The 115,343-nt window shown below is 70.9% G+C and carries 98 protein-coding genes and 1 pseudogene (1 of these 99 running past the window's edge); 45 read left to right on the top strand and 54 right to left on the bottom strand.

From position 1 onward, the window contains the following. From ASF40_RS19450 to xylA, 4 genes are all read right to left on the bottom strand, one after another. A protein-coding gene (locus ASF40_RS19450) for a helix-turn-helix transcriptional regulator (RefSeq protein ID WP_056372246.1) crosses the window boundary here: on the bottom strand, window positions 1–395 show its beginning. Its footprint begins 1,228 nt before the window's first position; only the first 395 of its 1,623 coding nucleotides appear in the window; the start codon lies at window positions 393–395; the stop codon falls past the left edge of the window. Window positions 396–413: 18 nt separating this feature from the next. Continuing rightward, window positions 414–710, bottom strand: a complete 297-nt coding sequence (locus ASF40_RS19445; protein ID WP_056372244.1) for a hypothetical protein — start codon at window positions 708–710, stop codon at window positions 414–416. A 496-nt stretch (window positions 711–1,206) separates the two neighbouring features. After that, complete coding sequence (gene xylB / locus ASF40_RS19440) at window positions 1,207–2,511, bottom strand: xylulokinase (RefSeq protein ID WP_056372242.1); 1,305 nt, start codon at window positions 2,509–2,511, stop codon at window positions 1,207–1,209. Between the two features lie 166 nt (window positions 2,512–2,677). Then, window positions 2,678–3,868 carry a xylose isomerase gene (gene xylA / locus ASF40_RS19435; protein ID WP_056372240.1) on the bottom strand — a complete coding sequence of 397 codons (1,191 nt, stop codon included), beginning with the start codon at window positions 3,866–3,868 and terminating at the stop codon, window positions 2,678–2,680. Window positions 3,869–4,204: 336 nt separating this feature from the next. On the opposite strand from xylA, the gene ASF40_RS19430 reads away from it, so the two are divergent. Next, window positions 4,205–4,528 carry a hypothetical protein gene (locus tag ASF40_RS19430; protein WP_157549830.1) on the top strand — a complete coding sequence of 108 codons (324 nt, stop codon included), beginning with the start codon at window positions 4,205–4,207 and terminating at the stop codon, window positions 4,526–4,528. Window positions 4,529–4,613: 85 nt separating this feature from the next. Beyond that, the gene (locus ASF40_RS19425) at window positions 4,614–5,783 is read left to right on the top strand and encodes an ROK family transcriptional regulator (RefSeq protein WP_056372238.1); all 1,170 of its coding nucleotides are present in this window, start codon (window positions 4,614–4,616) and stop codon (window positions 5,781–5,783) included. 1 nt (window position 5,784) lies between these two features. On the opposite strand, the gene ASF40_RS19420 is transcribed toward ASF40_RS19425, so the two are convergent. Then, window positions 5,785–6,780, bottom strand: a complete 996-nt coding sequence (locus tag ASF40_RS19420) for a LacI family DNA-binding transcriptional regulator (protein WP_056372236.1) — start codon at window positions 6,778–6,780, stop codon at window positions 5,785–5,787. 171 nt (window positions 6,781–6,951) lie between these two features. Between ASF40_RS19420 and ASF40_RS19415 the strand changes: the two genes are divergently transcribed. The 4 genes from ASF40_RS19415 to ASF40_RS19400 are packed head-to-tail and all read left to right on the top strand — an operon-like array spanning window position 6,952 to window position 12,450. Beyond that, on the top strand, window positions 6,952–8,238 hold the full coding sequence (locus tag ASF40_RS19415) for an ABC transporter substrate-binding protein (protein WP_056372234.1): 1,287 nt from the start codon (window positions 6,952–6,954) through the stop codon (window positions 8,236–8,238). Window positions 8,239–8,249: 11 nt separating this feature from the next. Beyond that, window positions 8,250–9,275 carry a carbohydrate ABC transporter permease gene (locus ASF40_RS19410; RefSeq protein WP_056372233.1) on the top strand — a complete coding sequence of 342 codons (1,026 nt, stop codon included), beginning with the start codon at window positions 8,250–8,252 and terminating at the stop codon, window positions 9,273–9,275. After that, window positions 9,272–10,156, top strand: coding sequence for a carbohydrate ABC transporter permease (locus ASF40_RS19405; RefSeq protein ID WP_056372232.1), 885 nt, complete (start codon window positions 9,272–9,274; stop codon window positions 10,154–10,156). Before ASF40_RS19410 ends, ASF40_RS19405 begins: the two co-directional genes overlap by 4 nt. Further along, entirely contained in the window at window positions 10,153–12,450 is a 2,298-nt protein-coding gene (locus tag ASF40_RS19400; protein ID WP_056372231.1) for a glycoside hydrolase family 3 N-terminal domain-containing protein, read from the top strand. The genes ASF40_RS19405 and ASF40_RS19400 overlap by 4 nt, the downstream gene beginning before the upstream one ends. A 194-nt stretch (window positions 12,451–12,644) precedes the next feature. Here ASF40_RS19400 and ASF40_RS19395 read toward each other — a convergent pair whose 3' ends face one another. The 3 genes from ASF40_RS19395 to ASF40_RS19385 are packed head-to-tail and all read right to left on the bottom strand — an operon-like array spanning window position 12,645 to window position 15,624. Continuing rightward, entirely contained in the window at window positions 12,645–13,724 is a 1,080-nt protein-coding gene (locus ASF40_RS19395; protein WP_056372395.1) for a Gfo/Idh/MocA family protein, read from the bottom strand. Beyond that, complete coding sequence (locus ASF40_RS19390) at window positions 13,721–14,413, bottom strand: ThuA domain-containing protein (RefSeq protein ID WP_056372229.1); 693 nt, start codon at window positions 14,411–14,413, stop codon at window positions 13,721–13,723. Before ASF40_RS19390 ends, ASF40_RS19395 begins: the two co-directional genes overlap by 4 nt. Continuing rightward, window positions 14,410–15,624, bottom strand: coding sequence for a Gfo/Idh/MocA family protein (locus ASF40_RS19385; protein WP_056372227.1), 1,215 nt, complete (start codon window positions 15,622–15,624; stop codon window positions 14,410–14,412). The genes ASF40_RS19390 and ASF40_RS19385 overlap by 4 nt, the downstream gene beginning before the upstream one ends. A gap of 75 nt (window positions 15,625–15,699) precedes the next feature. On the opposite strand from ASF40_RS19385, the gene ASF40_RS19380 reads away from it, so the two are divergent. The 3 genes and pseudogenes from ASF40_RS19380 to ASF40_RS19370 form a co-directional block, all read left to right on the top strand. Next, window positions 15,700–16,698: a LacI family DNA-binding transcriptional regulator gene (locus ASF40_RS19380; RefSeq protein WP_235560296.1), complete on the top strand. Its 999-nt coding sequence runs from the start codon at window positions 15,700–15,702 to the stop codon at window positions 16,696–16,698. Between the two features lie 248 nt (window positions 16,699–16,946). Further along, window positions 16,947–18,368 (top strand): aspartate aminotransferase family protein, encoded by a 1,422-nt coding sequence (locus tag ASF40_RS19375; RefSeq protein ID WP_056372223.1) that lies wholly within the window; start codon window positions 16,947–16,949, stop codon window positions 18,366–18,368. A 39-nt stretch (window positions 18,369–18,407) separates the two neighbouring features. Continuing rightward, window positions 18,408–18,710 (top strand): annotated as a pseudogene (locus tag ASF40_RS19370) (DUF7882 family protein); the annotation flags it as partial. A gap of 137 nt (window positions 18,711–18,847) precedes the next feature. On the opposite strand, the gene ASF40_RS19365 reads toward ASF40_RS19370, so the two are convergent. Continuing rightward, window positions 18,848–19,171: a DUF7882 family protein gene (locus ASF40_RS19365; RefSeq protein ID WP_056372220.1), complete on the bottom strand. Its 324-nt coding sequence runs from the start codon at window positions 19,169–19,171 to the stop codon at window positions 18,848–18,850. Between the two features lie 20 nt (window positions 19,172–19,191). Continuing rightward, complete coding sequence (locus tag ASF40_RS19360; protein ID WP_056372218.1) at window positions 19,192–19,767, bottom strand: TetR/AcrR family transcriptional regulator; 576 nt, start codon at window positions 19,765–19,767, stop codon at window positions 19,192–19,194. Between the two features lie 105 nt (window positions 19,768–19,872). On the opposite strand from ASF40_RS19360, the gene ASF40_RS19355 reads away from it, so the two are divergent. Beyond that, window positions 19,873–20,901 (top strand): SDR family NAD(P)-dependent oxidoreductase, encoded by a 1,029-nt coding sequence (locus tag ASF40_RS19355; protein ID WP_056372393.1) that lies wholly within the window; start codon window positions 19,873–19,875, stop codon window positions 20,899–20,901. 58 nt (window positions 20,902–20,959) lie between these two features. Here ASF40_RS19355 and ASF40_RS19350 read toward each other — a convergent pair whose 3' ends face one another. From ASF40_RS19350 to ASF40_RS19325, 6 genes are all read right to left on the bottom strand, one after another. Beyond that, window positions 20,960–22,519 carry an SLC13 family permease gene (locus tag ASF40_RS19350; protein WP_056372216.1) on the bottom strand — a complete coding sequence of 520 codons (1,560 nt, stop codon included), beginning with the start codon at window positions 22,517–22,519 and terminating at the stop codon, window positions 20,960–20,962. A gap of 182 nt (window positions 22,520–22,701) precedes the next feature. Further along, on the bottom strand, window positions 22,702–24,747 hold the full coding sequence (locus ASF40_RS19345; RefSeq protein ID WP_056372213.1) for an oxidoreductase: 2,046 nt from the start codon (window positions 24,745–24,747) through the stop codon (window positions 22,702–22,704). 25 nt (window positions 24,748–24,772) lie between these two features. Further along, a complete protein-coding gene (locus tag ASF40_RS19340; protein WP_056372211.1) occupies window positions 24,773–25,933 on the bottom strand; it encodes a cystathionine gamma-synthase in 1,161 nt (386 codons plus the stop codon). Then, on the bottom strand, window positions 25,930–26,934 hold the full coding sequence (locus ASF40_RS19335) for a pyridoxal-phosphate dependent enzyme (protein WP_056372209.1): 1,005 nt from the start codon (window positions 26,932–26,934) through the stop codon (window positions 25,930–25,932). Before ASF40_RS19335 ends, ASF40_RS19340 begins: the two co-directional genes overlap by 4 nt. Window positions 26,935–27,093: 159 nt before the next feature. After that, window positions 27,094–27,711, bottom strand: a complete 618-nt coding sequence (gene msuE / locus ASF40_RS19330; RefSeq protein WP_056372207.1) for an FMN reductase — start codon at window positions 27,709–27,711, stop codon at window positions 27,094–27,096. After that, the gene (locus ASF40_RS19325) at window positions 27,708–28,568 is read right to left on the bottom strand and encodes a sulfurtransferase (RefSeq protein ID WP_045301294.1); all 861 of its coding nucleotides are present in this window, start codon (window positions 28,566–28,568) and stop codon (window positions 27,708–27,710) included. Before ASF40_RS19325 ends, msuE begins: the two co-directional genes overlap by 4 nt. 192 nt (window positions 28,569–28,760) lie before the next feature. On the opposite strand from ASF40_RS19325, the gene ASF40_RS21210 reads away from it, so the two are divergent. Further along, entirely contained in the window at window positions 28,761–29,375 is a 615-nt protein-coding gene (locus ASF40_RS21210; protein ID WP_056372205.1) for a hypothetical protein, read from the top strand. Window positions 29,376–29,383: 8 nt separating this feature from the next. Here the strand turns inward: ASF40_RS21210 and ASF40_RS19315 are convergent, their stop codons facing one another. Beyond that, window positions 29,384–31,525 carry a RecQ family ATP-dependent DNA helicase gene (locus ASF40_RS19315; RefSeq protein WP_056372204.1) on the bottom strand — a complete coding sequence of 714 codons (2,142 nt, stop codon included), beginning with the start codon at window positions 31,523–31,525 and terminating at the stop codon, window positions 29,384–29,386. Between the two features lie 53 nt (window positions 31,526–31,578). Here ASF40_RS19315 and ASF40_RS19310 point away from each other — a divergent pair, with 53 nt between their 5' ends. Beyond that, window positions 31,579–31,947, top strand: coding sequence for a DUF6412 domain-containing protein (locus tag ASF40_RS19310; RefSeq protein ID WP_157549828.1), 369 nt, complete (start codon window positions 31,579–31,581; stop codon window positions 31,945–31,947). Window positions 31,948–32,033: 86 nt separating this feature from the next. After that, a complete protein-coding gene (locus tag ASF40_RS19305; protein ID WP_056372199.1) occupies window positions 32,034–32,786 on the top strand; it encodes a YidC/Oxa1 family membrane protein insertase in 753 nt (250 codons plus the stop codon). A 174-nt stretch (window positions 32,787–32,960) separates the two neighbouring features. Here the strand turns inward: ASF40_RS19305 and ASF40_RS19300 are convergent, their stop codons facing one another. From ASF40_RS19300 to ASF40_RS19280, 5 genes are all read right to left on the bottom strand, one after another. After that, window positions 32,961–33,584, bottom strand: coding sequence for a response regulator (locus ASF40_RS19300; RefSeq protein WP_056372197.1), 624 nt, complete (start codon window positions 33,582–33,584; stop codon window positions 32,961–32,963). After that, a complete protein-coding gene (locus tag ASF40_RS19295) occupies window positions 33,581–34,843 on the bottom strand; it encodes a sensor histidine kinase (RefSeq protein ID WP_056372195.1) in 1,263 nt (420 codons plus the stop codon). The genes ASF40_RS19300 and ASF40_RS19295 overlap by 4 nt, the downstream gene beginning before the upstream one ends. Next, the gene (locus ASF40_RS19290) at window positions 34,812–36,935 is read right to left on the bottom strand and encodes an MMPL family transporter (RefSeq protein WP_056372194.1); all 2,124 of its coding nucleotides are present in this window, start codon (window positions 36,933–36,935) and stop codon (window positions 34,812–34,814) included. The genes ASF40_RS19295 and ASF40_RS19290 overlap by 32 nt, the downstream gene beginning before the upstream one ends. Before the next feature lie 84 nt (window positions 36,936–37,019). Next, window positions 37,020–38,069 (bottom strand): FUSC family protein, encoded by a 1,050-nt coding sequence (locus ASF40_RS19285; RefSeq protein ID WP_056372192.1) that lies wholly within the window; start codon window positions 38,067–38,069, stop codon window positions 37,020–37,022. Window positions 38,070–38,082: 13 nt separating this feature from the next. Further along, window positions 38,083–38,709, bottom strand: a complete 627-nt coding sequence (locus ASF40_RS19280; RefSeq protein ID WP_056372190.1) for a TetR/AcrR family transcriptional regulator — start codon at window positions 38,707–38,709, stop codon at window positions 38,083–38,085. 59 nt (window positions 38,710–38,768) lie between these two features. On the opposite strand from ASF40_RS19280, the gene ASF40_RS19275 reads away from it, so the two are divergent. Next, window positions 38,769–39,899, top strand: a complete 1,131-nt coding sequence (locus tag ASF40_RS19275; RefSeq protein WP_056372188.1) for a Gfo/Idh/MocA family protein — start codon at window positions 38,769–38,771, stop codon at window positions 39,897–39,899. 101 nt (window positions 39,900–40,000) lie between these two features. Here the strand turns inward: ASF40_RS19275 and ASF40_RS19270 are convergent, their stop codons facing one another. The 7 genes from ASF40_RS19270 to iolC form a co-directional block, all read right to left on the bottom strand. Then, window positions 40,001–40,891: a hypothetical protein gene (locus ASF40_RS19270; RefSeq protein WP_056372186.1), complete on the bottom strand. Its 891-nt coding sequence runs from the start codon at window positions 40,889–40,891 to the stop codon at window positions 40,001–40,003. Between the two features lie 211 nt (window positions 40,892–41,102). Next, a complete protein-coding gene (locus ASF40_RS19265) occupies window positions 41,103–42,380 on the bottom strand; it encodes an ATP-binding protein (protein ID WP_056372184.1) in 1,278 nt (425 codons plus the stop codon). 128 nt (window positions 42,381–42,508) lie between these two features. After that, entirely contained in the window at window positions 42,509–44,422 is a 1,914-nt protein-coding gene (gene iolD, locus ASF40_RS19260; protein ID WP_056372182.1) for a 3D-(3,5/4)-trihydroxycyclohexane-1,2-dione acylhydrolase (decyclizing), read from the bottom strand. Continuing rightward, entirely contained in the window at window positions 44,422–45,345 is a 924-nt protein-coding gene (iolB, locus tag ASF40_RS19255; RefSeq protein WP_056372180.1) for a 5-deoxy-glucuronate isomerase, read from the bottom strand. The genes iolD and iolB overlap by 1 nt, the downstream gene beginning before the upstream one ends. Before the next feature lie 131 nt (window positions 45,346–45,476). Continuing rightward, window positions 45,477–47,045: a CoA-acylating methylmalonate-semialdehyde dehydrogenase gene (locus ASF40_RS19250; RefSeq protein ID WP_056372177.1), complete on the bottom strand. Its 1,569-nt coding sequence runs from the start codon at window positions 47,043–47,045 to the stop codon at window positions 45,477–45,479. A gap of 22 nt (window positions 47,046–47,067) precedes the next feature. Beyond that, window positions 47,068–47,964, bottom strand: coding sequence for a class I fructose-bisphosphate aldolase (locus ASF40_RS19245; RefSeq protein WP_056372175.1), 897 nt, complete (start codon window positions 47,962–47,964; stop codon window positions 47,068–47,070). Beyond that, the gene (gene iolC / locus ASF40_RS19240) at window positions 47,961–48,920 is read right to left on the bottom strand and encodes a 5-dehydro-2-deoxygluconokinase (RefSeq protein ID WP_056372173.1); all 960 of its coding nucleotides are present in this window, start codon (window positions 48,918–48,920) and stop codon (window positions 47,961–47,963) included. Before iolC ends, ASF40_RS19245 begins: the two co-directional genes overlap by 4 nt. Window positions 48,921–49,095: 175 nt before the next feature. Here iolC and ASF40_RS19235 point away from each other — a divergent pair, with 175 nt between their 5' ends. Then, a complete protein-coding gene (locus ASF40_RS19235) occupies window positions 49,096–49,854 on the top strand; it encodes a GntR family transcriptional regulator (protein WP_056372171.1) in 759 nt (252 codons plus the stop codon). Window positions 49,855–49,905: 51 nt separating this feature from the next. Here the strand turns inward: ASF40_RS19235 and ASF40_RS19230 are convergent, their stop codons facing one another. The 5 genes from ASF40_RS19230 to ASF40_RS19210 form a co-directional block, all read right to left on the bottom strand. Then, window positions 49,906–51,447 (bottom strand): M20/M25/M40 family metallo-hydrolase, encoded by a 1,542-nt coding sequence (locus tag ASF40_RS19230; protein ID WP_056372391.1) that lies wholly within the window; start codon window positions 51,445–51,447, stop codon window positions 49,906–49,908. A 99-nt stretch (window positions 51,448–51,546) separates the two neighbouring features. Then, a complete protein-coding gene (locus ASF40_RS19225) occupies window positions 51,547–52,287 on the bottom strand; it encodes a cupin domain-containing protein (protein ID WP_082497219.1) in 741 nt (246 codons plus the stop codon). Window positions 52,288–52,311: 24 nt separating this feature from the next. Then, window positions 52,312–53,226, bottom strand: a complete 915-nt coding sequence (locus ASF40_RS19220) for a PmoA family protein (RefSeq protein ID WP_056372170.1) — start codon at window positions 53,224–53,226, stop codon at window positions 52,312–52,314. Beyond that, window positions 53,223–54,338, bottom strand: coding sequence for a Gfo/Idh/MocA family protein (locus ASF40_RS19215; protein WP_056372168.1), 1,116 nt, complete (start codon window positions 54,336–54,338; stop codon window positions 53,223–53,225). The genes ASF40_RS19220 and ASF40_RS19215 overlap by 4 nt, the downstream gene beginning before the upstream one ends. A gap of 91 nt (window positions 54,339–54,429) precedes the next feature. After that, complete coding sequence (locus ASF40_RS19210) at window positions 54,430–55,743, bottom strand: ABC transporter substrate-binding protein (protein ID WP_056372166.1); 1,314 nt, start codon at window positions 55,741–55,743, stop codon at window positions 54,430–54,432. Between the two features lie 136 nt (window positions 55,744–55,879). On the opposite strand from ASF40_RS19210, the gene ASF40_RS19205 reads away from it, so the two are divergent. Further along, window positions 55,880–56,887: a LacI family DNA-binding transcriptional regulator gene (locus tag ASF40_RS19205; RefSeq protein ID WP_235560295.1), complete on the top strand. Its 1,008-nt coding sequence runs from the start codon at window positions 55,880–55,882 to the stop codon at window positions 56,885–56,887. A 32-nt stretch (window positions 56,888–56,919) separates the two neighbouring features. On the opposite strand, the gene panB is transcribed toward ASF40_RS19205, so the two are convergent. The 4 genes from panB to ASF40_RS19185 all read right to left on the bottom strand — a co-directional run bounded on the left by panB (window position 56,920) and on the right by ASF40_RS19185 (window position 62,054). Then, window positions 56,920–57,783 carry a 3-methyl-2-oxobutanoate hydroxymethyltransferase gene (gene panB, locus ASF40_RS19200; protein ID WP_056372162.1) on the bottom strand — a complete coding sequence of 288 codons (864 nt, stop codon included), beginning with the start codon at window positions 57,781–57,783 and terminating at the stop codon, window positions 56,920–56,922. Further along, complete coding sequence (gene panC / locus ASF40_RS19195; RefSeq protein ID WP_056372160.1) at window positions 57,780–58,646, bottom strand: pantoate--beta-alanine ligase; 867 nt, start codon at window positions 58,644–58,646, stop codon at window positions 57,780–57,782. Before panC ends, panB begins: the two co-directional genes overlap by 4 nt. Then, window positions 58,643–59,380, bottom strand: a complete 738-nt coding sequence (locus tag ASF40_RS19190) for a Rossmann-like and DUF2520 domain-containing protein (RefSeq protein WP_056372158.1) — start codon at window positions 59,378–59,380, stop codon at window positions 58,643–58,645. The genes panC and ASF40_RS19190 overlap by 4 nt, the downstream gene beginning before the upstream one ends. Window positions 59,381–59,699: 319 nt before the next feature. Beyond that, a complete protein-coding gene (locus ASF40_RS19185; protein WP_056372156.1) occupies window positions 59,700–62,054 on the bottom strand; it encodes an arylsulfatase in 2,355 nt (784 codons plus the stop codon). A 316-nt stretch (window positions 62,055–62,370) separates the two neighbouring features. On the opposite strand from ASF40_RS19185, the gene helR reads away from it, so the two are divergent. The 5 genes from helR to ASF40_RS19160 all read left to right on the top strand — a co-directional run bounded on the left by helR (window position 62,371) and on the right by ASF40_RS19160 (window position 69,451). After that, window positions 62,371–64,626 (top strand): RNA polymerase recycling motor ATPase HelR, encoded by a 2,256-nt coding sequence (gene helR, locus ASF40_RS19180; RefSeq protein WP_082497217.1) that lies wholly within the window; start codon window positions 62,371–62,373, stop codon window positions 64,624–64,626. Between the two features lie 63 nt (window positions 64,627–64,689). Next, window positions 64,690–65,661, top strand: coding sequence for a hypothetical protein (locus ASF40_RS19175; RefSeq protein WP_056372153.1), 972 nt, complete (start codon window positions 64,690–64,692; stop codon window positions 65,659–65,661). 61 nt (window positions 65,662–65,722) lie between these two features. Continuing rightward, complete coding sequence (locus ASF40_RS21630; RefSeq protein ID WP_056372151.1) at window positions 65,723–67,198, top strand: hypothetical protein; 1,476 nt, start codon at window positions 65,723–65,725, stop codon at window positions 67,196–67,198. Window positions 67,199–67,249: 51 nt separating this feature from the next. Then, window positions 67,250–68,551, top strand: a complete 1,302-nt coding sequence (locus tag ASF40_RS19165; RefSeq protein WP_056372149.1) for an HNH endonuclease signature motif containing protein — start codon at window positions 67,250–67,252, stop codon at window positions 68,549–68,551. Between the two features lie 36 nt (window positions 68,552–68,587). After that, on the top strand, window positions 68,588–69,451 hold the full coding sequence (locus ASF40_RS19160) for a serine hydrolase domain-containing protein (RefSeq protein WP_056372148.1): 864 nt from the start codon (window positions 68,588–68,590) through the stop codon (window positions 69,449–69,451). Between the two features lie 54 nt (window positions 69,452–69,505). Here the strand turns inward: ASF40_RS19160 and ASF40_RS21530 are convergent, their stop codons facing one another. The 3 genes from ASF40_RS21530 to ASF40_RS19145 all read right to left on the bottom strand — a co-directional run bounded on the left by ASF40_RS21530 (window position 69,506) and on the right by ASF40_RS19145 (window position 71,971). Next, window positions 69,506–69,973, bottom strand: coding sequence for a hypothetical protein (locus tag ASF40_RS21530; protein WP_235560293.1), 468 nt, complete (start codon window positions 69,971–69,973; stop codon window positions 69,506–69,508). Between the two features lie 44 nt (window positions 69,974–70,017). Then, window positions 70,018–70,941, bottom strand: a complete 924-nt coding sequence (locus ASF40_RS19150) for a S1C family serine protease (protein ID WP_235560292.1) — start codon at window positions 70,939–70,941, stop codon at window positions 70,018–70,020. A 61-nt stretch (window positions 70,942–71,002) separates the two neighbouring features. Beyond that, window positions 71,003–71,971 (bottom strand): hypothetical protein, encoded by a 969-nt coding sequence (locus ASF40_RS19145; protein WP_056372145.1) that lies wholly within the window; start codon window positions 71,969–71,971, stop codon window positions 71,003–71,005. Between the two features lie 99 nt (window positions 71,972–72,070). On the opposite strand from ASF40_RS19145, the gene ASF40_RS19140 reads away from it, so the two are divergent. From ASF40_RS19140 to ASF40_RS19120, 5 genes are all read left to right on the top strand, one after another. Further along, window positions 72,071–74,689, top strand: coding sequence for a penicillin-binding protein (locus ASF40_RS19140; RefSeq protein ID WP_056372143.1), 2,619 nt, complete (start codon window positions 72,071–72,073; stop codon window positions 74,687–74,689). A 103-nt stretch (window positions 74,690–74,792) separates the two neighbouring features. Then, complete coding sequence (gene corA / locus ASF40_RS19135) at window positions 74,793–75,791, top strand: magnesium/cobalt transporter CorA (protein WP_056372141.1); 999 nt, start codon at window positions 74,793–74,795, stop codon at window positions 75,789–75,791. Between the two features lie 128 nt (window positions 75,792–75,919). Then, window positions 75,920–77,308 carry an O-acetylhomoserine aminocarboxypropyltransferase/cysteine synthase family protein gene (locus ASF40_RS19130; protein WP_082497216.1) on the top strand — a complete coding sequence of 463 codons (1,389 nt, stop codon included), beginning with the start codon at window positions 75,920–75,922 and terminating at the stop codon, window positions 77,306–77,308. Continuing rightward, on the top strand, window positions 77,305–78,657 hold the full coding sequence (locus tag ASF40_RS19125) for an LLM class flavin-dependent oxidoreductase (protein WP_056372139.1): 1,353 nt from the start codon (window positions 77,305–77,307) through the stop codon (window positions 78,655–78,657). The genes ASF40_RS19130 and ASF40_RS19125 overlap by 4 nt, the downstream gene beginning before the upstream one ends. 26 nt (window positions 78,658–78,683) lie before the next feature. Next, entirely contained in the window at window positions 78,684–79,214 is a 531-nt protein-coding gene (locus ASF40_RS19120; protein WP_056372137.1) for an NADPH-dependent FMN reductase, read from the top strand. A gap of 177 nt (window positions 79,215–79,391) precedes the next feature. On the opposite strand, the gene ASF40_RS19115 is transcribed toward ASF40_RS19120, so the two are convergent. Beyond that, entirely contained in the window at window positions 79,392–80,243 is an 852-nt protein-coding gene (locus ASF40_RS19115) for a nitroreductase family protein (RefSeq protein ID WP_056372380.1), read from the bottom strand. A gap of 156 nt (window positions 80,244–80,399) precedes the next feature. Here ASF40_RS19115 and ASF40_RS19110 point away from each other — a divergent pair, with 156 nt between their 5' ends. The 4 genes from ASF40_RS19110 to ASF40_RS19095 are packed head-to-tail and all read left to right on the top strand — an operon-like array spanning window position 80,400 to window position 85,056. Then, the gene (locus tag ASF40_RS19110; RefSeq protein WP_082497215.1) at window positions 80,400–82,472 is read left to right on the top strand and encodes a primary-amine oxidase; all 2,073 of its coding nucleotides are present in this window, start codon (window positions 80,400–80,402) and stop codon (window positions 82,470–82,472) included. A gap of 54 nt (window positions 82,473–82,526) precedes the next feature. Continuing rightward, a complete protein-coding gene (locus ASF40_RS19105) occupies window positions 82,527–83,102 on the top strand; it encodes a dihydrofolate reductase family protein (RefSeq protein ID WP_056372136.1) in 576 nt (191 codons plus the stop codon). Next, complete coding sequence (locus ASF40_RS19100; protein ID WP_056372133.1) at window positions 83,099–83,668, top strand: dihydrofolate reductase family protein; 570 nt, start codon at window positions 83,099–83,101, stop codon at window positions 83,666–83,668. Before ASF40_RS19105 ends, ASF40_RS19100 begins: the two co-directional genes overlap by 4 nt. A 53-nt stretch (window positions 83,669–83,721) precedes the next feature. After that, complete coding sequence (locus ASF40_RS19095; RefSeq protein WP_056372131.1) at window positions 83,722–85,056, top strand: HNH endonuclease signature motif containing protein; 1,335 nt, start codon at window positions 83,722–83,724, stop codon at window positions 85,054–85,056. Between the two features lie 96 nt (window positions 85,057–85,152). On the opposite strand, the gene ASF40_RS19090 is transcribed toward ASF40_RS19095, so the two are convergent. Continuing rightward, window positions 85,153–86,676, bottom strand: a complete 1,524-nt coding sequence (locus tag ASF40_RS19090) for an APC family permease (RefSeq protein ID WP_056372129.1) — start codon at window positions 86,674–86,676, stop codon at window positions 85,153–85,155. A 162-nt stretch (window positions 86,677–86,838) separates the two neighbouring features. Between ASF40_RS19090 and ASF40_RS19085 the strand changes: the two genes are divergently transcribed. Then, window positions 86,839–87,756 (top strand): helix-turn-helix domain-containing protein, encoded by a 918-nt coding sequence (locus ASF40_RS19085; protein WP_056372128.1) that lies wholly within the window; start codon window positions 86,839–86,841, stop codon window positions 87,754–87,756. An 89-nt stretch (window positions 87,757–87,845) separates the two neighbouring features. Next, window positions 87,846–89,255, top strand: coding sequence for an aldehyde dehydrogenase family protein (locus tag ASF40_RS19080; RefSeq protein ID WP_056372126.1), 1,410 nt, complete (start codon window positions 87,846–87,848; stop codon window positions 89,253–89,255). Here ASF40_RS19080 and ASF40_RS19075 read toward each other — a convergent pair. Then, window positions 89,245–89,847 (bottom strand): FMN-binding negative transcriptional regulator, encoded by a 603-nt coding sequence (locus ASF40_RS19075; RefSeq protein WP_056372124.1) that lies wholly within the window; start codon window positions 89,845–89,847, stop codon window positions 89,245–89,247. The genes ASF40_RS19080 and ASF40_RS19075 overlap by 11 nt on opposite strands. Further along, window positions 89,847–90,788, bottom strand: coding sequence for a DMT family transporter (locus ASF40_RS19070; protein ID WP_056372121.1), 942 nt, complete (start codon window positions 90,786–90,788; stop codon window positions 89,847–89,849). Before ASF40_RS19070 ends, ASF40_RS19075 begins: the two co-directional genes overlap by 1 nt. On the opposite strand from ASF40_RS19070, the gene ASF40_RS19065 reads away from it, so the two are divergent. The 4 genes from ASF40_RS19065 to ASF40_RS19055 all read left to right on the top strand — a co-directional run bounded on the left by ASF40_RS19065 (window position 90,787) and on the right by ASF40_RS19055 (window position 93,964). Beyond that, the gene (locus ASF40_RS19065) at window positions 90,787–92,199 is read left to right on the top strand and encodes an aminotransferase-like domain-containing protein (protein WP_056372119.1); all 1,413 of its coding nucleotides are present in this window, start codon (window positions 90,787–90,789) and stop codon (window positions 92,197–92,199) included. The two genes, ASF40_RS19070 and ASF40_RS19065, sit on opposite strands and share 2 nt — an antisense overlap. Before the next feature lie 225 nt (window positions 92,200–92,424). Continuing rightward, the gene (locus ASF40_RS21205) at window positions 92,425–92,595 is read left to right on the top strand and encodes a hypothetical protein (protein WP_157549826.1); all 171 of its coding nucleotides are present in this window, start codon (window positions 92,425–92,427) and stop codon (window positions 92,593–92,595) included. A gap of 84 nt (window positions 92,596–92,679) precedes the next feature. Beyond that, a complete protein-coding gene (locus tag ASF40_RS19060) occupies window positions 92,680–93,522 on the top strand; it encodes a CPBP family intramembrane glutamic endopeptidase (protein ID WP_056372117.1) in 843 nt (280 codons plus the stop codon). A gap of 52 nt (window positions 93,523–93,574) precedes the next feature. Further along, window positions 93,575–93,964, top strand: coding sequence for a DUF5684 domain-containing protein (locus tag ASF40_RS19055; RefSeq protein ID WP_056372115.1), 390 nt, complete (start codon window positions 93,575–93,577; stop codon window positions 93,962–93,964). A gap of 60 nt (window positions 93,965–94,024) precedes the next feature. On the opposite strand, the gene ASF40_RS19050 is transcribed toward ASF40_RS19055, so the two are convergent. Further along, window positions 94,025–95,032: a zinc-dependent alcohol dehydrogenase gene (locus ASF40_RS19050; protein ID WP_056372113.1), complete on the bottom strand. Its 1,008-nt coding sequence runs from the start codon at window positions 95,030–95,032 to the stop codon at window positions 94,025–94,027. A 69-nt stretch (window positions 95,033–95,101) separates the two neighbouring features. Then, complete coding sequence (locus ASF40_RS19045) at window positions 95,102–96,814, bottom strand: IlvD/Edd family dehydratase (protein WP_056372111.1); 1,713 nt, start codon at window positions 96,812–96,814, stop codon at window positions 95,102–95,104. A gap of 262 nt (window positions 96,815–97,076) precedes the next feature. Between ASF40_RS19045 and ASF40_RS19040 the strand changes: the two genes are divergently transcribed. Further along, window positions 97,077–98,114 (top strand): TerC/Alx family metal homeostasis membrane protein, encoded by a 1,038-nt coding sequence (locus tag ASF40_RS19040; protein ID WP_056372109.1) that lies wholly within the window; start codon window positions 97,077–97,079, stop codon window positions 98,112–98,114. Window positions 98,115–98,205: 91 nt separating this feature from the next. Here ASF40_RS19040 and ASF40_RS19035 read toward each other — a convergent pair whose 3' ends face one another. Continuing rightward, complete coding sequence (locus ASF40_RS19035) at window positions 98,206–103,599, bottom strand: fibronectin type III domain-containing protein (RefSeq protein WP_162239877.1); 5,394 nt, start codon at window positions 103,597–103,599, stop codon at window positions 98,206–98,208. A 246-nt stretch (window positions 103,600–103,845) separates the two neighbouring features. Here ASF40_RS19035 and ASF40_RS19030 point away from each other — a divergent pair, with 246 nt between their 5' ends. From ASF40_RS19030 to ASF40_RS19020, 3 genes are all read left to right on the top strand, one after another. After that, on the top strand, window positions 103,846–104,949 hold the full coding sequence (locus tag ASF40_RS19030) for a substrate-binding domain-containing protein (protein WP_056372378.1): 1,104 nt from the start codon (window positions 103,846–103,848) through the stop codon (window positions 104,947–104,949). A gap of 156 nt (window positions 104,950–105,105) precedes the next feature. Continuing rightward, complete coding sequence (locus ASF40_RS19025; protein WP_056372105.1) at window positions 105,106–105,747, top strand: TetR/AcrR family transcriptional regulator; 642 nt, start codon at window positions 105,106–105,108, stop codon at window positions 105,745–105,747. Then, on the top strand, window positions 105,744–107,432 hold the full coding sequence (locus tag ASF40_RS19020) for an MDR family MFS transporter (RefSeq protein ID WP_056372103.1): 1,689 nt from the start codon (window positions 105,744–105,746) through the stop codon (window positions 107,430–107,432). Before ASF40_RS19025 ends, ASF40_RS19020 begins: the two co-directional genes overlap by 4 nt. Window positions 107,433–107,472: 40 nt before the next feature. On the opposite strand, the gene ASF40_RS19015 is transcribed toward ASF40_RS19020, so the two are convergent. The 4 genes from ASF40_RS19015 to ASF40_RS19000 all read right to left on the bottom strand — a co-directional run bounded on the left by ASF40_RS19015 (window position 107,473) and on the right by ASF40_RS19000 (window position 110,498). After that, window positions 107,473–107,913 (bottom strand): VOC family protein, encoded by a 441-nt coding sequence (locus ASF40_RS19015; RefSeq protein ID WP_056372102.1) that lies wholly within the window; start codon window positions 107,911–107,913, stop codon window positions 107,473–107,475. A 60-nt stretch (window positions 107,914–107,973) separates the two neighbouring features. Next, window positions 107,974–108,858 carry an aminoglycoside phosphotransferase family protein gene (locus ASF40_RS19010; RefSeq protein WP_235560291.1) on the bottom strand — a complete coding sequence of 295 codons (885 nt, stop codon included), beginning with the start codon at window positions 108,856–108,858 and terminating at the stop codon, window positions 107,974–107,976. Window positions 108,859–108,913: 55 nt separating this feature from the next. After that, on the bottom strand, window positions 108,914–109,282 hold the full coding sequence (locus tag ASF40_RS19005) for a hypothetical protein (RefSeq protein WP_056372100.1): 369 nt from the start codon (window positions 109,280–109,282) through the stop codon (window positions 108,914–108,916). A gap of 82 nt (window positions 109,283–109,364) precedes the next feature. After that, complete coding sequence (locus tag ASF40_RS19000) at window positions 109,365–110,498, bottom strand: peptidoglycan-binding domain-containing protein (RefSeq protein WP_056372098.1); 1,134 nt, start codon at window positions 110,496–110,498, stop codon at window positions 109,365–109,367. Between the two features lie 142 nt (window positions 110,499–110,640). On the opposite strand from ASF40_RS19000, the gene ASF40_RS18995 reads away from it, so the two are divergent. Beyond that, the gene (locus ASF40_RS18995) at window positions 110,641–111,126 is read left to right on the top strand and encodes an SRPBCC domain-containing protein (protein WP_056372096.1); all 486 of its coding nucleotides are present in this window, start codon (window positions 110,641–110,643) and stop codon (window positions 111,124–111,126) included. On the opposite strand, the gene ASF40_RS18990 is transcribed toward ASF40_RS18995, so the two are convergent. Beyond that, on the bottom strand, window positions 111,127–111,516 hold the full coding sequence (locus ASF40_RS18990) for a PPOX class F420-dependent oxidoreductase (RefSeq protein ID WP_056372094.1): 390 nt from the start codon (window positions 111,514–111,516) through the stop codon (window positions 111,127–111,129). 123 nt (window positions 111,517–111,639) lie between these two features. On the opposite strand from ASF40_RS18990, the gene ASF40_RS18985 reads away from it, so the two are divergent. The 4 genes from ASF40_RS18985 to ASF40_RS18970 all read left to right on the top strand — a co-directional run bounded on the left by ASF40_RS18985 (window position 111,640) and on the right by ASF40_RS18970 (window position 114,832). After that, window positions 111,640–112,497: an aldo/keto reductase gene (locus ASF40_RS18985; protein ID WP_200919537.1), complete on the top strand. Its 858-nt coding sequence runs from the start codon at window positions 111,640–111,642 to the stop codon at window positions 112,495–112,497. A 230-nt stretch (window positions 112,498–112,727) separates the two neighbouring features. Then, complete coding sequence (locus ASF40_RS18980; protein ID WP_056372092.1) at window positions 112,728–113,423, top strand: DUF2510 domain-containing protein; 696 nt, start codon at window positions 112,728–112,730, stop codon at window positions 113,421–113,423. 45 nt (window positions 113,424–113,468) lie between these two features. Next, window positions 113,469–113,948 carry a hypothetical protein gene (locus ASF40_RS18975; RefSeq protein WP_157549821.1) on the top strand — a complete coding sequence of 160 codons (480 nt, stop codon included), beginning with the start codon at window positions 113,469–113,471 and terminating at the stop codon, window positions 113,946–113,948. Then, a complete protein-coding gene (locus ASF40_RS18970; RefSeq protein WP_056372088.1) occupies window positions 113,945–114,832 on the top strand; it encodes a hypothetical protein in 888 nt (295 codons plus the stop codon). Before ASF40_RS18975 ends, ASF40_RS18970 begins: the two co-directional genes overlap by 4 nt. A 6-nt stretch (window positions 114,833–114,838) precedes the next feature. Here ASF40_RS18970 and ASF40_RS18965 read toward each other — a convergent pair whose 3' ends face one another. Next, the gene (locus tag ASF40_RS18965; RefSeq protein ID WP_056372086.1) at window positions 114,839–115,141 is read right to left on the bottom strand and encodes a hypothetical protein; all 303 of its coding nucleotides are present in this window, start codon (window positions 115,139–115,141) and stop codon (window positions 114,839–114,841) included. Window positions 115,142–115,343 lie beyond the last annotated feature (202 nt).

Here is a 115,343-nt window from a genome sequence, read left to right as displayed (position 1 = left end):
GTGCCGTCGAGGTCCATGCTCGCCGTGAGGTACACCTCGTACGCGTGCCCACGACCGTCCGGAAGCTCGGCGAGGATCCGCCGCGCGCGCCGCGCCCACGCCGTGCCGACCGTGATCTCGGCGCGGATCAGGCGCACGAGCGCGACGACGAGCGCCGCTTCGGCCGCGCCCATCGCGTCGCCCTCGTCGGAGAGCACACGGAAGGCCGACTCGAGGCGCCCGAGGCAGGCGTTCTGCCGCCCGAGCCACCACTCGCACGACGCGAGCGCGCGCAGGTCGGCACCGGTGGCCGCGGCGTCGCGGCGGGCCCCCTCGAACGCCTCCCGCGCCGTCTCCCAGTCACCGGACCGGTATGCCGCCCGAGCCTGTTCGAGCACGGCGACCGTGTCCGCCATGCCCGAATGCTACCGCCGTCATCGCGCCGTGTCCGGTCGTCGCTGCGCGACCCGATGCGCGTGCGCCGACACCCCGTACAGCACGAGCATGATCGCCATCGTCGTGAGGTAGAAGCCGTGCAGGATCCAGATCGGCCCGAACGGCAGACTCAGCACGTAGACGGTGTAGACCGCGTTGCCGACGTTGCCCATCAGGAGCGCGCTGAGGCTGTACGAGCGCAGGTCGCCGGAGCGCACGGCCTTCAGCACCATCGGCAGGTTGGCCGCGGCGAACAGCACGGTCGAGACCGCACCGGCGAGCGTCGCAGCATCCATACAGGGAAGATACGGATGCCGCCCCCGGCGATACATCGGCAGTTCTCCCCATTCCCGCCGGGCGCACCTGCACGATTCAGCCCGCGCGGGTCCGGTCCTGCCGGGACGCTTTCTCCGCCCGTTGCCCCGGGAGCCGCGAGGTCCGGGAATCGCAGAGTCTCAGGCCCGCGAATCTGCGAAGTCCGGACTTCGCCGAGAATCTCGGGCCCGGGAGCCGCGAGGTCCAGGAATCGCAGAGTCTCAGGCCCGCGAATCTGCGAAGTCCGGACTTCGCGGAGAGTCTCGGGCCCGGTAGCCGCGAGGTCCAGGAATCGCAGAGCCTCAGACCCGCGAACCTGCGAAGTCCGGACTTCGCGGAGAATCTCGCCTGATCCGCAAAGACTCCCCGCGAGCCGGCGTCCGGGATTCCCATCGCTGTGGGCCGCCGAACCTGCGAAGTCCGGACATGGACGGGGCGTGGGAGAGAGCCCGGACGCGCCCGCGAGAGCGGGAGAGCTCAGGAGGGGAGGACGGATGCTGCCTGCCGCGCTGCGCCGAGAGCCACGTACTCTCCGGGCTCGGGCACCTCGACCGGCAGGCCCAGCACGAGGGGCGCGATCTCGCGCACCGCCGTGGACTGCGCGCCACCGCCGACGAGCAGCGCGCGCTCGAGCGGCACGCCGAGTGCACGGAGGGCTTCGAGCCCGGCGGCGAGCCCCGAGAGCATCCCCTCGACTGCGGCACGCGCGAGGTTCTCGCGCGTCGTCGAGGCGAGCGTCATGCCGGTGAGCGAAGCGGTGGCGTCGGGGAGGTTCGGGGTGCGCTCGCCTTCGAAGTAGGGCACCAGCGTCAGGCCCGCTGCGCCCGGCTGGGCGGACAGAGCCAGCCGCGACAGCTCGGCGTGGTCGACGCCGAGCACGCGCCCGATCGCGTCGAGCACGCGCGCCGCGTTGAGCGTCGCGACGAGCGGCAGGAACCGGCCCGTGCAGTCGGCGAAGCCCGCGACTGTGCCGGAGGGGTCGATCGTGCGCTCCTCGCTCACCGCGAACACCGTCCCGCTGGTGCCGATCGACACGACCACGTCTCCGGGACCGGCCCCGAGCCCGAGGGCCGCGCCCGCGTTGTCGCCGGCGCCGCCGCCGACGCGCCGGCCCGCGGCATCCGTCACCCATTCGTCGGGTCCGAGCACGCGCGGCAGCGCGGCGTCGTGGCCGAGGGCGGCGATGAGCAGCTCGTGGTCGTAGCCGCCGGTGGCAGGGTTCCAGTAACCCGTCCCCGAGGCGTCGGAGCGGTCGGTGACGAGCTCGTCGAGCTCGGGGCCGCGCGGCGACCCGCCCGCAGGCCCGAACCCGCGCAGCCGCCAGGTCAGCCAGTCGTGCGGCAGGGCGACGGCGGCCACGCGTGCCGCATGCTCGGGCTCGTGGTCGCGCAGCCAGCGGAGCTTCGTGATCGTGAAGGATGCCACGGGCACGAGGCCCGTGCGCCGCGCGAGCTCCTCGGCGCCGAACTGCACCGTGAGGTCGGCCGCGGCCTGCGCCGAGCGGGTGTCGTTCCACAGCAGGGCGTCGCGGACGACGCGTCCCTCGGCGTCGAGCGCCACCATGCCGTGCTGCTGCCCGCCGATCGCCCAGGCCTCGACGTCGTCGATCCCTCCGGCGTCGGCGATCGCCTCCTGCAGCGCGCTCCACCACGCCTCGGGGTCGACCGACGTGCCGTCGGGGTGCGACGCACGCCCCTGCCTGACGACCGCCTGGGTCGCAGCATCCACGATCACGACCTTGCAGGACTGCGTCGACGAATCGACCCCCATGACGAGGCTCATGTGCGCTCCTTCACGCTGTTCGATCGCGCTCCGACGGCGTCGGCCCCAGACCGTGAGACGACAGATGAGGGACGAGACCCTGGGATTCACTCAGGGTCTCGTCCTGCGACTGTCTTCTCACGATCGAGACGGGCAGATCGGGCGTCGCGGTCGGTGTGGGATGGCTTCAGCCGCGGGCGCCGAGCAGGTGCTCGGTCGCGAGCTGCTGCAGGCGGACGAAGCCGAAGCCCTTGCCGCCGAGGTACGCGTCGGCGTCGAAGTCCTCATACGCCGAGCGGTCAGCGAGGAAGTCGTCGTACGTCTCACCCGGGTTGAGCGTCGGAACCGACAGCTCGTCGACCTTCGCGGCGGCGAGCGCCTCCTGCACCTCGGGGTCGGCGCGGAAGGCCGCGGCGCGCTCCTTGAGCAGCAGGTAGGTGCGCATGTTCGCTGCGGCCGAGTCCCAGACGCCCGTCTCGTCCTCGGTGCGCGAGGGCTTGTAGTCGAAGTGGCGCGGGCCGTCGTACGCGGGCACGCCTCCGGGGCCGCCGTTCTCGAGCAGGTCGACGAGCGCGAACGCGTTGTGCAGGTCGCCGTGGCCGAACACGAGGTCCTGGTCGTACTTGATGCCGCGCTGGCCGTTGAGGTCGATGTGGAAGAGCTTGCCGTGGAACAGCGCCTGCGCGATGCCGGCGGCGAAGTTCAGGCCCGCCATCTGCTCGTGGCCGACCTCGGGGTTGAGGCCGACGAGCTCGGGGCGCTCGAGCGAGTCGATGAACGCGATCGCGTGCCCGAGCGTGGGCAGCAGGATGTCGCCGCGGGGTTCGTTCGGCTTGGGCTCGATGGCGAAGCGGATGTCGTAGCCCTTGTCGGTGACGTAGTCGCCCAGGAGGTTGACGGCCTCGCGGTAGCGCTCGAGCGCGGCGCGGATGTCCTTGGCGGAGTCGTACTCGGCGCCCTCGCGGCCGCCCCACATGACGAAGGTCTTGGCGCCGAGCTCGGCACCGAGGTCGAGCTGGCGGAACACCTTGCGCAGCGCGAAGCGACGCACGTCGCGGTCGTTCGACGTGAAGCCGCCGTCCTTGAAGACGGGGGCCGAGAACAGGTTCGTGGTGACCATCGGGATGATCAGGCCGGTGTCGTCGAGCGCGCCCTTGAGGCGGTCGATCTGGGTCTGGCGCTCAGCATCCGTCGATCCGAAGGCGAACAGGTCGTCGTCGTGGAAGGTGAGTCCGTACGCGCCGAGCTCGGCGAGCTTCTCGACGGCGTGGACGACGTCGAGGTGATCGCGGGTCGGTCCGCCGAAGGGGTCGGTGCCGTTGTAGCCGATGGTCCAGAGACCGAACGAGAACTTGTCGGCGCGGGTGGGGGTGGGCATGACGCTCCTTCGCGATAAATGTTGCTGCCGACAACCTATACCAGAATGGATGCTGCGTCCACCACGAACGGCGCTTCCCGCGCGAACGGCGCCTCCAGGCTCGCGAATCGATGATCAGATGACGCCGCGGGTCCACGCGTGTCCGGTTGTGACCGGAAGTTCATCAGGCCTTAACACCCGGTTCCGGTCCGAGCGCGGAGAATGATCTCGGGAGCGCGATCCGGTCGCGCGGACGCCGGCGTCAGCCCTGGTCGGCCCATCCCAACACGTCAACCCCCCTGCGCGAAAAGTGCAGGCGAGGCGCAGGATCAGGGCACGACGAGAGGAGCCTCCCCCATGGTGCTCGAGAGGCCGTCCTCACCGGTGAGACGCGGCGCGCTGCGGTCGCGCGTCCTGCCGCCACGGAACGAACTGGCGCCGCGGCGACCGGAGTCGCCGGCGCCCGACGACTCCGCCGTCCGGTGGGAGCGCATAGACATCGATCGCTACGAGGTCAGCACCGCCGGGGCGACCGCCGGCTTCATCGATGTCGTCGGGGCCGTGTTCGTCGTCCTCGCCGGGCCTCGCTACGACCGGGCCGTCGAAGTGCTCCAGACGCTCGACTTCGCCCTGGCGGTCGACGCGATCTCCCCGGCCGGTGCCGAACGCCCGTCCGCCTGATCCTCCACTCCACGCCGTCACACCGGTTTGAAGCCGCACGCAACAAATCTCGAAGTGCCGCCGCGCCGCCCTCTACAGTGAGACGGTGAGCGATCCAACGGCCGCCGAGGGCGTGCGTCAGCGCAACCTGGCCCGGCTGCTGCGCCTGGTGCACCTCGAAGGACCGCTCTCCCGCGCGCGACTGACCGAGGCCACGGGCCTCAATCGATCGACGATCGCGGACCTGGTGGCCGAACTGGTGCGCGAAGGGCTGGTCGTGGAACGCGCGCCCGATCCATCCCGGCGGGTGGGGCGTCCCTCCCCGGTGGTCGCCGCCGACGCACGTGTGATGGCGATCGCCGCCAACCCGGAGGTCGACGCGCTCACGATCGCCGCCGTCGGCCTGGACCGCGGCATCCCGGTCCGCGAGCGCATCGAACTCGACCGCCTGCTGTCTCCGGACGAGACGGCACGGCTCATCGCGGAGCGCGTCGAGACGTGGCGCGCCGGCGAACTCGCACACGCGCGCATCGTCGGTGTCGGCCTCGCGGTGCCGGGGCTCGTGCGGGCAGCGGACGGGCTCGTCCGCAACGCGCCCCACCTGCGCTGGGTGGACGCGCCGGTTCGCGACCTCGTCGCCGAGGCCACCGGCCTGCCGACCGTCGTGGGCAACGACGCGACGCTGGGGGCGATCGCCGAGCATCTCTACGGCGCCGCGGCCGGCTTCGATGACGTCGTGTACCTCAACGGCGGCGCGAGCGGCATCGGCGGCGGCCTGATCGTGCACGGCAAGCCGCTCCTCGGCGCCGGCGGCTACACCGGCGAGTTCGGGCAGAATCGCCCCGGCATCGCGTCGGCCACCGACCGTCGCGCCGGCGACGGCGTGCTCGAGGACGAGGTCAGCCGAGCCCGGCTGCTCGCCGCCGTCGGACTTCACGCGGCGGACGAGCCGACGCTCGCCGCGGCTGTGTCCGCAGCGGGCCCGACCGCGGCCGAGGAGGTCGCCCGGCAGCGCCGCATCCTCTCGACGGCGCTCGCCAACGCCGTCAACGCGCTGAACCCCTCGGTGGTCGTGCTCGGCGGTTTCCTCGCGACGATCGCCGCGGTCGATGTGCCGGGACTCGGGACCATGGTCCAGGAGCAGACGATGTCGGCGACCAGCGAGCATCTCCTCATCCGTGTCGCATCACTGGCCGAGGATCGCCTCCTCATCGGGGCCGCCGAGGCCGCCTTCGCCGAGCTGCTCCGGGATCCTGGCGGCGCAGCGCGGAGCTGATTCACGCCGGCGGGGCAGTGGTGTCCCGGGGCACGAGCCGCGTCGGCAGCTTGACATGCGTGACGGCGGGTGTGCTCCCCTCCATCAGCTCCAGGAGCATGCCGACTGCCTCGGCGCCGAGCATCTGCATGGGCTGGCGCACCGTCGACAGCGCGGGCGTCGACTTGGATGCCTCGGGGACGTCGTCGAAGCCGATCACCGACAACTCGCGGGGGATGTCGATACCGAGCTCGGACGCCACCCTGACGATCTCCAGACCGGAGATGTCGTTGGCGGCGAAGACCGCGGTCGGCCGGTCGGGCCGGCGGAGCATCTCGAGTGCGGCCACGCGGACGGCATCCTGCTGGTAGCTCCCCGAGCCGACCAGCGCCGGATCGAGGGGGATGCCCGCATCCGCGAGTGCGCGTCGATAGCCGGCGTCGCGGGCGATCGACGAGCGCAGGTCCGGACGACCCGCGATGAAGCCGATGCGCGAGTGACCGAGCTCGATAAGGTACCGCGTCGCCTGCAGCGCACCTCCGAAACTGTCGCACTCGACGGTCGGCAGATCGGCAGGACCCGTGTGCGGGTCGATGGCGACGACCGGCACCTCAGCGCCGACGTTCACGACGGTCGGGGTGACGATGATGGCGCCGTCGATGAGTGTTCCGCTGAGGCGCGACAGCGACCGCCGCTCCCATCCCTCCGCGGCACCGTGTGACCCTGAGTAGGCGAGCAGGTCGTACCGCGACTCGCGCAGCGCCTCGCCGACGCCCTTCAGGACCTCGGCACTGAAGGGCTCGAAGTCGGCGACGAGCACGCCGATGACACCCGTCTTGCGCGATCGCATGCTGCTGGCGATCAGGCTCGACTCGTATCCGAGCTCGGCTACGACGGCGAGAACCTTGTCCACCGTCTCGCTGGCCACGCCATAGCGACCGTTCACCGCCTTCGAGACGGTTGCGACCGAGACGCCCGCTGCGGCGGCGACGTCGGTGATCGTGGGACGACGGGCCATGTCTCGAAATCATAACGGCATCGAAACCGTTATTGAAAACGTTTGACAGTTATTTGTTGTCAAAGGACACTTTTCTCGCCCGGTCCGCACGCCGGGCGGTACGCGACCCGATCGCGTCGACCACCAGCACCTCGCAGCAGAGGTGCTCCTCGAAGAAGAGACGGGAATCACATGATGCGCAAGAGGATCCTCGCGGGTTCCGCAGCACTCATCATCGGCGCGCTCGCGCTCGCCGGCTGCAGCGCCGGCGGCGGCAGCAGCAGCGACGGCAACGTCGAGATGACGCTGTGGCAGAACTCCACGACAGGCCCGGGCCAGCAGTTCTGGAAGGACGCCATCGCCGCGTTCGAGAAGGAGAACCCCGGCGTCACGATCAAGATGCAGTCGATCCAGAACGAGGACATGGACGGCAAGCTGCAGACCTCGCTCAACGCGGGCGACCCGCCGGACATCTTCCTGCAGCGCGGCGGCGGCAAGATGACCGCGATGGTCCAGGCGGGTCAGCTGATGGACCTGACGGGGAAGATCGAGGGCGAGGCGAAGGAGAACATCTCCGAGGGCTCGTTCAAGGCCGAGACCTACCAGGACAAGGTGTGGGCGATGCCCCTGTCGGTGCTTCCCGGCGGGATCTTCTACAGTCAGGACCTCTACGACGCCGCGGGCGTCACCGAGACCCCGACGACCATCGACGAGCTCGTCGCGGCGAACGACAAGCTGAAGGCGACCGGCGTGGCGCCGCTCGCCCTCGGCGCGAAGGACGCCTGGCCGGCTGCGCACTGGTTCTACTGGTTCGCGCTGCGCGAGTGCGCCCCGAAGACGGTCGAGGAGACCGGCGACTCGAAGGATTTCAGCGACCCGTGCTGGCTGAAGGCCGCCGAGGACCTCGCCGATTTCGCCGCCACCGAGCCGTTCAACGACGGCTTCCTCACCACCTCCGCCCAGCAGGGCGCCGGCAGCTCGGCCGGCCTCGTCGCGAACCACCAGGCCGGTGGCGAGCTGATGGGCGCGTGGGACCCGGGCGTGATCGCCTCGCTCACCCCTGACGAGAAGCCGCTCCCCGACCTGGCGTGGTACCCCTTCCCGGAGGTCTCCGGCGGCAAGGGCGAGCCCGGCTCGATGATGGGTGGCGTCGACGGCTACTCGTGCTCCGCGAAGGCACCCAAGGAGTGCGTCGACTTCCTCAACTTCGTCGCGTCCGACGACCAGCAGACCGCGTACTACAAGGCGTTCAACTCGCCGCCCGTGAACCAGGCCGCACAGGCCGAGGTCACCGAGCCCTACCTGAAGCAGATCCTCGAGGCCTACAACGCGGCCCCGTTCGTCTCGCAGTGGCTCGACACGGTGCTCGGGCAGAACGTCGGCAACGCACTCAACGTGGCGGTCGTCGACATGCTCGCCGGACAGAGCACGCCCGACGAGATGATCGCTGCGGCCAACTCGGCCGGCGCGAAGGGATAAGGAACACCCGCATGCACAAGAGCGCGACACCGAGTACGGACGATCGCCCGGAGACGGATCGCGCGGAGCGCACCGGGGGCGGTGGCGACACGCCGCCGCCCCCGGCATCGCCGCGCCGCCGACGCCGCGGGATCGGATGGTCGGGCCGCCTGGAGATCGCCGTGCTGGTCGGACCCGCACTGATCTTCTTCGTCGGCTTCGTCATCTTCCCCGTGATCATGGCGGCGTACTACGGCTTCTTCAACTGGCACGGGTACGGCCCGCCGACCGACTTCATCGGCCTCAAGAACTACGTCACGATCCTCACCGACCCCGACTTCCAAGAGGCGCTGGGTCACAACGGCTTCATCGTCGTGATGTCCCTCATCCTGCAGGGACCGGTGGCACTGCTGCTGGCGCTCCTGCTCAACCGCAGGATGCGCGGGCAGTCGATCATCCGGGTGCTGATCTTCGTCCCGTACGTGATCGCGGAGGTCGTCGTCGGCACCGGCTTCAGCCTGATGCTCGCCACCAACGGTGCGCTCAACGGTCTGCTGGAGAATCTCGGCCTCGACCAGTTGACCCGTGACTGGCTCGCCGACCCCAGCATCGCGATCTGGACGCTCATGGCGATTCTCACGTGGAAGTACGTCGGCTTCGCCGTCATCCTCTTCCTCGCGGGCCTGCAGGGCATCCCCGAGGAGCTGTACGAGGCGGCCGCCATCGACGGCGCGAGCTATTGGCAGATCCAGCGTCGCATCACGATCCCGCTGCTCGGCCCGACGCTGCGCATCTGGGCGTTCCTGTCGATCATCGGCGCGCTCCAGCTGTTCGACCTCGTCTACATCATCTGGGGGCAGTACGTGGCACCCGTCGCCGGCACCTCGACGATGGCGACGTACATGGTGGCCAACGGCCGCAACGCCGGCAACTTCGGCTACGGCAATGCCGTCGCCGTCGTCATCTTCCTCATCTCCCTCGTCGTCGCGCTCGTCTACCAGCGCTTCGTCCTGCGCCGCGACACCGCGGGAGCACTCACCGAAAGGAACGACGGATGACCGCCGTCTCCGTCGCGACCGACGCTGTCGCGACCACGCCACCGCACGCCCCGCGGCGTCAGCCCATGCGGGCCGGAACGCCCGCCGTCTACTTCGTCGCACTCGTCGTGATCGCGCTGATGCTCGGGCCGGTGATCTACATCATCCTCGGCGGCTTCCGCTCGAACTCGCAGATCACGACGAACCCGGCGGGCCTGCCCGATCCGTGGGTGTTCACGAACTACTTCGACGTGCTCACCGAAGGCACGTTCTGGACGCTGGTGCTCAACTCGACCGTCGTCGCCGTGGTCACCACGGGCGGAGTCATCGTGCTGGGCCTCATGGCCAGCTACGTCCTCGCCCGCTATCACTTCCGCGGGCGTGGCGCCCTCTACGCGCTCTTCGCCGCCGGGCTCATGTTCCCCATCACCGTCGCGATCACGCCGCTGTACATCGTGGTGCGCGACATGGGACTCATCAACACACTGGCCGGCGTCATCCTCCCGCAGATCGCGTTCGCCCTGCCGACGACGATCATCATCCTGGTGCCGTTCCTGCGGGCCATTCCCGACGAGATCCAGGAAGCGGCCTTCATCGACGGTTGCAGCCGCCTCGGCTTCTTCTGGCGCATGGTGGTCCCCCTCGCCGTGCCCGGTGTCATCACCGTCGGGATCCTCGCGTTCATCGCGAGCTGGAACAGCTACCTGCTGCCGCTGTACCTCCTCAACGACAACGCGAACTTCACGCTCCCCCTCGGCGTGCAGGCCTTCTCTTCGCAGTACTCCGTCGACACTGCGAAGGTGCTGGCGTTCACCTCGCTGTCGATGATCCCCGCGCTGGCGTTCTTCAGCCTCTTCGAGCGGCGGATCGTCGGCGGCCTGACGGGAGCGGTCAAGGGATGAGCGACAACGGACTGCGCGCCGTCTCGGAGCGCGTGCTCGCGCTGCACGCACAGATGACCCTCGACGAGAAGCTCGCCCAGCTCGTCGGGTACTGGGTCGACCAGGGAGACGAGGTCGTCGCGCCGATGGCCGGCGAGATGGTGACCTCGACGCGCTACGAGGACGCCACCGCGAACGGCATCGGGCACCTCACCCGCGTGTACGGCACGCGGCCGGTCGACCCGGTCGCCCGCGCCGAGTGGCTCTGGGCGGAGCAGCGGCGGCTTCGCGAGCAGACCCGCCTCGGGATCCCCGCGATCGTGCACGAGGAGTGCCTCACGGGGCTCGCCGCGTGGAAGGCGGCCACCTTCCCGACGCCGCTGGCCTGGGGCGCGGCCTTCGACCCCGAGCTCACCGAACAGCTCGGCGCGGCGATCGGCCGCTCCATGGCCGAGCTCGGAATCCACCAGGGCCTCGCGCCGGTGCTCGACGTGATCATGGACCCGCGATGGGGTCGTGTCGACGAATGCATCTCGGAGGACCCGTACGTCGTCGGCACGATCGGCACCGCGTACGTCAAGGGACTGCAATCGGCCGGTGTGCACGCCACCCTGAAGCACTTCGCCGGCTATTCCGCATCGCAGGCCGGCCGCAACCACGCGCCCGTGCACATGGGGCGCCGCCGGCTGCAGGACGTCATGCTCCCACCGTTCGAGATGGCGGTCCGCGACGGCGGGGTGCGGTCGGTGATGAACTCGTACGCCGAGATCGACGGTGTTCCCGTCGCATCGAACCCCGAGCTGCTCACCGCGCTCCTGCGCGACGAGTGGGGATTCGACGGCACCGTCGTGGCCGACTACTTCTCGGTCGCATTCCTCCACGCGCTGCACGGGATCGCCGCCGACCCCGGCGAGGCGGCGTTGCTGGCGCTGCGGGCCGGGATCGACGTCGAGCTGCCCACGGGCGACGCGTTCGTCGCGCCGCTGCGGGCGCTCCTCGGCTCGAGCGCTCAGGGACGCGCCGATGTGGATCGCGCGGTGCTCCGCGTGCTCTCGCAGAAGGAGGAGCTCGGCCTCCTCGACGAGGACTTCTCGTCGCCGCCGACACAGGTGGCGCTCGACGGCCCGGAGCTTCGCGACCTCGCTCGCAGGACGGCCGAGGAGTCGGTCGTCCTCCTCGGCAACGACGGCGTGCTCCCGCTGACGGCGCCGCGCAGCATCGCGCTCATCGGCCCCAACGCCGACGCCGCAGAGTCGCTCATGGGCTGCTACTCGTTCGCCAATCACGTGCTGGCGCACCACCCCGGCACGCCCCTGGGCTTCGAGATCCCGACCGTCGCGGAGTCACTGCGCGCGGAGTTCCGCGATGCGGCCATCGTGCTCGAACAGGGCTGCGACGTCGAAGGCGACGACGAGCGCGGCATCGCCGCCGCCGCCCGCTCGGCGGCGGACGCCGATGTCGCGATCGTCGTCGTGGGCGACCGCGCCGGTCTGTTCGGACGCGGCACCGTCGGCGAGGGCAACGACGTGGACGATCTGGAGCTTCCCGGTGTGCAGCGCCGGCTCGTCGAGGCCGTGGTCGCCACGGGCACCCCGACCGTCGTGGTGATCGTCTCGGGACGCCCGTACGCGATCGGCTGGATGCTCGACGGCAGCACCGCTGCCGCGGCGGTGCTGCAGGCGTTCTTCCCGGGAGAGGAAGGCGGACCCGCGATCGCGCGGATCATCTCGGGCGCTGCCGAGCCGTCCGGTCGGCTGCCGGTCTCGCTGCCCCGGTCCGCGGGCGCACAGCCGTACACGTATCTGCACCCCCGGCTCGGGGGTCCGACCGACATCACGAGCGCCGACAACACGCCGGCGAGACCGTTCGGCTTCGGGCTGACGTACACCTCGTTCGCCCGAGACGATCTGACCGCTTCGGATGCCGCCACCGACGGCACGATCACCGCGCAGGTGCGGCTGTCGAACGTGGGCGATCGCGCAGGCACCGATGTCGTGCAGCTCTACGCCCGGGACATCGTCGGCTCGGTCACCCGCCCCGTCGCACAGCTGCTCGCGTACCAGCGGGTCTCCCTGGCTCCTGGGGAGTCGGCGACCGTCACGTTCTCCGTGCCGACCTCACGGCTGGCGTTCACCGGACGAGAAGGCCACCGGATCGTGGAGCCCGGCGCCATCGATCTGTGGGTGGGAGGATCGTGCGCCGAACGCGACACCGAGACCCGGATCGAGCTCGTCGGACACGTGCACGCGATCACCGCTGACGAGCCTCGAGTGGCGACGGCCACGGTCTCGGCCCTGGTCCCCGCCCCCCGTTGAAAGAAGGGCCCCGAGTGCGTGCAGCACTCGGGGCACTTCGTCTGGGTTGACGTCCGCAATCCGCCCCCGCTCGACAGGTCAACCGGCCCTCCACAGGACGAAACCTCGCACTTCGCTCCTGCAGAACCCCGGTTGACCTGTCGAAGCACGCAGGGAGGAGGACGGATGCCGCGACCCGCCGCGCAGGTTCGGCCTCAGAGGCTCCGCCACGCCTCGGCGGGTGTCAACGGCACGAGCGCAGGACGCTCGACCGTGGAGCGCAGGGACTCGCGCACACCTGAGGCCGCGGACGCGGCGAGCGCCGTCATGATCTCGAGCACGTGAAGGGCCATCGCCCCGCTCGCACGGCCCTCGCCCGCGACCAGGTCCAGCAGGCCGATCCCGCGCCCGGAGTCGACGTACCCGGCCGAGGGCTGGAGCGTCTCCCACGACCCGCCGCGCGCATGCAGCTGCACGTCGCCGGCGAAGTTGTTCGGGTCGGGCACGATGAGCGATCCGTCGACGCCGTGCACCTCGATCGGCGCCGCCGTTGAGCGGACACCGTCGAAGCTCATCGTGACGGTCGAGATCGCGCCCGACGCGTGGTGCAGGATGCCGGTGAGGTGCGTGTCGACCTCGACCGGCACGCTCTCGCCCGCCCGCGGGCCCGAGCCGATCACGCGCGCGTCGCGCGACCGCGATCCGGCGCCCGACACCGCGGTGACGGGCCCGAGCAGCTGAACGAGCGACGTCACGTAGTACGGCCCCATGTCCAGGAGCGGCCCGCCGCCCTCGCGGTAGTAGAAGTCGGGCTGCGGATGCCACGACTCGTGGCCCGCCGAGATCCACATCGCCGACGCCGACACGGGCCGGCCGATGCGCCCGCCGTCGATCGCGGCCCGCGCGGTCTGCACGCCGGTGCCGAGCACCGTGTCGGGCGCGCCTCCGACGCGGACGCCCGCGGCGGCCGCGGCATCCGTGATCCGCGCAGCGTCCGCGAAGGTCGCCGCGAGCGGCTTCTCACCGTAGACGTCCTTGCCGTGCGCGATGGCGGCGAGCGCGACCTCGGCGTGTGCGGCCGGGATCGTGAGGTTGAGGACGGTGCGGATGCCGGGATCCGAGAGCAGCTCGGCGGTCGTGAGCGCGCGGCAGCCCGGGATCGCCTCGGCGGCCGCTTCGGCACGCGGGAGGTCGAGGTCGGCGACGGCCGCGATGCGCACACCCGACGCCGGAAGCAGGGTGTCGAGGTACTGGCGGGAGATGACGCCGAGCCCGACGATCCCGATGTCGGTCACCGCGCGGCCCACAGCATCCCCCGTTCGACGATCGTGCGGACGTTCGCGTCCTGCAGCACCTCGGGAGAGTGACCGGGCGTGGCCACGAACACCCGACCCTGGCCCCAGTCCCGCGTCCAGACCGCCGGAGAGACGATGGGACGGTGCCACGGGTGGTACGGCTGCACGGGGTGCGTCGTCGTCGCCAGCACATCGATGAGGTCGTCGTGCAGCACCCAGTACTGCTCGGTGGTGAGCGTGAAGTCGTCGATGCCGGCCGTGATGTCGTGCGAGCGGCCGAGCTCGGTGATCTCGACCATGTAGTCGAGGTAGTTGTCGGTCTGGTCGCCGTGCACCTCGTCGGGGTGCTTCGACGGGTGCGTCGCGAACTGGCCGCCCACGAGCTGCAGGTAGTCCGAGCTCGCGCGGAACGAGTCGGCGATGCCGCCGTGCCAGCCGGCGAGGCCGGTGCCGGCGGCGACGGCGTCGCGAAGGCCTCGGATCGCCTCGTGCGACGCCTGCGACATGGTCACGGACTGCAGCACGAGGTCGGTGGCCGCCATGCGGTCGGCGTCGGCGTAGACCTCGGGGTCGTCTTCGACGGTGACGTCGAACCCGCTGTCGCGGAGGAACGGCAGGAAGAGGTCGGTCGCCTCGACCGGATGGTGGCCGTCCCATCCGCCGCGGACGACGAGGGCGGTGCGGGTCATGCGGGGGTCCCTTCGGGGTCGGCGGCGGCGGATGCGACCGGCGTGAGGATGCTGTCGTGCGCGGCGCTCTGCTCGACGGCGGCGAGCACGCGCTGCACCTGGGTGGCGTCGGCGAAGCTCGGCGACACCGGGATCTCGCCGGCGACCGCGCGGACGAAGTCGACGGCCTGGTGCGCGAACAGGTGCTCGTAGCCGAGCCCGTGCCCTGCGGGCCACCATGCTCCGGCATACGGATGCTGCGCCTCGGTCACCTGCACGCGCCGGAAGCCCTGCGCGGCATCGGCCGCGGCGTCGTACACCTCGAGCTCGTTCATGCGCTCGAAGTCGAAGGCGATCGCGCCGCGGTCGCCGTTGATCTCGATGCGGTTGGCGTTGCGGCGGCCGGTCGCCATCCGCGTCGCCTCGAAGACGCCGAGCGCGCCGCCGTCGAAGCGCGCCGTGAAGGCCGCGGCGTCGTCCACGGTCACCGGCAGCCGGTCGGTCGTGTCGGCGGCGACCCCGCCGAGGCCCTCGACCGCCGAGCGCCGGGGCCGGGACGTGACGAACGTGTGCATGGTGGCCGACACCGCCTCGATGCGCTGACCGGCGAGCCACTGGGCGGTGTCGATGCTGTGCGCGCCGATGTCGCCGAGGGCGCCGGAGCCCGCGCGGTCGCGGTCGAGCCGCCACGTGTGGGGCGAGTCCGGATCGCTCAGCCAGTCCTGCAGGTACTGCGCGCGGACGTGCCGGATCTCGCCGATGCGCCCCTCCTCGATGAGCCGGCGGGCGAGCGCGAGCGCCGGTGTGCGGCGGTAGCTGAAGCCGCACATCGCGACCGCGCCGGACTGAGCGGATGCGGCAGCCGCGGCATCCGTCATCTCCTGCGCCTCGGCGACCGAGTTCGCGAGCGGCTTCTCGCACAGGACGTGCTTGCCGGCGGCGAGCGCCGCGAGCGCGATCTCGGCGTGGGTGTCGCCGGGGGTGCAGATGTCGATCGCGTCGATGTCGTCGCGCGCGACGGCTTCGCGCCAGTCGATGCCGTGCTCGGGCCACTCCCAGCGCGCGGCGGCCTCGGCCGTGGCGTCGGGGCGATGCCCGACGAGCAGCACCCGCTGCGGCGCGAGCGGAAGGTCGAAGAAGTGCGGCGCGGTGCGCCAGGCCTGCGTGTGCATGCGGCCCATGAAGCCGGTGCCGATCAGCGCGATCCGCAGCGGAGACGTCGTCGTCGTCATCGTGGTGGCCCTTTCCGGAACCGACGATGCCATCGGCTCTGGTCTCGGTCGAGGATCTTGCGCAAAACTGGTCGGGTGCCAGCCCGAGTGACCCTCGTCGACGTCGCGACCGAAGCCGGAGTGAGCGTCGGCACCGCGTCGAGGGCGCTGTCGGGCCGCGGCGACCTCGCTCCTGCGACGCGGCGCCGCGTGCTGGCGGCGGCGCGTGCGCTGGGGTACACCCGCGATCCGTCGGCCGGTGGGCGCCCCGCCGGCGCGGCGCGCCTCGTCGACCTCGTGCTCGGCTCGTACCACAACGCCTACTCCGACGAGGTGACCGCCGGCGCGCGCAGCGCCGCCGCCGCCGCGGGCTACGACCTCGTGCTCACCGAGGAGCGCGACACGCCCGACGACGACTGGCCCATGCGCATCCGCCGGCGCGGCTCGGCCGGTGTGGTGCTCGGTCTCATCTCGCCGACCGCGTCGCAATTGGCCGCGATCACGGATGCGGAGATCCCGGTCGTGCTGATGGATCCGCAGGCCGAGACCTCCCGAGGGCTCACCAGCGTGCGCACGACCGACCGCGACGGCGCGTTCGGGGCGGCGACCCACCTCGCGGAGCGGGGCGCGACGCGGTTCGCGATCGTGCTCGGATCGCCGCCATACCGCTACGGCCGCGCGCGGAACGCGGGCTTCCGCGAAGGGCTGCGCCTGGCCGCCCCCGGTGCCGACCTCGCCGCCGTGCAGGCGGATTGGGGCGGAGCGGCCGCGCGCGAGGCGGCGCTGCCTCTGCTGCGCGGCCTGCGCGCCGGCGAACGGCTCGGGGTCTTCGCGTGCACCGACGAGATGGCCGCCGGCGTTTACGCCGCGGCCGCGGCGACCGGGCGCCGCATCCCCGACGACGTGCTCGTCGTGGGCTTCGACGACCTGCGCGGCGCGCGGTGGCTGACGCCGCCCCTGACGACCGTGCGGCAGCCGATCCGCGAGATGGCCGCGGCCGCCGTGACAGCCCTGGCCGATGCCGCAGCCGGCGCGGCGCTTGCGCCGTCGCCGATCGTCCTGCCGACGCAGCTCATCGAGCGCGGCTCGACCTGAGCGAGCACAGCGTCGGATCCGCACCTGCGGAGACGACCCCCGACACGCCGGTGGCGGCCGCCGCTTCGCGGCGTGTCGCCATGCGGGTCCGCAGGAGCGGATCCGATTCTGTGCGCCGAGGGGACGGATGCCGGGGGCCCGAGCGTCCGGACGGACCGGTGGCCGCGGCATCCGAACCGGACGAAACGTCGCATGTCGGCGCGCGGGGCACGCGAGTAGCGTGGGACCAGTCTGACGGAAGGCTCCACATGTCGATCACGACCGAATCCCAGGCCCGCACCAACCGCCCCGCGAGGAGTGAGGCGGAGCTGCAGCAGATGGCCAAAGACCACCTGTGGATGCACTTCGCCCGCCAGTCGGTGATGACCGACGGACCGGGGGTCCCGATCATCGTCAAGGGCGAGGGCCACCACATCTGGGACTCGCGCGGCAAGCAGTACATCGACGGGCTCGCCGGCCTGTTCGTCGTCGCCGCGGGACACGGCCGCAAGCGCCTCGCCGAGGTCGCCGCGAAGCAGGCCGAGCAGCTCGCCTTCTTCCCGATCTGGTCGTACGCGCACCCCGCCGCGATCGAGCTCGCGGACCGCCTCGCCGACTACGCGCCCCGGGGCCTCAACAAGGTGTTCTTCTCCACCGGCGGCGGCGAGGCCGTCGAGACCGCCTTCAAGCTCGCGAAGTACTACTGGAAGATCCAGGGCCAGCCCACCAAGCACAAGGTGATCTCGCGCTCGGTGGCCTACCACGGCACGCCCCAGGGTGCGCTCGCGATCACCGGCATCCCCGCCATGAAGTCGATGTTCGAGCCGGTCACCCCGGGCGGCTTCCGCGTGCCGAACACCAACTTCTACCGCGCCGACGACATGGGTGCGCCGTCCGGCAGCCTCGAGGAGTTCGGCGTCTGGGCCGCCGACCGCATCGAGGAGATGATCCTCTTCGAAGGGCCCGACACCGTCGCCGCCGTCTTCCTCGAGCCCGTGCAGAACTCGGGCGGCTGCTTCCCGCCGCCTCCCGGATACTTCCAGCGCGTGCGCCAGATCTGCGACAAGTACGACGTGCTGCTCGTGTCGGACGAGGTCATCTGCGCCTTCGGCCGCATCGGGCACATGTTCGCGTGCGATGCGTACGGCTACGTGCCCGACATGATCACGTGCGCGAAGGCGATGACCAGCGGCTACTCGCCGATCGGCGCCACCATCGTGAGCGACAAGATCTACGAGCCCTTCGCCCACGGCGACCGCGCGTTCTACCACGGTTACACCTTCGGCGGTCACCCGGTCTCGGCCGCCGTCGCGCTCGAGAATCTCGACATCTTCGAGGAGGAGGGTCTCAACGAGCACGTGCGCGAGAACTCGCCGCTGTTCCGCTCCACCCTCGAGAAGCTCTCCGACCTGCCGATCGTCGGCGATGTGCGCGGCGACGGGTACTTCTTCGGCATCGAACTGGTGAAGGACAAGGCGACGAAGGAGACCTTCGACGACGACGAGTCCGAGCGGCTGCTGCGCGGGTTCCTGTCGAAGGCGCTGTTCGACGCCGGCCTCTACTGCCGCGCCGACGACCGCGGCGACCCCGTCATCCAGCTCGCCCCGCCCCTGACGATCGGGCCGAAGGAGTTCGACGAGATCGAGCAGATCCTGCGCAGCGTCCTGACGGAGGCGTGGACGCGACTCTGACCCGCGTCAGCGGCGGTCTGCGCGCGTTATTGTTGGCGCGTGGGCACGATCTACTACGGCGGCGGCGGGATGCCGATCCATATCGAAGACCGCGCACTCGCGCACCTGAAGGTCGTGATCGCGACCAAGCTGCGACGCGACGAGAGCTTCACGGTCTCGTGGAAGCATCCGGACGACCAGCCGCGCGGGCGCAGCACCATCTGGCTGCATCCGTCGATTCCGCTGCGGTTCGTGTTCGACGATCCCGAGCCCACCGAGCTCAGCCGGGCCTGGATCGAGGAGCTCGCGAACTCCGCCAGCTCGACCGGCGGCATCATGCTCATCGCCGAGCACTTCGACACCGGTCCCGTCCCGGTGCTGGGAGCGGAAGGCGACTCTCAGGACGTGACGCTCGGCAACGTCGACGTCGACCACCTCGATGTCGAGCGCCTCACCGTCGGCGGCACGGAAGTGACGCCGAGCGACGACGAAGACTGAGCTCAGCCCTCCGTCGGCGGTGGCGCATCTTCCTGCTCGGGCTCCGGCAGGATCGTCAGGCCGTTGGGCCCGCTCGCCGCGAGCATCAGCTTCTCGATCCAGGTGCGGTTGATGCGCGGCTGACGGCTGCCGAAGAAGTGGAACTGGATCGGCACCGAAGGGTGGATCCAGAAGCTCCGCCGGCCGCTGCCGTCGCCGATCTCGACGTCGAACATGAACGGCTCGGACCGCCGCAGCTTGTTCATCATCACGATGCGCAGATGCGCCAGCGTCCGGTCGTCGATGTCGACCGAGTTGGCGTTGGTGTCGTAGATGAACCGGCCCATGGCAGGAGCCTATTACCGGATCAGCGCGGCGCGAACGCCGCCGCGAACAGCGCTCGCGCACGGCGTGCGATCGCGGGCCGGTGTGCCGGATCGGCGCGGGCGAGCTCGGTCGCCAGCATCCCGGTCGCGAGGGTCACATCCTCGGTCTCGATATGGGCTCCGATGCGTCCGGCGGCCCGGTCACGCGCGACCAGGCGCTCCACGAGCGCCTGGAATCGCGCGCCCAGCGACGCGACACGGCGATCGGAGAGATCCGCGGTGATGAGCTCGATGAACGCCGTCGACACGACGGCCTGATCGACCACGCGATCGAGCAGATCGTCGATCGTCCGGTCGGGCGGCACGGTGTACTCCTCGAGGTCGCGCACGTTGTCTTCGAAGACGGCGACGGCGAGGGCGGTGCGATCGGGGAAATGACGGTAAAGGCTTCCTTGCCCGACACCGGCGCGCTTGGCGACGGCGCTGAAGGGGGCCTGAAGGCCTCCTTCGGCGTAGACCTCGCGGGCAGCAGCGATCAACGCCTTGCGGTTGTCGGCGGCTGCAGCGGGGCCTCGGTTCTGGCGAGGGAGCGCACGGGGGGATGCGGTGCTCGGCACGGGTGTAGCCTAGTACCGGACACAGTTGTCCGGTAGGAGCCGCCCCGAAGGATCCTCATCCCCGGACCCGCAGCCCCGCTGAACTGCATGAAGAAGGGACAGATCATGAGCACCACCACCGCGCCCCTGACCGGAGCATCCACCATCCAGACCTGGCTCGACGACCCCGCCGGCGGCGCCGCACTGCGCGGTCTGCTCGCCCAGGGCGGCCAGACCGCGGAGACCCTCGCGCCCATCGCGGGCCTGCCCATCAGCAACCTCGTCGCGATGAGCGGCGGCGCCTTCCCGCAGGCCGCCCTCGACGCACTCGTCGCGCAGGTCAACCCCGACGGCGTTCCCGCCGAGGCCCCGGCCGCCGAGACCCCGAAGGCCGAGTGGGCCGAGAAGGTCACCGCCGGCCGCTTCACCGGACAGACCGTCATCGTCACCGGCGCGGGCTCCGGCATCGGCCGCGCCACCGCATCGCGCGTCGCGCGCGAGGGCGGTCGCGTGATCGCCGTCGACGTCAGCCAGGACCGCCTCGACGAGTTCGTCGCCGCGCACGCCGGCGCCGAGGTCGTCGCCCTGACGGCCGACATCACCGACGACGAGGGCGTGGCCCGCATCATCGAGGCGGCCGGCGACCGGATCGACGCCCTCGCGAACATCGCCGGGATCATGGACGACATGACCCCGGTCGGCGACGTCACCGACGCGGTCTGGGATCGCGTCTTCCGCGTGAACGTCACCGGCACGATGAAGCTCATGCGCGCCGTCATCCCTGCCATGCTCGCGCAGGGCGGCGGCTCGATCGTGAACACCTCGTCCGAGGCATCCCTTCGCGGTTCGGCCGCCGGCGCCGCCTACACCGCGTCGAAGCACGCGGTCGTGGGCCTCACCAAGTCCAGCGCGTTCATGTACGGCCCGAGCGGCATCCGCGTGAACGCCGTCGCGCCGGGCGCGGTGATCACCAACATCGAGGCGAAGTTCAACTCGCCGCTCGGCGCCGACCGCGTGCGTGCCGGCATGGCCGTCATGACGCCGCCGGTGGCCGCCGACCGCCTCGCCGCGTCGATCACGTTCCTGCTGAGCGATGACGGCGTCAACGTGAACGGCCAGAACCTCGCGAGCGACGGCGGCTGGTCGGCCGCCTGACCCGCCCGCGACGCCCCGGCCGACCCGAGCCGCGGGCCCGCCGGGGCGTCGCACTGTCTCAGAACGGCCAGACGAGCGGCACGTACCAGACCGCCACCACGAGGAAGAACAGGGCCAGCGGCAGGCCGAGCTTCCAGTAGTCGCCGAAGCGGTAGCCGGCGGGCTCCATCACCATGAGGTTCGCGGGTGTCGCGATCGGGGTCAGGAACGCGGCCGCACCCGCGACGGTCAGCGCCATCATGAAGGGCTGCACCGAGAGGTCGAGCGACTGTGCGACCGAGATCGCGATGGGCGCGACGATGAGCACCGTCGCGGTGTTGCTGATGAGCTGCCCCAGCACCACCGTCAGCCCGCACAGCGCGAGCAGGGCGACGTGCGGCCCGGCGTCGCCGAGGAACGACAGCATCCAGTCGGCCACGAGGTCCGCGGTTCCGGTGCTGATGAACGCCGTCGACAGCGGGATCATGCCGGCGATGAGCACGACGGTGGTCCACGAGACCGAGTGGTAGGCCTGCGTCACGGTGACCGTGCGGGTCAGCACCAGGGCGCACGCGGCCAGCAGCGCCGCCACCGCGGGCGGAACCAGCCCCGTCGCGAGCAGCAGGACCATCGCCAGCAGGATGCCGATCGCGCGCTCCGCGCCCTTGCCGAGCGGGATCGACCGGCGCAGCTGCGCGGGGTCATCGACCACGAGCACACCCGGATCGCTCGTGCGCCGCGTCAGGTCGTCCCACGCGCCCTGCAGCAGCAGCGCGTCACCGGCCTGCACGACGAACTCGGTGCCCTTGAGCTGCTCGTCGCCGCGACGGGCCGCGAGCACGACGAGGTCGCCGTCGGGCGTGGTCATGCCGGCGCACACGTGCTTGCCGATGAGCGGCGACCGGGGTGCCACGACCACCTCGGTGACGCCGGTCTCGGGGCCGAGCAGCACGCCGGTGTCGAGGGTGAGCGAGTACTGCTGACGCAGCAGGCGCGCGTGCCGCACGAGGTCCAGCGGCATGAGCGCGCCCTTGCGCTCGGGCACGAGAGCGCCGCCGACGAGGAGGATCGCCACCGTGCCGAGGAGCACGGGAACGCCGACCAGCGCGAACTCGAAGAACCCGAACTCGCGACCTCCCGCCGACGCGGCGAACTCCGACACGATGATGTTGACGGGCGTGCCGGTGAGCAGCAGGAGCGACCCCGCGGATGCCGCGAACGCGAGCGGCATCAGGAGCTTCGACGAGGCGATGCCCGCGCGGGCGGCGACGACCACCACGAGCGGCAGCAGTGCGGCGACCGCGCCGTTGATGCTGATGAGGGCGGTGAGCCCGGCCACGAGCAGCGCGATCACGACCAGCAGGGTCGTCCGCTTCGTCCCGGCGCGGCCGATGACCTTCTGCCCCGCCCACGCGGTGACACCCGTGCCGTCGAGCGCCTCGCTCACCACGAACAGCGCCGCGATGAACAGCACCGTCGGGTCGCCGAACCCGGCGAGCGCCTGCGGCAGCGTCAGCACGCCGGTGAAGAAGAGCGCCAGCGCGACGCCGATCGCGACGATCCCGATGGGCACGCGGTTGCTCACGAACGCGATCACCGCGAGCGCGAGGATGACGAGCGTTGCGGTGACGGGGTCCACCCGCCCAGCGTAGCCACCGCCTGTCCGGCGGCTTGGGGTTGGGCCTCTGGGCCCGTGTCCCAGGCGGCTTCGACAGGTCAACCGGGCCTCGACAGGGGCGTCTGCGAGGGAGGACTCCTGCGGAACCCCGGTTGACCTGTCGAACGGGAAGGGACGGATGCTGCTCCCCGGGCGCGCGGACCTCAGCCGCGGAGGGTTGCGAGCCCGGCGACGTCGTAGGCGAGCTCGACGGCCTCGAAGATCCCGGCGTCGATGCTGCGGGGCGCGAACGCGTCACCGATCACCACGACACGAGGGGATCCGGATGCTGCGGCCGCGGTGTCCGTCGCGAGGCCGGGGACCCCGACCGACGCGCGCGGCTCGATCGCCACGACGGTGTCGACGCCCGGGATCGCGCCCGCGGCCCCGGTGAGCATGTCGCGCGCGGTCACCGCGCCGGGCTCGATGCTCACGACGCGGTGCGCGACGCTCCGGCGGAAGCCCCCGTGCGTGCCGAGGCGCTCGAGCAGCAGCGGCCGGTCGTATCCGGCGCCGATGTGCGGGAACAGGGTCTCGAAGGGTGTGATCAGCTCGAGCTCGTCGACGCGTTCGAGCAGCGTCAGCACGATGCCGGCGGCGTACGCCGTGCCGTCGGCATCCACCACCGCGATCCGCCGACCGAGCCGCGCCCCCGACACGGCGGCGAATGCGTCGATCGTGCCCTCGGCGGGGAATCCGTCGGTGTAGGCCCCGCCGAGCGCGAGCGAGGTGGTCGCCGGCGCGACGGCGCCGGTGGCGTCGACGACACCGTCGACGATCCCGAGCCCGCGCACCGTCTCGGCCGTCGCCTCGACGCCGAGCCGCACGTCGACGCCGGCGGCCCCGAGGTCGCGCTCGAGGTCGTCGACCAGCAGGCCCACGCTCTCCCGCCCCGGAACCCGCCGGGCCAGGCGCAGCTGTCCGCCGAGCTCGTGCGCCCGCTCCAGCAGCGTGACGGCGTGCCCGTCGGTCGCGAGCTCGACGGCGGCGCGCATGCCCGCGGGACCGCCGCCCACGACGACCCACCGCTGCGGCGACGCCGTGCGCGGGCGTTCGCCGCGCTCGAGCTCGCGGCCGGCGAGCGGGTTCACGGTGCACGACATCGCGAGTCCGCGGCTGCCGCGGCCGAGGCATCCCTGATTCAGACGGATGCAATGGCGGATGCCGCGCTCCCCCGTGCCGACGGGTGCGAGTCCGAGGAGCTTGCGGCCGAGATCGGGGTCGGCGATCTGGGCGCGGGTGAGCGCGACCATGTCGGCGATGCCGGAGGCGACGACGTCTTCTGCCTCCTCGACCGAGCGGGCCGCGCCGACCCCGAACACCGGCACGTCGGGATTCGCGGCTTTGACCGCGGCGACGTCGTCGCGCAGCCACGCGTACGGCATCGGCGACGACGGGAAGACGTAATGCACGTTGTGGTACCCGCCTGCGGCGAGGTCGAGGAAGTCGATCCGGGACTCCTGCCGGAGGCGCGCGATGACCTCGCGCATGCCGGCGCCGTCGATCCCGTCCCGGTGGAACTCGTTCGCGACGATGCGGATGCCCACGGTGAAGTCGTCGCCGACACGCTCGCGCACCGCCCGGAGCACCTCGCGCGGGAACCGGGTGCGGCCCTCGAGGTCGCCGCCGTACTCGTCCTCGCGGGCGTCGTACAGGGGCGAGAGGAACTGGTGCAGCAGGTAGCCGTGCGCCATGTGGATCTCGACGCCGTCGAACCCGCCGTCGCGCGCGTACTCGGCCGACAGCGCCCATCCCCGGGCGAACGAGGCGATGTCGGCGTGGTCCATCGCCCGGGTCGCGTGCCCTGTCGACGGCGAGATCAGCCGCGACGGCGCATACACGGTGCGCGGGCCGTCCGGCCCGTCGGGCTGCGCCTGCGCACCATGGTGGTTCAGCTGCACGAAGATCTTGGCACCGGCTTCGTGCACAGCATCCGTCATGCGCTTCGATGCCGCGACCCCCTCGGGACGGTACGCGTCCTCGAAGCCCCGGATCGACCCGGTCGGGTGCACGAAGTGGTTGCCGGCGACGAACAGCCCGCACCCGCCGAGCGCGCGGCGCACGTAGTACGCGCTCTCGCGGTCCGACTCGACGCGGTCGGAGTACTGCTTCGAATGCGCCGTCTGCATGATGCGGTTCGGCACCGTGACGCTGCCGATCCGCAGCGACTGCGCGAGGACGGACGAACGGATCCCGGGGCTCGCGGTCATGTCCCCGAGCCTACGACCGCCCTCGTCAGAGCGCCGAGAGGGCCTGGTCGAGGTCTGCGAGGAGATCCGGCGACGACTCGATGCCGACCGACAGGCGAACGACCTCCGGCGGGACGGCCAGCTCGGTGCCGCGCACCGAGGCGTGCGTCATCTCGTCGGGGTAGTTCATGAGCGACTCGACGCCGCCGAGCGACTCGGCCAGCTGGAAGAGGTGGGTCGACTCGGCGAAGCGGCGTGCGGCCGCGGCATCCGCCAGCGCCACCGAGACGATGCCGCCGAACCGGGTCATCTGCCGCGCGGCGAGCTCGTGCCCCGGGTGCGAGGCGAGACCGGGGTAGTAGACGCGCGCGACCGCGCCGTGCCCCGAGAGGAACTCGGCGATCTCCTGCGCATTCTCGCTGTGCCGCTGCATGCGCAGGGCCAACGTCTTGATCCCGCGAGTCGTGAGCCAGGCGTCGAGCGGGCCCGAGACCGCGCCGACCGCGAACTGCAGGAACTTCACCTCGCCGTACAGTGCGTCGTCGCCCAGCACGAGGGCGCCGCCGACGACGTCGGAGTGCCCGCCGAGGTACTTGGTCGTCGAGTGCACGACGACGTCGGCGCCGAGCGCGAGCGGCTGCTGCAGCGCCGGCGACGCGAACGTGTTGTCGACGACGACGAGCGCACCGGCGTCGTGCCCGAGCTTCGCGAGCCCCGCGATGTCGGTGATGCGCAGCAGCGGGTTGCTGGGGGTCTCGACCCACACGATGCGGGCAGGCCGCTCCTCGAGCGCCGCCCGCACGGCGTCGAGGTCGCTCATGTCGACGACCCGGATCCCGATCCCCCACCCGCCCAGCACACGCGCGATGAGGCGGTAGGTGCCGCCGTACACATCATTGCCGAGCAGCACCTCGTCGCCGGGCTTCAGCGCGGCGCGCAGCAGCGCGTCCTCGGCGGCGAGGCCCGAGGCGAACGACAGCGCGTGCGCACCGCCCTCGAGGGCCGCGAGCTGGGTCTCGAGGGCCGTGCGCGTCGGGTTACCGCTGCGTCCGTACTCGTACCCCTCGCGGAGGCCGCCGATCCCGTCCTGCGCGTACGTCGTCGAGAAGTGCACCGGGGGGATCACCGCACCTGTCGTCGGGTCAAAGGCCTGCCCGGCGTGCACCGCCCGGGTCTCGAAGCCGCGGTCGTTCGTGGACTCGGTCATTCGGGTGCTCCTTCGGTGGGGGTGACGGATGCTGCGGGGCCCGGGCCGACGTCGAAGCCGTGGTCGCGCATCCAGTCGTCGTCGTAGAACCGGTTGAGGTAGCCGCGGCCGTGGTCGGGCAGCAGCACCACGACGACGGCGTCCGCCGGCAGACCCCGGGCGGTCCGCAGGGCGGCGACGACCGCCATGCCGCTCGATCCGCCGACGAGGAGGCCTTCTTCGCGGGCGAGCCGCCGCGTCATCTCGAAGGACTCGGCGTCGGGGATGCGGTGGATCTCGTCGGGCACCGACGGGTCGTAGCTCCCGGGCCAGAAGTCCTCGCCGACGCCCTCGACGAGATAGCCGTGCAGCGGACCGCCGGAGTAGATCGATCCCTCGGGGTCGGCGCCCACGACCCGCACCGCGCCGTTCGACACCTCGTGGAGGAAGCGCCCGGTGCCCGTGATGGTGCCGCCGGTGCCGATGCCCGCGACGAAGTGGGTGACGCGGCCGTCGGTGTCTCGCCAGATCTCGGGCCCGGTGGTCTCGTAGTGGCTGAGGGGCCCATTCGGGTTCGCGAACTGGTTCGGCATGAACGCCCCGGGGATCTCGCGCACGAGACGGTCGGCCACGCTGTAGTACGAGCGCGGGTCCTCCGGCGGCACGCTCGTCTCGGTCACGACGACCTCGGCGCCATAGGCCTTGAGCACGTCGACCTTGGCGCCGGCGAACTTGTCGGGCACGACGAAGATCATCCGGTAGCCGCGCTGCACGGCGACCAGCGCGAGACCGACGCCGGTGTTGCCGCTCGTCGGCTCGACGATCGTGCCGCCGGGCTGGAGCAGGCCGTCACGCTCGGCGGCGTCGATGATGCGGCGGGCGATGCGGTCCTTGGCGGAGCCGCCGGGGTTGAAGTACTCGACCTTCGCGAGCACCGTCGCGGCGATGCCGTCGGTGACACGGGTCAGCTGGACGAGGGGGGTGTCGCCGACGAGGTCGGCCACGCTCTGGGCGTAACGCACGTTGTGTCCTGGAGTGTTGCCGCGCGGGTGCGCGGAAGGTTGTCGGGGTCGCTGAGGTCTGCGTGAAGCGGGAGCTTCAACAGCAGGGGCGACAACACCGGCAGGTCAACACGGGCGCCAGTCTATGCGCTGGGCGGCATCACGTCGAGAAGGAGCAGATCACCAGGTCGCGACGTACTCCGATCGCCGCACGAGCGCGGCCTGCTCGACGAGCGGCAGGGAACGGTCGACGGCCTGCACGACGCGGCGCGCCACCTCGGGCGACGTCAGCTCGTAGTCCACGAAGTCGCTGTTCGACGCGTAGACGCCGATCGGCAGGGTCAGCGCCTGGAAGAAGCCGAACAGCGGCCGCAGCTGATGCTCGATGATGAGCGCGTGCCGCTCGCCGCCTCCGGTGGCTGCCAGGAGCACCGGCGTCCCGACGAGGTCGTACTGGCCGACGAAGTCGAACAGGTGCTTGAACAGCCCCGTGAAGGAGGCCCGGTACACGGGGCTCGCGACGACGAGCAGGTCGGCGGACTCGATCGCCTGCAGCGCGGTCTCGACCTCGGGGGCGACGTCCTCGCGCTTCAGCGCGCCGGCGAAGCCCGCGCCCAGCGCGGCGACCTCGACGAGCTCCGTCTCCGCAGGGATGCGCTGCGCGACCGAGGCGAGGATCGTCCGCACGAGCGCGGTGGTGCGGCTCGGCTCGTGGAGGGAGCCCGACACCCCCACCACCCGCAGCGGGCGGTCGGCGATGGTCGGGATGGCGGGCGCTTCCCGCAGCACCTCGGTCATACCGGCACCACGTCCAGCGACGGCGCGGGGCCGACGGCCGCGAGCCTGCCGCGCGAACGCGACCACTGGCTCCATGAGCCGGGGTAGACCACGACGTCGATGCCGGCGAGGGCGCCGGCGAGGGCCGTGTGCGTCGCCGCGATGCCGGAGCCGCAGTACGCGGCGACCGAGACGCCGTCGACGACGCCTGCGGCCGCGAACTCGGCACGGATCTCGTCGGGCGAACGGAACTTGCCCGCGGTCAGATGCACCGTCGTCGGAAGGTTCACCGCGCCCGGGATGTGCCCGCCGACCGGATCGAGCGGCTCGGCGTCGCCGCGGTACCGCTCGGGCGCGCGCACGTCGAGGAGCAGGCCGTGGTCGGGCCATTCCTCCACGCCGTCGATGTCGGCGACGCCTTCGGTGATCTCGTCGAGCACGACGTCCCCGGGCGGTCGAGGCAGCACGTCGCCCGTCTCGAGCGGAAGCCGCTCGGCGAGCCAGCCGCGCAGGCCCCCGTCGAGCACGCGCACGTCGGCGAGCCCGGATCGCGTCAGGACCCACCACGCGCGTGCCGCGGCGACCGAGTGCACGTCGTCGTACGCGACGACGGTGTCGCCGCCCCGGATGCCCCACCGCCGAGCAGCGGCCTCGAGCTGCGCGCGCGGCGGCAGCGGGTGGCGTCCCTCGCGCGGATCGCCGCGGCGAGCCAGTTCGTGGTCGAGGTCGACGTAGACCGCACCGGGGAGATGCCCGTCGAGGTACGCCGGCCGGCCCTCGGGCTGGTCGAGCCGCCAGCGCACGTCGAGGATCCGCGGCGGGGTTCCGTTGCGGATGAGATCAGCGAGCTCTGTCGGCGAGATGATCGGGGAAGGCATGAGGTCATGCTCGCCCGGCCGCCGACCGCGCGGGATGTTGTGACGACACACGCCGCGACACGACGACACGGGGCGTCACACGCAGTCATGTGTCGGGGCCGATCGCGCCGGCGGCGCGGTGTGTCTCGCGCCGAATCCGGGTCGGCTCGCGCGTGCGGCCGTACGATTCCGCCAGAACCGATGGAGGAACGGATGCCGCACCCTCGCGCGACAGGTGAATCCCGGGCTCCGCGGCGGTCGCGCGCGGCCCGGCTGCTGGCCGGACTGGCCATCGCGGCGGGGCTCACGCTCCTCGCCGGGTGCGGCAACGGCGGGATCCCCGTTCCGACCGCGCTGCCGACCGGGCTGCCGACGAACCTGCCGACCCGGACGGCATCGCCGGAGCCGACGGACGAGCCGACACCCGAGCCGACGCGCGTCCTCCCGACGCGTTCCCCCGCACCCACCCCGGAGCCGACGCCCGAGCCCACCTCCGAACCCACCGTGGTGCCCGAGCCCACGGCCGAACCCACGACACCCGTGCCGGCGCCCACCGTCGTGCCCGAGCCGACGGCGACATCGACTCCCGAGCCGACGGCGACATCGACTCCCGAGCCGACGGCGACTCCGACCCCGACGCTGACCCCCACCCCGACGGCGACACCGACCCCATCCGCGACGCCTTCGCCCACGGCCGAGGCGGGCGACGACGCCGCCGCGCCCATCGACTGGGTGCCCTGGGTCGTCCTGGTGGTGCTGCTCGTCGCGGCGGCCGTGATCTACCTCATCGTGCGGCGACCGCGGCCGAAGCCGCCCACCGAGACGTAGGCCCGGGCTCAGCCGCGGAGCGCCAGAGCGAATGGCAGCACGTCGGTGGCGCCCGCGCGGCGGAGCTCGCGGGCGGCGACGGTGAGGGTCCAGCCGCTGTCGACGCGGTCGTCGACGAGGAGCACGGGGCCTGCAGGGATGTCGAGCCCGGCGGCGGAGAACCGGCCCCAGACCCCTGCGACGCGGAAGGCGCTGTTGCCGCCGGGCTGTCCGGTCGGCCCACCGTCGACGAGCTCGAGCGTGCCGAGGAGCGGCAGCCGGCCGATCTCGGCGATGCCGCGGGCGAGCGAGCCGACGAGCTGCGGCTTCGTGCGCGACGGCATCGCGACGACCGCGACGGGGCGGGTCTCCCACCCCCATTCCGCGAGGACGCGCACGCACGCCCCGAGCACGTTCTGCGGCACCGGCGCGTCCGCGGCTCCTGCCGCGAACAGGTCGCGCAGCGCGCCACCCCAGCCCAGGTCGGTGAGACGCGCGAGCGCGCGCCCTTGCGCGGCCTGCTCGTCCGCGGCGATGCGACCCTTCACCGGCACGCCGAGCCTGTCGGCACCGGTCGGCCACTGTCGCCTCGGCTCGATCGGCACCCCGACGCGGTCGAGCGCGGCGGCCGCGGCATCCGTCGCTCCTGACGCGATCGCCGTCGGGAACCACGCGCCGGCGCAGTTGTCGCAGCGCCCGCAGGGCGCCGCCGAGTCGTCGTCGAGCGAGCGCTGCAGGAACTCCATGCGGCAGCCGGAGGTCTCTTCGTACTCGATCATGTGCTGCTGCTCGGCGACGCGCTCGGCCGCGATGCGGCGGTAGCGTTCCTCGTCGTACGTCCACGGTTCGCCGGTCGCGATCCAGCCGCCGCGCACGCGGCCGACCGCGCCATCGACGTCGAGCACCTTCAGGAGCAGTTCGAGCGGTGTGCGGCGGATGTCGACGACGGCCTCGAGCGCGGGCGTCGACATGGGCCCCGTCGCCGCGCCGAGCGCGGCGAGCACGCGCTCGGCGCGATCGCGATCGGGCATCGAGGCCGTCGCGAAGTAGTGCCAGATCTCGCGGTCCTCGACCCCCGGCAGCAGCAGCACGTCCGCGGAGTCGGTGGCCCGGCCGGCACGGCCGACCTGCTGGTAGTACGACACCGGCGACGACGGCGCCCCCAGGTGCACGACGAATCCGAGGTCGGGCTTGTCGAAGCCCATGCCGAGCGCGCTCGTCGCCACGAGCGCCTTGACCCGGTTGTCTTTCAGGAGCGCCTCGGACTCTTCACGCTCGTCGGTGTCGGTCTGCCCGGTGTACGCGCGCACGTCATATCCCCGCTCGCGCAGCAGCCGTGCCGTGTCGTTCGCCCCCGCCACCGTGAGGGTGTAGATGATGCCGGATCCGGGCAGGTCGCCGAGGTGGCTGATCAGCCAGGCGAGCCGGCTCGGCGAGTTGGGCAGCCGCAGCACGCCGAGCCGCAGCGACGCCCGCGCGAGCGGACCGCGGATCGTGAGAACGCCGTGCGCCGAGGCATCCGATTCCGCCATACCGGCATCGAGCTGCTCCGCGACGTCGGCCACCACGCGACTGTTGGCGGTCGCGGTGGTCGCGAGCACCGGCACGCCCGCGGGCATGCGTGCGATGAGGTCGCGCAGACGCCGATAGTCGGGGCGGAAGTCGTGGCCCCAGTCGCTGATGCAGTGCGCCTCGTCGACGACCAGCAGGCCGATGCGGGCGACGAGCTGCGGCAGCTGCTCGTCGCGGAACGAAGGATTGTTGAGGCGTTCGGGCGACACGAGCAGCACGTCGACCTCGTCGCGGTCGAGCTGTGCGAGCACGTCGCCCCACTCGTGCGCATTCGTCGAGTCGATCTTCACGGCCCGCACCCCGGCGCGCGCGGCCGCGGCGATCTGATCCCGCATGAGGGCCAGCAGGGGCGACACGAGCACGGTCGGTCCCGCCCCGCGCCGGCGGAGGAGCAGCGTCGAGACGAAGTACACGGCCGACTTGCCCCACCCGGTGCGCTGCACCACCAGCGCACGGCGGCGCTCGTCGACGAGCGCCTCGATCGCCTCGAACTGCCCCTCGTGGAAGTCGGCGTCGTCGCGTCCGACGAGGGTGCGCAGCACCTCGAGGGCTTCGGTGCGGGTCGTCGTGGTCGCTGTCACCCTCCCACCCTGCCCCATGGTCCTGACAGCCGTGCCACCGTCCCGACCTGGCCTCCCGGCCTCGTGCTAGCGTGGCCGCGACGGAGGAGGTGCGCGTGCTCGAGACGATCGCCGTCGCGCTGCGCCTCGTCGTCGAGGTCCTCGCGACCGCCCTGCGCCCCGCCACGGAGCTGGTCGGCGCAGCTGCCCGCTCGCTGTTCGAGCTCGCTCCCGCGCCCCAGCCGGAGGCCGGAGCCCTGGTGATCGCCGCCGCCGTCATCGCGACGCTGGCCCTCCTCGCCGTCGCGATCGCCGTCCTCCTCGTCCCGGCGCGCATGATCGCGACCGCGGCCCATCCCCGCCGCGCGATCGCCGACGCGACGAGGCTCACCGCGTCCCACCCCGACGCTCCCGGGCACTCCCGTCCCCGCGCCCCGGGTTCCGCGGCCCTGGCCGCGTAGCCCGACGCCCGTTCCCCTCGAGGACCGCTCGCCGGTGCCTTCGTGGCCGTATGCCACGAAACAGCACCCGACGAACGGACACCACCATGGACCTCTACGCCTTCCCGCCTGTCGCCGCGATCCTCGACGCGGCCTACTCCCTGCTCATGGGCCTCGCGGCCCTGCTCGAACCTCTCGCCGGGTCCGCGGCGGCCGCAGCATCCGTCATCGTCCTGACGCTGCTGGTGCGCGCGGCTCTCGTCCCCGCGGGGATCGCGCAGGCGAAGGCCGAGCAGACCCGCAGCCGCCTCGCACCGAAGCTGCGAGACCTGCAGCGGCGTCACAAGAAGGACCCCGAGCGCCTCCAGCGCGAGACGATGAAGCTCTACTCCGACGAGAAGGCGTCGCCCTTCGCGGGGTGTCTCCCGATGCTCGCTCAGGCGCCCATCGTGGCGATCGTCTACGCCCTCTTCCTCCACACCGCGATCGCCGGACACGCCAACGCGCTGCTTCTGCATGAGCTGTTCGCCGTCCCCCTCGGCACGAGCCTGGTGAGCGCGATCGCCGCGGGCGCGGCCTCGGCCGCCACCCTCGGGGTGTTCGCGGGGGTGCTCGCGGTCATCGTCGTGGTCGCCGAGATCACGCGGCGCGCGTTCCGTCCGCAGATCGACACGACACCGGATGCTGCACCCCTGGCCGGTGCCGGCATGGCGAGGCTCGCCGGAGCGCTGCAGTTCACGACCGCGGTGTTCGCCCTCTTCGTGCCGCTCGCCGCCGCACTGTACCTCGCCACGACGGTCGCGTGGACCCTCGTGCAGCGCGTCGTGCTGCGCAGGTTCTATCCCCTCGCGACGGCGTGAGCGGGCGGCGCCTGTCCGCTCGCCGCCTGCAGGTCCATGTGCAGGTCCGCGACGATGTCGGGAAGCGCGACGCCGACGATGGTGCCGTCCAGGACGATCAGTCGAGACCGATCGAGAGCACGGCCAGCGCGAGCCACTCCCGCCGGGTCGGTGCGAGCGTCGTCTCGGTCGAGGTCACAGGAGGCCTCTCTCTCGTGCGACGGCGACGGCGCGCGAGCGGCTGTCGACGCCGAGCTTGGCGAAGATGTGGACGAGGTGGGTCTTCACGGTCGCCTCGGTGACGAAGAGGGCTTTCGCGATCTGCGGGTTCGACGCACCCGTGTCGAGCAGTCGCAGAACCTCCTGCTCCCGGTCGGTGAGCCGCACGCGCGGGGCACGCAGCACCTGCACCACGCGCTCGCTCAGTTCGGGAGTGAGCGCCAGCCGGCCGGCCGCAGCCTCCCGCACGGCTCGCGCGATCGCGTCGGGCGGGGCATCCTTCAGGACGTACCCGGAGGCCCCGGCTTCGATCGCACCGAGGATCTCGGCATCCCGATCGAATGTGGTCAGGATGATGACGGCGGGTGCCGGAATGAGGGCGCGCATCTCGGCGGTCGCCGCCACCCCGTCCATGCCCTCGCCCATCCGCAGGTCGCACAGCACGACATCGGGCGCGAGGTGCCGGGCCAGGGTGACCGCTTCCTCGCCGGTCGCGGCCTCGCCGACGACGTCGATGTCGGGGTGACCTGCGAACAGCGCCCGCACGCCCGCACGCACGATCGGGTGATCGTCGGCGATCAGCACGCGAAGGCCGGTCACCGTGCCACCCCCGCCACGATCGGGACGGACGCCGACAATGCGGCACCCGCTCCGGGTGCGCTCTCGACGTCGAGTCCGCCCCCGAGCTCGCGCAGCCGTTCGCGCATCGCCCGCAGCCCGTACCCGCCGCCCGGACCGGCGGGAAGACGCTCCCAGCCCGCGGCATCGAACCCGACGCCGTCGTCGACGATGTCGAGCCTCACGCTGTCGCCGCCGTCGACGAGGCTGACGACCACGCGATCCGCCTTCGCATGGACGCGGGTATTGGCCAGCGCGGACTGCGCGGTGCGCAGCAGCGCGACCTCGACGACGACGGGAAGGGCGGGGACCGTGTCGTCGACGCGCAGCTCGGTGCGGATCCCCGTCTCGTCGGTGAGCCGTTCCAGCATCCGGCGCAGCGCGTCGGCGAGGGCTGAGCCCTCGAGTTCGGCCGGCATGAGGGCGTCGACGATGCGCCGGGTATCGGCCAGTCCCTCGCGGGCGAGATCGCCGATCTGCGTGAAGGTCCGCGCCGACGGCTCCGGCGCGGTCGGCCCGGCACCGCCCGCCAGCATCCCGATCGACGTGAGGCTCTGGGCGATGGTGTCATGGATGTCGCGGGAGAGGCGCGTGCGCTCCGCAACGACGCCCGCATCCCGCTGGGCGCGGGCGAGCTCGTCCTGCAGCTGCGCCATCTCGTCGTGCGCGCTCACGAGCGACGAGATGAGCCGGCTCCGCTCTCGGCCGTCGCGAACGAGCTCGAGGTAGCCGCGCGAGATGCCGAGGGCGAAGACGCCGCCCACGAGAGGGCCGATGACATTCGCATACGTCGTGGCTCCGCTGTGCACGAGGGGTGCGGCGATGACGACGGCCAGGACGCCGATGCTGAACGGGATCGCCCAGCGCATCCGGAGCACGAAGCCGGCGAGCAGCCACAGCGGGAACGCCAGCCACACGAACTCGGGCGAGATCGCGACGGCGCCGATCCAGATGAGGGCGAGGCCCACGAGCCAGCCGGCGGCGACGCCGCGATCGCGTGTGCGCTCGCTCAGCAGCAGTCCGCCGAAGTACCACCCCGCGAACACGACCGAGACGGCGACGACCCAGGGAACCGGTGTGCCGTCTCCTGCCGCGCGAACGGCTCCGATGATCAGCAGTGCGGCGGTGATGACGGATTGGCCGACTCGGATCGACCCGACCAGCGCGCGCCAGGATCGCGTGGGTCGCAGCGCCGGGTCGCCATCGGCGTCAGCCGACGGGCTCGCGGAGAGCTGAGACATCCGGCGCCACCCCTTCCTCTGGGTCGCGATCCTCTCGATCGCCCGTGGCCGCCTGCCGGCGGATCCGGCCCGGCCACCACATCCGATCGCCGATGAGTGAGAACAGCGCGGGCACCACGAGGGTGCGCACGACCAGGGTATCGACCAGCACCCCGACCCCCACGATGAGCCCGAGCTGCCCCAGCGTGACCAGCGGGAGCAGGCCCAGCGCGGCGAAGACGCCGGCGAGCACCAGACCTGCGCTGGTGATCACTCCGCCTGTCGCCGCGACGGCGTTCACCATCCCGGGGCGGGTTCCGGCGGCGCCCGCTTCGACGCGCGCGCGATGCACGAGGAAGATCGTGTAGTCGACGCCGAGCGCCACGAGGAAGAGGAAGGCCAGCAGCGGAACCTGCAGGTCCAGCGCCGTCCATCCGAAGAGCGTGCGGCCGAGCCACGCCCCCGCACCGATCGCGGCGACCGCGCTCAGCGTGTTGACCGCCAGCAGCACCAGTGGTGCGACGAGTGCGCGCAGCAGGGCCATCAGCACGATCAGGGTCGTCGCGAGGACCAGCGGCGCGATGAGCAGGAAGTCGCGCACGCTCGCCTCACGGACGTCGAGCGCGGCACCCGCCGGCCCGCCCACGAGAGCGGACGCGGATGCCTCGTGCGCGGCGTCGCGCACGTCGCGGACCAGCTGCAGGCTCTCCGGCGATCCGGGCTCCGCGTCGCCGACCACCAGGAGCTTGTGGAGGGAGGAGTCCGAGCTCTCCTCCACCGGCGTGACCCGTTCGACCCCCGCGACGGCGTCGATCGCGTCGGCGACGGCATCCGCGTCGTCCGCATCCACGATCACGATCATCGGCTCCGCTTCGCCCGGCGTGAAGTGCTCGACCAGGACGTCGAGACCGGCCGCGGACTCGGAGGGCACCCGGAACCGCTCCGACTGCGTGAGCCCCAGCTGCACGCCGACGATTCCCGTGGCGAGCACCCCGAGCAGCACGAGGCCCGCGCCGACCGGCGGGAGCGGGCGTGCCACGACGCGCGCGCCGACCCCCCGCCAGGCCCCCACGCGCCTCGGCTCCTGCCCGGGCCGAGGGATCACGGGCCAGAAGATGCCTCGCCCGCACACGGCGAGCGCGGGCGGCAGCACCAGGAGCACCGCGGCGAGGGCGATCAGCAGTCCGACCGCAGAGGCGATGCCGAGGCCTCGCGTGCCCGGCACGACGGCCAGCAGCAGAGTGAGCAGCGACAGCACGACGGTGGCGTTGGATGCCGCGATCGCGGGCACGCTCGCACGCCACGCGCCCGCGAGCGCCGCACGATGGTCTTCGACCTGCGCGAGCTCCTCGCGGTACCTCGAGACGAGGAGGAGCGCATAGTTGGCTCCCGCGCCGAAGACGAGCACGCTCACGATGCCGGTGTCGAAGTGCAGCTCCAGAGCCGTCCCGAGCGCGGCGGTGGCCTTGGTCGCGAGCTGATCGGCGAGCGCGACGACGATGAGCGGCACGAGCCAGAGGACCGGCGATCGGTACGTCGCGATCAGCAGCAGGGCCACGATCCCGATCGTGACCAGAAGGAGGGTGAAGTCCGCACCGTCGAAGGCGGCCGCGATGTCCGCCCCGAAGGCGGCGCCGCCCGTGACCTTCACGTCGACCCCGGGGATCGGATTCTCCGAGGTCACGGTGCGCACGTCATGGACCGCCTGCTCCGCGGCATCCGCGTCGTCCGTGACCGGGAGCGTCGCGGCGATGACCGCCGCCCGGCTGTCCTCGCTCAGCTGCGGGCCGGTCGCCGTTCCGCCCGTCGCGCCCTCGACCTCAGGTATGAGCGATGCGAGCGCGTCGAACTGTGCGGTCGTCAGCGCGCCGCCGTCCGCTCGGCTGGCCACCACCAGCAGCGACTGATCCGCGGCTCCTGGGAACTCGTCGGCGAGCGCTGCGACCTGCCCGGCCTCGGACTGCGGGATGACGGCATCGCCGCCCGCGTCGAGATCCGCGCGTCCGAGCACTCCGAGGAGTGCGGCGAAGGCGACGATCCCCAGGGCGAGCGAGATCCAGGCGCCACGCCGGGTGGTCAGCCGATGAGCGAGCGAGTCGATGAAGCCATGCACCCCATCAGTCCATCCCCGCGGGTCCCGCGACGCATCGAGCGGGCCGCCGACTCGAGGATCAACCGATCGATGGATGCCGTCGCGTCAGTCGTCGCGCGCGTGCAGCACGCCGCTCGCCGCGCCCAGCGCGGCGCCCGCCAGCGTGTCGATCACGCGCTCGGTCGCGACCGCCACCGTGTCGACGGCACCCGTCGCAGCGCCCGTGAGCAGGAGGACGAGCGGCGTGATGAAGACGAGGGCCAGGGCGTAGTTGCGCACGACGAACAGCTCGATCGTGAACTGCAGCACGCCCAGGAGCAGCGCGAGCCACAGCGCCGGGATCGGCAGCGGCGCCAGCAGCAGGTACACGCCGGCACCGAGGATCGTGCCGATCATGCGGTGCAGCCCACGGCTGAAGGCGGCCCGCCGGTCGGCGGCGACACCGACGACCGCGATGGCGGCGCCCACGATCCAGTAGGCGCGATCGGGGTCGACGAACAGTCCCACCGCGATCCCGACCACCGTCACGAGGGCGACGCGGATCACGAGCATCCGCGCCCCCGGCGGCCAGGCCGGCCCGGGCAGCACCTCGCGCAGCGGTCGCGCGGCGAGGCGGCGGCGGCTGGCCAGCACCAGCGGAGCCAGTGACACGACCGAGGCGAACAGGATGCCGCAGGCCACCGCGGCGACGTAGGTGGCGGCATCCGCTCCCGACGCCACGATGTGCGCCGAGAGCCCGTAGACGAGCACGACGAAAAGCGGGCCGGGCGGACCGACGGCGAAGCCGAACATCGCGACGGCCGCGACGAGCGCGACGATCGCGAGCCCGATCAGCGTCCATACCGGCGACGGGCCCGCGAGGGCGCCGAGCACGGCGGCCAGGACCAGGCCGCCCGCGACGAAGGGCACGACGCGCGCCCGCTCACGGACCGGGAGGTGCGTGCCGTACAGCGCGACGAACGCGCCGGTCGCCGCCTGAAAGCCGAGATCGGCACGCCCGAGCAGCGTCATCGCCGCGATCGGCACGGCCATGGCGATCGCCGCGCGCAGGCCGATCGCCCACCGCGGCGCCGGGGCCGGCGCGAGGCGGAACAGGCTCGAGACCGCGTGGCCCAGGTCGGCCGCGAATCGGCGGCCGGCGCTGTGCTGCGGCATCCGTCCTCCCGGCTCAGACCGCCGGGCGCCCGGCCGGGGCCGGCTCCGAGAGCAGCTGGTCGAGGAGCGCGAGGGCGGCGTCCTGCGGGGCGTCGGGGTCGAGCAGCCACTGGGTCTGCAGGCCGTCCGATGCCGCGATCACGAGCGCGGCGGTGGCCAGCGGGTCGACGTCGGCCCGGATGCGACCCGCCCGCTGGTTGTGGCGCACGCGCTCGGCGATCTCGGTGCGCACGCGGACGAATCGCTCGGTCGCGAACTCCCGCGCGGCGGGGTGCCCCTCCTCGAGAGCCGATGCGACGAGCGACGAGTAGAGCTGCACGAGCCCCTGCACCTCGTGGTTGGCATCGCTCCAGCGGCGAAGGAGCTCGGTGGGCGTCACATCGGGAGGAACGGGCTCCCAGTCCTCGCCGCGGGACTCCGACTGGCGGTAGACCGCGATCAGGAGCTCTTCGAGCGACCCGAAGTAGTGCTTGAGCGCGGCGTGCGTGACGCCGACCTCCTCGGCGATCGCGCGCAGGCTGGTGCGGTCGGAACCGCGCTTGGCGAACACCTCGATGGCACGGTCGAGGATCTCCTGGCGACGCGCGACGCCCTTCGCGTACGACCCCCGCGGGGTCGGCTGGTGCTCCGCTTCGGCCATGCGGACCATGCTATCGGAGAAAAACCTCCACATGGAGGTTTTCGTGGTACCTTTTCCCGATGACCACGTCTTCCTCCGGAGCAGTCGGCGTCGGCATCATCGGCGCCGGCAACATCAGCGACCAGTATCTGACGCACCTGTCGAGCTTCCCCGACGTGCGCGTCATCGCGATCGGCGACCTCCTCGAGGACCGCGCGAAGGCGCAGGCCGAGAGGTACGGCGTGCCCCACGCCGGCGGCATCGACCTCGTGCTGAACGACCCCGATGTCGACATCGTCGTCAACCTCACGATCCCGGCGGTGCACGTCGAGGTCTCGCTGGCGATCATCGCGGCGGGCAAGCACGTCTGGACCGAGAAGCCGATCGGCATCGACCGCGAGGAGTCCCTGCGGCTTCTCACGGCGGCGGATGCTGCGGGCCTGCGCGTCGGCGTCGCGCCCGACACCGTGCTCGGCCCGGGCGTGCAGACGGCCAAGCGCGCGATCGCGCGCGGCGACATCGGCCGCCCGCTGTTCGCGACGACCTCGTTCCAGTGGCAGGGTCCCGAGATCTTCCACCCGAACCCCGCGTTCCTGTACGCCAAGGGCGGCGGACCGCTCCTCGACATGGGTCCGTACTACGTGTCGGCGCTCGTGCACGTGTTCGGCCCCGTCGCGTCGGTCGCGGCCCTCGGCCTGAAAGGCTCGCCGACCCGCAAGGTGCAGGTCGGCGAGCTCGCCGGTCAGGAGTTCCCCGTCGAGATCCCGTCGACCCTGTCGGTGCTGATGGACTTCGAGCGGGGCGGCCAGGCGCAGAGCCTGTACAGCACCGACTCGCCGCTCAAGCGCCACGGCATCGTCGAGATCAACGGCACCGAGGGCACGATCGTGATCCCCGACCCGAACTACTTCGGCGGGGACATCACGATCACGCGCCCGCTCACCGACGTATCGGTGAGGGAGCAGGAGATCATCCAGGTGCCCCAGGAGGGCGTGCTCACCGGCCGCGGTCTGGGCCTTCTCGACATGGCCCGCTCGATCCGCGACAGCCGCCCGCACATCGCCACCGGCGAGTTCGGGTACCACGTGCTCGACACCCTGCTGTCGATCGAGGAGGCCGCGGCGTCGCGCACCTACGTCGACGTCGAGAGCACCCTCGGCGAGGTCGGCTCCCTCCCCGCGGACTTCGACCCGCTGGCCGCCACGCTCTGACGCACCCCGCTTCACACGAGACCCCCTGCCGCTCGGCAGGGGGTCTCGTGCATCGGGGGGAGGGATGCCGCGGCCCGCGGCATCCGCGATCCTCCGGGGTGTCAGCCGAACAGGTCGCGGAGGCCCGGCAGCTCGAAGTTCGAGATCTGCTCGCCGATGCCGGTCACCGCCTCGCCGGCGCCCGCGAGCTGGTCGGAGGCTCCGGCGACGAGGTCGCCCGCGCCGTCGAGATCGACACCGCCCGCGATCGCGTCGAGGTCGACGCCGCCGGCGATCGCATCGAAGTCCACGCCCAGCGTTGCCGCCTCGGCCAGCAGCGGGACCGCGACGGCGCTGACCACCGTGGCCCCGGCGACGGCGCCGAGCACTCCCCCGGCGCCCACGAGTGCGGCGCCGCGGGCCATGCCTCCGGCGGTGGACCCACCGCGGCCGGTGCGGCCGACCCGCGCGAGCAGGCCCGCCATCGCCCCGGGCCGCACCGCCTCGGTGCGGGCTGCCGCACGCGCGAGGTCCGGCGCCTCGGCGGAGCGCGGCTGCTCGGCCGGGCGCAGCTCGGCGCGCATCCCGGCCTGCACCTGCGCCCGCTGCTCGGGCGTGAGCCGCGCGAAGGCCTCCCGGTGGATGGCCTCGACCTGGTGCGGGTCGGAGGTCTGCAGCAGGTACTCGTAGCGGGCGATCGCCGCCCGGTCGGCGGCGGTCACGGGTGCGGCCGTGTGGGGGGCGCGCGCGTGCGGCGCGGCAGCGCCGGGAGCGCTCGACGCCGGAGGCGGGGTGAGGCCGACCGACGCCGCAGGCGCGGTGGCGGCTGGCGCGGGCTGCCACGGGGCGGCCGCGGGTGGAGCCGCAGCGGGGCGCTGATCGCCGGTGACAGCACCGGCCACATCGCGCACCATCGAGCGCCAGTCCGTGGCGCCGCCGGGCTTTGCGCCCTTCGAGTCGGACGAGTCGAGGGCCTTGGCGGCGAGGCCGAAGAGACGATTGAGCGAACCCATGGGGTTTCCTTCCGGATCGGAGACGTGGCGTGACGAAGAACGCCAAGGTCTCCTCCGCCCCGAAGGGCCGGCAGCCCGGGATCCGGCGCTGGATCCGTAGTGACGAGCGTGCCGCAGGCGGGAGTACTCCCCTTGTGCGATCCAGCCTAGGGTCGGACCGTGCCCGCTCGGCGCCCGGACCCCGCCACTCTCAGCAGATTGATCGATTCCGCTACAGGCGGCCGACCGTCTCGATGTCCTCGAGGAAGTCGGCGGCGACCTGGGCCGAGACCGTTGCGCGGGTGCCCGCGATCGCCGCGGTGTAGTCGGTCATGAACGGGCCCTCGGGCTCGGACGAACCCGAGTCCACGGCGTTCTCGAGGGCGGACTGCGACGCCTTGCGCGCGGCGAACTCGATGTCGGCGGGCGAGAATCCGTCGGTCATCGCCACGAGCTCGGGCATGTCGATGCCGACCGCGGCGTCCGGCACGTACCGGCGCCAGATGGCGTCACGAGCCTGCTCGTCGGGAAGCCCGATAGGGATCACGTAGTCGAACCGGCCGTGCCGGAGGAACGCGGCATCCAGCGATCTGATGAAGTTGGTCGCGCAGATCAGGAGGCGTCCGGGCTGCTCGCGGAAGGCGGGGATGATCTTGAGCAGCTCGTTCGTCACGCCCTGCGTGGGCGACGGCGGCTCGCCCTGGCGGTGCGAGGCGATCTCTTCGACCTCGTCGATGAAGACCACCGCGTGCTCGAGCTCGGCGATCGTCGCGAACGTCTCGCGCAATGCGCCCGCCAGGCCACCCGGGTGCGACGCGAGCCGGGACGGGAAGACCTCGACGAACGACCACTCCAGGCGGGAGGCGATCGCCTTGGCGAAGGTCGTCTTGCCGGTGCCCGGCGGCCCGAACAGCACGATCGCCCGCGGCGGCACCACGCCGAACCGGTCGGCGAGCTCCGACTGCGCGAGCGGCAGCACCACCCGCCGCTCGAGCAGCTCCTTCTCGGCGTTCATGCCGCCGACGGCGTCCCACAGCCCGCGGGGCAGGACCCGGCCGCCGAGCTCGGCGAGGCGCTTGAGCTCTTCGCGCTGCACCGGGATGTGCCGCTCGAAGTAGTGGAGGTCCTGCTTGAGCGCGAACCCCTGGTGCAGGAATGCGCCCATCTTCGTCTCGGCTGCCGGCATGAGTGCGGAGAGCTTGGAGATGCCCTGCGGCGCCATGCGCGCCTCGAGCGCGGCGAGGAGCGACGAGCCGATGCCCATGCCGCGCACATGCGACGCGGTGGCGAGGAAGACGACCCAGCCCTGCGCGTGCGCGGCGCGGCCGATCGCGGCACCGACGATCTGCTCGCCGACGACGGCGACCACCGCGTGGTCCTTCGCACACGACGCGAGCACTTCGGAGAGGCTGTAGACGGGCTCGACGCCCTCCGCGGTGACCTGCTCCCAGAGCCGCAGGATGCCGTCGACGTCGTCGGCGTGATAGTCGCGGATGCGCCAGCCTGCCATGCCCGGACTCCCTTCGGTGCGAGGTGGGTCGCCTCAGGCTACCCACGGGGGAAAGGCTCGGACAGTCGTATTAAGCACGTCCGGCCGGACGGACTGTCGGGCGCCGCCAGGCTGCAGCCTCCACCCGCTCACCCGTGCAACGGACGCTGCGCCGCCCTCTGTTCGAGGTACTCCTCGCGCGCCCGCTGCGTGGATCCGAGGGTCGAGACCTCGGGCACCGGCACGTCCCACCAGCCGGCGCCGTCGGGCGCGTAGATGAGCGGGTCGCTGTTGATGTGGATGAACGTGGACTTCTCGGATGCCTTCGCCTGCGCGACGGCCGCCTTGAGGTCGTCGATGGCCGAGGCGCCGGGCTCGATCTCGATGACGTCGACGCCGTAGCTGCGCGCGTTCATGGCGAGGTCGACGGGAAGGATCTTCTCGCCCTGGAAGTTGCGGGCCTCGCCGTCGTACTCGCGGTACAAGGTGCCGAAGCGCTCCGAGCCGACGGTCTCGGACAGGTGGCCGATCGAGGCGTAGCCGTGGTTCTGGATGAGCACGACGATGATCTTGATGCCCTCGGCGACCGCCGTGACGAGCTCGGTGTTGAGCATCAGGTACGACCCGTCGCCGACCATCACGATGACGTCGCGGTCGTCGCCGTCGGCGAGAAGGCCGCGCTTGGCGCCCAGTCCCCCGGCGATCTCGTAGCCCATGCAGGAGAACGCGTACTCGACGTGGTAGCCGAGCGGGTCGCGCACGCGCCACAGCTTGTGGAGGTCGCCGGGGAGGGATCCGGCGGCCTGGACGATGACGTCCTCCGGGGCGCTGGTCGACTGCACGGCGCCGATGATCTCCGGCTGGCCGGGCAGGTCGAGCCCTGAGGGCACGAACGCCGCATCGACGGCAGCATCCCACTCCGCCTTGTCGCGGGCGATCCGCTCCGAGTACTCGGGGCTGACCTCGTACCCTTCGAGCTCGATCGACAGCTCGGTGAGCGCCTCACGCGCGTCGGCGACGACCGGCAGCTGCGAGCCGTGCTTGTACGCGTCGAACGAGGCGATGTTGATGTTCACGAACACGACGTCCGGGTTCTGGAACGCCGTGCGCGACGCGGTGGTGAAGTCGCTGTACCGCGTGCCGATGCCGATGATCACGTCGGCCTCGGCCGCGAGGCGGTTGGCGGCGAGCGTGCCGGTCGCGCCGATGCCGCCGAGGTTCTGCGGGTGGTCCCAGTTCAGCGATCCGCCGCCCGCCTGCGAGGTGCCGACCGGGATGCCGGTGGCCTCGACGAGGGCGCGCAGCTGCTCCTCGGCGCCCGAGTAGATGACGCCACCCCCTGCGACGATGAGCGGGTTCTTCGCACCGCGGATGGCGGCGACGGCGCGGGCGAGCGGACCGCGCTCGGGCAGGGGTCGGCGCAGGTGCCACTCGCGGTCCTGCAGGAACTCGACGGGCACGTCGAGCGCCTCGGCCTGCACGTCTTCGGGGAGCGCGATGGTGACGGCGCCGGTCTCGGCGGGGTCGGTGAGCACGCGCATCGCGGCGAGGGCGATCGAGTACAGCTGCTCGGGCCGCTGCACGCGGTCGAAGAACTTCGACAGCGGCCGGAACGCGTCGTTGACGGTGAGTCCGATGTCCCACGGCTGCTCGAGCTGCTGCAGCACCGGGTCGGCGACGCGGGTCGCGAACGTGTCGCTCGGCAGCAGCAGCGCGGGCAGGCGGTTGGTCGTGGCGAGGGCCGCGGCGGTGAGCATGTTCGCCGCGCCCGGGCCGACCGACGCGGCCGACGCGTAGGTGCCACGGCGGCGGTGCATGCGCGCGTAACCGACGGCCTGGTGCACCATCGCCTGCTCGTTGCGGGCCTGGTGGTACGGCATCAGGTCGGGATTCTCGACGTGGAACTGCTTCAGCGCCTGGCCGATGCCGGCCACGTTGCCGTGGCCGAAGATGCCGAACATACCGGGGATCGTGCGCTCCCGGATGTCGCCGTCCACGGTCCACTGGTGCGCCAGGAACTCCACGAGCGCCTGGCTGACCGTCATCCGTCGCGTCACGCCCATCAGCGGTCGCCTTCCTTGTCGTTCGAGTCGTTCGTATGGGGCAGTCGCTCGTCGACGCTCTGCCCGGCCCAGGTGTCACGCACCCACGCGTGCGCGGGGTCGTCGCTGATCAGCCACTCCCGCTCGGGGTCGGGGCCGGCCATGACGTTGAGGTAGTAGAGGTCGTACCCCGGAGCGGCGACGGCGGGGCCGTGGTAGCCGAAGGGCACGAGCGCGATGTCGCCGGTGCGCACCATCGCGTTGATGTCGATCTCGCCCGCCGGGGACGAGTAGGTGCTGAACATGCCGAACGCGGTCTCGGCCGCGGCATCCGATCCCGCCACCGGCGCCGTCTCGAAGTAGTAGATCTCCTCGAGACGCGACTCGTGACCCGGCACGTGCTCGTCGTGCTTGTGCGGCGGGTACGACGACCAGTTCTCAGCCGGAGTGATCACCTCGCACACGATGAGCCGCGCCGCGTCCAGCGCCTGCGGCGTGCCGAAGTTGTGCACCTGGCGGCTCGAGCGGCCCGCTCCCCGCAGCTCGACGGGAGTGTCGGACGCCGGGATGTGCACGCTCGGCTTCACGACGTCGGTCGGCGACGTCGCGATCGCGACACGGCCGACGCCGGTGAGCACAGCGGTCGCCGCGGACGAGAGGTAGAGCACGTCGGTCGGCCCGTCGAACACCGACGCCCGACCCTTCAGCCGCGTCGTCGTGGTGTCGGCACCCTCGAAGTAAGCGACCGTGAACGACCCCGACAGCGGCACGACGATGCGCTCGACGCCTGCCGGCGCGAGAGCGAGCGAGTCGGTCGCCGTCAGGTCGGCGACCCGGATGCCGGTGTGCGCCCAGCCCGGGGTGTTCTCGTCGACGACGCTCTCCCACCCGTCCCGGGCGAGATCGCCGCGGCGATGGAACCAGCGCTGGTCCGAAGTGCTCATGAGTGCTCTCGTAGGTCGATTGTCGGTGACGGATGCCGCGGCCGCGAGTCCCCCCGGATTCGCGGCCGCGAGTCTGGTCGCGGTCCCTGAGCCTGCCGAAGGGGGCTTCGACAGGCTCAGCGACCAGAGGGTCAGTTGTTCTGGGGGAAGCCGAGGTTGATGCCGCGGGTTTCTGAAAGGCTCCGGCTGGCGGGGTCGAGCCAGCGGGAGGTGATGGCTTTCTCGCGGGTGAAGAAGTCGAAGCCGTGGACGCCGTAGGCTTTCGCGTCGCCGAACAGCGAGGCCTTCCAGCCGCCGAAGGAGTGGTAGGCGACGGGGACGGGGATGGGCACGTTGATGCCGATCATGCCGACCTCGACCTCGTTCTGGAACCGGCGGGCGGCGCCGCCGTCGTTGGTGAAGATCGCGGTGCCGTTGCCGAACTGACCGGAGTTGATGAGGTCCAGGCCCTCGTCGTACGACTGGACGCGGACGATGGAGAGGACGGGGCCGAAGATCTCCTCCTGATAGGCGCGGCTGGTGGTGGGGATGTTGTCGATCAGGGTGGGGCCGAAGAAGAACCCGTCCTCGTGCCCGGCCACCTGGAAGTTGCGGCCGTCGACGACGATGGTCGCGCCGTCCTGCTCGGCGATGTCGACATAGCTCGAGACCTTGTCGCGGTGGATGTCGGTGATCAGCGGTCCCATGTCGGGCTCGATGCCGTCCTGGCCGGCCCCGTTGCCGATCTTGAGCTTCGCGATGCGGTCGGAGATCTTCGTGATCAGGTCGTCGGCGACGGGCTCGACGGCGAGCACGACACTGATTGCCATGCAGCGTTCCCCGGCGGCGCCGTAGCCGGCGTTCACGGCCTGGTCGGCGACCAGGTCCAGGTCGGCGTCGGGCAGCACCAGCATGTGGTTCTTCGCGCCACCGAGCGCCTGCACCCGCTTGCCGTGGCGCGACGCGGTCTCGTAGATGTACTGCGCGATCGGGGTGGACCCGACGAAGCTGATCGAGGCGACATCGGGGGAGGTGAGCAGCCCGTCGACGGCCAGCTTGTCGCCCTGCAGCACGGTGAAGACGCCGTCCGGCAGTCCCGCTTCCTTCCACAGTTCGGCCAGCCACAGTGCCGCGGACGGGTCCTTCTCGCTGGGCTTGAGGACCACGGCGTTGCCGGCGGCGATCGCGATCGGGAAGAACCACATCGGCACCATCGCCGGGAAATTGAACGGCGAGATGATCCCCACCACCCCCAGCGGCTGCTTCAGCGAGTACACGTCGACACCGGTCGACGCATTCTCGCTGAACGCGCCCTTGATCAGGTGCGGGAACCCGGTCGCGAGCTCCACCACTTCCTGACCGCGGAGGATCTCCCCCATCGCGTCGGAGACCACCTTCCCGTGCTCGGCGGTGATGATCTCGGCCAACTCCCGCTTGCGGGCATTCAGCAACTCCCGGAACGCGAACAGCACCGTCTGCCGGCGGGCGATCGAGTACCCCTTCCAGACCTGGTACCCGGCCACCGCGGACGCGATCGCCGCATCGATCTCCGCCTGATCCGCCAACGCCACCCGCGCCGACACCTGACCGGTCGCTGGGTTGTACACCGGGGCCGTGCGACCCGAGGACGACGCACGCTCCGCCCCATCGATCCAATGCGAGATCACGCGGACGTCGGCGCCGACGTCGGTCGTGGTGGGGGTGGTCTCAGTGATGCTCATGGGGATGTCCTTCGTACGGGGTTCAGAGGTCGGTGTGGACGAGGCCGGCGGCGATGTCCACAGCGGCGGCGACATCGTCGTCAGGGGGGTAGAGAAGGGTGCGGCCGACGGTGAGTCCGCGCACGCCGGGGAGCGACAGCGCGTCCTCCCAAGCGGCGAAGGTCTCGTCGGGGTCGACGCCAGCGTCGCCGCCGAGCAGCAGCGTCGGCATCGTGGTGGCCGCCATGACGCGCTCCATGTCGTCGACGACGGGCAGTTTCATCCAGGTGTAGGCGCTCGAGGCGCCGAGACCGGAGGCGATCGCGATCGACAGGATGACGGCATCCGTCGACAGGTCGTTGACGATGCGGCCGTCGACGCGGTTGCTGAGGAACGGCTCGAGCATGATCGGCAGTCCCGCGGCGGAGGCCCGGGTGACCGCATCGGTCATCGCAGTCAGGGTCGCGACGGTACCGGGGTCGTCGAGGTCGACCCGCACGAGGGTCTTCGCGAAGTCGATGCCGGACGCGACCATGGTGGGCACGTCGTAGGCGGTCATGCGGTCGTCCATCTCGAAGGACGCGCCGCGGAGACCGCCGCGATTCATGGACCCGACAATGATCTTGTCGTCGAGCAGGCCGAGCGCGGCGAGGTCGTCGATGATGTCGGGCGTTCCGAGCACGCCGTCGACGCCGGGGCGGCTGAGTGCGGTCGCGAGGCGATCGAGCAGCTCATAGCGGTCGGCCATCGCCCTCTGGTTCTTGCCGACGGCGAGGGCGCCCCGGGCCGGGTGGTCGGCGGCGACGATGAAGAGCCGCCCGTCCCCGCGCAGCACCTCGCGCCGGCGGCGGTCGGCCAGCGCCGCGCCGATCGTGGCCGGCTGTGTGGCGCGGATGTCACGGAGGCGCGCGAAGTCGTCCGCAGTGAGGAACAGCGTCACCGGGAGGCCCCCGTCTCGAGGATCGCGGCGACCTCGGCTTCGGTGGGCATCGCGGTCGAGCACTCCAGGCGCGACGCGACGATCGCTCCGGCGACGTTCGCGAAGCGGAGGATGCGCTCGAGGTCCCACCCCGCGAGGAGCCCGTGGCACAGGGCGCCGCCGAAGGCGTCGCCTGCGCCCAATCCGTTCACCACGTCGACCCAGTACGGCGGCACGACGACGGACTCGTCGCGGGTCTTGGCGAGCACGCCCTTCGGCCCCTGCTTCACGATCGCGAGCTCGACGCCACGCTCCAGCAAGGCGTCCGCGGCGCGCTCCGGCTCGGTCTCACCTACGGCGACCTCGCACTCCTCGCGGTTGCCGACGGCCACCGTCGCGTGCTCGAGCGCTCGTGCCACCTGGACACCCGCCTCGGCCGGATCCGCCCAGAACATGGGGCGGTAGTCGAGGTCGAACACAGTGTGGCCGGCTGTACGCGCCAGCAGCGCGGCGTGATGCGCCGCCCGGCTGGGCTCCTGGCTGAGACCGGTCGCCGTGAACCAGAAGATGCGCGCCGAGCGGACGGCCTCCAGGTCGAGGTCGCCGGGCGCGACATCGAGATCGGGGGCCTTCGGCTCGCGGTAGAAGTACAGCGGGAAGTCGTCGGGCGGGAAGATCTCGCAGAACGTCACCGGAGTCTTCAGCGTCGGGTTCACGCCCACGTAACGGTTGTCGACGCCCAGACGCTCCAGTTCCGCGAGCAGGTAGCGACCGAACGGGTCGTCGCCGACGCCGGCGATGAGCGCGACGCGGCGGCCGTGCCGCGCGGCGGCCACGCTGACGTTCGCAGCGCTGCCCCCGAGGAACTTGCCGAACGTCTGCACCTCTTCGAGCCCGACTCCCGACTGGAGCGGGTAGATGTCGACGCCCAGCCGCCCGAAGGCCAGGACGTCGAGGGGAGAAGTGTTCTCGGTCATACTCCGCTGTACAACTCTCTGTGCGGCCCGCAGACTGCACTTCGGTGGATTATTGTCCTGACAATAGCACAAGCATCATATTGCACACATCGCGCCCTGCGCGTGTCGTCGGCTGACAAAGTCCGAGCGATGTATCATTGTCGGGACATTATGCTGTCGGGACTTGGAGTGAGTGATGGCGGACGACGTGGTCAAGATCGACGATCTGCTCGCAGGCTTGGACCGCACCGGCCCCGTGCCGCTGTACTACCAGGTGTCCACCGCCATCGAGCAGGCGATCCGATCCGGTGAGATCCCCGCCGGCGCACGGCTCGAGAACGAGATCGCGATCGGCCAGCGGGCGGGCCTCTCCCGGCCCACGATCCGCCGCGCGATGGAGGAGCTCGTCGACAAGGGACTCCTCGTGCGGCGCCGCGGCATCGGCACGCAGGTCGTCCAGGGGCAGGTGACCCGCCAGGTCGAGCTCACGAGCCTCTACGAGGACCTCAAGAGCTCACAGCACGAACCGGGCACTCTCGTGCTCGAGCACGACACCCGGCCGGCTGATCCCGACACCGCGGAGGCTCTGCGCGTTCCGGTCGGCTCGGACATCGTCTACCTGCGCCGACAGCGCTCCACCGACGGAGTGCCGGTCGCGGTGCTCACGAACTACCTCCCGATCGAGTTCTCCGACATCACCACCGAGCAGCTGCAGCAGAAGGGTCTCTACGAGATCATGCGCGCGCGGGGCGTCACCATCCGCGTCGCCAACCAGAAGATCGGCGCGCGCCGCGCCCACGGCGACGAGCCGGGGCTGCTCGACATCGACAAGGGCGGCCCGGTCCTCACGATGGAGCGCGTCGCGTTCGACGCGTCCGGCCGCGCCGTCGAGTTCGGCCACCACTGTTATCGCCCCGACATGTACAGCTTCCAGACGACGCTCGTGGCCAAATAGGCGTGGAATCGGAGCGGATGCCTCGGGCCGAGGCATCCGCCCCTCTCCCTGTCAGCGCAGCGCGTTGTTGCCCTTGAACGCGGGCTTGAACTGCCCGGCAGCCTTGCCCTTGGCCGTTCCGTTCACCGCGGACTCCGTGTCACCGAAGACAAGCGTCGCATGGGCGGCGGCGTCGGCGAGCTGCTCGAAGATCACGTCGTCGATGTTCGCGTAGGTGTCGCACGCCTGGTGGTAGCAGGGGTCGAACGCGACCCCGGCGGTGCCGCCGAACTTCACGGCCTGCGCGGGCGACTTGATGTCCTCGGCGCCCGAGAACAGGCCGCCCGCGGGGATGCCGGCCTCGATGAACGCGAAGTAGTCGCTGCGTCCGTCGAACGCGGTCGGCTCGGTCAGCAGGTTCTTCGACGCGAAGTAGGAGTCGAAGACGCCCTCGATCACGTCCGACCCGTTGGGCCCGACGGTGCCGAAGCCGCTGCCGTCACCGTCATACACGAACCGTCCGCCGTTGGGGGAGCCGAGCATGTCGAAGTTCAGGTTGACGAGGTGCTGCTTGATCTGCGTCTTGCTGAGCTGCGATACGTAATACGACGAGCCGATGAGGCCGTCTTCCTCACCGCCCCAGAACGCGAACCGGATGCGGTTCTCGGGCTGAATGCCGAGGTTCGACAGTTGCAGCGCCGTCTCGATCAGGGTCGCCGTGCCCGAGCCGTTGTCGTTGATGCCCGGTCCCTCGGGAACCGAGTCGAGATGCGCGCCCACGACGACCGTACGATCGGCGCGACCGCCGGAAGTGTCGGCGATCAGGTTCGCGGTGTTGATCGTCGTGGCCGTGGCCACGACGTTCATGCGCATCACGAGGCCGGCCGTGCCGACGAGCCCCGCGCCCACCTGGAACGAGGCGCTGACCACCGGAACCGGCGTCTGCGTCCAGTTCGCCGAGCTGAGCGTGCCCCCGAAGACGCCGAAGCGATCGTCATTGGGATTGTCGTTGCCCTGGTTGAAGATGATGACGCCTGCGGCACCCGCCGCGACCGCGTTCGCGGCCTTGACGCTGAAGTCGCAGGAGCCGCGCTGGATGAGTGCGATCGACCCCGTCTGGAATCCGGCGAAGTCCGCCGAATCGCAGCCGCTCGTCGACGCGCGGTCGCCCGTGAGGTTGACGTCCACCGCGCGCACCGGCGCCGTGACGACGCCCGTGCCCGTGAATTCCATGGGGTAGAAGGCGTCGATGAACGGGTACGACGTCGCGCCCGGCGCGGTCTGGTCGAGCGTCGAGCCGTCGTACTCGATGAAGGAGTACGAGAACGGCTGGCGCGTGACGGTGTATCCGACGGCCTCCAGCGTGCCCTGCACATAGTCGAGCGAGGCCTCGTAGCCGGGTGTGCCGGCGGCGCGCGTGCCGCCGTTCGCGTCCGCGATGCCCTGCAGCGCGGCGAGCTGGGCCTTCAGCCCGCCGATCGTCACCGCCTGAGTGAGGGCCGACGTGTCGGGGGTGGGCGCGGCCAGCGCCGGGGCGCCGACGGCTGCGACGGTCAGACCGCCGATGATGAGGGCGGACGCCGCCACGGTGGCCCGGCGTCGGTTTCGATGCATCACTGGTGCTCCTCGTATCCGAGTTTGGGGGAGGAGGCGCCGAGGGTGGCGTCATGCGGGAACCTACCGCGCCGATCGCGCGGACGGAAGAGGCAGGGGTCAGCGAGACACCAGGTCGCCGCCCACGTCGTAGGCGCGCAGCCGGCCGCACATCCCGAATCCCCGTTCACCCACGAGCGCCGGCGCCTGGGAGACGGCAGCCGCCGAGAGGTGCCCCGCGTCGCCGGCGGCGAGCGCACGGGTGATGTCGAGGCTGTGCGCGGCCTGCGCGCCGGGCCCCCGCTCCACGATGCCGGTCCAGTCCTCCGCTCGTCCCCGCACCAGCCGGGCGGCGGCCGCGTGGAACTCCTGCAGGGGCCGGAGGTCGCCGGCCCTCGCGGCGTCGCGGAGGACGAGGAAGCCCTCCACCGCGAGATCGCGCCGCCGCGCCGCCGCCTCGGCACGTGCCTCGAGCGGCCCGACGGGGAGCGCCGCGGCTGCGGCGTACCGCGCGGCGTCGGCGACGATGTCGGCCGGGAAGGTCATCACGGCGTCGCCCGCCTCCGGAAGCCCCGCGTTGCCCATGACCACGAGCACCTCGAGCCCGCCGTGGTTCACCGCACGGTGGATCGTGCCGGGGGTGAACCACACCACCGAGCCCTTGCGCAGTTCGGTCTCGCGCAGTCCGCCGGGATCGAGCGTGTGCAGCTCGCCGTGCCCGCCGATCACCACGTAGCACTCCGTCGACGCGAGATGCATGTGCGGGCTGCCGCCGCGGAGGCCGTCGGGAGCGAGGTCGTCGTAGACGTCGAGCAGCGTCACGGAGGTGGCGCCGGGAAACGTGGGCGCGGTGTCGATCACGAGAAGCTCCTCTCCCTCTTCGACTCAGACGAGGACCGGCTGGAGGATGCCTCGGAGCACGTCTGCGAGCGGCTCCGCAGCATCCGCTCCCCCATCGGCGATGCCGACGGCGTATCGGAACCGTACCGTCTCGCCGGGAGCGACGACGACCTCTTCGCTGAAGAAGGGCGCGGGGTTCAGCGCCGCGAACTCCTCGGAGCGCGCGAACCACTGCGGCGGGTGGTGCGGGTTGGCCGCGTCGTCGAGCATGAGCACGAGAGATGTGGCGTCGACGTCGTCGTGGCGGCCGACGAAGCCCATCCACTCGAAGCGCGCTCCCCGCACGTCGTCGCCCGCGCCGGAGGCTCCGGGCGCGATGAGCGTGCCATCGGTGAACGAGCGCGGCCCGCGCCAGAACAGCCCGCCGTAGCCGGCGTTCTCGCGCCCCTTGGTCGTCGGGGAGCCGATGGCGATCGGTGCGCCCGAGACGTTGGTCAGCTGCGTGTCGAAGGTGAGGGCCCAGGCCTCGTCCGACACGATCTCGGCGGTCAGCGCGCGCTCCTCGGCGAACAGCACGTCTCCTGACTCGGTGATCCACCGCAGCCCGTGCGCGACCGTGGCACGCTCGCCCGTTTCGAGCTCGACAGCTCCGTCGTGCTGCTGCACGCCGTTGTTCGGCAGCTGCACGTAGAACTGCCCGTGGACGTACGTGGGCCCACCCCAGAAGTTCTCGTCGCCCACGACCGGCAGCGCCCAGGCGATCCCCTTATGCCACACGTGGTCGTGCGGACGGAACAGGCTGACGACGTCTCCGCGGCGCGTGCGGATGGGGTGCAGGTAGGGCTTGGGCGACTCCACGGGCACCGTCGCGGGCTGATACACGTAGGTGAAGAGGTCGACGTCACCGTCGCGGACCGTGACCGCGGAGCCGATGTCGTGCGTGATGCGCAGCGCGCTCATGCGAGCACCTCCTTCACGGGAGCCCAGGGCACGATCCCGCCGCTCATGGAGCGGACGAAGGGATCCTCGCCGCGCAGCTCCCCCGCCTGGACCACAGCCCCACGGAACGCAGAGGCGTAGGTGGCCGCGGCGAACTCGAGCGTGTGCCGCGCCTCGGCGAGGTCGACCCCAGGAGCCTCGCCCGCCTCGAAGGCGTCGAGGATCGCGCGGATCTGGTCGCGGTGGCCGCTGGTCGCCCCGCTGTCCAAGCCCTCGGCCCAGCGGATCGCGAGATGCTCGTGGCCGGGTGCCGGGGTGAAGGTCCAGTCCTCGCTGGTGTATCCGTACAGGTGGCGCACCTCGACGGACGCGAACTCGAAGTCGAACCGCAGCCGCGAGGTCTCGTGCGGCGAGACGAGCGAGTTGACGACGGTCGCGAGGGCGTCGTTCTCGAAACGCACCAGCGCCATCGAGACGTCCTCGGTGTCGGTCGGTCGCAGCTGCCGCGCCGCGAAGGCGCTCACCTGCGACCAGCGGCCGAAGATCGCGAACAGCAGATCGAATTGATGGATGCCGTGGCCCATGGTCGGACCGCCGCCCTCGACATCCCATCGCCCGCGCCACGGCACCTCGAAGTACTCGTCGGGGCGGTACCACAGGGTCTCGCAGGTGGCGACGAGGGGCCGGCCGAGCTCGCCCCCGGCGACGAGGGCGCCGAGGTGGCGGGCGGCGGCGCCGAACCGGTGCTGGAACACCGTGAGCACCGGCACGCCGGTCTCTGCCTGCACCGCCTCGAGCTCGTCGACCTCGCCGAGGGTGAGCGCGGTGGGCTTCTCGACGAGCGACGCGACGCCCGCGCGCATCGCCTGGATCGCGAGCGGCGTGTGCGTCTGCGGCGGCGTGCACACGTGCACGAGATCGAGTTCCTCGTTCGCGAAGAGATCGGCCGCGTCCGCGTAGACCCGGTCGACGCCGAAGCTCTCGGCGAAGGCGATGGCACGCGCACGGTCGAGGTCGACCACGCCGGCGATCTCGACGCGGGGCGAGAGCGCGTTCAGGGCGTCGGCGTGGGCGTGGGCGATGCCGCCGGTGCCGATGATGCCGACGCGGAAGGGTGGGCGGGGTGTGGACATGACCTGTGGTTCCTTCTCAGGGGGAGGTGGGGTGATGCGGGTCGGCGGGCGCGGCGCGGGACATCCCGGACCGCACCCGCCGACATGCGCGCTACTGGTTGACGATGACGTCGATCTCGGCGAAGAGCTGATCGACCGCCTCGTCCACCGTGATCGTGCCGAACCCGAGCTCCTGGCCGAGGGCCTTGAACTTCGCTTCGACCGAGCCGTAGCCCACGATCGGAACCGGCGGGGCGTCGCCGATGCGGTCGGCGATCGACTCCTCGTAGTCGATGATCTGCTGGGCGGTCTCGTCGAGCTCCACGCCCTCGAGCTGGGACTGGGATGCCGGCATCCCACGGTTCGTCCCGAAGATGGCGCCGACCTCGGGGCTGTTCACCAGGAAGTCGGTGAACAGGGCGGCGGCCTCGGGGTGCTCCGTGCTCGCCGCAGCGGAGATCAGCATGCCGGCCTTCTTGTACAGGTCCTTGGCGCCGTCTTCGGTGACCGGAGGCGCGACGAGGTTCAGGTCGGGATACGCGTCGCCGAGGTTCGCCTTGTAGGGAGCGCCGAAGTTGTCCCACACGATCTCGGTGAGCGCCTGGGCGGAGTCGAAAGCACCCTTGGGGGTGACCTCCTGGATCCGCTGCTGCGGGGTGACGACGCCGTCTTCCCGCAACTCGCCGCCACGATTCCAGAAGTCGGCGAGGTCTTCCTTGGTGAAGCCGACCTCACCTTCCTCGGTGAAGACCGACTTGCCCTCGGATCGAAGCACGAGCTCGAACGGCTGGATGAAGCTGGTGGGGTCCGCGCCGCCCCAGACCTCGAGTCCGGCGGCCTCGGCGGCATCGCGGGCTTCGTGCAGCCACTCGTCGTACGCCGCCCAGTCGCCGCCCTCGAACGGCTCGACGCCGACCTCTTCGGTCAGCACCACGTTCTCGAACATTCCGATCGCGTTCGTGGAGACGGGCATGCCGGCGATCGTGTCGTTGATCGACGCGATGTCGAGCACGGCGTCGTCGTAGCCGTCGGTGGCGATGATGTCGCCGACGTAGGGCGTGAGGTCCAGCACCAAGCCGTTGTCGGAGTACTGACGGACGTAGGTCATGTCCATCTGGAACACGTCAGGGAGGTTCTTGCCGGCAGCCTCGGTCTGGCGCTTCTCCCAGTACTCGTCCCAGGAGAGGAACGTGGAGTTCACCGTGATGTTCGGGTAGTCCTCGTTGAACGCGGCGATGGCCTCGTTGTACATCTCCGCGCGAACGTCGTTCCCCCAGAACGCGAAGTCAAGGGTCACCTTCTCGTCCGGATCATAGGTGGCCGCCGGGGAGCCGGCGGGCGCGGAGCCTGCACAGCCGGCCAGGGCCGCGGCGAGGCCGACGATCGCCACGGCGCCGACGGCGCCCGTCTTTCTGCGTGTGAACATCTTTGTCCTTTCGGAACGCTGGTCGCGTGCGGGTGACGTCGCGTGAACCTTCACTTAGTGATCGATCACTCGACTGGAAAGTGAGAATAGTGAAGGTTCACAATCTGTGTCAACATGGATGTCGAAGGAGGCGCTCGTGACCGACACTGCACCGCACCGCCGGCCGACGATCATGGAGGTCGCCCGCCTCGCCGATGTCTCGCATCAGACCGTCTCGCGCTTCTTCCGCGCTCCCGATGGACTGAAGCCGACCACCAAGGCGCGCGTGCAGGCCGCCGTCGACCAATTGAACTACCGGCCGAACCTCGTCGCCCGCTCGATGCGCACGCGCCGCACCGGCCGGCTCGCCGTGGTCGTGCCGACCCTCGCCTACAGTCCGGCGCGCATGCTCGCCGGAGCGAGCGCGGCCGCGCACGCCGCCGGCTACGCGGTCGAGGTGCTGGCCCTCGAGGGGGGCGCCGAGGAGCGAACGGAGCGCGTGGCCGAGCTGGCCGATTCCGGTCAGGTCGACGGCATCGTCTCGTTCGCCCCCGTGCTCGCCTCGCTCGAGCTGCAGGCCTCCAGCGGGACGCCGATCGTCGCATCGGCCGACTTCGACGACGAGATGCGCGGCATCGGTGAGCTCGCGGACGCCTCGGCCCTCGTCGATCTGATCCGCGGCCTGGCCGAACGCGGCCACCGACGGTTCCTCCACATCACCGGAGACCTCCAGTTCGCTTCGGCGCGCGCCCGGCGCGACACCTATCTCGAGACGGTTGCATCGCTCGGGCTGGAGTCGACCGGCGTGATCGAGGGCGATTGGTCGGCCGAATCGGGGATGGCCGCGGTCCGCGGACTTCCCGAGCACGACAGGGCGACCGCCGTGATGGCGGCGAACGACCTCGTGGCCGCCGGCGCGATCCGCGCGGCGATGGATCGCGGGTGGCGCGTGCCCGACGACCTCAGCGTCACCGGATGGGACGACCAGCAGCTCGGTCGCCTGATGAGCCCTGCGCTGACGAGCGTGGAGGTCGACCTCGAGGGCCTGGGCTCACGCGCGATGACCAGGCTCATCACGGCGCTCCGCGGCGAGCGCGCGCCGACCGAGGCCCAGCAGATTCACCGCGTCATCTGGCGCGAGTCCACCGGGCCGGCACCCGACTGACCCGGACGGATGCCGCGGCCCGCGGCATCCGTTCAGTCCGCGCTGCGGGAATCGAGCTCGGCGCGCGCCGCGGCGATCGCGACGTCGGTCGCGGAGTAGCCGTGCTCGGGCCCGGGGAAGACGCCGCCGCGCACCTCGCGCGCGTACGCTGCGACGCCGGCGACCATGTCGGGGCCGATGGCGCCGTAGCGCTTGACGAAGGCCGCGGTCTTGCCCTCGGTGATGCCCAGCAGGTCATGGAGCACGAGCACCTGGCCGTCGGCGGGCCCTGCGCCGATGCCGATGACGGGGATCTCGAGCGCCGGCAGCACGACCGCTGCGACGTCAGCGGGCACAGCCTCGATCACGAGCGCGCTCGCGCCGGCGTCCTGCACGGCGAGGGCCTCCCGCACCAGGCGCGCTGCGGACTCGGCGGTGCGGCCCTGGGCGCGCAGGCCTCCCAGCGCCACGGCGGTCTGCGGGGTGAGGCCCACGTGCGCGACGACGGGAATGCCCGCCTCGGCGATCGCCCGGATGCGGCTGAGCCGCGCCTCGCCGCCGCCCTCGAGCTTGACGGCGTCGGCGCCGGCCTCCTTCACGAAGCGCACCGCGGTGGCGACGGCCTGCTCGTCAGACACCTCGGTCGATCCGAACGGCAGGTCGCAGACCACGAATGCCGATCGGACCCCGCGACGGACCGCGCCCGAGAGCACGAGCATCTCCTCGACGGTGACCGCGACGGTGGAGTCGTGGCCGAGCACGACCTGCGCGCCGGAATCGCCCACGAGCACCATGTCGACCTCGGCCTGCTCCGCGACACGGGCGGTCGGGTAGTCGTAGGCCGTGACCATGACGATCGGCTCGCGGCGGGCCTTCATCTCGGCGAGACCCTGCAGTGTCACCTGTGCGCGCATCATGCACCTCCGGTGGTGGGGGCAACGGGTGGGATCACCGCGTTGTCGATCAGACGCGTCGCGCCGACGCGCGCGGCGATCGCGACGAGGGTCGGGCGGTCCACGGACGAGACCGGGGCGAAGGTCTCGGGGTCGACGAACGCGACGTACTCGAGCTGGATGAGGGCCGCGGCGAGGACGTCCAGCGCCCGCTCGCGCAGCGCACCGGACTCACGGATGCCGCCGGCTGCGGCATCCGTGACCGCGGTGAGCGCTCGCGGGATCGCGAGGGCCCGCGCGCGCTCGTCGGGCGAGAGGCGGGTGTTGCGGCTGGAGCGGGCGAGGCCGTCGGCGTCGCGGGACGTCGGGCACACGACGAGCGTGACGGGGATGCCGAGATCCGCGACGAAGCGGCGGATGACGGCGACCTGCTGGGCATCCTTCGCGCCGAAGTACGCGTGATCGGGGAGCGCGGCGAGCAGCAGCTTCGTCACGACGGTGGCCACGCCGTCGAAGTGCGCGCGGCCGCGCTCGGCGCCCTCGAGGGTCTCGGCGATCGGCCCCGCCACGCTCACGGTGGTCGCGAAGCCGTCCGGGTAGACCTCGGAGGCGTCGGGGGCGAAGACGACGTCGACCCCCTCGGCCTCGGCGAGAGCGAGGTCGGCTTCTTCGGTGCGGGGATAGGCGGCGAGGTCGGACTGCTCGTTGAACTGCGCGGGATTCACGAAGATCGTCATGACGACGGTGTCGTCGGCGCTGCGCGCGGCGCGCAGCAGCGTCGCGTGGCCCTCGTGCAGGGCGCCCATGGTGGGGACGAGGCCGATGCTGCCGCCGCGGCGTTCGCGCAGCGCGGCGCGCAGGCCGGCGACGGTGCGGACGACGATCACGATCCCACCTCCTCGCGCGCTCGGAGGTCGCGCGTCGCGGCGACCAGGGCGTCGAAGAGTCCGGCGCGTTCGGGCAGCCGCTCGGCCACGGCGTCACGTTGGCGGGCGAGGGTCGCCTCGTCGCCGCGGGCGATCGGACCGGTGAGGGCCGCGGCGCCGTGCGCCTCCCAGTTCGCGACGGTCGCTCGCACGAGCGGGGCCAGCGCGTCTCGCGGAACCCCCGCGGTGGCGGCGAGATCCTCCGCGAAGGACTCGAGCGTCACGAGGAAGTTCGACGCGATCGACGCGGCCGCGTGGTACGCGGGGCGGTCTTCATCGGCGACGTCGAACGGCGCCATGCCGAGCGACTCGGCGAGCGCGTGCGCGGTGGCGAGGGCGCGGACGGTCGAGCCGGCGAGGGCCGCGGGGACGCCCGCGAACGAGGTGGCGCCGGTCACCGTGGTGAGCGGATGGATGCTGAGCGCCTCGTGCGGTGCGAGCGGCTCGAGCGTTGTCGCGCCCGAGAAGTGCCCCACCAGGCGATCCGGCGCGACGAGTGCGGCGGCGCGCCCGATCTCGGCATCCGGCACCGCGAGCAGCACGAGGTCGGCGTCATCGCCGGTCGCCCCGCGGCCGAGGGGGCCGTGCACATCGACGCCCGCCTGGCGGAGGGCCGCGGCGACCGCACGACCGACGCGGCCGTCGCCGACGATCGCGACGCGGGCAAGCGCGTGCGCGGGGTGCGAGTCCGGCATCGTCGTCGTCTCCCGTCACGGCGCATGGATCCGGTCCAGGACGGCTGAACCAGGTTCAAAAATACCCGGCGCAACGCGGGGCGGCGACCGCGCGTCCCATGACGCCGCGCTCGCGCGGTCGAATCCGGTGAACGCTGCTGCTCCCGACGGGCGCGAATGCCGATTCGGACAGCGCCAACCAGCCCGCCGCGGTGGGACGGGCGCGAACGCCGATTGGGACAGCGCGAGCCACCCCACCGCACCTGCCCCGAGGCATCCGTCGTGCTACGACGCAGCGGCCCCGAGACCACAGCGGGTCCGGGGCCGCTCGGGGCGCTCGCTACGCCTGCGCAGGCACCTTGTAGGCGACGTGCACGCGGCCGATCTCGCCGTCGAAGGCGAAGGGCATCTTGTCGGCGTACGCCCGCGACACGGCGCCGCCGTACGCTCGGCCCACGTCGAGGCAGTCATTCGCCGAGAACAGCAGCGGCGCGCTGACCGGCACCGTGCCCGACGTGACCTCCGTGCCGTCGACCCGCAGCACGACGCCGAGCGGCCCGCCCGGCTTCGGCACGACGTACGACGTCTCGATCTCGATCGTGTGGTCGCCGGCGGCGAGCGGCTCGGCCGCCGCGATGGTTGTCCGCTGCACGAGGAAGAGGTTGTACTCGTACGTCAGGATGCCGTCGATCACGTACGCTGTGAGGCCGCCGCCCGCGCCGCCGAGCTTGTAGAGAACGCCGTTGGCCCGGTCGCCGACCGTCACCTCGATGGTGACGACGTTCGGCTTGTTGCCGAGGGCGGGGGCGCAGAACTCGGGCACCCGGAACGTGTCGCCTGTGAAGTCCCACTCGGTGTAGGGCGGAGAAATGCGCAGCTCGGGGTGCAGCGGCGCGATCCACAGTCCGCCCCCGATGGGGAGCACCTTGTTCTTCGCCGCCTCGATGGCGAACAGCTCCCTCAATGCGGCGAGCTTCTCGGGATGCTGGCCGGCGAGGTCCTTCGACTGGCTCCAGTCCTCGTCGAGGTTGTACAGCTCCCATCGGTCGTCGTCGGGCGTCCAGGTCTGGATGCCCGCTGGCATGCCGGGCACCCAGGGCAGGCGCGGACCCGTCGTCGACGCGAGCCACCCGTCCTCGTAGATCGACCGGCTGGCCATGATCTCGAAGTACTGCACGCGGTGGCGACCGTCTGCCGTCTTGTCGTCGATCGAGTAGGCGAAGCTCGTGCCGTCGATCGGGTCCTGCGGGACGCCGTTGACGGTGTCGGGATGGGAGATCCCCAGGATCTCGTAGATCGTGGGAGCCAGGTCGATCACGTGGTGGAACTGCGTGCGCGGCACGGGGTCGTGTGCGATGCGCGCCGGCCACTGGAGGAACATCGGATTGCGGGTGCCGCCCAGGTGCGAGGCCATCAGCTTCATGCCCTGGTACGGCGACGACCCGGCCCACGCCCACGCCGCGTGATACTGGTTGTCGGTCGCCGGCGTTCCGAGCGCGTCGAGGCCTCCGAGCTCCTCGAGGGCGGCGATGTGCTGGTCGACAGTGGTCGGGATCATGTTCTGCGCGAGCAGCTCGCTGATCGTGCCGTTCTGCCCCTCCCCCGACGAGCCGTTGTCGCCCCAGATGTAGACGACGATCGTGTTCTCGATGTACCCGAGGCGCCCGAGCTCGTCGACGAGGCGGCCCGCCTGCACGTCGGCGTGCTCGCCGAAGCCGGCGCACACCTCCATGAGGCGGGCCTGGAACGGCTTCTGGTGGTCGGGGATGTCGTCCCAGCCCTGCAGTGACTCGGGGCGCGGCGTCAGCGCGGCGTCCCGCGGGACCCACCCCGCGGCCTTCGCGCCGGCGAGGGCGTCCTCGCGGTAAGCATCCCACCCGTCATCGAACACGCCCTTGTACTTGTCGGCCCACTCCTTGTGGACGTGGTGCGGGCCGTGGATCGCGCCGGTGGCCCAGTACATGAAGAACGGCTTGTCGGGCGAGAGCGCCTTGTGGTCGCGGAGCCACGAGATCGCGTCGTCGGCGATGTCCTCGCTGAGGTGGTAGCCCTCCTCGGGCGACTTCGGCGGCAGCACCGACGTGGTGTTGCGCACGAGGTTGGGCTCGTACTGCGATGCCTCGCCGGCGAGGAAGCCGTAGAAGTACTCGAAGCCGTTGCCCGTGGGCCAGTTCTCGAACGGGCCGGCCTTGGTCGTCTCCTCGGCGGGGGTGTTGTGCCACTTGCCCCACGCCGCCGTGGAATAGCCGTAGTTGCGCAGCACCTCCGCCATGGTGGCGCTGCTCTTGGGGATGTGACCGGAGTAGCCGTCCCAATCGGCTGCGAGCTCGGCGATCTGGCCGGCCCCGACGCGGTGGTGGTTGCGCCCCGTGAGCAGCGCGGCACGGGTCGGCGAGCACATGGCGGTGGTGTGGAAGCGGTTGTAGCCGATGCCGCCTTCGCGGATCCGCTCGAGCGTCGGAGTCGCGACTTTGCCACCCAGCGGTGCGGGCAACGCGGGGCCGGCGTCGTCGACGAGGATGACGAGCACGTTGGGCGCGTCGTCGGCCAGGTGCCGCTCGGGCGGCAGCGGCGAGTAGGTCGACTCGGCGAGCGTGCGCCCCGCGTAGCTGCCGGAAGGCTTCGGCGGGAACGGCAGCGTTCGCGCGGGCGGGAGCGGTGTCCCTACGACAGAATGGCGGTCATCAGCGGTCATGCGTATCTCCTGTCCCCGGAAGCGGGCGGGCGAGAGCGCCACCCCCCAGTGGTGTCACAGTATCGACGGGGATGCACGCGCCGCATCACTTGGATCGCGTGAAACTGCGCCGCGAGGTGAACAGTGGGTGACGCGGGGCGGTGTGGCCCCGGGACCGGGCGGGGTCTGCGCACGCAGAGGCGCGACCTCCTTGCCACTACCAGGATATCCGGGGGTGGGGGCCTTGCGGCAAGGGCCCCCCGAGCGCGCATACTGGTCGGTCGCGACGCTCCCCCGCCCCTCTCATCTGACTTACTCCGTCCGATTCCGCGTCGCGATGCCGCCAGGAGCCCATGCCGTGAACACCCCTCTGATCAGCGATTCCCACCCGTCCTCTCGATCGGTCGGCGCCACCGCCTTCGACCTTCCCGAGCGCCTCGCCGCCAAGTCCGACCCGGCACTCGTCGGCGGCGACGAGCAGCACTTCGCCGCCATCGCCGCCACGCTCGCGCACTCGATCGCAGGCCTCGACGAACGCCTCGACGAACTGCGCCGCCGTCCCGGCGGGCACGGTCAGGCCGGGGTCGAGCGCGACCTCGAGATCCACCGGGTCTCCGCCCGACTGCGGGTCCTGCGCCGCTTCGGCGTCGACGCGTGCCTCGGCCGCATGGTGCCCGCCGACGGCTCCGAGCCCGTCTACATCGGACGATTCGGACTCACGGTCCCCACGCCCCCTCCAAGCGCCGCTGGCGCGTCGCTCGGAGCCTCCGGGCGCGTGGGCCCAGCTGCCGGCCGACGCCTGCTCGTCGACTGGCGCACGCCCGCCGCCGAGCCGTTCTTCGCCGCGACGCACGCCCACCCTTCGGGGCTCGTGAGCCGCCGCCGCTACCGCTGGACCGGCGGCCGCGTGACCGACTACTGGGACGAGGTGTTCACCGCCGAGGGGCTCGACCGCAACGCCGCCCTCGACGACCAGTCCGCGTTCATCGCAAGCCTCGGCGCGAGCCGGTCGCCCCGCATGCGTGACGTGCTGGGCACGATCCAGGCCGACCAGGACTCGATCATCCGCGCCGGCTCGCGCGGCGCGCTCGTCGTCGACGGAGGCCCGGGCACGGGCAAGACGGTCGTGGCGCTGCACCGCGCCGCCTACCTCGTCTACTCCGACCCGCACCTCGGCGAGGGGCGCGGCGGCGTGCTGTTCGTCGGTCCGAGCCCCGCGTACCTCTCCTACGTCGAGGACGTGCTCCCGAGCCTCGGCGAGGAGAGCGTGCAGACCTGCACCCTGCGCGACCTCGTGGCCGAGGGCGGGCTCGCCGGTGCGGAGCCCGATGCCCGAGTCGCCCGCCTGAAGGCCGACGCCCGCATGATCGACGCGATCGAGGCCGCCGTGCAGCTCTACGAGGAGCCGCCCGCGGTGGGCCTGGTGGTCGAGACGCCCTGGGCCGAGCTGCGGCTCGATCCCCAGGACTGGGCCGAGGCGTTCGCGTCGGCGGAGACGGGTCTGCCGCACAACGAGGCGCGCGACCAGGTGTGGGAGACGATCCTCGACATCCTCACCGATCAGGTCGACGGCGAAGAGGTGCCGCTGCACCAGCTGCGGCGGGCGCTGGCCCGCAACGAACAGCTGACGCGCGCTTTCGGTCGCGCGTGGCCGCTGGTCGAGGCATCCGTTCTCGTCTCGGATCTGTGGAGCGTGCCCGCGTATCTGCGCCGCTGCGCGCCGTGGCTCGAGCCGGACGAGATCGAGGCGCTGCAGCGACCGGTCCCCACGGCCTGGACCACCGCCGACCTGCCGCTCCTCGACGCGGCCCGGCGGCGGCTGGGCGACCCGGGGGCGTCGCGGCGACGCCGTGAGCGCGAGGCGAAGCTCGCGCAGGAGCGTGAGTACATGGCGCAGGTCGTCGACCGCCTGAAGGAGGCCGGCGACGAGATGATGCAGTGGCTGGACGGCGACGATCTGCGCAACAGCCTCGTCGACGAGTCGGTGCTGGACGCCGTCGACCCCGATCTCCTCTCGGGCCCGTTCGCGCACGTGATCGTCGACGAGGCGCAGGAGCTCACCGACGCGGAATGGCGGATGCTGCTGGCCCGCTGCCCGTCGCGCAGCTTCACGGTGGTCGGCGATCGGGCACAGGCGCGGCACGGATTCCACGAGTCGTGGCAGGAGCGCCTCGAGCACGCCGGCCTGACCGAGGTGGGCGTGTCGTCGCTCACCATCAACTACCGCACGCCGAGCGAGGTGATGGCCGTGGCCGAACCGGTGATCCGCGCGGCGATCCCCGATGCGAACGTGCCGACGTCGATCCGGTCGAGCGGTGTGCCGGTGCGTCACGCCGCGGTGGCGGACCGTGACCGGATCCTGTCGGAGTGGCTGGCGGAGCACGGCGAGGGCGTGGCGTGCGTCATCGGCGACCTCTCGTTCGCACCTCGCGAGCGGGTGCGGTCGCTGACCCCCGAGCTCGCGAAGGGCCTCGAGTTCGACCTCGTCGTGCTCGTCGAGCCGTCGTCGTTCGGCGAGGGCATCGAGGGCGCGGTCGACCGCTACGTCGCGATGACCCGCGCGACCGAGCGGCTGGTGGTGCTCGAGGGTTAGCGACGGGGGACGGATGCCGCGGCGCCCGCGTATCTGCGGCGCCTCGCGGCCGCTCTCCCCTATGTGAGCACAGACGTCGAAGACGAGGCATCCGAGGCCGTCGAGGCCGCGGATCGCGAGACGCGCGGGTCGCTCGTGCGCTCGCTCCTCGCCGTCGTCGCCAACGTCGGCGTGCTGACCGCCCTGCTCGTGTACTTCGGCTGGGTGCGCAGCGACCAGATGGCGAAGATGCTCGGCATCGACGAGGCGATCCTCGGGATGACGGTCGACGACTACGTCCGCCGGAGCGTGCAGCCGGTCGTGCTGCTCCCGATCTGCGCGGCGATCGCCGGTCTCGCGTGGGTGGGGCTCGACCAGTGGCTCCGGCGTCGGCGCATCCGGCTCGGAGCCGACGATCGCATCGTCACATGGGTGGCTCGCTGGATGTGGCTCATCGCCGTCGGCGTGTTCGCGCTCGGCCTCGCCCTCGGGCTGATCGGGTACGCGATCACGTACATCGCGGCACCCCTCGTGTGCGCGGGCGGAATGCTCCTGCTCCTCTACGGGCTGATGCTGCGCGGTGGGCTCCGCGACGCGGTGAGGTTCGCCCCGATGACCGAGGGCGTCCTCCGTGGCGCGATCGCGATCCTCGTGGCGATCGGGCTGTTCTGGTCGGCGATGAACTACGCGACGGTCGAGGGCACGGAGCTCGCCCGCGACTTCCCGAACCAGATCGAGAAGCTGCCCGGAGTGATGGTCGACAGCGCAGCGCCGCTCGACATCGTGTCGCCGGGCGTCGACGTCACGTGCGCAGGATCCGGCGAGGGCCTCCGCTACCGGTATCGCGGCCTCCGCCTGCTCGAATCGACCGGCGGGAAGTACTTCCTCATCTCGGACGAGTGGACATTCGACTACGGCGTGGTCGTCATGCTCCCGGTCGACGGCGACGGCCTGCGGTTCACGTTCGTCCGGGATGTGTACGGGATCGCGGACGCCGGGGGCTTCGGCCCCTGCGCGAGCGCCGACCCGGAGCCCGAGGTCGCGGGGCAGGGCTGAGGTATCTCCCCCGCCCTTTCCCCCCTCCACAACAGCAGATCCTCGACGAAGGAGGGAAGCGATGTCTCCGACAAGAACCACTCCGAAGCGATCGCTCGCGATCGGATCCGCGGTCGCGGTCGCGGTCGCCCTCGGCCTCTCGGGGTGCGGCGAGTACTCGCCTGTCGCACCTGAGAAGGAACAGCCGCCCGCGACGCAGCGTGACGACGACTCGCGACAAGACGTGAATCGGACCGACTCGGACGAGCCGGCACAGCCGGATTCGATTCCGGATGCTGCGCCCCCGGTGTCACCGCCGAGCACCGACACTGAGCAGCCCGGTCCTGGCGGGGGCACCACCCCGCGGAACCGGCAGGGCGGCGGGTCGGGCGGTGCGGGGGGAAGCGGCGGGAACGGCGGAGGCGGCGGGAACGGCGGAGGCGGCTCCGGCGGGTCCGGGGGCTCCGGGGGCTCCGGCGGGAGCCGGGGCTCGGGCGGGGGCGGCGGTGCGGGCGGCAACGGCGGCCAGCCGCCGATCGTCGTCTACGCGTGGGACCTCCCGAAGAGCGACACGAGCCCGAACAACTTCGACGACGGCCCTGCGTACGGCTATCTCGAGGCGGGGGACTGCGAGACGGCCGCCGCATACCTGGCGCCCAGCCGGCTGACGAACGAGCCCGTCTTCGGAGTGTTCAACATGAAGACGCCGCGCTACGTCGTCCTGCTCTCGGCCGGTGTGGCCATGTGCCGCGGCTCGTTCGACGAGGCCCGCGCGAGCTACACCTACTCCATGACCCAGTGGGGCGTCCAGGGTCTCGATCACCCGAGCCACCCCGTGGCGGAGGACGGCGTCACCGAGGTGACGGCGCCGTGGCGTCGTGGTTACCGGGAGCCCGAGTGCGACCTCTATCGCACCTTGACGTTCTCGCTCACCGGCGTCGCGGCCGACACCCTGCAGTGCCCCGGCGGCGAGCGTCCGCTGCACCGCTACGTCGCGTACGCGGCCGAGGACCCTGCGACGAACGTGGTGGGCGAGGTGATCGTGTGGGACAACCCGCTGACGTTCACCGTCGACGAGAGCCTCGTCCCGCCGGAGCATTGGACCGGCGCACCGGGCACCCCGGGAACGTCCGACCAGATCGGTCCGAAGGTCGCCGGCAACCCTGACGACGAGTTCGATTTCCCCGAGCCGCCGCCCGGCGTGGTCGCCCCTCTCGAGGCCGCCGCTCTGGAATCAGCCGACCCGGTTGCCGCTCTGGGCGCGGTCGAGCCTGCGGCAGCCGAACCGGCGCCCGCGGGAACAGTGACGGACGTGCCCGGCCTGGTCGAGCCCGCCGACGTCGAGCCCGTCGGCGTCGAGCCCGCTGCGGTCGAGCAGGCCCCGGTCGAGCCCGCACCGGCCGACGCCGCGCCCGCGCCGCAGCCCGAGGCAGAGGCATCCGTCCCCGCCGTTGAACCGGCCTCCGCACCTGCTGAGCCCGCGACGCCGCCGGTGACGGCGGAGCCACCCGCCGCCCCTCCGGCCGAGAGCGAGCTGACGGCACCGGCGGTGCCGTAACGGATCTCCGCGCACACTCGGAATGTCGTAGGTATGTTCTAACCTCAGGGCATGTGCACGACCGATTCGCTCCACTGCGACGACGCAGCCACCCTGGTGGACGAGCTCGATCGCGTGCGGCGCGCCCAGGCTGGCCTGGAGGCGGAACGCACCCGGCTGCTCGACGAGCTGCGGCGGGTCAGCGAGGCGCATCAGGAGCGGATCGTTTCGTACGACCCGGGCTCGCCGGCTGCGAAGAAGGCGGCGCGCGGTGAGGATCCGGCGACGGATGCTGCGGACTGGGTGGCCCGCTCGACCCGCGCCGAGGTCGCCTGCGTGCTGCGCGTCACTGAGCGCCAGGCCGCAGACCTGCTCCGAGAGTCCCGGGTGCTGTGCGCCGACCTTCCCGCGACCATGACCGCGCTCACCTCCGGGGAGATCTCCTACCGGCACGCAGCGGCCCTGGTTGAGGACGCCGAGATGTTCACCCCGCTCCACCGCGGGGCTTTCGAGGACGCAGTGCTCGCGGGCCGGCGAGATGTCACCGTGCACCGGTTCGCGCACCGATCGCGGCGGATCCGGGAACACCTCGACCCCGACACCATCCAGGAACGCGCCGACCGGGCGGTGAAGTCGCGAGACGTGACCGTGCAACCCGCCCGCGACGGCATGGGCTGGCTCATGGTCTACGGCCCCATCATGCAGGTCCACCTGGCCCACACCCTGCTCACCGGCACCGCCAAGGACGAACACGATGCCGGTGACCCCCGCACGTTGGGCCAGCTTCGTTTCGACGCGCTCATCGACGCCCTGCTCCGCAACGACCGCCCTGTCGGCGTGCCCGACAGCGCCGACCCCGCGAAGTCGCTGCGCCCGGTCCGGGTGAACGTCACCCTCACCGTCCCCGCGCTCAGTCTTCTCGGTGAGAGCGAAGAGCCTGCCGTGCTCGACGGCTACGGCCCGATCCCCCTCGACGTCGCGATGACCCTCGCCGCCGGCGCCACCTCCTGGCGGCGTGTGCTCACCGACCCCGTCACCGGCATCCGGCTCGTCTACGACCGCACCACCTACAAGACCCCCGCCGCGCTCCGCACCTGGCTCGCCGACCGCGACGGCACCTGCCGGTTCCCGGGCTGCGACACCCCCGCCACCGGCTGCGAAACCGACCACAACCTCGCCTGGGAACACGGCGGCTGCACCGACCACGACAACCTCGCCCACCTCTGCAAGAAGCACCACCGCCTGAAACACCACACCCGGTGGACGGCACGCCTCGATGACGAGCTGCTGGTCTGGACCAGCCCCACAGGCCACGAATACACCACCGCCGGCCGCGAAGACCGTGGCCCCGCACTCACGCCCCTCCGCACCTGAGACTTCAGGCACCGGTGGGCAGGCAGACTGGAGAACGTGACCCGCGCCCAGTCCGTCGCCGACCGCATCGTGCTCGAGGCGGACGCCTCGGGGTTCCGGGCGCATGGCCTGCATGTCCTCATCGGTGATGACGTCGCCGAGCACCGGTGGACCGCTGATGTGCGCGAAGACATCCACTCCGCCGCGAAGGGCGTCTGCGTGATCGCCGCGGGCATCGCCGCCGACGAGGGGCTGATCTCACTCGACGCTCCGGTGGCGACATACCTGCCCGCTGCTGATCTCGGCGAGGGCGTCGACGGGGTCACCCTCCGCCATCTGCTGACGATGACGAGCGGCATCGATCTGCCCTGGTCCGAGACGATGATGACCGACTGGCCCGACCTCGCCGCGGAGTTCCTCCGGCGCCCCTCCCGCGGGAGGGTGTTCCAGTACTCGAACGCCAGCACCTACACGGCGATGCGCGTGCTCGCCGAGCGAGTGGGCGACGTCGCCGACTATCTGGGTCCGCGCCTGTTCGCGCCGCTGGGCATCGCCGACGTCGAGTGGGAGCGCTGCCCGAACGGTCGCATCGTCGCGGGCGGCGGCCTCCCCCTGCGCACCCACGAACTGGCCCGCATCGGGCGGCTCATCCGAGAGCGCGGCAGGTGGGAGGGCCGGCAGCTCGTGTCACCGGAGTGGATCGACGCGATGCACTCCGACTGGGTCGTCGCCGGCGAGAACCCTGGTTACGACGGCTACGCCCTCGCCGGCTGGCGCGGCCCCGGCGACGCCTGGCGCCTCCACGGCGCCTACGGCCAGCTGCTCATCTTCGCGGGCGACGCGGTCGTGACGATCACCGCCGACGATCACTTCCGCGCGGACCGCACGGCGGCCTTCGTCGTCGAGGCCGTTCACGGCTGAAGCGCCGCGAACCCCGCCCGCCACTGCGGCCGCTTGGACTCGTGCCGTGACAGGTCAGCTGCGTTGCACGTAGTGGCGCACGGTGTCGTCCCTCTCGACGAGGAACCGGTCGTCCTCCGGGTAGTACACCGCCCTGTCGACGTCGTCGCCCGCGAATCCTCGGATGCTGTCCAGACTGTCCCATCGCGAGACCGTCAGGATCTCCGTCAGGCCGTCGGCGAGGTCACGCGTCAGCGTCCAGGCGTCCTTGTTCCCAGGAAGTGCGCGGTACTCCTCGATGCCCGTCCGCTCGACGTAGTCGACGTACTCGTCGCGGTCCACCGTGCGGATCACTCCACGCCACACGCGGACGATGTTCCGATGATGGCTGTGGTCCGCGACGTCCGGCTCCGCCCGGGCGACGTCGGCCACTTCTTCCTCCGGGCGCGGCGGGATCGTCTCGTCGAACTCGAGCTCGGGGATGCTCGACTCACCCGGTCCCGGAACGTGGGCGTGAGACAGGTGCTCGTCATACGTCGACACGGCGACTCCTTCCCTCAGACAGTCACAGCGTAGATCCACGCAGGTCAGCGCACCCGGAGTTCCTGCGGCAGCACCACCACGTCGACCAGCGCGCCGTTGCGCCACAGGGTCATCTCCATGCGGCGGCCGATCGCGCCCTCGACCATGCGCCGCTGCAGCGCCGTCGGGTCGGCGATCGTGACGCCGTCGAGCGACAGCACGATGTCGCCGACACGCGCGCCGGCCACGGCGGCCGGACTCTCGGGCACCACCGAGACCACCTGCATCCCGACCCGCGATCCGGCCTTCGCCGCGACGTCGGGGCCGAGCGGCACCGTCGAACCGGCGATGCCGAGCCAGGCGCGCCGCACGCGCCCCGACGCCCGCAGGGTGTCGATGATCTCGCGGGTCGTGGCGTTGATCGGCACCGCGAGTCCGAGTCCCACCCCGGCGACGGCGGTGTTCACACCCACCATGCGGCCGGCACTATCGGCGAGCACTCCGCCGCTGTTGCCGGGGTTCAGGGCCGCGTCCGTCTGGATGACCTCGTCGATCACCCGGCCCGACCGCGTCGGCAGCGAACGGCCGAGCGCCGACACGATCCCCGCCGTCACACTGCCCGAGAATCCCCGCGGGTTGCCGAGCGCCACGACGAGCTGCCCGACGCCCAGTTTCGAGGCATCCCCCATCGTCAGCGGGGGCGGGGTGTCGACGTCCGCGCGCAGCACGGCGAGGTCCGACAGCGGATCGGCGCCGATGACGGATGCTGCCGCCACCGTGCCGTCCGGAAACGCGACCTCCAGGCCGATCGCACCCTCGACGACGTGCGCACTCGTGAGCAGGTGCCCCTCCGAGGTGATGACCGATGCGCTGCCCGCGCCCGCACCCTGCCGCGTGCGCACGCTCACCGCGGCGACGGACGGCAGCACGATCTGCGCGACGCGCATCACCGTCGAGGAGTAGGCGTCGAGCGCCTCCTGGTCGTCCACGAAACCAGTGTCGACCCGTCACGGACGCTGCGGCGGAAGTTCGCCGAAGGCGGAAGGCACGTCAGGCCGAGGCATCCCACCAATCCAGCACCCGTGTGCCGACCAGCGTGAGCCACTTCGACGGCTCGCCCTCGGCGACGTCGACGTCGAACCAGGTGCGGCCGGGAAGCGGGGTGGTCTGCAGCCACGTGCCGTCGGGCTGCCGGGCGGCGCGCACGACCTCGACGGCGTCGGCGGGACGAGGGTCGGGCGGCGTGCCTTCGAGCAGTCCGGCGTCGCGGAAATGGTCCAGGGCGACCAGCGCGCTGTAGCGGTGCCGGTTGGGGTACACGAACCGCGTGACGAACGGGCCCACGACCTCACCGGTCGTCGCGCGGTTCATCAGGTGGCGCGAGAGGAGGTACTCCTCGCCGCCGTGGCGGGCGTCGCGCATGCTCGTGTCGCCCGTGATGCGCTCGTACGCGAGGATGCCGCGCGCCGCGTTGAGCGTCGAGTGGAAGGACGAGCGCACCGAGTCGCCCTCCTCGGCCTCGCAGTTCCAGCCGCCGTCGGCCAGGCGATGCTCGGGGAACCAGGCGACCAGCCGCGAGACGTCGGCGCCGAGCCACGCGCCGCTCGCCAGCGTGTACGAGTTGATGCAGACGTCGACCTCGCCGCCCCAGTACGGCAGGTCCTCGTACTCCCACCGGCTGTTCGCGGCGATCTTCTCCGCGGTGCCATCGAGCACCGTCGCGTCGACGCCCCACTCGCGGAGGTCCTTCAGCACCCAGGTCGTCGCCACCCAGGGCTGACCGGGCTCGTCCTGTTCGTCACTGCCGAAGAAGCCCGCGGGGAAGAACGCCCCTCCGGCCCACTGGCCGTCGGCGCCCTGCTCGGCGAGCAGTCGCGCTCCGAAACCCTCGGTCGCCACACGCGCGCGCGTCGCCTGCCAGACCTCGGGCGGAGCCCCGGCGAGATCGCGCTCGACCTGCCAGCGCAGCGCCGGGTCGGAGTCGAGCAGCCAGTCGAGCAGATCCTGATCGATGGTCATGCGGGCAGGTTAGTCGCACCTGCCGACAGTCCGCGGCGTCCACCTGGCGCATAGCTTCGTCACCAGAACCGCCCAGGCCCACTTCCTACGCTCGACCGCATGCCCGAATCCCGAAGACGGGCGAGCGGATTCCTCGGCGGTATCGCCGGGCTGCTCGGCCTCAGCGCCCTGGCCGGAGTCCTCGTGGCCGCCACCGTCACCCCGGCGGTCGCCCTCACGGGCGCCGCCGCATCGCAGGCGATCACGCTGTTCGACAACCTGCCGAGCACGCTCCAGATCGACCAGCTGATGGTGCCGAGCAACTTCTACGCCACCGACCCCGACACGGGTGAGGAGCAGTTGTTGGCGCAGTTCCTCGAGCAGGACCGCACGCCGGTCGCCTACGACCAGGTCTCGTCGGCGATGTACGACGCGATCCTGTCGAGCGAGGACCCGCGCTACTACGACCACGGCGGCGTCGACATCATCGGCACGACCCGGGCTGTGCTGTCGAACCTCGAGGGCGGCGGCGAGACCCAGGGCGGGTCGACCATCAGTCAGCAGTACGTCAAGAACGTCCTCGTGCAGCAGTGCGAGGCGACCGCGAAGACGCAGCAGGCCAAGTACGACTGCTGGTCCGAGGCCACCACGTCCTCCGGCACGGCCGGCATCGAACGCAAGCTGCAGGAGATGCGATACGCGATCGCGCTCGAGCAGGAGTACTCCAAGGACGAGATCCTGCTCGGCTATCTCAACATCGCCAACTTCGGCGGCACCACCTACGGCGTCGAAGCGGCCGCGCGCTACTACTTCGGAACGACCGCCGCGAACCTGACCGTCGCACAGGCGGCGACCCTCGCCGGCATGGTGCAGAACCCCAACAGCTACCGGATCGATCGCCCCGCCGGCTCGATCACGACATCCGACGGCACGACCCTCAACAAGGCGCCGGACGGCGCCATCGAGGACGGCGCGAAGCTCGGGGCGCTCGACGCGCTGGTGACGTCGGGCGAGATCACCGAAGAGCAGAAGCTCGCCGCGGCCGATGGATACACCTCGACGAAGGTGCGCCAGCTCTATGTGCTGAACCGCATGCTCGACGACGGCAAGATCACGCACGACGAGTACGTCGCCGCCGCGATCGAGCCGATCACGCCGGCCATCACGCCGACGGTCACGGGGTGCGCCGCGGCGGGCGGGGCGGCGTACTTCTGCGAGTACGTGAAGGACGTGATCCTGAGCGACCCCGCCTTCGGCGAGACCGCGACCGACCGGTTGCAGACCCTCCAGCGCGGCGGCCTGGACGTCTACACGACCCTCGACTCGCGTGTGCAGACCGCCGCCGAGGCCGCGATGACGCAGTACGCGCCCGCTTCGGCCACCATGCCGACGTCCCCTGGCGCGTCGACGGGACGCTTCGGCTCCACGACCGTGAGCATGGAGGCATCCACGGGTCGCATCCTCGCGATCGCGCAGAACACGAAGTACGGCGAGGACGCGGCGGCCGATGACGATCCCGACTACTCCTCGCTCGTCTTCGCCGGGGATCCCTCGGTGGGCGGATCCACGGGCTTCAGCGCCGGCTCGACCTTCAAGCTGTTCACCCTCCTCGACTGGCTCGAGCAGGGACACTCGGTGAATGAGACCCTCGACGGGCGGCTGCGGGTCTTCACGCACCTCACCAACTCGTGCGACGGCGATTGGGACAACACGTCGAACACCCTCGTCAACAACTTCGGCAAGGCGGCGGGCCGCGTCGGCACGCCCCTGCAGTTCACCGCGGCTTCGCTGAACACCGGATACTTCGCGATGGCGGAGAAGCTCGACCTCTGCGACATCCAGAACGTGGCGGCGAAGCTCGGCGTCACCCAGAGCGACGGCACGCCGATCTCGATGGACAGCCTCAACTCCGTCATCGGCACGGCCCAGGTCTCGCCGATCGCGATGGCCGCCGCCTACGCCACCGTCGCCAACGGCGGCACCTACTGCCAGCCGCAGGTCATCGATCGGGTGACGGATGCTGCGGGCACCGAGATCGCGAAGCCCGCACGCTCGTGCACCCAGGCCCTGGACCCGAGCATCGCGGCGACCGCCGCCTACGCGCTGCAGGGCGTGATGGCCTCCGGAGGAACAGGAGCCGCCGGCAACCCCGGCGACGGCACCCCTCTCCTCGGCAAGACCGGCACCCACGAGGCATGGCAGACCTGGATGATCGAGTCGAGCACCAAGGTGACCACGGCGACCTGGGCGGGCAACGTGGAGGGCGGCGGAGACGTCTTCAACACCTGGCACGACGGCACCCGGCTGTCGGACATCCGTTATCGCATCGGCCGGGCGGTGCAGGCCGCAGCGAACGACGCCTACGGAGGGGACGCCTTCCCGAGCCCCGACCCGCAGCTGACCAAGACTTCGCAGGCCACGGTCCCCGACGTCACGGGACTGAGCATCGCGGATGCCCGGAGCCGGCTCGAGGCGGCGGGGTTCGCCGTGCAGGTCGGCGACACCGTCGAGTCGGAGGTCACGGCCGGGCTCGTCGCGAGCCAGGATCCCGGCGCGGGCCGGGCCGCCGCCGGGGCGACCGTCACGATCCATCCCAGCGCCGGCCCGGCCGCCTCCGACCCGGGCGACGGCGAGAGCAACGGCAACGGCGGTACCGGCAACGGCGGGACCGGCAGCGGCGGGACGGGCAACGGCAACGGCAACGGGAACAGCGGAGGCGGCAACGGCGGCGGCGGCTGATCCCACGCCTCGTGACGACGGACGCTGCGGCGCGGCATCCACGCTCGTCACGGAATCGTGAGGATCGTTGCCCACCGGGCCCCGCGCCGAGGAGAATCGTCTGATGCCCATCGTCGACAACGGCGTGTACGTCGCCGGTAAGCGGATCGAGAATCCGTCGAGCCTTGCCGAGACCTTCGAGTACACCCGCGCCCAGCACGGGATGGCGTGGATCGGGCTGTTCCGCCCGACCCCGGAGGAGATCGCGCAGGTCGCCGGCGAGTTCGCCCTGCACCCCCTCGCGGTCGAGGACGCGCTCACCGGCCATCAGCGCGCGAAGCTGGAGCGCTACGGCGACATCCTCTTCGTCGTGCTGCGGCCCGCGCGCTACATCGACGAGACCGAGACCGTCGACTTCGGCGAGCTGCACGTGTTCGTCGGCCCCGACTTCATCGTGACGATCCGGCATGCGGAGTCCCCCGATCTCAGCCGCGTCCGCCGGCGGATGGAGCAGGAGCCCGAGCTGCTCGCGCTCGGGCCGGAGGCCGTGCTCTACGCGATCCTCGACGAGGTCGTCGACGAGTACACGCCGGTCATCGAGGGCGTCGAGAACGACATCGACGAGATCGAGGACGCGCTGTTCGAGCACGGGGGCGTGTCGCTCTCCAAGCGCATCTACGACCTGTCCCGCGAGGTGATCATGCTCCAGCGCGCGGTCACTCCCCTCGCCGACATGCTCGAGTCGCTGCAGCGCGGTGCACCGAAGTACGAGGTCGACCTCGAGCTGCAGCGGTCGCTCCGTGATGTGCACGATCACGCGCTGCGCATCATCGACAAGGCCTCGGCGTTCCGCTTGATCCTCGACAACGCCCTCACCGTCAACGCGACGATCGTGACGCAACGCCAGACCGATACGGCGCTCGTCCAGAACGAGCAGGTCAAGAAGATCTCCGGTTGGGCCGCGATCCTGTTCGGCCCGACGCTGGTCGGCACGATCTACGGCATGAACTTCGAATACATGCCGGAACTGGCATGGCCGCTCGGCTACCCCATGGCGCTCGGCTTGATGGCGGCGACGAGCCTCACCCTCTACTGGGTGTTCCGCAAGCGCCACTGGCTCTGAAACAGAGATCAGCGGGGTGTTCGGATGACGCCGCAGCGCGGGGTGTTCGGATGACGCCGCGTGTCGTCCGGGGACGCCGGATGACGCGGACGCGGGAGCGCGAGCAACGATGCGCCTAGCGTGACCCCATGCCCGAGAACGCCCCGCCCGCGCCCGAACCTGCGGCGCCCGTCGACGACGCGTTCCGGTCAGGAGGCCTGCCCCAGGCGAGCCTCGGCTTCGCGACCCGTCAGCTGCACGCGGGCGACCGTCCGGCGGGTCCGCATCGGCCGCGCGCGACGCCGATCTACCTGACGGCGGGATTCGAGTTCGAGGACTTCGACCAGGCGCATGCCAGGTTCGCCGGCACCGACGACGGGTTCAGCTACACGAGGGTCGGCAACCCGACCAACGTCGCCGTCGAGCAGCGCGTCGCCGACCTCGAATCCGGCGTCGGCGCGCTCCTCGTCGCCAGCGGTCAGGCGGCCGTGACCACGACGATCCTGTCGCTCGTCTCGGCGGGCGACCACGTACTGGCATCGTCGAGCATCTACGAGGGCACTCGCGAACTGCTGCGCGACGACCTCGCGCGCTTCGGCGTCGTCGTCGATTTCGTCGACGACCCGAACGACCTCGCGGCGTGGGGCCGCGGCATCCGTCCTCGTACGAAGCTCGTGTTCGCGGAGTCGATCCCCAATCCGAAGAACGACGTGCTCGACGTCGCCGGGCTCGCCGCGGTGGCGCACCGGCACGGCGTGCCGCTGGTGGTCGACAACACGCTCGCGACGCCGTATCTGCTGCGCCCACTCGAGCACGGCGCCGACATCGTCGTGCACTCGGCCAGCAAGTTCCTCGCGGGCCATGGCACGGTGCTCGGCGGAGTGGTCGTCGACGGTGGCACGTTCGCGTGGGCGGCGCACGCCGACGCGTACCCCCAACTCGCACGGGAACGCGGACGGGATGGGCTCACCTATGCCGAGCGGGCGCCGCGCACCGCATTCCTGGAGTTCGCCCGACGCGTCGCGATGCGATTCGGCCCCGCGCCGTCGCCCCTCAATGCGTTCCTGATCCTGCAGGGCGTCGAGACGCTGTCGCTGCGGGTGCAGCGGCAGTCCGCGACCGCGCTGACCATCGCCCGCTGGCTCGAGCAGCACCCCGGCGTCGGGTCGGTCGACTACAGCGGACTCGAGTCGAGCCCGCACCACGCACTCGCGCAGCGCTACCTGCCGCACGGCCAGGGATCGGTGTTCGCCGTGACCCTCCACGGCGGCCGCGAGGCCGCGCGAGCGTTCACGGACGCGCTGCGGCTGTTCACACGGATGACGCACCTCGGCGACGTGCGGTCGCTCGTGCTGCACCCGGCCACCACCACGCACGTGCTGCGCGACGACGAGCAGCTCGCCGCGCGCGGCATCGGCCCCGGCCTGCTGCGCCTGTCGATCGGCCTCGAAGACGCCGACGACCTCATCGCCGATCTCGACCACGCCCTGGCCGCCGCAGCGGCCGCCGACCTTCTGAGCACCGTGGGAGCGTCATGACCCGTCAGCAGCACTTCGGCTGGTTCCTCTCGCGCGGCTTCGGCCCGCACGGCTGGGGCCGCCCCTCCTACGAGTGGAACTACGCCTGGCAGAAGCCCGACCTCTACCAGCAGTCCGCGCGCGACCTCGAGCAAGCGGGCTTCGACTTCGTGCTCATCGAGGACGCACTGTCGGTGGGCATCACCCCCGAGACGCTGAACCTGCGCGTGCGCAAGGCGTACGGCGGTCCGAAGCACGACCCGTGGACGCTCGCGCCGTACCTGTTCGCGGCGACGCGGCACCTCGGCGTCATCCCCACCGTGAACGCCGGCGCCTACCCGCCGTATCTCGCCGCGCGACAGTTCGCGTCGCTGCAGCACCTGAGCTCGAGCCGCCTCGGACTCAACGTGGTCACCGACGTGGGCAGCGCCCACCACTTCGGGCTCGAGCGCCTGTCGCACGACGCCGCCTACGATCGCGCCCAGGAGTGGCTGGACGCGCTGCGCCTGCTGTGGCACAGCTGGGGCGACGGGGCACTCATCGCCGACCCGGCGTCGCAGATCTACGCGGACGGCTCCCAGATCTCCGCCGTGCAGCACCGCGGCGAGTACTTCTCCTTCGATGGGCCGCTGAACGCCGAGCCGCTGCCGTCAGGGCCGAACGGCGAGAGTGGGGACCCGATCGTCGCGTCGCCCGGCGGATCGCCGCGCGGCATCGGCTTCGCCGGCGCGAACTCGCAGATCCAGCTGGCGCTGTCGAACCTCGATGCCGACAGCATCCGCTCGTACCGCGCTCGCGTGCACGCCGCCGCAGCCGAGAACGGCCGCGATCCCTCCGACATCAAGGTGCTGTTCGTCTTCAAGCCCATCGTCGCGGCGAGCCGGGAAGAAGCCGATCGCATCGTCGCGGCGTCCGCCTCGCCCGACGAGGCGACGCTGCGGGAGGTCGCGGAAGCGTGGTCGAGCGACCTCGAGACCGACCTCACGGCGCTCGACCTCGATCGCCCGCTCGACCCGGCGGTCTTCGGCGAGCACGTCTCGAAGGGCACCATCCGGGGCCTCCAGGGAACGTTCGACTCGTTCGACGGCGTGCCGCTGCGCGACATCCTCACCGGCAAGGCGCGCCTCGGCCGGGTCACCGACGTCACCGACGGCATCGGCGGGACCGTCGGCACGGCCGACGAGATCGCCGACGTCATCGAGGCGCTCGGCGATGACGCCGACAACGACGGCGTCATCTTCTCGGGCGACCTCCACCCCGTCACGATCCATCGCGCTCTCGACGAGCTCGTGCCGATCCTGCGCCGTCGCGGAATCCTGCGCTCCGAGTACGTCGACGGCGGTCTGCGCGCCAACCTGTCCGCCTTCTGAGCCCCCACCTCTGAAAGGGAACGCCCATGTCATCGATCGTCGTCCTCGTCGGCAACCCGCAGTCCGCCTCGCGCACCCGGCTGGTGGCGGAGGAGGTCGCCCGCCAGCTCGCCGACCGCGGCGGTGCCGTGGTCGAGCCGACGATCGACGTGGCCGACGTGGCCGGCTCGCTCTTCCGCTTCCCCGACGCCGAGATCGACGCGCTGCTCGACCGGGTCGCGAGCGCCGACGTGCTCATCGTCGCGAGCCCCACCTACAAGGCGACCTATACCGGGCTGCTCAAGGCGTTCCTCGACCGCTACGGCGCGAACGGTCTCGCAGGGGTGACCGCGGTGCCGCTTCTCACGATCGGCGGTCCCGGCCACGCGCTGGCCGTCGAGCACGGGCTTCGCCCGCTGCTCGTCGAGCTCGGGGCCTCGACTCCGACCCGCGGTATCGCGTTCCCCGCCGGCGACGCCGATCGCCGCGAAGAGATCGTGGCGTCGTGGCTCGAGGCCGAATGGCCCCGACTGGCTCCCGCCCTCGGCTCGCCGGTCGAGCCGGTGCGCGTCGGCTGATCCGGTCCTGCCCGGCGTGAGTCGGCCAGGCGCGAGCCGGTACGGTCGGCCCGCGCTGCCGCGTCCGGACCCGGCGCGACACACGCGCCCGCGCACCGAGTCGGCCCGCGCTGCCGCGTCCGAACCCGGATGTGACGCGAAGGGCCGACTGCGCGGGGGGTGCTCGGTCGAGGCCCCTCAGTCCGACGGCAGGCCGCGCTCGGTGAGCACGCCGCGCAGGCGATCCCGGCCGTGCAGGGCGCTTCGGCTGCGCACGCGAGCGACGACGGACTCGATCCAGCCGCCCGTCCGCCCCTGGGACGCGTTGAACCCGCGGAGCGTCCGGTCGTAGACCTCGAGCGCCTCGCGATCGGCCACGCGGTACCGCTCATCGTGACGTACGACGGCCTGCGGAAGGCGCGGCTTGATCTCAGACGTGTCGTCCGCCGCGGGCTCCCCGATCGCCACGCCCACCACGGGGAACGATGCCGCGGGAAGCCCCAGAAGCTCCGCGAGTTCCTCCGGGTTGTTGCGGACTGCTCCCACGAACACCGCGCCGAGGCCGAGCGCCTCCGCCGCGACGATCGTGTTCTGCGCCGCGATGGCGGCGTCGACCGTCGCGACGAGCGTGCTGTCGAGGAAGCCGATGCCCTCGGATGCCTCGCCCCGACCCCGCGCGAGGCCCACGCCGCGTGCCCAGTCGGCGACGAACACGAGGAACAGCGGAGCGTCACGGATGAACTGCTGGTCGCCGGCGAGCGTCGCGACGGCGTCCTTATGGGCCGGATCCCGCACGACGACGACGCTCCAGGACTGGAGGTTCGACGACGTCGACGCGGACTGCGCCGCGGCGACCAGGGTGTCGACCACGGCATCGTCGAGCGGCGCGCTTCCGAACGCGCGCACAGACCGATGCGCGAGGAGCAGCGGGATCACTCCCGCGTCGTCGACTCGCAGCGCGACCCCGAGGTCCGCATCGCCGTAGCGCCGATGCGCGATGAGTGCGGCATCGATGACCGCGGGGTCTGTGGTGAGGGGGATGACGGCCATGCGCCGAGTGTCGCCCATCGGCCGCCGCCGCCTCATGTCGCACCGAAACACGCCGCAACGTGACTCCGTCGCGCCCGCAGTCACGCTTCCTGCGCACCGGGTCAAGACACCGGCGCCCGCGAGCGGAAGAGTGGGGGCGGATATGAAGGAGGCCCCATGCCTGCGCACACGCACGACGCGCCTACCCAGCCCCACGACAACCCGGACCTCATTCCGGTGACTGCCGTGAGGAAGGCCGAGCCGCGGCATCCGCTCGATCCGCTCACCGCCGACGAGATCGAGGGCGCCCGCGGGATCCTCGTGTCGGCGGGCCTCCTCGGCGACACGGTGCGGGTGCCGATGCTGCTGCCCGACGAGCCGACCAAGGACGAGCTCGCCGCCTGGTCGCCCGGCGAGCCCTTCGACCGTCGCGTGGACGTGACGCTGATGGATGCTGCGACAGGCGCGCTCGTCGAGGCGATCGTGTCCATCTCGCGCGAGGCGGTGGTCGCGAAACGCGAGCTCGACCCGTCGCGGGCACCGTACGGCCAGCCGCAGTACCTGTTCGAGGAGTACGACCGCGCGGCGGAGATCGTGAAGACCTCGCCCGAGTGGCGCGCCGCGATGACGCGCCGCGGCCTCGCGGACCGCATCGACCTCGCGTTCTGCTCGCCGCTGGCGCCCGGGTTCGTGGGGCGTGAGAACGAGGTCGGGCGCCGCGTCATCCGCTCGCTCACATTCCTGCGCGACAGTGAGGACGACATCCCCTGGGCGCACCCGGTCGAGGGCCTCATCGTCCACGTCGACCTCGTGTCGAACGCGGTCATCGGCATCGAGGACGAAGGGGACGTGCCCGTCCCCTCGGGAAGCGGGAAGTACACCCCGGATGCCGTGGGTCCTGCCCGCACCAGCCTCAAGCCGATCGAGATCACTCAGCCCGAGGGCCCGAGCTTCGCCGTGACCGGGTCCCGCGTGGAGTGGGAGAACTGGTCGATGCGCGTCGACTTCAACGCCCGCGAGGGACTCGTGCTGCACGACGTGCGGTTCGACGACCGTCCGGTGCTGACGCGCGCGAGCGTGCCCGAGATGGTCGTGCCCTACGGCGACACGTCGAACACGCGCTTCTGGATCAGCTACTTCGACGCCGGTGAGTACCTGCTCGGCAAGAACGCCAACCACCTGGAGCTCGGCTGCGACTGCCTCGGCGTCATCCGGTACTTCGACGGCCACGTCGCCGACGACCACGGACATGCCGTGCGGATCCCGAACGTGGTGTGCATGCACGAGGAGGACTACGGCATCCTCTGGAAGCACACCGAACAGGGTCCCGTCGGCTCACACGTGCGCCGGTCGCGGCGCCTGGTCGTGTCGTACTTCTCGACGATCGGCAACTACGACTACGGCTTCTACTGGTACTTCTACCTCGACGGCTCGATCCAGCTCGAGGCGAAGGCGACGGGCATCGTGTTCGTGGGCGGCGGTGTGCCGGGATCGACGAACCCGCATGCCCCCGAGATCGCGCCCGGCGTGTTCGCGCCGGTGCACCAGCACCTGTTCTCGGCGCGGCTCGACGTCGCGATCGACGGCGAGGACAATCGGCTCGTCGAGATCGACGCCGCCCGCATCCCGATGGGCGACGCGAACCCGTTCGGCAACGCCTTCACCTGGACCGAGACCCCGCTGCGCACCGAGGCCGAGGCCCAGCGCATCGCCGACACGTCGGTCGCCCGGGTGTGGGAGGTGCGCAGCGCCTCGAAGACGAACCACCTGGGCAAGCCGACCGCGTACCACCTGCTCCCCCAGCCGACCGCGCTGCTCATGGCGGACCCTGCCTCGTCGGTGGCGGCGCGCGCCGCGTTCGCGACGAAGCACCTGTGGGGCACCGCGTACGACCACGACGAGCGCTGGCCCGCCGGCCGCTACCCGAACGCCCACCGAGGCGGTGCGGGACTTCCGGCCTACACGGCCGACGACCGCTCGATCGACGGCGAGGACCTCGTGCTGTGGCACACGTTCGGCCTCACCCACATCCCGCGTCCCGAGGACTGGCCCATCATGCCGGTCGACTACGCCGGCTTCTGGTTCAAGCCGTACGGCTTCCTCGATGTGAACCCCGCGATGGATGTCCCCGAGTCGAGCCAGGCGCACGGGGTCGGTCATCGGGCTGCGGGCGCGGCGGGTCCCCGGGCCGCCAGAGCCGCGGTCGACGGCGGCTGCGGCATGGGCGAGGGGTGCGCCTGCGGTCACTGACAAAAATCGGACGCGGCTCTGGACACAAATGTGGACAGCGTATACATTGCCGTCATGTCGCAAGTCGTGCTCTACGCGTCGATGTCTCTCGACGGATTCGCCACGGGTCCCGACGACGATCTGTCCGTGCTGCACGGATGGGCCTTCGGAGACCCGACGATGGAGATGCATCCGCAGGTGGGCGGCGAGTTCCTGGGCGCCGGCGCGGTCATCTTCGGCGCCCGCACTCTCCGAGCGGGGGATGCCGCCTGGGGCGACGAGGACGTCTTCCCGATGCCGGTGTTCGTGCCCACGCACGAGGCGCGCGAGCCGGTCTTCAGGAATGGCTCCCTTTTCACCTTCGTGGACTCCACGGAAGATGCGCTCGCCCGGGCCATGCAGGCGGCAGGCGACCGCGATGTCTACATCATGGGCAGCCCTGACGTGGCACAGCAGCTCCTTGCAGCCGACGCGGTCGACGCGGTGGAGCTCGCGATCACGGGAGTCCTTCTCGGCTCGGGCGTCAAGCTGTTCGATCATCTTGCGAGCACGCCCATCCGGCTGCAGCCGACGCGCGTGATCCCGTCCAAGGGAATCACGCACGTGAGGTACGACGTGCAGCACGACCCCGACAGGAGGGGAACGAGATGAGGCCACTTCGATATGCGATCAACGTGACACTCGACGGCTGCTGCCATCACGAGGCGGGGCTCGCCCCCGACGAGGAGTCGATGCGCTACTGGACCGCGGAGATGGCACGAGCCGACGCCCTGATCTTCGGCAGGGTGACCTACGAGATGATGGAGTCGGCGTGGCGGCAGCCGACGACGGGCACGTGGCCGGACTGGATGAGAGCGTGGGAGATCCCGTTCGCCGAGACCATCGACCGAGCGAAGAAGTACGTCGTGTCGAGCACACTCGGCGACGTCGACTGGAACGCCGAATTGCTGCGAGGCGACCTGGGGCGAGGGGTTCACCGGCTGAAACAGGAGCCAGGCAAGGGTCTCTTCGTAGGTGGCGTGACGCTCCCCCTCGCGCTGGCGGATCTGGGACTCATCGACGAGTACGTGTTCGTGGTGCAGCCGATCGTCGCCGGACACGGGCCGACGCTGCTCGCCGGTCTTCGCGAGCGCATCCCGCTCGAGCTCGTGGATCGCCATGACTTCCGATCGGGAGCGGTCGCCCTGCGGTACCGGCCGAAGCGAGCAGCGGCTTGACGCGACCGGTCCCGGGTATGGCGAGATTCGAATATTTGTTCTATACTCGAAGCATGCCCGAAACGTCTCTTCCCGCCGAGAGCAGGGATGATGTGTGGGCGGATGACATCGGCGAAGTGTGCTTTCCGCACGTGCCGGACGCGGTAGACCTGGTCGTCGAGACGGCGACGATGATGTCGGTGTTCGCGGCGCAGCGGGTGACGCGGATCGACTCGATGCGGCGCGAACTGCTTCGCGAGGCGAGTGGCCGCGGCGACGGAGTCCGGGACATCGTCGAGCGGTCGATCCGGCTCGAACTGGCAGCAGCTATGCGGGTCACGGAGTACGCTGCCGGCCGGCTGATCACTCTGGCCGAGGCGCTGGTGCGCCGGTATCCCGCGGCGCTCGACGCCCTGAGTTCGGGACGGATCACCGAGAAGCACGCCGAGATCATCGCCGACCTGCTCGACGAGGCGCCGCCGGAGCTTCGCGACAGACTGCTGGAGCGAGCGATGCCGTCGGCAGAGTCGGAGCCGGTGGGCACCTTCCGTCGGGCGCTGCGCGCCCTGATCGACAGCGCCCAGGCCGCCACCCTGGAAGACCGTCACCAGCGTGCGGTCACGCAACGACGCATCGCCGTAGAACGTGGAGAGGACGGAATGTCCGGGCTGTGGATCTTCGCACCCGACGTGGAGATCCACGCGATCCACGGCCGGCTCACACAGATGGCGAAATCGATCCGCAAGGCCGAAGGTGAGACCCGCACACTCGACCAGCTCCGCGCCGACGTTGCGACCGACCTCCTCCTCGACGGGTCTACCGATCACCTCCCCGCGGCCGCGTCCGGCATCCGGGCGCAGGTGGTCGTCACCGTTCCGGTCCTCGCCCTTCTCGACGACGAGTTCGCCGATGCCGGTGACCCGCCCGTCGTGGAGGGCATCGGCCCGATCCCGCTGTCCAAGGCCCGCGAACTGTGCGGAGGTGGTAGCCGGTGGATGCGGGTGCTCACACACCCCGAGACCGGGATGGTCCTCTCGGTCGGGCGCGACAGCTACCCGCCACCAGCCCCGTTGAAGAGACTCGTGAGATGGCGAGCCGACCGATGCATGGGCCCCGGCTGTTCGATGCCCGCTTCCCGGTGCGAGATCGATCACCAGATCCGCTGGGTCGACGAGGGCGAGACGTGCCTCGACAACACCCTTCCGTTCTGCAAGGGGCACCACCTGGTGAAAGACAACACCGACTGGCAGGTCCGGCAGATCGAGGGGTCAGGCGGAGCTGTGGCGTGGACCTCTCCGACTGGGCGTCGATACGTCGTGCAACCCGAGCGCAAAGTCCCCACCTTCACGGTGCGCCCCTCTCCCCGGCCCCGCATCGACGACGGGCTGGGCACAGAAGCACCCTTCTGAACGACGGCAGACGGCCTCACCGGGATCCCGCACGCCCGGACAGGAAGGGCGACGGATGCTGCAGCATCCGTCGCCCTTCTTCTCGGCGTCAGCGGGTCACACGCCGACCGGCTCGCTGCCCAGGTGGGGCGCCTCCGCCTCGTCGGCTCCGTGGCCGATCTGGCGGTACACGTCGGGCTTGGCCTTGCGGAGCCAGTAGGCCCACAGCACCGCGGCGATCGAGGGCACGAGGAGGATCGCCGGAAGGATGAACGTGGTCGGCGTCGACTGGGGCTGGCCGAGGAGCACGTCCCAGTTCACGAGGATGAGGATCCACACGATCCCGAGCGCGACGAGGGCGACGATCGGCGCCACCAACCGGCTCCCGGCACCGACGTCACGGGCATTCCGCCGGAAGAACCCGATGACGGCCGCCGAGACCAGCACCATGAGCAGCACGAGGCCGAACGCGCCGAGGTTCGTGAGCCACGTGAAGAGGGTGAGCACAGGGTACGGGCCGTTCTCGGGGTTCCAGCCGCCCTCGGCGATCGCGAACCCGATGATGACGACGAGCGCCAGCACGGACTGCGCGAGCGAACCCGCCCACGGCGCGCCGCTCGAGGTGCGCACGGTGCCGAGCTGGCGGGGCAGCACGCCCTCGCGGCCCAGCGAGAAGGCGTAGCGCGAGACCGCGTTGTGGAAGCTGACCAAGGCCGCGAAGAGGCTCGTGATGAAGAGGATCGACATGAGGTCGACCCACAGCACCCCGAGGTGCTCGGCGACGAAGTTGAAGAAGAGCGGCGGGCCGGCCTCCTCCGGTGTGATGCCGGTCGGGTCGGTGATCTTCGCCGGGCCGACGGCGAGCGCGAGCGCCCACGACGAGATCGCGTAGAACACACCGATGACGGCGACCGCGAGGAACGTCGCGCGCGGGATCGTGCGCTGGGGGTCCTTCGACTCCTCGCCGTAGATCGCGGCGGACTCGAAGCCCATGAACGCGGCGATGCCGAACGCGAGCACGGCGCCGACGCCCGGAACGAAGAGCGCGGACGGGGTCATCGGCGCGACGGTGAAGCCCTCGGCGGGGTTCACGAAGGCCACGACGTCGAAGACGATGACCGCGAGGAACTCCAGCGCCACGAGCACACCGAGCACCTTCGCCGAGAGATCGACGCGGTTCACGCCGAGGATGCCGACGACGACGATCCCGAGGATCACCCAGACCCACCACGGGCTCGCCCACCCGGTCTTGGACTCGATGAACGACGAGATCTGGAAGCCGAACATGCCCCAGATGCCGATCTGCATCGCGTTGTAGGCGATGAGCGCGAGCACCGATGCCCCGACGCCGGCGGGCCGGCCGATCCCCTGCGAGACGTACGAGTAGAACGCGCCGGCGTTCGTGATGAAGCGACTCATCGCGGCGTAGCCGATCGCGAAGATCGCGAGCGCGGCGGCCAGCACGATGTAGCCGAACGGGATGCCGTCGACATGCGTGACCGAGTAGGCGCTGGTCACCCCGCCGGCGACGACGGTCAACGGCGCCGAGGCGGCGATGATCATGAATGCGACGGCGAGGACCCCGAGACGGCGATGCGCTGCCGTGCGGGTCGTCGAGGTCGTGGGGCCGGAGGTGGCCATGTGCAGCTCCTTCGATGCTCAGGTCGGGTCGGGATCATCGTCCCGGGGCCGGACCACCCGGGATTGACGCCGCGGGCAGAGTCCTTGCCTGTGGGGGCACATCGGGCCTCCGCGTGGTAAACTCGCGAATCGTATACGATTCGGCCACAGTGAGGTGAGCCCATGTCAGAAGAACCCCTGTCGTTCACGGCGTACCGCCACGCCGTGTCGCACGCGGTCGTCGCACTCGACGTGCACGCCGAGCACGACGAGAGCTTCCGCGGCGCGCTCGACGCCGCCGTGGCGGGCGACATCAACGTCTTCGGCATCGCCGCCGACGGGCACAGCGTCCACCGCACCCCCGGCCTGATCGCGCGCGCGCCGCAGCAGTACTTCAAGTTCTCGCTCATCGAGCGGGGCAGCGGGCTCATCGTCCAGGACGGCCGCGAGACCTCGCTGCGCGCCGGCGACATGGCGATCTACGACACCGACCGCCCGTACTCGCTCCTCTTCGACGAGACGATGCGGATGTCGGTCGTGATGTTCCCGAAGGTCATGCTCGACATCCCCGCTGAGACGATCGGCCGCCTCACCGCGACGCGCCTCGACGGAGCCGGCGGCGTGGGCGCCATGATCGCGCCTTACGTCGCCTCGCTCGCGCGCGGTGCCGGCGAGCTCGACGCGCACCTCGCGCGCCGCATGTTCCGCACCGCCGTCGACATGGTGGGCACGCTGCTCGAGGAGAACCTCGGCCGCGAGGCGACCAGCACCGATGCGCACGGCACGCTCATGCGGCGGGTGCTCGACCACATCGACGAGCACCTCTCCGACAGCGAGCTCTCCCCCAGCCAGATCGCGGCGGCGCACTTCATCTCGGTGCGTCACCTGCACGCCCTGTTCAACGAGCAGGGCACGACCGTCTCCACGGTGATCCGCACCCGTCGCCTCGAGCGCTGCTACGACGTCCTCGTCGACCCGCAGCAGGCGCACCGCTCGATCACCGACGTCGCCCTCGCGAACGGCTTCGTCGACGCCGCCCACTTCAGCCGCACCTTCCGCGCGCACTTCGGCGTGCCGCCGAGCGGCGTGCGCCTGGCGTAGCGCGGGCGGTCAAGCAGCCTGCGCGGGCGGTCAACCACGGCGCGCAGCATCCTCCGACAATCGAGTCAGACCCGATCGAGGAGGATCCCATGACCGTCGCGACGTCGATTCTGGACGCCATCACCGTTTCTGAAGACCTGGGGCGGGCGATCCCGGATGCTGCCACCCGCGAGACGATCGGCTACGCGCCCGTGCACACCGTGGCCGACCTCGACACCGCCGTCGCCGCCGCGCGCCAGGCCCAGCCGGCGTGGAACGCGCTCGGCCACGCCGAGCGCTCCCGCATCCTGAACGCCGTCGCCGACGACCTCGAAGCGAACGCCGAGGAGCTGGCGCAGCTGCTGTCGCGCGAGCAGGGCAAGCCGCTCGACGGCCCCAACGCGCGGTTCGAGGTGGGCGCCTGCGCGGTGTGGACCCGCACCGCAGCCGACACCCCGCTCGAGCCCGAGGTGGTCTTCGAGGCCGGCGAATCGCGAGCCGAAGTGCACTACGACGCGCTCGGCGTCGTGGGCGCGATCGGCCCGTGGAACTGGCCGATGATGATCACGGTGTGGCAGATCGCGCCGTCGCTGCGCATGGGCAACACCGTGGTGGTCAAGCCCAGCGAGTTCACCCCGCTGTCGGTGCTGGCTCTCGCCGAGGTCTTCAACCGGCACCTGCCCGAAGGCGTGCTGACCGTTATATCGGGCGATCGTGAGGTGGGCGCGGCGATCGCCGGCCACCCCGGCATCGACAAGATCATGTTCACGGGCTCGACCGCGACCGGCCGTCGCATCGTCGAGTCTTCCGCGGGCAATCTGGCGCGGCTCACGCTCGAGCTCGGCGGCAACGACGCCGGGATCGTGCTGCCGGGCACCGACCCCGCCGCGATCGCCGAGAACCTGTTCTGGGGCTGCTTCATCAACACCGGCCAGACCTGCGCGGCCCTCAAGCGCCTGTACGTCCATGACTCGGTGTACGACGAGGTGGTCGACACGCTCGCCGGCATGGCGCAGACGATGCCGATGGGGCGTGGTCTCGACGAGGGCAACGTGCTCGGGCCGCTGCAGAACGAGAAGCAGTTCGACGTCGTGCGCGACCTCGTCGATGACGCGCGAGAGCGCGGTGCGCGTGTCGTCGTGGGCGGCGAGGCCGCGCCCGAGCTCGGCCCGCTGTTCTACCGCACCACGGTCGTCGCCGACATCGAGGACGGCGCGCGTCTGGTCGACGAGGAGCAGTTCGGTCCCGCCATCCCGGTGATCCGCTACTCCGACGTCGACGACGCGATCCGCCGCGCGAACGCCTCGGAACAGGGACTGGGCGCCTCCGTGTGGTCGGCAGACGTCGACGCCGCCGTCGCGGTCGCCCAGCGCCTGCAGGCGGGCACCGTCTGGATCAACCAGCACGGGGCGCTGAACCCGGTGGTGCCGTTCGGCGGCACCAAGGCCTCGGGCTACGGCCAGGAGTTCGGCGTCGCCGGCCTCAAGGCCGTCGCCGCGCCGAAGGTCATCAGCCGCTGACCTCCACGGCCCGCATCGCCTGCGCCAACGGGGGGTTGTGCGCGGCGATGTGGGCCGTGATGTTCTCACGCACCTCCGCGGGCTTGTTCTGGCTGAGTTTCGCGCGCGCCTCGAAGCGGGTGACCTGCACACGCAGGCCGACCGTGCCCTTCGCGATGCGCCGGGTGCCGGCCTCGTCCTCGGCGAGGCTCCGCCCGTGCGGATGCCCCTGCTCGAAGTGGTCGGTCAGCCGCGAGAGCATCGCGTAGTTCTCGTCGTCGGAGAGCACCTCGGGCGTGCCGTAGAGGTGGGCGGTGACGTGATTCCACGTCGGCACGAGGTCGCCCGGCGCGTACCAGCTCGGCGAGACGTAGTCGTGGGGTCCCTGGATGATGACGAGAATCTCATGGGAGCCGAGCTCATGCAGCTCGTCGTCGGGGCGCCCGAAGTGGCTGAACACGACGATGTCGTCGGCCTCCTCGTCGAGCAGCACCGGGTAGTGCGAGGCGACCAGCCTGCCGACGGGCGAGACGAAGGTCGCCCAAGGGTGGTGACGGATCAGCTCCTTCACCTGCTCGGGATCGGTCATGAGGTAGCGGGGCGTGTGGCGCATCAGGCGTCCTTCCGGGTGAGGCGGGTGCGCACGGCGAATCCGGCGCAGGCGATGACGGCGAGGCCGCCGAGGAGAGTCGGCAGTCCGATGCGCTCGTGGAGCAGCAGGGCGGACCACAGGATGCCGAGCACGGGCTGGATGAGCTGCACCTGGCCGACCTGGGCGATGGGGCCGATCGCGAGTCCCCGGTACCAGGCGAAGAAGCCCAGGAACATGCTCACGACCCCGAGGTACGCGAACGCGGCCCACTCGACCGGGGAGGCGTGCGGCGGCTGCTGGAACCACCCCACAGCGGCTCCGACCACCATGAGCGGCGACGCGAGCACCAGCGCCCACGACACCGTCTGCCAGGCGCCCAGTTCGCGGGCGAGCAGGCCGCCCTCGGCGTAGCCGAGCGCGCACAGCAGCACCGCGACGAACAGCAGCAGATCCGACTCGTGCAGTTCGCCCAGCCCGCCGTTCTGCAGGGAGGCGAACGCCATCGCGGCGAGCGCGCCGAGCACCGCGAACACCCAGAACGCCGCGGCAGGACGCTCGTGGCCGCGCAGCACCGCCATCACCGCCGTCGCGGCGGGAAGCAGTCCGATCACCACGACGGCGTGACTGGCGGGCACCGAGACGAGCGCGAAGGACGTGAGCAGCGGGAAGCCGACGACCACACCCGCGGCGACGACCGCGAGGCGCGCCCACTGGACTGCCCTCGGGAGCGGGACAGCTGCGGCACGCCGGTGGCGCGCGATCGACAGCACCAGCACGGCGAGCAGCGCGGCGACGACCGCGCGGCCGCAGCCGATGAACAGCGGCGACAGGCCGGCCACCGCGATGCTCGTGAAGGGGAGCGTGAACGAGAAGGCGAAGATGCCGACGGCTCCCCAGCCGAGTCCCGCGGCGCGGGGTAGCACTGTCGCACCGAGGGGAGTAGCGCTACTCTGTTCTGTCATGAGTCAGGATAGCACCGCCCGCATCACGACGGCTCTGCGCACCTGGATCGCCGCGGCCCCGCCCGGATCGCAGCTGCCGTCCAACCGCGCACTCGTCGCGGAGTACGAGGCGAGCCCCGTGACGGTGCAGAAGGCCATGCGCCGGCTCATCGAGGCCGGTCTCGTCGAGAGCCGCCCCGGCGTCGGCACGTTCGTGCGCGCGATCCGCCCCGCACGGCCCGCCGACTACGGCTGGCAGACGGCGGCGCTGGGCACGCCGCAGGCGCGCGTGTCGATGCTGTCGTCGACGCAGCGGTCGGTCGCACCCGATGCGATCGGTCTGCACTCGGGGTACCCGGCATCCGATCTGCTCCCCGAGCGTGCGGTCCGCGCGGCCATCGTCCGCGCGGCGCGCTCGAGTGCCGCGATCACCCGCTCGCCAGTGACCGGAATGCCGGAGTTGCAGGACTGGTTCGCGCACGAGCTCGCCGCGGCCGCACCCGCCGGGATCACGCCCCCGACAGCGCGCGATGTGCTGATCATCTCGGGCAGCCAGAGCGGGCTCTCGTCGATCTTCCGCGCCGTCGTCGGAACCGGCCGGCCGCTCGTGATCGAGTCGCCCACCTACTGGGGCGCGATGCTCGCCGCCGAGCAGGCGGGCGTCACCCTCGTGCCGGTGCCCTCAGGGCCGCACGGCCCCGACCCCGACGAGGTCGAGCGTGCGCTGGAGCGCACCGGCGCGCGCGCGTTCTATGCACAGCCGACGTTCGCGAACCCGACCGGCGGGCAGTGGCCGTCCGCGACCTCGGACGCGATCCTCGAGATCGTGCGGCGCAGGGGCGCGTTCCTCATCGAGGACGACTGGGCCCACGATCTCGCCATCGACGCCGACCCCCGTCCCCTCGCGGCGCACGACGACGACGGCCACGTCATCTACCTGCGCTCGCTCACCAAGAGCGTGTCGCCGGCGCTGCGCGTGGCGGCCGTGATCGCACGGGGGCCGGCGCGCGAGCGCGTCCTCACCGATCGCGCCGCCGAGTCGATGTACGTCAGCGGGCTGCTGCAGGCGGCGGCGCTCGACGTCGTCACACAGCCCGCGTGGCGCACGCACCTCAGAGGCCTGCGCGGGCAGCTCCGCAGCCGCCGCGACCTGCTGCTCGACAGCGTCCGCGAGCACGCGCCGACCGCGCACATCGACACGACCCCGGCTGGCGGGCTCAACCTGTGGGCGCGCCTTCCCGACGGCACCGACGCAGGTCTGGTCGTACGCCGGGCCGAGTCCCGGGGCCTCATCATCGCGGCGGGCGACGAGTGGTTCCCGGCGGAGCCGTCGGGCCCCTTCGTCCGTCTCAACTACTCCAGCGAAGACCCGCGGCGATTCGCCGACGCGGGCCGCGTCCTCGGCGAAGTGCTCGCCGGGATCGGCGGGTGAGCGGCCGTCGTCACTGCAGGTTGCACGTACGGGGCGGAGCCGCCATCGGACGATGGTCGTACGACCACCCGGACGGATGTGCGTTACGGCCCGTGTCCTGGTGTTTCACCGCACCGTGGACGAGACGGATGCCGCTGTCTAGCGTCGTGGCACGGCATCGAGGAGACACTTCCCCGGCCGGTTCGGAGCGCGCCGAGATCCGGCTCGCACGAGAGGAGCAACGCCATGTCGTGGACGCACAGCTTCAGCATCGGAAGCCTGGAGGACGGGGTCCCGGTCCGGCTCATCGAGGCACGGGATGCCTTCATCGATGCGCAGCGCGCGCTCGAAGCGGCGCGTGACGATCTCTTGCAAGCCCACGCCCAGACGAATCGGCTGTGGGGCGCTGGCCGCTGAACTCATCTCCCGCGTGGACGAGGGAGGGCGTTGCATCCCACCGCTAGGGTGAGACTCCGGTCGACTCACGAGACAGGGGACCCGATGCACACCGACGCCACGGAATCCAGCCACGGCACCAACGGATGGCGGCGTTTCTGGGAGCGGGGCGGCTGGTGGCGTGCCCTGCTGCTGGTGGTCGCGTACTACGCGCTGTACCAGCTCGGATCGTTCGCGTTCCTTCCGCTGGTGACCTCGACCGACGATCCGGCGGCTCTCATCTGGTTCGGCACGGCGCTGCCGATCGCGCTCGGCGGAGTGCTGCTCGTCCTCTTCGCGTGGTCGGTGGGCTGGCTCCGTGAGCTGTTCGGCCCGCAGCCCATCCGCGGCCGCGGCTGGATGTGGATCGCCGTCGCGGTGGTGCTGGTGTTCAACGTGCTGCGGTTCGCGACGATCGACTACGGCGCGACCGGCGCCGGCGTGGTCGTGGCCTGGGTCGTCGCCGGCCTGTTCGTCGGCTTCGCCGAAGAGGTGCTCACCCGTGGCTTCGTGGTGAACCTCATGCGCAAGGGCGGCTACCGCGAGATCGTGGTGGCGCTGGTCTCGGCCCTGCTGTTCGCCCTGCTGCACTCGGGCAACGTGCTGTCGGGACAATCGCCGCTCGCCACAGGATTCCAGCTCGTCTACACGTTCGCCTTCGGCATCCTGATGTACCTGTCTCTGCGCGTGACGGGCAACCTGATCTGGCCGATCCTGCTGCATGCGACGACCGATCCGTCGATCTTCCTGCAGTCGGCCTACCCCGCCGACGGCGCGCTCACCGCCGTCGCGGCTCAGGGCAACATCGCCGTGGTCATCGCCGGGATCGTGCTGCTCTTCTTCATCCGAGGGAAGGTCGAGCCGACCGCATCGGTGGTCGAGCCGGGCATCGGCACCAAGGTCGCCTGACCGACGGGCAGCAATACGAGGTCCGTACGTCCGGACCCCATACGCTCAGCGCATGACTCTGCTTTCTGACATCGAGCCCATCAACCAGGCCGTCTCCGCCGGTGCCGTCTTCGGCTACGTGGTCGTCGGCCTCATCTACTGGATCGCCACGATCGCCGCCTACTGGAGGACGTTCACGAAGGCCGGCTACCCGGGATGGCTCGCGATCATCCCGATCGTGAACCTGTTCGTGCTCGTCAAGGTCGCGGGGTACTCGGCCTGGCTCGGACTGCTGTGGTTCGTGCCGATCGCCAACATCGTGCTCGCGATCATCGTCGCCTTCCGCAACGGCCGGGCTTTCGGCCACGGCGGCGCGTTCTCGTTCTTCCTGCTGTTCCTGCTCAACCCGATCGGCTACTTCATCACCGGCTTCAGCAACGACACCTACACCAAGCCCGTCTGAGCCACTCCCGCTGACCGAGCGAACGCCCCCGCTCCGCGGCCGGGGGCGTTCGCGTCTGCGTCACGGCGCAACGTGGAACTTCGGGCCCGGCCCCGCCCCCGCCGGCCGCTCGCCGGCGAGGATCGCGGGCAGCTCCTCGAGGGCGACCGTCGCGGCGATGAGAGGTCGCGGATCGACGACGCCCGAGGCGTAGGCGTCGATGGTGCCCGCGAGGCCAGGTGAGGCGCTGAGCACGCCGACGGCCGTCACGTCCTTCAGCGCCAGGTCGCGGGTGTCGATGAGGCTCGGCGTGCCGGCGAGGCCGATGTAGACGACCCGCCCGCCCGGCTCGACGAGCTCGAGCGCCTTCGCCGGAAGCTGCGGAGCGTTGGATGCCTCGATCACGGCGTCCCACGGCAGTCGCGGCATCCGTTCCTGCGTCCAGATGTGGTCGAAGCCGAGCGACCGCGCGAACGCGAGGGCGCGGTCGTCGCGGGCGAGCAGGTGCACCTCGGCGCCGGCGGCGCGGGCGAACATCGCGCTCAGCAGGCCGATCGTGCCGGGGCCGAGCACGAGACAGCGATCGCCCGGGCGCAGATCCGCACCCCGCACGGCGCGAAAGGCGTTCCCGCCGGGCTCGACCATGGCGGCCATCGCATCGTCGACGCCTTCAGGCAGTCGATGCAGCGATGAGACGGGGGTCGCGACCTTCTCGGCGAGGGCACCGGCCTTCCCGCCGCGGATGCCGAGCTCGAGCCGGTTCTCGCACACGTGCCGGCGACCGTGCTCGCAGCGGCGGCACGCGCCGCAGCCCAGCATCGTGTCGCCGGTGACCCGTCGCCCGATCCACGCGGGGTCGACGCCGGCGCCGACCTCCGAGACGATGCCCGTCCACTCGTGGCCGATCCGCATCGGGTAGGCGGCGTGGCCGGTGTGCAGATACGCCATCTCCCCGGTGAAGAACTCGATGTCGGTGCCGCAGATCCCGGCGCGCCGCACGTCGACGACGACCTCGCCCGCTGCCGGCTCGGGTTCGGGCACCTCCTGGATCTCGGCGCGGTGCGGCGCCGTGATGACGAGAGCCCTCATCTCCCCGCCCACACGCGGGGACGGATGCCGCGGCCCCCCGGCCGGAGGTCGGGACCCGCGCCCCTCGGCTCAATGGGACTCACGCGTCACCTCCGAACCCGACGCTCCGACGAGGAAGTCGAGGTCGGCGCCGCGGTCGGCCTGCATCACGTGGTCGACGTAGAGCCGCTCCCACCCGCGCCGCGGGTTCGCGTAGCCGTCGACGGTGGCCTGGTTCGGCATCCGGCTCGCCAGTTCGTCGGCCGGCACGTCGAGGTCGAGGCGGCGGTCGCGCACGTCGAGTTCGATCCAGTCGCCGGTCCTCACGAGGGCGAGCGGTCCCCCGGCGGCGGCCTCGGGGGTGACGTGCAGCACGACCGTGCCGTACGCGGTGCCCGACATGCGGCCGTCGCAGATGCGGACGATGTCACGGATGCCGCGCTCGAGGAGCTTGGTCGGAAGCGGCATGTTCGACACCTCGGGCATGCCGGGATATCCCTTCGGTCCGCAGCCGCGCAGCACCATCACCGAGTTCTCGTCGATGTCGAGGTCGGGGTCGTCGACGCGGGCGTGGAAGTCCTCGATGGAGTCGAACACCACCGCCCGACCCCGGTGCTTCAGCAGGTGCGGCGATGCCGCCGCAGGCTTGATCAGCGCACCGCCCGGAGCGAGCGAGCCGCGCAGCACGGAGATGCCGGCGTGCGGCTGCAGCGGGGTGTCGCGCGGGGTGATCACGTCCGCGTCCCAGATGCGCGCGTCGTCGAGGTACTCCACGAACGGGCGACCCGTGATGGTGAGCGCATCGGGGTCGAGCAGGTCGCGCACCTCGCGCATCACCGCGAGGAACCCGCCCGCGCGGAAGAGGTCGTCCATCAGGTACTGGCCTGCGGGCTGCAGGTTGACCAGCAGCGGCACCTCGGCGCCGATGCGGTCGAAGTCGTCGATGGTGAGGTCGATGCCCAGGCGCCCGGTGATCGCGAGCAGGTGCACGACCGCGTTGGTGGAGCCGCCGATGGCGGCGAGCGCGACGATCGCGTTGTGGAAGTTCGCCTTCGTGAGGAACGTCGACGGTCGGCGGTCCTCCGCGACCAGCGCCACGGCGAGAGCGCCGGTGAGGTGGGCGGCCTCGAGCAGGCGGGCGTCCGGCGCGGGCGTCCCCGCGACGCCGGGCACCACGACGCCGAGGGCTTCGGCGACGAGCGCCATGGTCGAGGCGGTTCCCATCGTGTTGCAGTGCCCCTTGGAGCGGATCATCGACGACTCGCTCCCCCGGAACATCGCCTCGCTCAGCGTCCCCGCTCGCACCTCCTCGGACAGCCGCCACACATCCGTGCCGCAGCCGAGCGCCTCGCCCCGGAAGTGGCCGGTGAGCATCGGGCCCCCGGGGACGACGACGGCGGGAAGATCGACGGATGCCGCGGCCATCAGCAGCGACGGGATCGTCTTGTCGCAGCCGCCGAGCAGCACGACCCCGTCGATCGGGTTCGCCCGGAGCATCTCCTCGGTCGCCATCGCGGCCATGTTGCGCCACAGCATCGCCGTCGGCCGCACGTTCGTCTCCCCCAGCGACACCACCGGCAGCTCCAGCGGGATGCCGCCGGCCTCGTAGACGCCGTTCTTCACCGACCGCGCGACCTCGTCGAGGTGCGCGTTGCACGGTGTCAGGTCCGATGCGGTGTTCGCGATCGCGATCTGCGGGCGCCCCGCGAAGGCCGAATCCGGAACACCGCGACGCATCCACGCCCGATGGATGTAGGCGTTCCGGTCGTCGCCTGAATACCAGTGGGAGCTGCGCAGCGTCACCGTCGACCCTCATCCTCGCCCGCAGCGATCGCGGGCGCTTTCCGCCATCCTGCCGGAAAAGAGGGCGGCCGTCGTCGGGCGCACTCGGCTTGCTCCCAGGAAGAGCCGGGGAACGCTCCGTAGGCTCGCAACCCCAAGGGGAGTACTCCACCACGATCGGCTCGTCACTACGGATGCATGGTGCATCCCGGGTCATCGGTCCTCGATCTCGAGGATGGAGAAGACCTTGGCGTCGATCAGTCACGCCACGGTTGGAGCCTCCTTGAACATCACCCCGCTCGTCTGGGTCATCACCATCGCGATCACCATCGCGTTCTTCGTCTACGAGTTCTTCGCGCACGTCCGCAAGCCCCACGAGCCGACGATCGGCGAGTCGGCCCGCTGGTCCGCGTTCTACATCGGCCTGGCGCTGCTGTTCGGCATCGGGGTCGGCGTCGTCTCCGGCTGGACCTACGGCGGCGAGTACTTCGCGGGCTACCTCACCGAGAAGGCGCTGTCGATCGACAACCTCTTCGTCTTCCTCATCGTGATGACGGGATTCGCCGTTCCGAAGATCTACCAGCAGAAGGTGCTGATGATCGGCATCGTGATCGCGCTGGTGCTCCGGGGCGTCTTCATCGCGGTCGGCGCCACGCTGATCGAGAACTTCTCGTGGATCTTCTACCTCTTCGGAGCGCTGCTGCTCTTCCTCGCCTATCGGCAGGCCTTCACGCACGGTGAGGCGGATCCCTCGCAGGGCCGATTCATGCGATTCGTCCGCCGCCGCCTGCCCGTCAGCGACGACTACAACGGTGACCGTCTCACCGTCGTGAAGGCGGGTCGTCGCTTCGTGACGCCGATGCTCCTCGTGATCGTCGCGATCGGCTTCGTGGACCTGATCTTCGCCGTCGACTCCATCCCGGCGATCTACGGGCTGACCGAAGAGGCGTACATCGTGTTCACCGCGAACGCGTTCGCGCTCATGGGCCTGCGGCAGCTGTACTTCCTGATCGGCGGTCTGCTCGAGCGCCTGGTCTACCTGGCGCAGGGCCTCGCCGTGATCCTCGCCTTCATCGGCGTGAAGCTCGTCCTTCACGCGATGCACGTGAACGAGCTGCCCTTCATCAACGGCGGCGAGCCGATGCTGTGGGCGCCCGAGATCCCCATCTGGTTCTCACTGCTGTTCATCGCCGCGACGATCGCTGTCGCGACGACGGCGAGCCTCATCAACACCCGCGGCGGCCGCGCCGCGACGTCGCACCCGACCATCCCCGCCGCAGATCACACGTCTACGGCCCACCCAGAGAAGGAACTCTCTTGACCTGGTGATCCCCACCGGCGCAGAGCGGCGTCCGGCCTCCGCCACGAGGCGGAGGCCGGACGCTGCTGCGGTGCCGCGCCGGCTGGGCCGGCTACTTCGAGACCGTCACCTTGAGCGGTGCGCTCACCGTCGTGCCGGCGGCGTTCGTGAACTCCACCGTGTAGGTGTACGTCCCCTTGGCCTTGCCCGCGACCGGCAGGGTCGCGCGCTGCGCGCCCGGGGTGGCCGCCTTCAGGTCGCCCGCGCCGACCTCGACGCCGTTCTCGAGGAACCGGTAGGAGGTGGCGTTGGTGCCCCACCACAGGTCGGCGGTGACGGTGTACGTGCCCGCGCCGTTCTTGACGTCACTCGACAGGACGGGCTTGCCGGGCGAGGCATCCGTCACCTTCACGGTGAGCGGCTGCGTCGCGGTCGTGCCCTTCGAGTTGACCAGCTCACCGGTGAACACGTAGCTGCCGTTCACCAGGCCCTTGATGTCGACGACAGCGCTCTGCGCGCCGGGCGTCATCATCGTGAGCGGCACCTTGGCGACGAGCTCGCCGTCGCGGTAGAGCTTGAACAGCGAGCCGTTCTCGCCCCACCACAGGTTCATCGTCAGCTGGAACGTGCCGTCCTTCAGGCCGGTGTCCCATCCGTCGTTCGACGAGAGCACGCCCTTGGCCGGCGCCGTCTTCGCACCGTCGTTCGAGGCGACCTCCGGGAGGGTGACGGATGCCGTCGCCGCCGACCGCTCGCCCTCGCCGAGTGCGTTCACGCCCGCGACCTCGTACGCGTGGGTCGTGCCGAGCTCGAGCGCCTTGACGGTGCAGCTTGTGCTGCTCGTCTCGCACACCGGGTCGGTGCCGCCCGCCTCGTACACGCGGTACCCCGTGAATCCCGGACCGGTGAGGGTCGACGCATCCCACGCGACCGTGATCGAGGTGTCGCCCGCGAGGGAGGCGGTCACGTTCTGCGGCGCACCGGGGAGCGTCTCATCGGCCACGGCGAGCCACGAGATGACGGGCTTCTCGGCGCCGGCGCCCTCGTTGGTGACGAGGTAGTCGACCGTGGCGGGAGCCGTCAGCGTGAAGGTGAGCGGCGCGGCGATCGGCCCGCTCGAGCCCGACAGCGGGACCGTGCCCTTGGCGAGTTCGGTACCGCCCACCGACACCGTCTGGTACATCGCGCGGTTCAGACCCCACCATTCGGTGAACCCACCCGTGAGCGTGTAGGTGCCCGCGTCGAGAGGCAGACGGTAGACGAGCTTCGTCGTGTCCTGGTACAGACCCGTCGAGTACTTGTCGCCCACGTCGGTGGTGCCCTTCGTCTTCATGCCGTCGGCGACGTAGCCCCATTGGTCGGGGGCCGTGGAGACCTGGTCGACCCTGTCATTGCGCAGCGCGACCGTGCCCGCGACCGCGGTGTACTGCGGCGAGGCCGCCCCGCTCGTTCCCGAGTCGATGTAGTACACCAGCGCCGGCGGGACGATCTCGTAGCCCGCGACGACGGCCTGATCGGTGTCGGTCAGGCGGCCCGTGACCGTGAGCTTGCCGTACACCGTGCGCGCCTGCGCGGCGGAGGCGGCATCCCATTCGACGGCCTTCTCGGCGCCGGCGACCGTCACCGTCTCGGGAAGGTCCTCGTCGACGGTCAGCGCGCCCTGCACCCCGAGGTCGCGAGGAAGGCTCTGCACGTAGACGAGCGCGAGACGGGCGTTGTAGCCGCTCGTGCCGTTGGTGCCGAACTCCACGTCGACCACGGCGTCCGCGTCGAGCGTCAGCGTCTGCGCGACCGGCGTCGCCGATCCCGTCGACACCGCGGTCTTCGTGGTCTCGGCGCCCGCGACCTTGACCTTGGAGTAGACGTTGGTCGTGAGTCCTGCACGCGGCGCCTGGACGGCGACGATGTTGTACGAGCCCGCGGGAAGCGTCAGGTGGTACGTGACCGGCTTGTTGTAGTCGGCGCCGACGTACGACGATCCCCAGTCCGCCGGCGAGCCCGCCGCGATCGTGGTCGCCGTGGTCGAGTAGCCCCACGTCGTTCCCGCCGTCGTGCCGTCCCACTTCTGGTCGCTGGTGTCGTTGACGAGCCCCGGAGTGGATGCCTTGACCGCCGCATACACGGATCCGGCCGAGGCCCCCGTCGCGCCCGAGTCGATGAAGTAGTCGAGATCGGCCGGGGCGACCAGCACCGTGGCGCTGAAGCGCTGGTACAGGCCCGTCGACAGCTTCTCGGTCGAGCGGCCGGACGCTGCGAACGTCCCCAGCTCGGCGACGCTCTTCGCGCTCGTCGTCGACGCGAGGCTCCACGTGACCTTCGCGTTCGTGCCGGCGAGGTCGAGCTTCGCGGGCAGCGTGCGGTCGGCCGATGTGATGGTCACGACGCCCAGGTCGAGCACGTCGGGGCTGACGTCCTTCGGCACGAGGCCGTCCGCGGCCGCCGTCAGACGGGCCGCGATCGCCACAGACCCCTCGGTGTCGAGACCGTAGGCTGCCGGGTCGTCGAGCGCGGCGGTCGCGTTCGCCTTCACGGCCGCGAACACCGCCCACGTCTCGGCGCTGTACTCGGCCTCGTCCAGGCCCTTCACGGCGTCCGCCGCCGCGGCGAGCGCCGTGGTGTCGGCCTTCGCGGAGTCGGCGGTCGCGGTGACCACGCCGACGGCGTCGACGTTGATCGAGGCGTCGTTCGCCGTCTTGATGACGACCGTGTGCGGGCCGTTCGACAGGCCGCGGAGGATGAACGTGGTGCGCTCGCTGCCGGCGGCGAACGTCGGCGCCGCCGTGGCGACCTGCACGCCGTCGACGATCACGTCGAGGGTCGTGGTGCCGGCGTTGGTGCCGATGATGTCGAGACCGGTGCCGGCGAAGGAGTACGTCATCGACGCGCCCTTCGCCGTGCTCTTGGAGGCCGTGCGCTGCCACTCGAACATGCCCTGGCCGTTCGCGTGGCTCCAGTTCTTGTCGAATTGCAGCACCGGCACCGAGCGGTCCGCCCAGCTGGTCTGGTGCATCCCGTCGATCATCGTGTCGTAGTACGGCGTGTAGCCGGGCACCGTCTCGATCTTCAGGTTGTCGAACTGCACGAAGTTGAAGCTCGAACCCAGCTGGATCCGACCGGTCGCCTGGGGCGCAGCATCCGTGTACGTCGCGACCTCCACGCCGTTGACGGAGGCCGTGTACACCGAGCCGGCGACCTTCACCGCGATGTTGTTCCACACGCCCGGGCCGGTCTTGAACGCCGCGGCGGCGTTGCCCGCCACGGTGCCCGTCGAGAGCGTCGCGCCGAAGCGCATGAACGTCCACGCGCCGGTCGGGTCGATCTTCAGCTCGGCGGCCGAGACGCTCTGGCCGTTGGCCGTGCCGCCCTGCTCGCGCGCGCCGATGGTCGCGTACTGGGATCCGGATGCCTCGAACAGCACGTCCGACGAGACCGTGTAGTTCGCCCAGCGGGCGTCGCCGATCGTCGTCTTCGGGTCGCCGCCGTTCCATGCACCGCCGGCCATTCCCGGGCCGACCTGCTGGCGGAGCACGCGGTCGTGCGCGGCGTCCGGGGTCGCGACCGACTCGAACGCGCCGTTCGTGTCGTTCGTGTACCGCGGCGTGGCGCCGTTGTCCTCGGCCTGCACTGCGGGAGTGCCGCCCGGCTTGGACTGGTTGCCGCGGCTGTCGAGGAACGACTCGCCGGTGTCGACGAGCTGACCGGTCGCGGGGTCGTAGCCCTTGATCGCGCCCTGCTCGGTGTAGTCGAAGTCGTCGGCGTAGAGGAACGCGTCGTCGGTCACGCCGTTGACGTTGCCGCTCGCGTCGGTGTCGAGCACGTCGCGGCCGCCGTCGGCGTCGGTGTACTCCTTCGACGTCGGCAGTGCGCTGCCGTAGCCGTCCTTCGCCGTGAGCGTGCCGCCCGCACCGGCGGTCGCGTGATCGAGCGTCGTGAACGTGACGGCCGACCACGGCTTGACGGTGACGGTGTACGTGCCGTCGGCGGCGGGGGTGACCTCGCCGACCGGCTTGAGGTAGTTCGCGTCGTACGCCTGGCCGCCGTCGGCCGCCCGCGTCTCCCACACCTCACCGGTCTGGTCGGCGCCGAGGTTCAGGTCCTTGGCGACGATCCGGTAGGTCTTCGTGAACTTCGAGTCGTTGATGATGACGGTAGAGAAGTCCGAGGCGTCCGGCGCCGCGAGCGTCGTGTACGACGCTCCGCCGGCACGCGCGCCGCCCGGCGGGTTGCCCGTGCCGAGCTCGCTGCCCGACGCCTTCGGGATCGCGCGCCAGATGCCGGCGGTGTTGTCGGCGTTCTCCCACCCGAGCTTCGCGAACTGGGTGAAGTGCTCGATCACGGCCAGGCCGCCGTCGTAGTACATCCAGCCCGACCACGGGTCACGGGCGTTCACGAGCTCCTTCGACGAGTACTGGAATCCGTCGTAGAACGAGCCGATCGCCGGCTGGAAGATGTTCATGGTGCGCCGCGACGCGTGGAAGCCGGTCGTGACCCAGTTGCCCATCTCGAGCGCGCTGTTGGTGCCGCCGAACTGGGTGCCGAACCCGCCCTGCTCGTCGCTCGCGTTGTTGTTCGGGCGGTCGGCCGAGTTCGAGAAGGTCGACTGGCCCTCCGAGTTCCAGACCTCCTTGTCGAGCTGCTCGGCGATCTTCTTCATGTTGCCCGCGCTGTCGTCGGCGCTCGAGTAGTGGAAGCCGACGACGTCGACCGCGTCGCGCAGCGACGCGTCGGTGGCCGAGGTCATCGCGTTGCCGAACGCGACCGGCGGCGTGCCGACGGTGTCGGCCGCGATCGTCTGGATGGCGCGGTAGAGGTTCTTCTCCTCCTCCGACGCGAACCCGTTGTTCGGGTCGGACGCGGTCGCACCCTCGTAGCCCTTCTCGTCGCCGCGCACCCAGCTCGAGAAGTTCTTGTACAGCGGGATGTTGGGGCTCGAGGTCTCGTTCGTGTCGGGGTTGATCGAGTCGACCATGACCCCGAACTCGCGGTAGGCGGCGAGCACGGTGTTCTTGAACCAGATGTACTGGTCGGTGTCATTCGCGACCCACGCCGGGCGGTTCCAGCGGAGCAGGCTCAGGTGGATGTCGCCGTGGGCGACGAGCTGCGCGTCGGCGGCGAGCTGGAAGCCGGGCTCGCGGAGCACGTTGGGGTACTCGTCGCGCGTGCGCATCGTCGATGCGTTCGGGCCGGTCGAGGTGTTGCGGTCGTTGCCCATCTCGATCTTGACCGTGTTCATGATCGGGTGGTCCCCGCCGAACAGCGTCTCGATGAGCTCCCAGTACGCCTCCGGGTGCTGGGACTTGTAGTCCAGCAGCAGCGCGCTCGTCGAGTTCGCCGACAGCACGCCGAAGCCCTTGAACGTGAGGCCGTTCTTGTTCTGCGCGGCCGCCGCGATGTCGGCGCCCGTGACGTTCACGGTGACGGGATCAGCGCCCGCCGCCTGAGCCATGGTCGGCACGGCGAGCGGCGCCGCGACCACCGCAGCGGTCACCACCGCTGCCAGCGTCATGCGCACCCGTCGTGGTCTCCGTCCGTCCTTCGGACGAGGCATCCATCCCTGCGACATCGCAGTCTCCGTTTCCCCTGGGGCTTCTCCCGTGCGCTCGCGGATCCGGACCGGCCTCGACGCACGAATGGGGCACGACCGCGTGCCCGCAGCGAAATCCTCTCGTGAGAGGGAGGGATGCGGGAACCAAAACGAACACACTCGTTCAGTCTTGAACCGAATCGAACACACTTGTACGCTGAGGCGATCATGGAGCAGCCGACCGACCCGCCCGCCTTCGGACTCTCCCGCCGCGAGCACATCCTCGACGAGCTGCGCCGCTCGGGCTCGGTGCGGGTGGCCGACCTCGCGCGCGAGCTCGGGGTCTCCGAGCTCACCATCCGTCGTGACATCGGCCAGCTCGCCGACCGCGGCCTCGTCACCCGCGTGCACGGCGGGGCGACGCTGCGCAGCCGGCTCGACACGACAGTCCCCGCCTCGTCGGGCGCCGCCATCCGGTTCCGGGTCGGGATGGTCGTGCCGTCGCTCAGCTACTACTGGCCCCACATCATGATCGGCGCGCGGGCCGCGGCGACCGAACTCGGCGTCCAGCTGATCCTCCGGGGTGCGACTTACGCCGTCGACGACCAGCGCCGGCAGATCGCCTCCCTCGTCGAGTCCGGCAGCCTGCACGGCCTCATCGTGGCGCCCGAGACCCTCGGCGCCGACGGGCGCGCGCTGCTGCACTGGCTCGAGGCTCTGCCGATCCCCGTCGTGCTCGCCGAGCGCCGCGTGCCGTCGGCGCTCGCGCTCACGCGGCTCGAGTGGGTGACCACCGACCACGTCTTCGGCGGCTCGCTCGCGGCCGATCACCTCGCCTCGCTGGGCCACCGTCGCGTCGGCATCCTGACGTCTGCCGGTTCCCCGACGTCATGGCAGCTGCGCCGCGGGTGGGACCGCGCCGTCGAGGGGCTCGGTCTCGAGTGCCTCGTCGACGTCGACGCGACGCTCGACGCCCTGGACGGGGTCGCCCGCGAGGCGCTGATCGCCGACGTGCTCGAGCGATGCCGCGAGACGCGCACCACCGCACTCCTCATCCACAACGACCCGCAGGCGGTGCTGCTGCAGCAGCAGGCGCGCGACCACGGCTGGGCGATCCCCGAAGACCTCGCGATCGTCGCCTACGACGACGAGGTCGCCGAGAGCGCGGAGCCCGCCATCACGGCGCTGCGTCCGCCCAAGCAGCAGGTCGGCCGTCTCGCGGTCGAGACGATGGTCGCCCGGCTCAGCGAGGGAGCGCGGCGCCCGGTGCAGCGCGTGTACCTGCTGCCCGAACTGCTGCCGCGCGCCTCCACTGTGGGCACCGTGCACTGACCCGCCCCCTCTTCGACAGGTCAACCGGGGCTCTGCAGGCCCTCCGAACTCAGTGCGGTCCTGCGGAAGCGCGGTTGACCTGTTGAAACGCACCACCGGAGGGCGGCAACGCAGGCCAATTTGCACGATAATACATTTAGTGCAAAACTGCATGATGTGACAGATAGTGCAGAAGGGCTCCGCGAGCGCCGGCGCGCCGAGACCACGCGCACCCTGATCCGCGCCGCACGACGGTTCACCGCCGAGCACGGCCTGGCCGGCTTCACCCTCGAGGAGCTGTGCAGCGAGGCCGAGGTCTCGCGACGCACGTTCTTCAACTACTTCGCTTCGAAGGACGACGCCGTCCTCGGCATCCCTCTGGAGCGATCGGATGCTGCCGCCATCGCCCGCTTCCTCGCCGGCGCCTCCGACGAGTCGGGCATCTCACCGAACCTGCTCACCGACCTCGCTCTCCTCGCCGAGGAGCGCTGGCGCGCGCTCGACATCGCCCCCGACACGGTGCAGGACCTGTTCCGCGCGGTCGAGAAGGAGCCGCGGCTGCTCGCGCGCATGCTCGAACTCGGGTTCGAGGGCGAGCAGTTCGACGCCCGCCTGATCGAGCAGCGCGAGAACCTCCTGTCGGGCGATCTCCGCGCGCAGGTCGCCGCCCAGGTCATCGGCGCCCTCGTCCGGTCGGCCGCCGGCGAGTTCCTGAAGCCCGGCAACGCCGAATCGTTCACCCGGATCTTCGAGCGACGCATCGGCGCGGCGCGCGACCTCTTCGCCACGCAGACCGCAGTGATGGGAACCCCCGAATGACCACCGCCACCGTCCCGACCGCCACGCCCGGCCCAGACGCGCCGTTCCTGCTCACGCAGCGGCGCATCTGGATCATCTTCTCCGCGCTCATCGCGGGCATGCTCCTGTCGAGCCTCGACCAGACCATCGTCTCGACCGCGATGCCGACGATCGTCGGCGAGCTCGGCGGTGTCTCGCACCAGGTCTGGATCACGACCGCCTACATCCTCGCGACCACGATCGTCATGCCGATCTACGGCAAGTTCGGCGACGTGCTGGGCCGGCGACGACTGTTCATGGTGGCGATCGCGATCTTCACACTGGCGTCGGTCGGCTGCGCGTTCGCCACCGACTTCTGGATGTTCGTCGTCTTCCGCGCGATCCAGGGTCTCGGCGGTGGCGGCCTCATGATCCTGTCGCAGGCGATCATCGCCGACATCGTCCCCGCCGACCAGCGCGGAAAGTACCTCGGCCCTCTGGGCGGTGTCTTCGGCCTCGCGGCCGTGGCCGGCCCGCTGCTCGGCGGCTTCTTCGTCGACCACCTGACCTGGCAGTGGGCGTTCTACATCAACATCCCGGTCGGCATCGCGGCGTTCTTCATCGCCGTGTTCGCGCTGAAGCTGCCGAACAAGAAGGCTGAGAAGCCGATCGACTGGCTGGGCGTGCTGTTCCTGACGGCGGCGACGACCTGCCTCATCTTCTTCACGGACTTCGGCGGCTCGGCGGACCAGGGCTGGGACTCCGGCGCGACCTGGGCGTGGGGTGCGGGCCTGGTCGCCTCGGCGGGACTGTTCATCTTCACCGAGTCGCGTGCGGCAGACCCGATCATGCCGCTGTCGATGTTCCGCAACCCGATCTTCATCAACGCCACCGCCATCGGCATGGCGATCGGAATCGGCATGTTCGCGGCTCTCGGCTTCGTGCCGACGTTCCTCCAGATGTCGTCGGGCACGTCGGCGGCAGCATCCGGTCTCCTCATGCTCCCGATGATGGTCGGCGTCATGGGCATGTCGATCGCCTCCGGCCTGCTCATCACGAAGACCGGCAAGTACAAGCTGTTCCCGATCGCCGGCACGCTCATCGTCGGCGTCGCGATGGTGCTGATGACGACGCTCACCGCCTCGACGCCGATCTGGCTGATCTGCACCTACCTGTTCCTGTTCGGCGTCGGCCTCGGCTGCATCATGCAGGTCGTCGTGCTGGTCGTGCAGAACGCCGTGCCCGCCGCGGATCTCGGAACCGCGACCTCGACGAACAACTACTTCCGCGAGGTCGGTGCGGCGCTCGGCACCGCTGTGTTCGGCACGCTCTTCACGACGCGCCTCACCGAGAACCTGACGAAGGTCTTCACGGACGCCGGAGCCAGCCCTGAGCAGGCGGGCGAGGCGACATCGAGCATCGACCCCTCGGTGCTGAACTCGCTGCCCGACACGGTCAAGACGGGAGTCGTGGACGCGTATGCCGACGCACTCGCGCCCGTGTTCTGGTACCTCGTGCCGTTCATCGCGATCGCCTTCGTGCTGGCGCTCTTTCTCAAGCAGATCCCGCTGTCGGACGTCGCCGGGCTCGTCGCGCGCGGCGAGGCGATCGGCGGCGAGGAGGCCGAGCGCCTGGAGGCCGAGCGGCTGAAGGCCGAGCAGCACAGCGCCGCTCCCACCGGACGCGCACGCCGCCGCACGCGCGAGAAGGACCGCGCCGCGCGGTAGTCAGGCTCCGAACCGGCGCTGCACGTCGCCGTAGCGCTGCTCAGTCGTCGAGCCGCTGTCCGAGTTCGATGATGAGCCCTTCCGGCCCGCGGACGTAGCAGACGAGCCACACGTCCTCGTAGTTCACGAGCTCCGCCATGGTGTCGTACCCGGCGGCGCGGACCTGGGCGAGCACCCCCTCGACATCGTCGACGCGGTAGGCGAGGTGGCGCAGGCCCAGCGTGTTCGACGGGAGATCGCCGACGGATGCCGGGCTCTCCGGTCGCAGGAACTGCGAGAGCTCGATCGCTCCCGAGCCGTCGGGCGCGGTGAGGAACACCATCTCGACGTCGGTGCCGCTGAGCCCGTTGACGCGATCCGCCCACGGGCCGCCGACGCGGGCCTTCTCGCCGTGGTGGAATCCGAGCATCTCGAGGAAGCCCGCCATCGCCTCGAGATCCTCGACGATGAGGCCGATGTGCTCGAAGCTGCGGACGCCCACCCTCGCGACCTTAGGCGTCGAACGGGCGCAGCGGTACCCCGTCGTCGTTCGACGGTCGGCTCAGGCGAACAGCCCGAGCAGGCGCACGCACTGGCGCGGGTCGTGGGTGAGGCCGCGCTGCAGCCCCCACAGCAGGTACGACATGCTCCGCACGATCACCCAGCGACGCGCGCGCTCGGACGGCACCCCGGCCGCATCGACGAATCCGTCGAACGCCGCGAACACGTCGTCGTCGGCCTCCAGCTCGTCCAGCCGCGACCACAGCGCGCGGCCGATGTCGTACTCCGGGTCGCCACGCAGCAGTACCGGATCGACCACGGTCCACGGCAGCCGGCCTCCGGCGAGCACCTGCTCGAAGTGGAGGTCGCCGTCGACCGAGAGCGGCTCGTCGGGCGCTGATGCGATCACGGATGCTGCCGCCACCGCCGCGTCGAGCACCTCGGGCGTGGTCGGCCCGGCGAGGGCCTCCCACTCCGCCGGGAACGCCACGATCGCCTCGGCCGCGATATCACGCGTGCTGCGCGCGTCCGCAGCGGCGGGGATCGCGAGCACCCTCGTGAGGGCGCCCAGCATCACGATGGCCTCCTGCACGGGCTCGCCCTGCAGGGTGCGGTCGTGGTCGAGCCGCTCGAGGAGCGTTGCGCCGGCGTCGGTGTCGGCGTCCCACAGCAGGACGACGCCACGGCCGTTCCAATGCGCGAGCGCGGCGGTCTCGGTGGCGACGTCGTCGCCCGGTGGCGCGAGCCGCAGCACCGCGCGCTCGTCGCCGCGCCGTACCGGCACGACGAGCGCGTTGGAGCCGTGGAGGGTGGCGCCGTCGACGACGAGCCCCCATCGATGGCACTGCCGGTCGACGAGATCGGGGAGCCGGTCGAGCCACTCCCGTCCCTCACCGTCGTACCGCCACCGCGGCATGTCGCGGAAAGAAGGAGGGACGACGATCACCGCCCCAGCGTAGACGCGACATCCGACCGCGTCGCGCGCAGGAATCGTGCAGCCGTCAGGGCGCAAGCAGCGCGACCGCCCCCACGGCGACGACGACCAGCGCGAAGGAGAGCGCGACCCCTGCTTTCCATCTGTCCGGGTGCGACAGCCAGACGGGAACATCGAGCAGCTGCACCAGCACGGTGACGGCCGCGACGGCGAAGACCCAGCCCCGGACCTCCCACCTCCACGCGAGCCCGACACCGAGTGCGCCGATCAGCGCCGCGACGACGAGAGCGGCGCATCGGATGAGGAGGTACCAGCCCGTGGTGCGCGCGACATGGTCCTCGGCGCGGGCGCCCTTGACGGCGGCCAGACCGCCGAGGATCCCGAATGCGTTCACCACGGCGCTGACCAGGGCGAGGGCCAGGACCCATCCGTTCATGCCGCCCACCTTAGAGCTGGCACATGGCCCGGCACCGCACCGCCGTGCCGCTGCTCTGGCCGTCGCTGTAGCCGCCGGTGGGTCAGCCGTCCGAGCTCGAGGGCGAGGGCGTCGGCGCGGGGACCGCCGCCTGCAGATCGGAGACGTGCTTCTGGAATGCGGCGACGGTCGCGGCATCCACCGTCCCCGTCGGCTCGACGCCCAACTCCGTCTGGAAAGCCTGCAACGCGGCGGTCAGCTCCGGCGTCCACACGCCGTCGACCGGCCCGTCCCAGTAGCCGGAGAGCGTGAGCGTCTGCTGCAGCGCAGCCGTCGACGCCACCGACTCCTGCGCGGCGGCGCCGCCCAGCTCGGCCAGCTTCGCCTGCAGCGCCTCGGCGGTCGCCTTGTCGACGGTGCCGGTGACCGGGAGTCCGGCGGCCTTCTGCAGGTCCTCGACGGCCTGCACCGTCAGCGGCCCGTAGACACCGTCGACGGTGCCCGTGTAATACCCCGCGACAAGCAGGTCCTGCTGCAGCGCCGACGTGTAAGCGCGGACAGCGGCTTCGGCCTGCGCCGCCTGCTCGTCGGTCAGGCAGCCGGCATCCGCGAACAGCGCGAGCCACGCCATCTCGAGCGCGACCGCGGCGCTGTTGAACTGCTCGGCCGCGTCCTTCAGGGGCGTGTCATCGGTGACGGATGCCTCGGCCGACGCGAGCTCGGATTCTGCCTGCTTCACCCGCTCGACCGACGCGGTCGGCGCGAGCGGCGTGCTCGACGGCGCCGCGGGCGCGGGCTCGGTCGGCGTGCCCGTCGGACCTGCCTCCGCCTCCGCGAGCGCGACCTGCGCGTCGACGAGCTCCTGCTGCGCGTCGTGCAGCGCCTGGTTCGCGGTCACGGCCGCCTCGGCGCTGTCGACCACGTCCTGCCGCGGCGCGGCGAGGTCGGCGCCCGCGTTGCGGACATCGCCGACGGTCGGAGCGGTGTCGTTGAGCACGTCGCCGTAGCGGTCGAGCGCCTCGATGTAGTCCTTGCCGGCGCCGCAGAACGCGCCCGACGCCGTGGTGAGCTCGGTCTGCGCCTCGGCGACCGCATCCTCCTTCGCCGAAACCTGGGCCTTCGCCCGCTCGACCGGGTCGGCCTCGGCGGCGCATCCGGCGAGGACCACGGCCGCGACCGTGCCCGCGACGACGATGGCGCCCAGCCGCGCCGACACCCTGGTGCGAAGCGTGTGCATGTCGCGCCCCCTTCTGAACCGAAGCATGTGAGCCACATCATGGCACCGCGAACCGACTCGACGCGTCATGCGGGTCGCATGAGTTCCGCGGGCGTCGACCCGGAGGTAGTCTGCGACGAGTCGGCGATCCGGAGGAGAAGCCATGACGACGATCGACCCCGAGCGCGACCTCACCCTCGATCGTGTGATCCGCGCTCCTCGCGAGGCCGTCTGGGAGTCCTGGACCACACCGAGCCTGCTCGCGCGATGGTGGGTGCCGGCGCCCACCGTCGCCCGCGTGGACCGACTCGAGGTCAGCCCCGGCGGCGCCTTCGTCACGAGCATGAGCGACAACGGCGCACCGTTCGTCCCCCACACGGACTCCGTCTTCCTCGTGGTCGAGCCGCATCGCCGCCTCGTCTTCACCAACGCCGTCGACAGCGGCTGGCACCCGGCGAAGCCGGAGCCGGTCGCGATGACCGCCGAGATCACCTTCGACGACCACACGGACGGCACCGTCTACCGCGTGGTGGTGCGCCACGGCGATGCCGCCGCCCGCGCACGCCACGAAGCGCTCGGGTTCTCCGAGGGCTGGGGCGCGGTTACGGCATCGCTCGCCGCCCTGGCCGAGGGTGGCGCCCGGCCGTAGTCACGTCTGCCGAAAGAGCCCGCTGCTGCCCATCAGCCGCGAAGGCGTGAGGATGATCGTGACCCGGAGGGGGTTGACGCGGGGCTGGCGGTATCGCTCGGCGTAGAGGCCGACCGCGAGTGCGACCTCGTCGGGATCGTCATGCACCGTGGCGGTGCCCTGGAACGAGAGCCAGCGTGCGCCGTCCACCTGGCTGATCGTGGCGGTGCCGTCGCGCCGCACGTTCCGGACTTTCTGCGAGTCGCGCGACGTGATGATGCGCAGCAGCCCGTCGTGCAGCGTGAAGCCGACCGCGACCGCGTGGATGCCGCCCCACGGCGCCATCGTCGAGAGTGTGCCGATGTGCCGTTCGCGCACGAACTCGATTCCCGCCTCCGACAATTCCCGCACGCTCCCACGCTACCCGGCGGATCCGCGCGGCACGCGCCGGGACTCCCGATCGCGGCGCGGAGAATCTACAGTTCGATGAGGGACGCGTAGATGCGCCTCCAGTCCCCGGAGGAGGCAGCACATATGGTGACCAGCATCCCGCTCTCGAGTGGAACACGGATGCCGCAGCTCGGCCTGGGCGTCTACCTCGTCACCGACGTGGCGGTGTGCGAGTCGAGTGTGAAGTCCGCTCTCGACTCGGGGTACCGGCTCATCGACACCGCGGCCATCTATCGCAACGAACGGGCGGTGGGGCGCGGCATCCGTTCGTCCGGGGTCCCCCGCGAGGAGATCTTCCTCACGACGAAGCTGTGGCCCTCGGACTACAGCTACGACAAGGCGCGCGCCGCGATCGGCGGCGCGCTGGAACGACTCGACTGCGGCGCTCTCGACCTGCTGCTCCTGCATCAGCCCGTCGGCGACGTGAAGGGCGCATGGCGGGCGATGGAGGATGCCGTCGACCAGGGCGTCGTGCGCGCGATCGGGGTGAGCAACTTCGCGGTGTCGGATCTCGAGCGCCTGCTTCCGGCGGCGCGGATCCCGCCCGCGGTGGACCAGGTCGAGCTGCACCCGCACTGGCAGCAGCCGGACCTGCTCGCCTTCCTGGCCCAGCACGCGATCATCCCCGAGGCGTGGTACCCGCTCGGTCACGGGTCGACGAAACTCCTCGCAGAGCCCGCGGTCCTGGGAGCCGCGGCCGCGCACGGGAAGTCGGCGGTCCAGATCATCCTGCGCTGGCACGTGCAGCGCGGGTTCGTGGCCATCCCGAAATCGACCAACCCCGCACACATCGCGGCGAACATCGACGTCTTCGACTTCGAGCTGAGTCCCGCCGAGATGGCCGGCATCGACGCGCTCGGCAAGGACCGCCCGATGTTCCGCCTGCCGCGCTGGATGATGGCGGCAACCATGCCGCTGGCCCGCCCGCGACCGCTCGCGTGAGGACGGGTCGACACGACATCACCGCGGTCGAGGCCACGAGCTCTGGGCCGCCATCCACGGCGACCCGGTGTACACCCTCACGTCGCCCGGTTCACTGTCGATGAGGACGACCACCGCTGTATCGTCCGTCCGCCAGCGGCTCAGCGCAGCGGAGAGCGGCATGAAGACGCTGCGGCGCGGCATCCGTCCGCCCCTCGATGACCGATGCCCTTCGGGTCTATCGTTCTCGCATGACGACGACTCCGCCCGGATGGTACGACGACGGCCACGGCGCGAACCGCTGGTGGGACGGCACCCGCTGGACGGAGCGTGTGGCGGGGACGGATGCCGCGCCTGCGGCGTCTCCGGCGGTGCCCGGCGCGGCGGTCCACGGGGTCCAGCACGATGGGGCGACGGTCACCGCGGTCGCGGCGCCGCCGGAGCCGAAGTCGAGCCGGTGGATCGTGTGGGTCGTGATCGGCGCGGTCGTGCTCGTTGCCCTGATCGGCGCGGCGGTGGCGATTCCGCTGCTGACGCTCGCTGCCTCGAGAGTCGGTGGGCTCGCCGGCGAGGATACTCCCGTCGACGCCGACCAGAAGGCGGCCGTCGCAGCCGTGGAGCTGTACGACGACGCCTGGCAGGACGCGGACTGCCAGGCCTTCATGGCGTCCACCACCGAGGCTTTCCGGGCGCAGGCAGGGCTCGCCGACTGCTCCGCGTTCGAGACCGAGGCCGAGGGGTTCGGCCTCGCCGTGGAGGACTACGAGGTGGATCTCACCGGCGTGCGCCGCAGTGACGAGGCAATCGTGGTCAGCACCACCGAGACGTACAGCCGGCTGGTCGGCGAAGATGGAAACCCGCTCGACGAGCCCGTCGACGAGTCCATCGACTGGGAGTACACGGTGGTCGCCGACGGAGACGACTGGGTCATCGACAGCCTCGAGTGAGCGAGGGTAGTGCCCCCGGCGCGGGCAGCGGACTATGATCCGGCCATGGGGAGCTCTGGGGGCTCGCGCACGGGTGGCCTGGGTGCCTGCTCGCGCCTGCGGGCGGGAACACTGATCGTGATCGTCACGCTGGTCGCGGCGGGTCTGATCGCGTCGCCGGCGTCGGCTGTGACCGGCCCGCCGGGGGGATCAGGGGGACGCGCTCTCGACGCGCCGTCGCCTTCACCGGCGGCCGGCAACGAGGCGGACACGATGGCCACCGTCGCGCACTACGAAGAGGCGTTCGCGGAAGTGGACTGCGACCTCTTCGAACAGGTCACGACGCAGAGATTCCGCGACCGGAGCGGCCTCGCCGACTGCGACTCGTTCACGAGGAACGCGCAGGGCCGTGCGCAGGCGCTGGACTCGGTCGTGGTGGATCCCGTGTCGGCCGAGGGGAGAGGTCGCGCCAAGATCGCGGCGCTCGTGCACACCACGATCACGAGCAACCGGGAGGAGGACGGGGAGGCCACCGAGGATCCGTGACGTCGGAGTACGACTTCCGCTATCACCTCGTCCACTACGAGGGCGCGTGGAAGGTCGATGTCGTCCACATGCTTCCCGATGGGCGCAACGAGGGCGAGGTCACGGAGGAGGAGCAGGAGGCAGTGACACGGATGCTGGTCGACTGGCGTGCGGCATACACTGCCGGCGACTGCGACGCCCTGCTGGCGTCGACGACGGCAGGCTATCGGGAGGAGATGGGGTGGACGGACTGCCCCGCCTTCCAGCAGCACATCGCCGACCAGAACGCGTACTGTCCGATGGACGTGCACCAGGAGGACATCCGGTCACACACCGCGGTCGACGACCACGTCGGAGAGATCATGCTCGACGTGGTCGAGGTCTGCACCCTCCAGACGGATGAGTTCGGAGAGCCGATCGACCCGCCGTACGAGGCGGGCGCGCCCTACCGCTACCATCTCGTGAACGAAGACGGCGAGTGGCGCATCGCTGAGGGAGACAACGGAGCGGCGGCCGAGGACGAACCGTCGAACGAGAATGAGCGCGCAGCCGTCGAGACCATCCGCAGCTACAACCAGGCGTGGGTCGATGCGGACTGCGACGCGTACATGGCTACCACGACGGAGTCGTTCCGGATCGACCTCAACGTGAACGGGTGCGCGGGCTTCGCTCCCGCAGCGCGCTCATACTCGGAAGGCGTCGCGAACTTCGAGAACACCCCGACCGACATCGAGCGCCCCTCCATGCAGGCCATGGAGATCAAGGTGCACGAGACCTACGATTCCCTCACCGATGTCGACGGCCAACCGCTCGAAGAGCCGTTCCTCATCGACGAGTACTGGGTGTACACGCTCCTCCTCGTCGACGGTGCGTGGGTGATCAGCGAGGTCTTGATGCTCGTATGAGCCGGCTCAGCCGGTGCGGGTGCCGACGATGGTGGACGGCGGGAAGGGTCCCGCCTGGGCCGTGCCCGTGAGCCGGTTGCCGACCACGTGCAGCGCGACGGCGAGCGACATCGGCAGCGGCGCGACGAGGTCGAGTGTGAACTCGGCCGTGTCACCCGTGGCCGTGCCGCCTCGGATCGCGATCGGGCCGGTGGGGCCGATCGCGGTGCCTGAAAGCGAGGTTCCGACCGTCGTCAGTGTGACGTCGAAATGGTGGGATCCCGCAAGCGTCGCGACCTCGATCGCCCACTTGCCGTCGATAGCTGCCACGCCGACCTCTCCTTCGTCCGAACGGCCGTGCGACCGTCGAGGCCATTCTGCTCGGCGCGCGGCCATCGCGCGACCGACGGCGCGGATGACCCGCAGGCCTGCGTCGGCAATCCATCGTGTTAACGCGGAATGGCCACCCGTGTGGGTGGCCATTCCGTGAATGGGTGTCCGGCGGTGTCCTACTCTCCCACAGGGTCCCCCC

It is taken from the genome of Microbacterium sp. Leaf288 (assembly GCF_001422925.1).
GTDB lineage: Bacteria > Actinomycetota > Actinomycetes > Actinomycetales > Microbacteriaceae > Microbacterium.
Note: the sequence above shows the minus strand (reverse complement) of the source record. Positions and strands in the feature narration are given on the sequence as shown.

Coding starts and splice junctions, on each gene's coding strand:
- ASF40_RS19445 (WP_056372244.1), bottom strand. CDS start 710: ATGGATGCTGCGACGCTCGCCGGTGCGGTCTCGACCGTGCTGTTCGCC.
- xylB (WP_056372242.1), bottom strand. CDS start 2,511: ATGAGCCTCGTCATGGGGGTCGATTCGTCGACGCAGTCCTGCAAGGTC.
- xylA (WP_056372240.1), bottom strand. CDS start 3,868: ATGCCCACCCCCACCCGCGCCGACAAGTTCTCGTTCGGTCTCTGGACC.
- ASF40_RS19430 (WP_157549830.1), top strand. CDS start 4,205: ATGGTGCTCGAGAGGCCGTCCTCACCGGTGAGACGCGGCGCGCTGCGG.
- ASF40_RS19420 (WP_056372236.1), bottom strand. CDS start 6,780: ATGGCCCGTCGTCCCACGATCACCGACGTCGCCGCCGCAGCGGGCGTC.
- ASF40_RS19415 (WP_056372234.1), top strand. CDS start 6,952: ATGATGCGCAAGAGGATCCTCGCGGGTTCCGCAGCACTCATCATCGGC.
- ASF40_RS19410 (WP_056372233.1), top strand. CDS start 8,250: ATGCACAAGAGCGCGACACCGAGTACGGACGATCGCCCGGAGACGGAT.
- ASF40_RS19405 (WP_056372232.1), top strand. CDS start 9,272: ATGACCGCCGTCTCCGTCGCGACCGACGCTGTCGCGACCACGCCACCG.
- ASF40_RS19400 (WP_056372231.1), top strand. CDS start 10,153: ATGAGCGACAACGGACTGCGCGCCGTCTCGGAGCGCGTGCTCGCGCTG.
- ASF40_RS19390 (WP_056372229.1), bottom strand. CDS start 14,413: ATGACCCGCACCGCCCTCGTCGTCCGCGGCGGATGGGACGGCCACCAT.
- ASF40_RS19385 (WP_056372227.1), bottom strand. CDS start 15,624: ATGACGACGACGACGTCTCCGCTGCGGATCGCGCTGATCGGCACCGGC.
- ASF40_RS19375 (WP_056372223.1), top strand. CDS start 16,947: ATGTCGATCACGACCGAATCCCAGGCCCGCACCAACCGCCCCGCGAGG.
- ASF40_RS19365 (WP_056372220.1), bottom strand. CDS start 19,171: ATGGGCCGGTTCATCTACGACACCAACGCCAACTCGGTCGACATCGAC.
- ASF40_RS19355 (WP_056372393.1), top strand. CDS start 19,873: ATGAGCACCACCACCGCGCCCCTGACCGGAGCATCCACCATCCAGACC.
- ASF40_RS19345 (WP_056372213.1), bottom strand. CDS start 24,747: ATGACCGCGAGCCCCGGGATCCGTTCGTCCGTCCTCGCGCAGTCGCTG.
- ASF40_RS19340 (WP_056372211.1), bottom strand. CDS start 25,933: ATGACCGAGTCCACGAACGACCGCGGCTTCGAGACCCGGGCGGTGCAC.
- msuE (WP_056372207.1), bottom strand. CDS start 27,711: ATGACCGAGGTGCTGCGGGAAGCGCCCGCCATCCCGACCATCGCCGAC.
- ASF40_RS19325 (WP_045301294.1), bottom strand. CDS start 28,568: ATGCCTTCCCCGATCATCTCGCCGACAGAGCTCGCTGATCTCATCCGC.
- ASF40_RS21210 (WP_056372205.1), top strand. CDS start 28,761: ATGCCGCACCCTCGCGCGACAGGTGAATCCCGGGCTCCGCGGCGGTCG.
- ASF40_RS19315 (WP_056372204.1), bottom strand. CDS start 31,525: ATGGGGCAGGGTGGGAGGGTGACAGCGACCACGACGACCCGCACCGAA.
- ASF40_RS19305 (WP_056372199.1), top strand. CDS start 32,034: ATGGACCTCTACGCCTTCCCGCCTGTCGCCGCGATCCTCGACGCGGCC.
- ASF40_RS19295 (WP_056372195.1), bottom strand. CDS start 34,843: ATGTCTCAGCTCTCCGCGAGCCCGTCGGCTGACGCCGATGGCGACCCG.
- ASF40_RS19285 (WP_056372192.1), bottom strand. CDS start 38,069: ATGCCGCAGCACAGCGCCGGCCGCCGATTCGCGGCCGACCTGGGCCAC.
- ASF40_RS19280 (WP_056372190.1), bottom strand. CDS start 38,709: ATGGCCGAAGCGGAGCACCAGCCGACCCCGCGGGGGTCGTACGCGAAG.
- ASF40_RS19275 (WP_056372188.1), top strand. CDS start 38,769: ATGACCACGTCTTCCTCCGGAGCAGTCGGCGTCGGCATCATCGGCGCC.
- ASF40_RS19270 (WP_056372186.1), bottom strand. CDS start 40,891: ATGGGTTCGCTCAATCGTCTCTTCGGCCTCGCCGCCAAGGCCCTCGAC.
- ASF40_RS19265 (WP_056372184.1), bottom strand. CDS start 42,380: ATGGCAGGCTGGCGCATCCGCGACTATCACGCCGACGACGTCGACGGC.
- iolD (WP_056372182.1), bottom strand. CDS start 44,422: ATGGGCGTGACGCGACGGATGACGGTCAGCCAGGCGCTCGTGGAGTTC.
- iolB (WP_056372180.1), bottom strand. CDS start 45,345: ATGAGCACTTCGGACCAGCGCTGGTTCCATCGCCGCGGCGATCTCGCC.
- ASF40_RS19250 (WP_056372177.1), bottom strand. CDS start 47,045: ATGAGCATCACTGAGACCACCCCCACCACGACCGACGTCGGCGCCGAC.
- iolC (WP_056372173.1), bottom strand. CDS start 48,920: ATGACCGAGAACACTTCTCCCCTCGACGTCCTGGCCTTCGGGCGGCTG.
- ASF40_RS19235 (WP_056372171.1), top strand. CDS start 49,096: ATGGCGGACGACGTGGTCAAGATCGACGATCTGCTCGCAGGCTTGGAC.
- ASF40_RS19230 (WP_056372391.1), bottom strand. CDS start 51,447: ATGCATCGAAACCGACGCCGGGCCACCGTGGCGGCGTCCGCCCTCATC.
- ASF40_RS19220 (WP_056372170.1), bottom strand. CDS start 53,226: ATGAGCGCGCTGCGCATCACGCACGACATCGGCTCCGCGGTCACGGTC.
- ASF40_RS19215 (WP_056372168.1), bottom strand. CDS start 54,338: ATGTCCACACCCCGCCCACCCTTCCGCGTCGGCATCATCGGCACCGGC.
- ASF40_RS19210 (WP_056372166.1), bottom strand. CDS start 55,743: ATGTTCACACGCAGAAAGACGGGCGCCGTCGGCGCCGTGGCGATCGTC.
- panB (WP_056372162.1), bottom strand. CDS start 57,783: ATGATGCGCGCACAGGTGACACTGCAGGGTCTCGCCGAGATGAAGGCC.
- ASF40_RS19190 (WP_056372158.1), bottom strand. CDS start 59,380: ATGCCGGACTCGCACCCCGCGCACGCGCTTGCCCGCGTCGCGATCGTC.
- ASF40_RS19185 (WP_056372156.1), bottom strand. CDS start 62,054: ATGACCGCTGATGACCGCCATTCTGTCGTAGGGACACCGCTCCCGCCC.
- helR (WP_082497217.1), top strand. CDS start 62,371: ATGCCGCCAGGAGCCCATGCCGTGAACACCCCTCTGATCAGCGATTCC.
- ASF40_RS21630 (WP_056372151.1), top strand. CDS start 65,723: ATGTCTCCGACAAGAACCACTCCGAAGCGATCGCTCGCGATCGGATCC.
- ASF40_RS19165 (WP_056372149.1), top strand. CDS start 67,250: ATGTGCACGACCGATTCGCTCCACTGCGACGACGCAGCCACCCTGGTG.
- ASF40_RS19145 (WP_056372145.1), bottom strand. CDS start 71,971: ATGACCATCGATCAGGATCTGCTCGACTGGCTGCTCGACTCCGACCCG.
- ASF40_RS19140 (WP_056372143.1), top strand. CDS start 72,071: ATGCCCGAATCCCGAAGACGGGCGAGCGGATTCCTCGGCGGTATCGCC.
- corA (WP_056372141.1), top strand. CDS start 74,793: ATGCCCATCGTCGACAACGGCGTGTACGTCGCCGGTAAGCGGATCGAG.
- ASF40_RS19130 (WP_082497216.1), top strand. CDS start 75,920: ATGCCCGAGAACGCCCCGCCCGCGCCCGAACCTGCGGCGCCCGTCGAC.
- ASF40_RS19125 (WP_056372139.1), top strand. CDS start 77,305: ATGACCCGTCAGCAGCACTTCGGCTGGTTCCTCTCGCGCGGCTTCGGC.
- ASF40_RS19120 (WP_056372137.1), top strand. CDS start 78,684: ATGTCATCGATCGTCGTCCTCGTCGGCAACCCGCAGTCCGCCTCGCGC.
- ASF40_RS19115 (WP_056372380.1), bottom strand. CDS start 80,243: ATGGCCGTCATCCCCCTCACCACAGACCCCGCGGTCATCGATGCCGCA.
- ASF40_RS19110 (WP_082497215.1), top strand. CDS start 80,400: ATGCCTGCGCACACGCACGACGCGCCTACCCAGCCCCACGACAACCCG.
- ASF40_RS19105 (WP_056372136.1), top strand. CDS start 82,527: ATGTCGCAAGTCGTGCTCTACGCGTCGATGTCTCTCGACGGATTCGCC.
- ASF40_RS19100 (WP_056372133.1), top strand. CDS start 83,099: ATGAGGCCACTTCGATATGCGATCAACGTGACACTCGACGGCTGCTGC.
- ASF40_RS19095 (WP_056372131.1), top strand. CDS start 83,722: ATGCCCGAAACGTCTCTTCCCGCCGAGAGCAGGGATGATGTGTGGGCG.
- ASF40_RS19090 (WP_056372129.1), bottom strand. CDS start 86,676: ATGGCCACCTCCGGCCCCACGACCTCGACGACCCGCACGGCAGCGCAT.
- ASF40_RS19085 (WP_056372128.1), top strand. CDS start 86,839: ATGTCAGAAGAACCCCTGTCGTTCACGGCGTACCGCCACGCCGTGTCG.
- ASF40_RS19080 (WP_056372126.1), top strand. CDS start 87,846: ATGACCGTCGCGACGTCGATTCTGGACGCCATCACCGTTTCTGAAGAC.
- ASF40_RS19075 (WP_056372124.1), bottom strand. CDS start 89,847: ATGCGCCACACGCCCCGCTACCTCATGACCGATCCCGAGCAGGTGAAG.
- ASF40_RS19065 (WP_056372119.1), top strand. CDS start 90,787: ATGAGTCAGGATAGCACCGCCCGCATCACGACGGCTCTGCGCACCTGG.
- ASF40_RS19070 (WP_056372121.1), bottom strand. CDS start 90,788: ATGACAGAACAGAGTAGCGCTACTCCCCTCGGTGCGACAGTGCTACCC.
- ASF40_RS21205 (WP_157549826.1), top strand. CDS start 92,425: ATGTCGTGGACGCACAGCTTCAGCATCGGAAGCCTGGAGGACGGGGTC.
- ASF40_RS19060 (WP_056372117.1), top strand. CDS start 92,680: ATGCACACCGACGCCACGGAATCCAGCCACGGCACCAACGGATGGCGG.
- ASF40_RS19055 (WP_056372115.1), top strand. CDS start 93,575: ATGACTCTGCTTTCTGACATCGAGCCCATCAACCAGGCCGTCTCCGCC.
- ASF40_RS19050 (WP_056372113.1), bottom strand. CDS start 95,032: ATGAGGGCTCTCGTCATCACGGCGCCGCACCGCGCCGAGATCCAGGAG.
- ASF40_RS19035 (WP_162239877.1), bottom strand. CDS start 103,599: ATGACGCTGGCAGCGGTGGTGACCGCTGCGGTGGTCGCGGCGCCGCTC.
- ASF40_RS19030 (WP_056372378.1), top strand. CDS start 103,846: ATGGAGCAGCCGACCGACCCGCCCGCCTTCGGACTCTCCCGCCGCGAG.
- ASF40_RS19020 (WP_056372103.1), top strand. CDS start 105,744: ATGACCACCGCCACCGTCCCGACCGCCACGCCCGGCCCAGACGCGCCG.
- ASF40_RS19005 (WP_056372100.1), bottom strand. CDS start 109,282: ATGAACGGATGGGTCCTGGCCCTCGCCCTGGTCAGCGCCGTGGTGAAC.
- ASF40_RS19000 (WP_056372098.1), bottom strand. CDS start 110,498: ATGCACACGCTTCGCACCAGGGTGTCGGCGCGGCTGGGCGCCATCGTC.
- ASF40_RS18995 (WP_056372096.1), top strand. CDS start 110,641: ATGACGACGATCGACCCCGAGCGCGACCTCACCCTCGATCGTGTGATC.
- ASF40_RS18985 (WP_200919537.1), top strand. CDS start 111,640: ATGGTGACCAGCATCCCGCTCTCGAGTGGAACACGGATGCCGCAGCTC.
- ASF40_RS18980 (WP_056372092.1), top strand. CDS start 112,728: ATGACGACGACTCCGCCCGGATGGTACGACGACGGCCACGGCGCGAAC.
- ASF40_RS18975 (WP_157549821.1), top strand. CDS start 113,469: ATGGGGAGCTCTGGGGGCTCGCGCACGGGTGGCCTGGGTGCCTGCTCG.